This window comes from Streptomyces sp. MMG1121, from assembly GCF_001280015.1.
Lineage (GTDB): Bacteria > Actinomycetota > Actinomycetes > Streptomycetales > Streptomycetaceae > Streptomyces.
This window is the reverse complement of sequence record NZ_LGDV01000038.1, coordinates 57032-170400: the sequence shown is the minus strand read 5'-3', so window position 1 is coordinate 170400 and position 113369 is coordinate 57032. Positions and strand designations below refer to the sequence as shown.

Here is a 113369-nt window from a genome sequence, read left to right as displayed (position 1 = left end):
CCTGCCGCCCAGCTTGCGGTACGCGGTGTCCACCCGGTCCAGGCGCCAGATGTTCTCGGCCCGGTCTTGCCGGGTGCTCTCGCGCAGGAGGGCCGTGATCGCCGCGGGGCGGACGTGCTGGTCCGCGTCGAGCAAATGGTCGCCCTGGGCGGCCATACGGTCGTAGACGTCGTGGAAGTAGAGCATCGACAGCAGGAACTTCACGAACCTGCGCTGGTAGGCGGGGAATCCGGCGTCGGTGCGGCGTTCGGGGGTGTGGAAGTTCTCGATGTGGCGGTTGTGCAGGATGCCGGGCAGGCGGGCGTCGTGGACCAGGTGGAGGAGGAAGTAGTCGCTGCCGATGGTGTCGGTGGCGGGCGGCAGCGGGACCCGTTCGTAGACGGCGCGGTCGAAGGCGATGTTGCACATGTCGACGCGCATCGGGTCGACCACGGTGAGGGTGGAGTGGTCGGCGGTGAAGGGGGCCGTGCCCGCGCCGCTGAAGGATTCGTCCACCAGGTCCCGTTTGCGCTCCTCGGACCAGTCGCCGGGCGCCCAGAGGCTGACGACGTCGTGGTAGACGCCCTCGTCCAGCCGTCGTATCTCCGCGATGTCGACGGAGAGTTCGCCGATGAAGGAGGCTCCGGCGAGGGAGACCGGGCGGCGCAGCAGGTCCGGGGCGAGGTCGGTGCGGGTGACCGTGGTGGCGGCCTCGGTGGCCGGTCGGCCGAGGTGCGGGAGTTCGTGGTGGACGGGGAACACCGGTTGTCCGGCGTGCAGTTGGTAGGCGCTGTCGGAGTCCCTGCGGTGCAGCGAGTGACAGCCGAGGGCGGCGGCCAGTAGGAAGGCGCGGTTGGTGCAGGCACCGTAGGAGACGGCGGGCGGGAGCATGAGGTGGAGCAGGCGATCGGGCCCGGGCAGGTTCGCCCGTTCGATCGTGTCGCGCAGGAAGGCCCGTTGGTCGTTCTCGTCGAGGTGGTGGACGGTGACGTGGGCCGTCGGAGGCAGCGCGGCGACGGCACGGGCGTGTTCGGCGCGGGTGCGGGCGTCGGAGGAGTCGAGGATCAGCAGCTGGACGTCGGCGCCGAGGTGGCGGGCGGCGTGGGCGGCTTCGTCGTGGAGTGCGGTGAGGGTGGCGGAGCAGGCGCGGTTGGTGGGCAGGCAGAGGCAGATCCGGTTCACTGTGCCGCTTCCTCCGTGGCCCAGGAGTCCAGGCCGAGCAGCCTTCTGCCGAGCGGGTCGAGGGTGGCGGGGCCATAGCGGTGGGCCTCGGGTTCGCGGGCGTCGCCGAGGAGGGTGCCGTTCCAGTCGGGGGTCGCGAGGGTGCGCCAGGAGTCGACCCGGGAGTCGCGCAGGGTGGTGTGCTCCTCCAGGGCGGGCATCATCGACAGGTACTGGACGGCCCGGACACCGTTGTCGGAGAGGTTCGGGGCGACTCCGTGCGCCAGCAGCCCGTTGAAGATCAGCAGGTCGCCGGCCTGGAGGTCGGGGCGGATCACCGGGAACTCGGCGCGGTCGGCGCCGGGCCGTACCGGGTCACGGCCGGCGGGCTGGGCCACCCGCCACTCCTCCAGGCGGCGGAAGAGTTCCGGGGCGCACTGGAAGCCGCCGAGTTCGGGCCGGGTGTCGCCCAGGGCGATGATGCCCTGCACGCGCTGCGGGAGCACGGTGAGGGTGGTGTCGACGTCCCAGTGCAGTTCGATGTCGAAGCCCTCGTCGGTGGGCTCGATCAGGGAGCGGGACCGGGTGCGTGTGTTGGGCGGGTTGAGGTTGAGCCGGTCCAGGGTGACCCACAGCTCCTCGCAGTCCCACACGTCCACGAAGGCGTCGTAGACGCGCCGGTTCTGGCGGTTGTCCCAGAGCAGCTGGTGGTGGTAGGCCTCGACGAAGCCGTAGATGAACAGGTGTTGGTCGAGTTCGGAGCGGAACTCCGGTTCCTCGTACCAGGTTTCGGGGTCGTCGGGGTCGAGGCCCTGGAACTGCCAGGCGAAGTCGAGGAGTTGCTTGGCCTCGCCGGGGGTGACGGCCTCGCGGACGACGACGTAGCCGTACGTCTGCCAGAAGGCGAAGTCCGCTTCGGAGAGCACCCGCAGGGGGCGGGTCTTCTCCAGGTCGCGCAACGGGGTGGGGGCGAGGTAGGTCTCGCCGTCGGCGCTGAAGTAGGGGCGGGCGGATGCCGCTCGATGGAGGAAGGGGTGGGGCGTCTGCATGCGATTCCTCTGGAGCACAAGGGCGGTTGAGATCCGGGAAAAGAGCAAGATCGGGCAGGCCGCCCGCGAAAGGTGCGGGCGGCCGGTGGGGGCCGCTGGGGTCAGCCCGCGACGACGGCCTCCGCCGCCGCCACACCGCAGACCCGGGCGGCGCCGTACGTGGCGATGTGCGTGGCGCCGCGCGGTGCGGCCTGCGGCAGGCCCATCTCCACGACGACCGTGTCGGAGCGGGCGGCGATCAGGGTGTCGAGGGCGGAGCCCATCCAGGGGTGCCGGTGCTCGTCGCGGACCACGGCGACGATGCGGCGGCCGTCGGCCGCGGTGAGGGCGTCGGTGCCCGCACCGTCGCCGGTGAAGGAGCCGGCGGTGGTGCCGGGCAGCAGCCGCTCCAGCTCGGCGGCCACGCCCCACGGGGTCTGGTCGCCGACGGCGATGTTGCGCTCCGGCTCGAACTGGGCGACGTACACGGGGGTGTCGAGCGGTGCGGCGGCGCCGGTGCGGGTCACGCGCAGCGCGCGGCGGGCCGCGACGAGGCCGATCTCCGGCTGCGCAGCGGTGTCCCCGCCGCTGCGGGCCCGGGCCGTCCAGCGGGCCAGGTCGCGCACCCGGGCGGCCGCGTCGGCGAGGCGCTCCTCGGGGAGTTCGCCGGAGCGTACGGCGGCCACGAGCGCGTCCCGCAGCCCCAGTACGGTGCCCTCGTCGCACAGTCCGCCGCCGACACAGATGGCGTCGGCACCGGCCGCGATGGCGAGGACCACGCCGTGCTCCAGGCCGTAGGTGCCGGAGATCGCGCGCATCTCCATGCCGTCGGTGACGATGAGGCCCTGGTAGCCGAGTTCGCCGCGCAGCAGGTCGGTGAGGATGCGGGAGGAGAGGGTGCCCGGCCGGTCGGGGTCGAGGGCCGGGACGAGGATGTGCGCGCTCATGATCGCCCGGGTGCCGGCGGCGATGGCCGCGCGGAACGGGGGCAGTTCGCGCTCGTACAGCGTGTCGGCGTCGACGTCGATGCGGGGCACGGCGTGGTGGGAGTCGACGTTGGTGTCGCCGTGGCCCGGGAAGTGCTTGGTGCAGGCGGCGACGCCGGTGGACTGCAGGCCCTCGACCCAGGCGGCGGTGTGCCGGGCGACCAGGTCGGTGCTCGCGCCGAAGGAGCGCACCCCGATGACGGGGTTGTCGGGGTTGGCGTTGACGTCGGCGGAGGGCGCCCAGTCGAAGTTGACGCCGCAGGCGGCCAGGCGCCGGCCGAGCTCGCGGGAGACGGCCCGGGTCAGGTCGGGGTCGTCCACGGCGCCGAGGGCGTGGTTGCCGGGGAAGGAGGAGCCGGTGCGCACGTCGAGGCGGGTGACGTCGCCGCTCTCCTCGTCGATGGCGACCAGCAGGTCGTCCCGCTCGGCGCGCAACTGGCCGGTGAGTGCGGTGACTTGCTGCTCGGTGACGACGTTGCGGCCGAACAGGGCGACGGAGGCGAGGCCCTCACCGAGACGGCGGCGTACCCATTCGGGCGCGGTGGTGCCGTCGAACCCCGGCTGCAGCACCGCGAGGGCGTCCCGGGTGAGGGTGTCAGGGCCGGTGGCGAGTGTGGTCATCGGCGGGGTCATCCCTTCACGGCGCCGTCGGTGAGACCGCTGACAGCCTTGCGTTGCAGGAAGATGAAGAGGATCAGGATGGGCAGCGCGAACAGGGACGAGGCGGCCATGGTGGCGCCCCAGTCGTCGCCGAAGGCGGTCTGGAACTGCGACAGCCACAGCGGCAGGGTCTGCTTCTCGATGTCCTTGTTGAGGATCAGGACGAGCGGGAACTCGTTCCAGGCGGTGATGAAGCCGAACAGCGAGGTCGCCATCAGACCGGGAGCCAGCAGCGGGAAGATGACCTTGCGGAAGGCCTGGACGCGGGTGCAGCCGTCGACCATCGCCGACTCCTCCAGCTCCTTCGGCACGGCGGCGACGTAGCCGCGCAGCGTCAGGATGGTGAGGGGCAGCACCATCATCGTGTAGAAGACGGTGAGCGGGACGAGGCTGTCCAGCATGTCGTTGTCACGGACGATCATGTAGATGGCGATGATCATGACCTCCCAGGGGGCCATCTGCGCCAGCATGAACGTCACGATGAGCCCGCGCCGGCCCTTGAACCGCATCCGCGCGAGGGCGAACGCGGCGAACAGGGCGATGACGAGCGAGAACAGTACCGAACAGACGGTGACGGTGACGGAGTTGAGGACCAGCGTCCAGAAGTGGTCCGCGTGGACCGCCTTCTTGAAGTGGCTGAGGGTGACGTCCGTCGGGAACCACACCGGGTTGTCGGCGATGATGTCGCCGGTCGGCTTGAAGGCCGTGGCGAACATCCAGTACACGGGGAACACGAAGCCGACGAAGAGGACGACGGCGGTCGCGTTGGGCCAGATACGGCCGAAGAGCGAGCGCTTCACAGCTCGTCCTCCTCTTGCTTGAGAACCATGCGCAGGTAGTACGAGGTAAGGAGGAGCAGCACCAGGATGGTGAGGAAGGAGATCGCCGCGCCGACCCCGAAGTGCTGGTTGCCGACGCCCTCGACGTAGGCGTAGATCGGCAGGGTCTCGGTGAGGCGGTCGGGGCCGCCCTCGTTCATGGCGAAGATCTGCGGGAACGCCTTGAAGACCCAGATGACCTCAAGGAAGGTCGTGGAGTACAGGAAGGGCCGCAGGAACGGCAGGGTCACGGAGGTGAAGCTCTGCCAGGCGCCGGCGCCGTCGAGGGAGGCGGCCTCGTACAGCTCCTTGGGGATCGTGGTGGTGGCGGCGTACAGGTTGATCGCGACGAACGGGATCGACTGCCAGACGATGAGCAGCGTGACCACGGAGAAGGTGGAGAACTGGGTGCCGAGCCAGTTGTAGTCGGCCATGGAGTGCCAGCCGAGCTTGTCCAGGACCCAGTTGACGACGCCGAAGCGCTGGGCGAACAGCCACTGGTAGACGGTGGTGGCGGCGATGACGGGCATGGCCCAGGCGAGCACGACGCCCACCAGAAGGGTGAGCCGCATCTTCTTGCCGAGGCGGGCCAGCAGCAGTCCGATCAGGGTGCCGAACACCATGATCAGGGCGACGTTGGCCGCGGTGAAGAAGACCGAGCGCTCGACGACCTTCCAGAAGTCCGAACCGGTCAGGACTTCCTTGTAGTTGTCGACCCCGTTCCACTCGGTGAGGTGCTGGATGAGCTGGCGCGGGTTGAGGTTCTGGAACGACAGCATGCCGTTCTTGACCAGGGGCCAGCCGAGCAGGACCAGGGTGGCCAGCAGTGCGGGCAGCAGGAGCAGGTAGGGGGCGGCGGCACCGCGGCGGGACGGGGACCCGGAGTCACGGTCCGCTCCCCGCGGCGGCCCCGGTATCCGGGCCTTGCGGACAGCGGGCTCCCCGGCCGTGTCCGTGCCTTTGGTCTGCACTGACATGAGTTGCCATCTCTTCCGTGGCCGTACGAGCTCCCCGCGCCGTATGTGCGAACGGCACAGGGAGCCGGGGGCACCTGCCGCGGCGCCCCCGGCGGGTCATCAGTTCTGCTGGGCCAGGCGCTTGTCGATCTCGGACTCGACGTCCTTGGCGGCGGCCGCCGGAGCCTTGCCGTTCAGGACCGCGGTCATGTACGACTTGATCGGGTTCGGGGTGTTCTCCACCGCGGCCCACTCGGGGATCAGCGGGGTGGTGCCACCGACCGCGGCGCCGGGCGCGGCGGCCTCGGCGACGGCGTTGCCCTTGAGGTTGCTCTGCAGCGACGTCTTGTTCGGCACGATGCCGCTGATCTTGGCCAGTTCGCCCTCGTACTGGTCGGACAGGGCGACCTTCAGGAACTCCTTGGCCAGGGACTGCTTCTTGCTGTTCTGCGCGACGGCGAGGTTGGAGCCGCCGAGGAAGACGCCCTCGGGCTTGTCGGCGGTGACGCCGGGGATGGTGAAGTAGCCCAGGTCCTTCTCGATGGCCTTGTTGGCCTGGACGGCGGTGCCCGCCTCCCAGCCCATGCCGATGAAGGCGCCGGTCTTGCCCTTGGCGAAGACCTGGGCCTGCTGCGGGGTGGCCTCGTCCTTGTCCTTGGGGGCCTTGGAGTAGGAGGCGTACTTCTTGTAGATCTCCATGGCCGCGGAGACCTTCGGGTCGGCGAGGTTGGAGACGTACTTGTCGCCCTGCTTCTTCACCAGGTCGCCGCCCTGGCCGATGATCAGGCCGTCGAGGAAGTACCAGTTCTGGCCCGGCAGGTAGATCGGCTCGGCGTCGGTCTTCTTGCCGATGGTGTCCAGGTCCTTGAAGAACTCGTCCCGGGTCTTCGGGGTGTCCTTGATGCCGGCCTGGGCCCAGATCTTCTTGTTGTAGATGACGACGCGGTTGGCGAAGTACCACGGGGCGGCGTACTGCTTGCCGTCGTAGACGGAGGACGCCGAGACCGACGGCGTCCAGTCGGCGCCGATGTCCTTCTTGACGTCGCTGAGGTCGGCGAGGCCGCCGGTGGCCGCGTAGGCGGGGGTCTGGGTGTTGCCGACCTCCAGGACGTCCGGCGGGTTGTCCTCGGAGAGGGCGGTGGTGATCTTCTGCTGGATCCCGTCCCACTTCTGGATCTCGAACTTCACCTTGGCGCCGGTCTTCTTCTCGAACGCGGCCTGGACGTCCTTGGTCCACTGCGGCGGCGCGGAGCCGTCCATGGTCCAGACCGTCAGCGTCTGGCCCTTCCAGCTGTCCGGTCCCGCGTCCTTGCCGCTGTCCTTGCCGTCGTTTCCGCCACACGCCGCAACGGAGACCATCATGCCCGCGATCACGATCGCGGAAGCGAGCTTGCGCTTCACGCCACCCTCCTCAGGGATGCCACGTACCCCCCACGCCCTCGGCGGTGACCTGCGTACGACGCTGTTGCACGTAGGGCTCGGGACCTGGCCACTAGTGGTGTAGACCAGTAGGGTGGAGCTTGGCCTAGACCTTTCGGGGTGTCAAGGGTGGTCCGGGAAGCCGATTCCGGCCGTTACGAGAACGTCACCGGAGGGCGTCCGTCCGCATCCGCCCCCTTCGTCCCGGCTTCCGGCGCGGCTCGGCGGTTGGACTAGACCATAGGGCAGTTGGTCGCTATAACGGGAGCCCATCGACACAGCCGGGAAGGCAGGCATGACCACCGACGTCAGCAGCGCCCAGCCGCGCGGAGGGGCGCCCGGCCGCACCGCGCGCGTGCCGAAGTACTACCGGATCAAGCAACGGCTGCTCGCCATGAGCGAGGCGCTGGAGCCAGGTTCGGCCATGCCCGCGGAGCGTCTGCTCGCCGTCCGGTTCGACACCTCGCGGACCACGATCCGGCAAGCGCTCACGGAACTCGTGGGCGAGGGCCGGCTCGACCGGATCCAGGGCAAGGGCACCTTCGTCGCCCAGCCCAAGCTGTACCGCACGCTCCAGCTCACCTCGCACACCGAGGACATGCGCGCCCAGGGCCTCACGCCGGCCTCGCAGGTGCTGGACATCGGGGAGATCCCGGCGGACGGGAAACTCTCGGGCCTGCTCGGCATCGGGCTCGGCGAGCGGGTGCTGCGCATCGAGCGGCTGCGGCTGGCCAGCGGCGCTCCGATGGCGATCGAGACGACCCATCTGTCCGCCCGGCGCTTCCCCGGGCTGCGCCGCTCACTGGCGACCCACCCCTCGCTGTACACGGCGCTCGGCGAGGTGTACGGCGTCCATCTCGCCGAGGCCGACGAGACCATCGAGACCTCGCTGTCCACCCCGCGCGAGGCGCAGTTGCTCGCGACCGACGTGGGCCTGCCGATGCTGCTGCTGTCCCGGCACTCCCGGGACGCGGAGGGCACCCCGGTGGAGTGGGTGCGCTCGGTGTACCGCGGTTCCCGCTACAAGTTCGTCGCCGCCCTGCGCCGCCCTGCGCCGCGCCCGGCGCAGGGGTGAACGCGCCGGCCCCGCCCGGCGGGCGCGCTCAGTCCAGGAACGCCGTCTCGATCCAGCGCCGCACCGCCCGCGGACGCATCCGGTGCAACCGGTCCACCGTGTCGGCGACCTCCTGCGCACCGCCCACCGACAGGAACTTCTCCCGTACCAGGTCGGCATGGCCCGCCCGGGTCTCCGGGCCGGCCGCGCCGAGCGGGATCAGGCGGGTGCGGCAGACCGTGCGGCCGTCGGTCAGGCGTACGGTGACCCGGGCGCCGGTCGCCTTGGTGGACCGGGAGAAGTCCCGGCCGTCGGCCGACAGCGTGCCCACCAGGTCGACCAACTCGTCACCACCGAAGCCGCGCAGCCACGGCACGGCCAGCTGCCCGGCCTCGCGCACCGCCTCGCCGAACGGCGCGTCGGACAGGAAGAGTTCGCGGGTCATCTCCGTGTCGTGCTCCAGCCGGATCCGCCGCGCCAGTGCCCATCGGTCGGGGTCGTCCACGTGCGGCGAGGAGAAGTCGTCCACACCGAAGGAGCCGGTGAGCAGGGTGGTCGCGACCGGGTAGGGCACGTCGAGGACCAGGGCGCCCAGCGGGGAGCCGGGTCCGGTGACGTACTGGGCGGCCCGCTGACCCGCGAACAGCGTGTACAGGGACGCCTCGACGACCACCTCGGCCACGTCCCGTGGCCGCAGCGCCCCGAGTTCCCGGTGGATCTCGGCCGCGCAGTCCACGGCCGCGTCGATGCCGGGGCCGCCCGGGTGCATCTTGAACGACAGGGTGTCCGTGTGCCAGCGGCGGCCGAGCCCCTTGGCCACCGCCTGCGGCAGCGGCACGGTCGCGAACCGGGCCAGGAAGCCGTCGCTGTGCTCCATGATGTCGGGCGCCCCGCGCAGCCCGGCGTGCGCGGCGTCGCAGGCGTCCATCGCGGTGCGCACCGGGGTGAAGGTGTTGAACAACCGGGCGTCGCTGGCCAGGAAGGCGCGCATCAACGGCCAGTTGGGCATCGCGAAGGCCAGCCCGAAGGCGTTCTCGAACAGGGTCGCCGGCGCCCTGTCGCAGTGCAGCCGTCCGGCGACCGCCCCGGCCAGATGGGTGTGTACGGCGCTCTGGCCGCGCAGTGGTCCGAGCGTCGCGGAGGCGGTGATCCGGGCCGCGCACTCGTTGGCCGCGACCACCGCGGTGAGCAGGGACAGCCCGTCCAGCTGCCGGGCGTAGGCGAAGGCGAGCGGCACCGCGACCGTGGAGTTGGACAGATGCCCGGCGTACGCGGTGTCGTCCAGGTTGAGCCAGGAGCCGAGCGCGGCGAAGACCCCGGCGGCCTGGCGCGGGTCGCGCTGCATGGGGTGTCCGAAGGCGGCCACCAGCCGTCTGCCGAGCGGGTGTTGCAGGCCCGCGCGGATGGAGGCGATCTGCGAGAGCACCTGGCTCGCGGCGAGCTTCAACACCCGGCAGGGGATGTCGCCGGGCCGCAACGTCGCGGCCCAGTGGGAGAGTTCGCCGAGCGGGGTGTCGGCCAGGGCACGGCCGCGGGCGGCCCGGGCCGGGCCGCGGTACGGCTCGCCCCAGTCGGCGCACAGCGCTCGGGCGACGCTCTCCGCGAGGACGGCGGTCATGGCGGACACCTTCCGTACGTGCGTCGGGGGGGCGGGAACACGGCTGCGGGAGCACCGTCGCCCGGTGCTCCCGCTGTCCCCGGTGGTGTTACGCGGCCGGAACCTTGTCGAGGAAGCCGTAGACGCCCTTGATCCGGCCGGCGGCGTCGGCGACCAGGACGTCGAAGCCGATGGCGATCGGCTCGGTGCCCGGCTCGGTCACCAGGCCCCACTGGAAGCGGGCCTGGTCGTGGTGGGCGTCGACGGTGCCGTGCAGTTCGAAGGTCAGGCCCTTGAACTGGTCGCGGGCGCCGGCCACCACGGCCCCGAAGCCCTCGTGGCCCTCGACCGCGACGAGCGGGTCGATGTACGGGGCGTCGGCGGTGAACAGCTCGGCGATGGCCGCGGCACGCTTGTCGGCGTCCGCCTCGTTCCAGATGGCGAGGTAGCGGGTGACGGTGGTGGTCAGATCGCTCATGCGGTCGTTCTCCTCTTGTGTCGCTCAGCGGTTTTCTTGCGGTGGGTGGCTGGTCAGGGGGCGGCCGGCGCCCACACCGGGAGGGCTCCGGGGAGCACCTCGAAGGTGGCCGTGGCGCCGATGCCGTGCTGGTACTCGCCGTCGTGCTCCAGCGGGAGCCTGCGGCCGTCGGTGCGCTCGACGGTGATCGTGCGCCCGCGGGCGTACACGGTCGCCGGATGACCCATGTGGCGTGCGTTCAGGGTCAGTTCGGGCACCTCGGCCGCCGGGACGCCGCCGCCGATCACACAGACGTCGAGCAGCCCGTCGTCCAGCAGCGAGTCGGGCAGCACCAGGAACCGGCCGCCGCGGTACCGGCCGCCGCCGACGTTGGCGAGGACCGTGGGGCCCTCGTGCACCACCCGGCCGTCGACGGTGACCCGGCCCGGGTACGGCCGGTAGCCGGCGGCCGTGTCGGCGTAGGCGCGGGCGTACCGCTCCCGGCCCTTCAGCGGCAGGTCCTTGGCGGTGATCAGCGCGTCGGCGATCACCCCCGAACAGGCCCCCAGGTACACGTAGTTGCGGGTCTCGGCGAGCCGGGCCAGGTCCAGCCGGCGCGGCCGGGCGCTGCCACCGATGCCGGAGTCGGTCAGGACCGCCTTCAGGGACTCGGTCCAGGGCCTGTCGCCCCAGAGCATCTTGTAGCCGGAGTTGCCGGTGCCGCCCGGCACCACCGCGAGGGTGGCGTTCCCGGCGGCCGGCACGAGTCCCTGCACGGCCTCGCGGACCGTGCCGTCGCCACCGATGACGACGACCAGGTCGGGGGTGCCGGGTGACGCCTCGCCGGACCGCTGGAGCGCCCGGCGTACGGCGAGCGTGGCGTCGCCCGGACCGGTGGTCAGGTGCACCTGCGTCTGCTCCAGGTAGGAGGCACACAACTGCCGTACCTGGTCGACCAGTTCGGGCGAGTGGCTGCCGGATGCGGGGTTGCCCAGGACGAGGGCCCGGGTCGGAGACGGAGCTGCGGTGTCTGCCATGTCGGGCTCACTCCTTCGTCGAACGGCACCTGGGCGACCGGGCTGTCCGATGTGCCCCCGGTGCCGCGGCGTCACCCACTGTGCCGAGGGCCGCTGTCATGACGCTGACACGGCGCTGACGCGCAGGCGGTGTCAGCGGGCGATCAGCGGGCCGGGTTCACATGGCGGCGGTGCGTTGGCACCGACTTCCCCGTCCCGTCGACCGGAGTGAGGCCGCCATGACAGCGCCGGCGTATCCGACCCTGCCCCTGAGCCGCTACACCGCTGAGTTCCGTCAGGAGGCGGATCGTTTCGCGGAGATCGCGCGCACTGTCCCGCCGGCCGAGGAGGTGCCGGCCTGCCCGGGCTGGACGCTCGGCGACCTGGTACGGCACGTGCGTCAGGGGCATGACTGGGCGACGACGATCCTGGCCACCCGGAGCACCGGGTTCATCATGCCCGGCGACTCGGGCGCGGACGACGGCGACCGGAGCTGGACCGAGCGGGTGGCCGCGCTGGGAGCGCGGGGGGCCGCCGAGGAGGACCACCTCGCGGACCCGGACCTGCGGGCGCGGTTCGTCACCGAGGGCGCGGACCGGCTCGTCGAAGCGATCGACGGGGTGGGGCCCGAGGTGCCGATCTGGGCGCCGCACGGCAAGCAGAACAAGGAGTTCTGGCCGCGCTGGGCACTCTTCGAGACGGCCGTGCACCGGGCCGACGTCTCGCTCATGACCGGGGTGCCCTTCGAACCGGCCACCGATGTCGCCCTGGACTGCGTGGACTTCTGCCTGAGCGCCTTCGGGGTGCCGGAGGCCCGGCCCTTCCTGTCCCCGCTCTTCTCCGAGGTGCCGCGCGGCGGCGAGACGCTGTGCTTCCGCTCCACCGAGGCGGCGGGGAAGGGCACTTCCCACTGGCTGATCACCTGTGCCCCCGAGGGGGTGCGGGTGTCCCGCGACGCCGAGGACGGCGAGGGTGCCGACGTCGGCGTGCTGGCCACGCCCGCAGATCTGCTGCTGGTGGTCAAGGGCCGGCTGCGGCCGCAGGACCCTCGCGTGTCCGTCCGGGGCGACCGTGCGCTGCTGGACTTCTGGTTGAGCCACGCCATCTCCTGAACCGAGGGTCACCGGCGTGCGCCGGCAGGAAGGGCCCGGGGCCGTCGAGATGTCTCGACGGCCCCGGGCCCTTCCTGCCGGACGGGGTCACCAGGTGACCGGCAGCTCATCCAGTCCGTAGACGATCGTGTTCTCGCGGAAACGGACCTCCTGCTCCGGCACGGCCAGCCGGAGCGTGGGGAAGCGGGTGAAGAGGGCACTCAGGCACACCTCCAGCTCCATGCGGGCCAGCGAGGCGCCGGGGCACAGGTGGGCGCCGAAACCGAAGGCGAGGTGGCCGGAGGCGTTGCGGTGGATGTCGAGGCGGGCGGCACCGGGGTAGACCGACTCGTCGTGGTTGGCGGCGGGGATCGCGACGATCACTCCCTCGCCCTTGCGGATCGTCGCCCCGCTCAGCTCGACGTCGTCCACGGCCGCGCGCACCTGGTTGTCCTGCGAGATGGACCAGTAGCGCAGCAGCTCCTCGACAGCGGGCTTGAACAGGGTGGTGTCGGCCCGGAGTTCGGCCAGCTGGGCCGGGTCACGCAGCAGGCTGAGCACGCTGAGGCTGATCTGGTGGGCCGTGGTCTCGTGCCCGGCGACGAGGAAGAACCGGGCCATGGCCACGAGGTCCTCGTGGGTCAGCTCGCCGCTCGCGACATACCGGGTGGCCAGCCGGCTGATCAAGTCGTCCCGCGGTGCGGCGGTGCGCTGCGCGGCGAGCCGGTCGAGGAACTGCGACATCTCCACGAACGCCGCGTACGTCTCCTCGGGGCCGGCCTCCTGGGAGAGGATGACCCGGCTCTGCTCGGTGAAGTCCGCCTCGTCCGCCTCCGGCACGCCGAGCATCCGGGCGATCACCAGCGCCGGCAGCCGGACCGCGAAGTTCTCCACCAGGTCGACCGGGCGGGGGCCCGCCTCCAGCTCGTCCAGCAGCTGCTGCACCAGGAGTTCGACCTCGGGGCGCAGGGCGCGGGTGCGGCGGGCGGTGAACTCGGTCATCGCCATGCGGCGCAGCCGGCCGTGCTCCGGGTCGTCCATGCGGCTGAAGGACATCACACCGGGCTCTGGCGGCAGCTGGATCCGGATCGGGAAGCCGGGCTGCTGGTCGTCGGAGCTGAAGCGGTCGTCGTTGAGCACCTGGCGCACGTCCGCGTGGCGGGTGACCAGCCAGGCCTCGCCACCGCGTATCCGCACTCTCAGCGGGGGTCGCTCGCGCAGGGCCGTGTAGGCGTCCGGGGGCGCGTAGGGGCAGGAGCGGGGCATGGGCCAGGTGGGGAGTTCTGGCATGGGGTCCTCCGTCGGGTTCGGCTGGGTACGGCTGACGGGCACGCGGGGCTTCTTCTCGCGTGCCCGTCCGGTGGGTTGTGCTATGCGCCGTAGGGGTTCGGGGTGTGGGCGGCTACCGGTTCATCGTGGTTGTTCACGCAGTTCCCCGCGTCCCCGAGGCATCTGCCCCTCCTTGAAAGGATCAGGAGGCTTCCGCCTTTCGCGGCAGCAGTTGCACCAGTACGGCCACCAGGGCGCAGATCCCCGCCTGCACCACCAGGCTGGTGGCGAAGGCGTGGGCGTAGGTGTGGGCGCCGGGGTGGTGGCCTGCGACACCGAAGAAGACGACGCCGATCACCGCGATGCCGATGGCGTTGCCCATCTCCTGGGCGGTGGAGAAGACGCCGGAGGCGGCGGCCGCGTGGTGCGGGGCCACTCCCTCCAGGACCAGCGAGGCGAGCGGGGCGACGACGAAGCCCATGCCGAAGCCGGAGACCACCATCGCCGGGATGCACCAGGCGACGCCACCGCTGCTGTCCAGGTGCCAGGCGGTCGCGGCCAGGGCCACGTTGCCGACCGCCTGGATCAGTGCGCCGACGGTCAGGACCTGCTTGCCCAGCTTGGCCGCGGCCTTCGGCGCCTGTGCGGAGCCGATGAAGAAGCCGAGGCCGAGCGGGATGAACAGCAGACCGGACCGGAGCGCGGACAGGCCGCGCCCCTCCTGCAGATACAGCGCGAGGACCAGGAAGAAGGAGGCCATCGCGGCGAAGAACACCAGCAGGGAGACGACGCCGACACCGAACGACCGGTCCTCGAACAGGCTCGGGTGGACCAGCGGCGACTTGTCGCGGGCCGCCTTGCGGCGCTGGGTGTACCAGAACAGGGCCAGCAGCGGCACCGCCGCGATCAGGCACTCCCAGGTCCAGGTCGGCCAGCCCTCCTCACGGCCCTGGACGAGTGGCAGGACGATGGCCGTGAGCCCTGCGGTCACGAGGACCACGCCGGTCCAGTCGAGGCCGGTGCGGCCCTCGGCCCGGGACTCGGGCACCAGCTTCGGGCTGAGCAGCAGGACGACGGCGCCGATCGGGGCGTTGATCAGGAAGATGGTCCGCCAGTCCCAGCCGAAGATGTCGGCCTTGATCAGCAGGCCGCCGATGAGTTGCCCGAACACGGCCGAGGCACCCATCGTGATGCCGTAGGCGTTGAACGCGGTGGCCCGGGCCTTGCCCTTGTACGCGGTGGTCAGGATGCCGAGGACCTGTGGGATGACCAGCGCGGCCGCGGCACCCTGCACCGCGCGCGCGACGATCAGCTCGGCCATGTTCGGGGCGATGCCGCAGGCCAGCGAGGAGAACGTGAACAGGGCCAGGCCGATGGAGAAGACCTTCCGGCGGCCGTAGAGGTCGCCGAGCCGGCCGCCGGTGATGAGCATGGCGGACAGGCCGATGTTGAAGGTCGCGGCCACCAGCTGGATCTCGGCACTGGTCGCGTGCATGTTGCGCTGGAGCGACGGGATGGCGACGTTGACGATGAAGAAGTCGACGTTGGCGATGAACAGGCCGGCCAGCACGACCAGGAGCGCGCCCCAGGCGGGCTTGCCTTCGGCCTCCTCGATGTCCGGGGGCGGTGCGGCCGAGGCCGCGCTGCCGGTCAGTTCCGCTTCGGTGGTCATGGACGACCCTCCTAGGTCGTTTCGTGCTGGTGGGGGGCGTGCCGAAGGGCGCCCGCCAAGCGCGACGGGGCACGGGGCGGCACTCGGTGCGACAGTCTCCCGAGCACTTTCCCGCGCCCCGCTGACACGGCGCTGACGCGGAGCCCGGCGGCTCAGCGCGCGGCCGCCGCGGCCAGCCGCTGGAGCCGGTGCGCGAAGTGCGCGGTGACGGCCTGGGCGTGGGTGTCGATGTAGAAGTGGCCGCCCTCGTACTCGTTGTGTCCGAGGTGGCGCGGGGTCCGGTCGGCCCAGTGGGTCATGGCGTCCGGGGCCTCCTGGAGCGGGTCGCTGCGGCCGCCGTAGGAGGCGAGCGGGCAGGTGACGCCGGCGCCGTCGTCCTCGTACTGGGCGGCGACGCGCAGGTCGGCGCGGAGCGCGGGCACGACCAGGGCGAGCATCTCCGGGTTGTCGTAGATCTCGGCCGGGAAGGAGCCCAACTTCTTTATCCATTCGACGAGTTCGGGCTCCGGCATCCGGCTCTGCTCCGCGGTCGGCTGGAAGAAGCCGACGGGCGACCAGCCGGACATGCCGACCATGATCGGTGCCGGCCCGCCCTCCTGCTCCATCTTGATCGCGAGCCGGAACGCCAGCTGGGCGCCGAGGCAGTGCCCGAAGAAGGCGAACGGCCGCTCGTCCAGGTCGTCCAGCACCGCCTCGTGCAGGGCGTCGAGCAGCGGCCAGAACTCCTCGTAGGTGGGCTCGTCGCGGCGGTTGTGCCGGCCGGGCAGGGTGACGGCCTGCGGGGCGATGTCCGGCGGCAGCAGACGTTCCCAGTCGCGGTAGATGATGGCGCCGCTGCCCGCGTGGGGCAGCATGAACAGCCTGATCGAGGCGTCGGACGAGGGCTCCACGGGGTGGAACCAGTGTCCCTCGCTGGACATCTGGCTGCCCAGGGCGGCGTTGGCGGTGGTCACGACTGCGTACTCCCATCGGTGGTGGACGGGCCGAGCGCGCGTACCGCGGGCAGCAGCACCTCGGCGATCTCCTTCAACTGCGGCTCGGGGTCGAGGGATCCGATCCGTACGACCAGGTGCCGGGCGCCGGCCCGGACGTAACCGCCGAGCCACTCGGCGCACTGCTCGGCGCTGCCCCAGGCGTAGGCCTGGATGGCGCTCATCTGCTCCAGGGAGCGGCCGTAGTAGTGGCTGATGTAATGCTCCAGTTCGGCCTTGGCGGCGGACTCGTCGCTGTTCACGGTGACCGTGGCGTACAGCGCGGGGGTGACCGTGCGGCCGGCCTCCGCGGCGAGTCCGGCGAGCCGGCGGCGGGCCCGGCCGTAGGCCTCGACGTCGGGCAGGAACGGCAGCCAGCCGTCGTAGCGGGTGGCCGCGCGGGCGAGGACCTTGGGGGTGTCGCTGCCGGCCAGCCACAGGGGCGGGCCGCCGGGGACCGCGGGCGAGGGGAGCCGGTCGAGGTGCTCCGCCTGCCAGAACCTGCCGTCGAACTCGGTGGGTTCGCCGTCCCGCCCCGAGCGCCAGGCCGTGCGCCACAGCGCGGTGATCTCGTCGAGGCGGCCGACGCGGCCCTCGAAGGAGGCACCGACCGAGGCGAACTCCTCCTCCGTCTCGGCCATCGGGAAGCCCGAACCGAGACCGAGGACCAGCCGGTCGGCGGCGACGTGGCTCAGGCTCGCGATCATGTTGGCGCCGATGAGGGGGTGGCGCAGGGCGGGGGTGAGGGCGGCGGTGCCGACAGTGATGCGCGTGGTCGCCGCCGCCGCGGCCGACAGGACGACCAGAGGGTCCAGTCTGGGGCGGGCGGTCAGGGAGTCGCCGGCCCACAGGGAGTCGAAGCCGAGCGCTTCTGCCTGCCGGGCGAAGTCCAGCAACGGCGCTGCCGCGTAGGTGCCGTTGATGGCCTGCTCCCGGGTGGGCAGGAGGATGCCGATCCGCAGTGAGGTCACAGCGTGCTCCCAAGGGGGTCCCTCGCCGGGGCCGTCAGCTGGTCCCGCACCGCGCGGCGCAGGATCTTGCCCGACGGGTTGCGGGGCAGGGACTCGGTGACGTGGTAGGTGCCCGGGATCTTGTAGTCGGCGATGCGGCCGCGCAGGGACAGCAGGAGTTCCCGGGGTGTGGCGTTCGTGCCGGGGCGCAGGACCACCACCGCGTGCACGCTCTCGCCCCAGCGGTCGTCCGGCAGGCCGACCACCGCCGCCTCGGCCACGGCCGGGTGCGCGGCGAGGGCCTTCTCGACCTCGGCCGGGTAGATGTTCTGCCCGGCGACGATGATCGTGTCGTTGATGCGGTCGCAGAGGTGGAGGTAGCCGTCCTCGTCGAGGTAGCCGGCGTCGCCCATGTGCAGCCACTCCCCCACCAGGGTGCGGGCGGTGGCCTCGGGCAGGTTCCAGTAGCCGAGCATCCGGGAGGGCGCGCGGACGCAGATCTGGCCGACGGCGCCGGACGGGAGGGTCTCGCCGTCCGGGCCGATCACCTTGACCTCGTTGCCGGGGCAGGGCCTGCCCACCGAGGTCAGCCTGCTGCTGCCGGGGTGGTGGGCGTCCGGCGGCAGGCACACCGCCACGCTGCCGGTCTCGGTGCTCGCGTAGATCTGGGCGAACTCGCAGTCGTAGGTCTCCAGGCACTGCTTGAGCAGCGTCTCGGACATGGGGGCGGCGCCGTAGGCGATCTTGCGGAGGGAGGTGAACGCCTCGGGCCCCGCCTCGCGTTCGGCCGCCATCGCCTGGAGCATCGCCGGGGCGGCGAAGGTGGTCGTCACGCGGTGGGCGCGGATGAGGCGGACCGCTTCCTGCGGGTCGAACTGCGGCATGACCACGTTCGTGCCGCCGGCGTTGAAGGTGTGCAGGAACCAGCCGATGCCGGCGACCCCGAAGCCCGGCAGCGAGATCAGGGCCACGTCCTCGGGCAGCCAGTCGATCCAGTCGACGCCCGCGGCGCGCCCGGCGTGCGGCAGGGTGAAGAAGCTGCGGTGGGCGAGGACGGCGCCCTTGGGCAGGCCCGTGGTGCCACTGGTGTAGATCTGGACGACGGCGTCGTCGGGGCCGGTGCCGGGCGTGAGGTCGGTCTCGGGCTGGTCGGCGGCCCAGGCGAGCAGGCCGGCGCCGCGCGCGGGTTCGCCGTCGGCGTCGGTGCCGTCGACACGGATCACCCGGCGTAGTCCGCGCAGTTGGTGGCGGACGGTGGCGACGGTGTCCCAGAACTCGTCGTCCACGAAGATCAGGGCGGCCCGGGAGTCGCGCAGGATGTGGTCGACCTCGGTCGGGGTGAGCCGCCAGTTGACCGGGACCAGGACGGCGCCCGCCTTGGCGCAGGCGATCATCACGAGGTAGTAGTTCGAGGACTCGCGGCCCAGATAGGCGACCCGGTCGCCGCGCCGGACCCCGCTGGTGCGCAGGGCGTGGGCGGCGCGGTTGCTGTCCCGGTGGAGCTTTTCGTAGGTGGTGACCCGGCCCTCGCAGACGATCGCCGGATGGTCCGGGCGGCTGCCGGCGTGCGCGCGGGCGGAGTGGTGGAGCGTCCAGCGCTCCCTCGGTATGTCGGTCATCGTGGTTTCCCGTCCCTTACTGTTCACGCTGCCGGGGCGAGCTGCCCGTCGACGAACCGGGCCAGCGCGCGGACCGTGGGGTGGTCGTGGGTGAGGGAGGCCGGCAGGGGCAGCCGGAACGCCTGCTCCAGTGCGGCCTTGACCTGCTGGGCCATCAGGGAGTCCAGGCCCAGCGAGACGAACTCGCTGTGGGCGTCCAGTTCGTCGCCCTCCTCCAGGTGCAGGGCGGCGGCGACCTTCTCGCGGACCACGCCGGTGACGGCGGCGAGCCGTTCGGCCTCGGGCAGAGCGGCGAGGGCGCCCAGGTCGAGGCCGCTGCCGTCCTCGCCGTCGGTGCGGCGGGCGAGGCGGTCGTAGAACAGGTCACCGGTGACGCTGCCCGCGACGTAGCGGTCCCAGTCGAACTCGCCGACGATGCGCTGGGTGCGCGGGCGCCCCCACAGCCGGGCGAGGGTGTCCAGGGCGCGGGTCGGGGAGAAGAAGCGGACGCCGCTGCGTTCGATCTCCTCGCTGAGGTGTTCCTCCAGGCGGGCCGACATGCCGACCCTCGCCCAGGCGCCCCAGTTGACCGACAGGCCCGGCACCCCGCGCCGGCCGCGCCACTCGGCGAGCGCGTCGAGGCCGGCGCTGGCGGCGGCGTAGTGGCCCTGGGTGGCGCCGCCGAGGACGGAGGCGATGGAGGAGTAGGTGACGAAGAACTCCAGCTCCGGGAAGGACTCCTCGGCGGCCTCGTGCAGCAGCCAGCCGCCGTAGGCCTTCGCGGCGAGCTGGGCGTCGACGGACTCCCAGGTCAGTTCGGAGATCAGCTTCTTGTCGTAGGAGCCGGCGGCGTGCACGATCCCGCCGAGCGGGTACGGTCCGGCCGCGAGCTGCCGCACCAGCCGCCGTACGTCCTCGGGGCGGGAGATGTCGGCGCGTACGACGTCGATCTCGACGTCGGCGGCGAGGTCGGCGAGGACCGGGGAGGCCTCCTCGGTGGCCCGGCCGCTGCGGCTGACCAGGGTCAGATGCCGGGCGCCGAGCGCGGCCAGCTTGCGCGCGGTGACCAGACCGAGGCCGCCGAGCCCGCCGGTGACCAGGTAGGTGCGGTCGGCGCGGAGCCCGCCGGGGCCCTCCTCGGCCGGGTCGGACCGCTGCTCGGCCGGTTCCTCGGGCAGGTGGACCCAGGCCCGGCCGGCCGGGTCGGACAGGGCGGTGCGCAGCGCCTCGCCCGTCTCGTCCAGCCGGAAGCGGGGCGCGGTGGCGTCGGCGCCGGTGGCGTGGACGACGGCGGGGGCGGGCACGGTGAGCGTGGCACGGAATGTGCCGTCGTACCGTACGAGCACCTCGTCGCCCGGTGCGAATCCGGTGCCCTCGGCGGTGGCGAGCACCGTTCCATGGGCCAACTGGCCGAGCAGCGGCGGGGGTTCCTCCTCGCCCTGAGCCTCTTCGGCGCGTTCCGCCCGGCCGGTGTCCAGGGCGGTGCGGGCGTCGTCGGCGGTCAGGCCGACGAGGTGGACGCGTACCTGGACCTCGTCGGCCCCCGGGGCCCGGTCGGCGACCGGGGCGAGCGCCAGGTCGGAGAGGTCGCCGGAGTCGGGGGCGCGCAGCTCGAAGCCTCCGGTCCAGGTGAGCGAGGTGTCTCCGGCGAGCAGCCGGCGGACGTAACGGCGGCCCGGACGGACGGCGACCTGGTACTCGCCGGGCGGTTCGGCCCGCCACTCCGCGGCGAGCGGGGCGAGGCCGCTGCCCGGGGCGAGGTCGACCAGGGTGGCCCGGTACTGCGGGTACTCGGTGAGCAGCACCCGGCCGAAGCCCCACAGGGTGGCGGCGCCGAGGTGCCCGCCGTCGCCGGCCGGGTCGCCGGGCAGCCACTGGGCGCCCTCGGTGACCAGCCAGAGCCGGGGCGGGCGGGGTGCGCCGGTCGCGTCCAACGCGCCCACCAGTGACAGGAGTTCGCGGTAGTTGTCCTCGCACTCGGCGCGCAGCCGGCCGGCGGACATGGGCTCCGGGCGCTGCCGCCAGAGCCGGCAGACGTCGGTGACGGTGGGGTCGTCGAGGGCGGCCTTGAGGTCGGTGGGGTCGGTCAGCCAGGTGACCTTCAGGCCGGGTTCGGCGGCGAGTTCGGCGGCGCGTGCCGCGGAGGGGTCGAGCAGGACGACGTGCCGGGCCGGGGTGTGCTCCGCGGCGGGCAGGGCGCGGCGCACCCAGTCGGGTCGGTGCAGGAACTGACGCCGGCCGCCGCGGCCCTCGGGGCGGGCCATACGCACACCTAGCAGCTCGGCGACCGGCTCGCCGTTCTCCAGCAGCAGCACGTCGGCCAGCCGCCGGTCCTGTTCGCCGCGGACCCGGGCGAGGACGCGCAGGTTCGCGCCGCGCGGCTTGCGGAAGTGCCGTACGGCGCCGATCTCGCGCGGTACGAACACCGGGCCCTCGGGGTCGAGGACGACCAGCGCCTGTACGGCGGCCTCCAGCAGCTCGGCCGGGACGTGCTCGACCGCGGTGGCGTCGCGGCCGGTCAGCTCACCGGTGACGAGGCCGTCGCCGTGCCGGGCGGCGCGCAGCAGCAGACGCATCCTCGGGCCCTGGGGGCGGCCGACGGAGGCGAGGTCGGTGTAGATGTCCTCGTCGTCGATCTGCTGCCCGGCCGGGGCGAGGGTGGCGTCCAGTTCGGCCAGCTCCGAGACGGGTACCAGGGGCTCGGGGTCGGCGGCGACGACGGCGGTGGCGTGCAGGTTCTCCTCGCCGCCGACGGTCGTGAACACCTCGACCTCGGCGCCGCCGCCGTGCCGGGGCCGCCAGCGGGTGGTGAGCGCGGTCAGCGTCTCGGCGGGCAGCTCCAGCGGGGCGAGCAGCCTCAGGTCGCGGACGGCGGAGCGGGCGTGGCCCTGGACCGCGTCCTGCACGGCGAGCAGCAGGTCGACGTAGGCGCCGGCGGGCAGGACGGTACGGCCGCCGTCGGCGAGGTCGGCGAGCGCGCCGAGTTCCTCGGCGGTGAACTCCGCGGTGAACTCCCGCACCCCGCAGGCGAACCGCTCCTCGACGCCGAGCAGCGGGTGGCGTGCGGGGCCGCCCGCCGAGGTGCGGCGCGGGGTGACGGAGGGCAGCCAGTACCGCTTGCGCTGGAAGGCGTACGTCGGCAGGTCCACCCGGGCGGGCGCCTGGTGCCCGGCGTGGTAGCCGGTCCAGGAGACGGTGAGGCCGGCCGCGTAGTAGTCGGCGAGGGCGGTGAGGGTGGTGGCCGTACTGGTGTCGCGGCGGCGCAGGCTCGGCAGCCACAGGTGGTCCTCGGCGCTGACCCCGCGCCGGGCGAGCGCGGTGAGCCCGGCCTGCGGGCCGATCTCGACCATGGCGTGCCGGCCGCGCTTGGCGACGGCCCGGATGCCGTCGAGGAAGCGGACGGGCTCGGCGATGTGCCGTACCCAGTACTCGATGTCGCCGATCTCGCGCAGCCGGGCGAGCCGGCCGGTGACGTTGGAGACGAGGCTGATCCGCGGCTCGTGGAAGGTGATGCCGTCGAGGGCGGCCCGGAAGTCGTCGTGGACCTCGGTCATCAGCGGGGAGTGGAAGGCGTGGGAGACCTTCAGCCGCTCCACCCGGACACCGTCCGCCGCCAGGGCGGCGGTGACCTCGTCCAGGGCGGCGGTGGCGCCCGAGATCACTGTCTGGTCGGGGGCGTTGATCCCGGCCAGCGCGAGGTCTGCGCGGCCCTCCAGGAGCGGGGCGACCCGCTCGACGGGCGCGGCGACGGCGGCCATCCCGCCCTCGGTGCGCACGGCCTGCATCAGGCGGGCGCGGGCGGCGACCAGCCGTACGGCGTCGGGCAGGCTGAACAGGCCGGCCACGGCGGCCGCGGCGACCTCGCCGATGCTGTGCCCGATCAGCACGTTGGGGCGGGCGCCCCAGGCCATCCACTGCTGGGCGAGGGCGTACTCCAGGGTGAACAGGGCGGGCTGGGTGTACTCGGTGCGGTCGATCGCCCCGGGGTCGGCGGCGGTGCCGAGCAGCAGCTCGCGCACGGAGCGGCCGAGGTGCTCGGCGAACAGCCGGTCGCACGTGTCCACCTGGGCGCGGAACTCGGGGAGGGCCGCGTAGAGGGCGGCGCCCATGCCGGCGTACTGGGAGCCCTGGCCGGTGAACAGGAACGCGGTCTTGCGCAGCCCCGAGGGACCCTCGTGCCCGGTGGCGGCGGTGCGCTCCAGGAGCCCCGCGAGAGCGGCGCGGTCGGCGACCGGGGCGGCCACACGGTAGGGGTGGTGGGCGCGGGCCACGTTGGCGGTGTGGCACAGCGCGCCGAGCGGGAGTTCGGGCTGCTCGTCGAGTAACCGCCGGTATTTTCCGGCGAGTTCGCGCAACGCCGGGGCACTCTTGGCGGAGAGGGTGAACAGCGGTGCCGCGCCCGCCGTTTCGGTGACCGGCTCCCGTTCGGGCGCCTGCTCCAGCACGACCGCGCCGATGGTGCCGGCGAACCCGAAGCTGTTGACGACCGCCCGCCGGACCTCGGCCTGCCAGGGCTCGCAGGCGGTGGGCACGCGCAGCGGATACAGGTCCCAGGGGATGCGTCCGGAGGGCGTGTCGAGGTTGAGGTGCGGGTAGACCGTGCGGGCGCGCAGCTGGAGCACCGTCTTGATGACGCCGACGATGCCGGAGGCGGGCTCCATATGACCGAGGTTGGTCTTCACCGAGCCGACCAGCACCGGGCGGTCCTTGGTGTGGGAGTCCACGAAGACGTCCCCGATGGCGCCGAACTCGATGGGGTCGCCGAGCGGCGTGCCGGTGCCGTGCGCCTCGACGTACTGGATGTCCTCGGGCGCCAGCCGGGCGGTGGCGAGCGCGCTGCGGATGACCTTCTCCTGCGCGGGCCCGTTGGGCACGGTGAGTCCGGCGCTGTCGCCGTCCTGGCCGACCGCCGTACCGCGCACCAGGGCGAGGATCCGGTCGCCGTCGCGCTCGGCGGCGGAGAGCAGCTTGAGGACGACGATCCCGCAGCCCTCGGCGCGCGCGTAGCCGTCGGCTCCCTCGTCGAAGGTCTTGCACCGCCCGTCGGGGGCGAGCATCTGGGCGTTGGAGAACATCACCGGGATGCGCGGGTGGTGCAGGGCGTTGACGCCGCCGCACAGCGCGATGTCGGTCTCGCCGGCGCGCAGCGCCTGCACGGCGAGGTGCAGGGCGACCAGCGAGGAGGAGCAGGCGGTGTCGACGCTCATGCTCGGGCCGCGCCAGCCGAGGAAGTACGACAGGCGCCCGGAGAGCGGGAACATGGTGATGCCGGAGGCCAGATGGCCGTCCAGTTCCTCGTACGGCAGCGCGTCCAGCTCCAGCGCGTAGTCGATGGAGCTGGCGCCGATGTAGACGCCGCCGTTGCCGCGGCGCAGCGGGGCCGGGTCCAGGCCCGCGTGCTCAAGCGCCTGCCAGGCGGTCTCCAGCAGCAGCCGCTGCTGGGGATCCATGTAGCGGGCTTCCTTCGGGGAGATGTTGAAGAAGCCGGCGTCGAACAGGTCGATGCGGTCGAGAAACCCGCCGGCCGAGGCGACGATCTTGCCCTTGTCGTCGGGGCCCGCGGGGGTGAACGCCTCCACGTCCCAGCGGTCCCGCGGGATCGGCCCGATCCCGCTGCGGCCCTCGCGAAGGAAGGCGTCGAACTCGTCGGGCGAGCCGCTGCCGCCGGGGAACCGCAGACCGATTCCGACGATCGCGACCGGCTCGGGCGCCTGCTCTGTCTCCGTACGCGGCATGGAGCGACTCCTCAAGCTTCCTGGATGGCCTGGGTCAGGTGGTCCACGAGATGGGCGATCGTCGGCTCGTTGAAGAGCACGCTGACGTTGATCGACAGATCCAGGAGCTGCTCCAGGCTCTGCCGTATCTCCGTCAGCCGCAGTGAGGTGAGGCCGAGATCGAAATAGCTGATGTCGACGGGAAGATCCTCGGATTCCTCCATCAGGAGGACGGTCCGGAATTTCGCTGTGACGATCGACTCGATTTCGTCGGCGAGTTCACTGCGCGGGAGGTCGCGCAGGCGCCGGCTCGTGCTGTCGACAGGTGGCATGCGCTTCATGCAAGCAGCGCCGGCTGACGCCCCACTGACGGCTTCGCGCAGGCTGGTTGGCCGGATCGGGCCGGTCAGTCGGGCGTCAGCGCCGGGTCAGATTCCGCTGCCAGGCTCGCCTTGCTTCAAGAAATCCACTCGCCATATCCGAAAGGCTGAAGATGCTTCGCGAAGCCGCGCAGGAGGAGAGTGCTGAGGCACCTTCCGGATTGAAGAGCTACGACCTCTACATCGCGGGCAAGGACGTCGCCGGGGACGGCTGGGTCTACACCGTCAGCGGACGCTCCCTGCTGGAAGACGTGTTCACCAGCGTGAGCCTGAAGCGCTCCCTCGAACAGGACCCGGAGTCCGAGGCGGCACAGCACCCGTATGTCGTGGGGCGCTGCGCGATCGCGGACGACTCCGCCATCGACCTGGCCTCACAGGCCGCCGCCGCGGCCGCCCCCGACTGGGCGGCCGTACCGCTGGAGCGGCGGATGAAGCTGGGCACCCGCTTCCGCGAGGAACTGATCAAGCACCAGGACGAGTTCCTGCGCATGCTGGTCGCCGAGTCCCACCCGGTGAAGCTCGCCCGCTGGGAGCTGAGCTGCCTGCTGCAGATCTACGCCCCCGGCTCCCTGCGCTGGTACCTGAAGCAGATGCGGGTGGAGAAGGAGTACAACGGCCGCAAGCTGATCCTGCACCGCCAGCCGGACGGCGTGGTCGCCTTCAACCCGCCGCAGAACGCCCCGCTGCCGAGCGCCGCGCTGTGCGTGCTGGCCCTCATGGCGGGCAACGCCGTGGTGGTGCGGGCCCCGCGCAGCATCGCGCTGTCCACCATGTGGCTGCTGCGGGACGTCGTCGCCCCGCTGCTGGAGGAGGTCGACGCGCCGGCCGGTGTGCTGAACGCGGTGTGCTCCAACCCGAAGCAGACCATGGACCGCTGGATCGCCGACCCGCTGATCAACGACATCTTCTACATCGGCGGCAGCCAGGAGGGCCTGCGCTTCGAGCAGAGCTGCGTGGCGCACGGCAAGAAGCCGATCCTCGAACTCGCCGGCAACGACGGCATCGTGGTGTGGAAGGACGCCGACCTGAAGTGGGCGGCCGAGGCCATCACGGAGGCCTTCTACGGCTCCGGGCAGATCTGCATGGTGCCCAACTACGTCCTGGTCCACCCCGAGATCGCCGAGGCGCTGATCGCCGAGGTGCGCGAGCAGGTCAAGGGCATCAGGCCGGGCCTGCCCGAGGAGGAGGACGTGCTGCTGTCGCCGGTCCGGCGCAGCGAGCGCTTCTTCCGGCTGCTGCGCCAGGCCCTCGACAACGGCGCCGAGCTGATCACCGGCGGCAACCGTACCGAGGTCGACGGCACCGTGTCGGAGACCGGTGTCTTCCTCCAGCCGACGGTGCTGCGGGTGGACGGCCTGGACCGGGCCCGCACCTACGACGTGGTCCGCGAGGAGACGTTCTTCCCGCTGATCCCGATCGTGGTCGCCGAACGCGACAACGACGACGCCCTCCTGGAGGCGTTCCTCCAGTTCGTCAACAGCAACGACTACGGGCTGCGCAACTCCCTGTGGTCGCGCTCGGACCACGTCGTCGAGACCTTCGTGCGGCGCACCGTCAACGGCGGTCTGCTGAAGGTCAACGACTCCCACATCGGCTTCCTGCCGTACCTGCCGAGCCACGGCGGCACCGGCCGCACCGGCGGCGCCTTCGGCGAGGCCAACTACCCGATGCTCAAGACCTCCCACGTGCAGGGAGTCAGCATCGCCCACGACGTCAGCCCGTACGACGCGGTGTTCGGCGCCTGATCCGCCCGCCCTCGAAGCCTTCCGGAGGTTCCCCGTGCGTTCCCTCGATGCCGCCCGGTCCGTCTGCGAGCGGTTCCACCCCGGACTGCTCAAGGAGCTGGAGCAGATCCCGTACGCCGAACGGGAGCGGCCCGGCAGCCCGGTGATCGACCTGTTCCGCATCCACGGCGGGGTCGGTCTGCTCATCCCCGAGGCCTACGGCGGCCACGGCGCCGCCCCGCTCGAGGCGCTGCGGGTCCAGCTGGCCCTCGGTGCCCTGTCTCCGTCGCTGGTCGCAGCGGTGTCCATGCACCACTTCACCGCCGCCATGCTGTACTCGCTGGCGATCAGGTCGGGCCGGCTCACGCCCGCGCAGACCGATCTGCTGTACCGGATCGTGCCCGAGCAGCAGGTGATGGCCTCGGGCTGGGCCGAGGGCCGTACCGCGCAGAACATCCTCAAGCCGGCCGTGACCGCGCGTCCGGTGGAGGGCGGGTTCCTGCTGTCCGGCGCGAAGAAGCCGTGCAGTCTGTCCCGTTCGATGAGCCTGCTGACCGCGTCCATCGCCATCCACGGCGAGGACGGCGGCGAGCCGGAGCTGGCGCTCGCGATCGTGCCCGCCGACGCGCCCGGCATGACCGTGCACCCGTTCTGGGGCAACGGCCTGCTGGCCGGCGCGGAGAGCGACGAGGTGCGGCTGGAGGACGTGTTCGTCCCGGCCGAGATGGTGGTCCGGGCCGGCGCGGACGATCCGACCCGGCTGGACGATCTGCAGTCGGCCGGGTTCGTGTGGTTCGAGATGCTGATCTCGGCCGGGTACGCGGGCGGTGCCGCCGCACTGGTGGAGCAGGTGCTGGAGCGCGAGCGGGGCGGCGCCGAGGAGCGGGCCGCGCTGGCCGTCGACATGGAGGCCGCGCTCGCCCTGCTGGAGGGTGCGGCCACCGGCACCGGCCCGGAGCCCGGTGACGAGGAGTCGGTGGCCCGGGTGCTGGTCGCCCGGTACGCGGTGCAGAACGCGCTGCCGGACGTCGTGGGGCGGGCGCTGGAGCTGCTGGGCGGGCTGGAGTTCATCAACAATCCGGCGTCCGCGCAGGTCGCTGCCGCTACGCGTGCGCTGGCCTTTCATCCGCCGTCCCGGATCGCTGCCGCGGAGCCGCTTCTCACGTATTTCGGCGGAGGGCCGCTGGTTCTGGCCTAGAGCTCGGCCGGTCCGGCCGAGTGGGCGGCTGCGGGCCGGACGCGGCTGGTCGCGCTCACACGGCAGAGCCGCACACCGATACGGCCCCGCGCCCCTTCCGGGGCGCCATACGACTGGAGTGAGTGACACGTGACCGTTATCCAGGACTCCCCGGCGGCGGCTTCCGTCGACTCCGAGGCGGAGATCCTCAACCTCTACCGGGCCCACCTCAGCAAGGGCCGCGCCACCCTCGCCGAGTTGTTCGGCAGCCATATGGAGACGGCGTCCGAGGGCGCCTGGCTCACCACCAGTGACGGTGAGCGTTTCCTGAACGCGGGCGGCTACGGGGTGTTCATCATGGGCGCCCGGCACCCGATCGTCATCGAGGAGGTGGAGCGCCAGCTGCGCACCCACCCCACCGCGACCCGCATCCTGCTGGAGCCGACGGTGGCCCGCGCCGCCGAGGCGCTGGTCTCCGTACTGCCGCCCGGTCTTGACCGCGTGCACTTCGCGCTGTCCGGCGCGGAGGCCGTGGAAACCGGGCTGAAGCTGGCCCGCGCGGGCGGCTTCAAGCGGACGATCTCGATGCGCGGCGGCTACCACGGCAAGACCCTGGGCGCCCTGTCAGCCACGGCGAAGGAGGTCTACCAGGCCCCCTTCCGCCCGCTCGTCCCCGACTTCCGGCATCTGCCCTATGGCGACGCCGACGCCCTGGAGGCCGAGCTGAAGGCCCACCCGGGCGAGGTGTGCGTGATCCTGGAGCCGGTCCAGGGCGAGGGCGGGGTCATCATCCCGCCGAAGGGCTACCTCAAGCGGGTCGAGCAACTGGTCCGCGAGCACGAGGGGTTCCTCATCCTCGACGAGGTGCAGTCCGGCTTCGGCCGGCTCGGCGAGTGGTGGGGCGCCGACATCGAGGGCGTCGTCCCCGACGTCCTGCTCACCGGCAAGGCGCTCGGCGGTGGGGTGATGCCGGTGTCGGCGGCCGTCGCCACCCGCAAGGCGTTCCGCCCCTTCGACAAGGACCCCTACGTCCACACCGCCACCTTCTCCGGGCAGCCGGTGCTGATGGCCGCGGTACAGGGCGCGATCCGGGCCGTGAAGGAGGAGCGCCTGGTCACCCGGGCCATGGACCTCGGCTCCCGGCTGCTGCCGCGGATCGCGGAGGTCGCCCGCCGCAACATCCCCGAGCTGGTCGTGGACGTGCGCGGCCGGGGCCTGCTCATCGGTGTGGAGCTGGTCGAGGCGGGCCTCGCCGGCGAGCTGCTGATCGAGCTGTTCAACCACGGCGTGGTCGCCAACCACTCCATGAACGGCAGCTCGGTGGTGCGGTTCACCCCGCCCGCCGTGCTGACCCACACCGACGTGGACTTCCTCGTCGACTCCTTCGACCTGGCCACCCGCGACCTGATCAAGGGCGCGGCCAAGATGCCGGAAGGCGGTAACTGATCGTGCGGCACGTCGAACTCGATGCCCTGATACCCGCGGAGCAGGCCGACACGGTCCTGCACGCCGTACGGCGCTGGGAGAAGTACCCCGACCTCGCGCCCCACGTCAACGCGACCACCGTGCACGCCTCCTACCCCGACCCGCGGGCCTCCTCCAGCTGGGAGCTGCACTTCCGCAGCGGCCTGCTGCGCTGGACCGAGGACGACACGATCGACCCGGCGGCCGGTGAGATCCGCTTCGAACAGTCCGACGGCGACTTCGACTCCTTCGCCGGGACCTGGTCGGTCCGGCAGTCCGGGGACGACGTCACGGTCCGCTTCGACGCCGACTTCGACTTCGGCATCCCGAGCCTGGAGGGGATCCTCGACCCGATCGCCGAGCGGGTCATCAAGGAGACCGTCGCCTGGGCGCTGACCGGGCTGTACCCGGCCGTGCGCATCAACGGCGGCATCGAACTCACCACGCCCGCCGCGGTCGGCGCCTAGGACCGGGCGAGGAGCTGACCATGGACCAGGCGAACCCCTTCGAGACCCCGCGCACGTACTCGCTGCACCGCGCCGAGTACCTGGTGGGCCTCGCCGTCACCACCGGCCTGATCGTCTACCACTTCGGCGACATCCGCTGGCTGCCGGCGCTCGGGCTGTTCCTCTACATCGACCTGATCGGCTACGTCCCCGGTGCGATCGCGTTCCGCAGGAGCGGCGGTCGGCCGATCCCCAAGGCGTACTACGTCCTCTACAACGTCATGCACAGCCTCATCACCCAGGGCGCGGTCGCCGCGCTGTGGTGCTGGCTGGTCAAGCCGGAGTGGGCGCTGCTGGTGCTGCCGTTCCATCTGTTCGGCGACCGCGGCCTGTTCGGCAACTTCATGAAGTCCTTCGCGCTGCCCTTCGAACCGGTGCGCCAGGACGGCTACCTGAGGCTCATGGACGACCTGGGCCTGCCCCACCCCAAGCCGGTCGGGCACGCCATGGATCCGGTGCCGGTCGGGCACGTGCCCGCACGCGCCGCGCGCGGGACAGCGCCGGTACGCGAGACGGAGGCCGTGCGATGACCACCGCCACGGATGTCCGCCGCCCGGTCCGGCAGGACCCGGCCGAGCGCCGCCGGGCCCTGTACCACCTGGCCTCCCCGGTGTCGGTGCTCACGACCGGCCCCGAGGACCGGATGCACGGCACGACGGCCAGCACGGTCACCCTCGTCTCGCGTGCGCCCCTGCTCGTCGGGGTCGTGCTGCGGGCGGGCTCGTCCTTCGCCCGGCTGGCCGCCGCCGAGGGCCGGTTCGCGATCAACGTGCTCGGCGGTGAACAGGCCGCCGTGGCCCGCCGGTTCGCCGACAGCGGCCGGCCCGACGGTGCCGCGGCCTTCGCGGGACTGGCCTGGACGGCGGACCGGTACGCGCACGCCCCGCTGATCGCGGGCGCGCTCGCGCACTACGTCTGCCGCTTCCACTCCGCGCACACGGCGGGCGACAGCGAACTGCTGCTCGGCCACGTCGTGCGCGCCACGGCGGACGACGGGCTCCCGCTGTTCTCCTACGCCGGCGATCTGTACGCCGGCTCCCTGCGTCCGGCGAAGGAGGCCGCCGCGTCATGACCGCACCCACCGCTCCCGAGGCCGACTGGGACAAGGCTCCCGGTCTGCTGGACGGCGCGAAGGAACTCACCCTCGGCCCCGAGGAGTGCGACCTCGCCTACTGGATCACCTCGGTGGCCCAGGGCACCCTGCGCGACCGCGGGGTGACCGGCCACCACGACAACGCCCTCACGCCCGGCTTCCTGAAGGCGCCCGGCCCGCTGCGCGAGGCCCTGGTGCTGGAGTTCGGCTTCCGGGCACTGGCGGAGGAGCTGGCCACCCGGCTGCTCGGCCACTATGTGTCGATCGCCCCCGGCATCCCCCAGATGGAGTTCTACGCAACGCAGTTGCTCGACGAGGCCCGGCACGCCCGGGTGTTCCGGCAGCACCTGGTGGAGCTGGGCATTCCGGCGAGCACGCTGCTCAAGGACATCGAGGAGATGGCCCGGGAGTACCGCAGGCGGGTCCTGGACCCGGTGGTGGACTTCACCCTGGACATCGTCCGCGACCAGGCCGACTTCCCCGGCGGCGTCGCCGTGTTCGCCATCGTCATCGAGGGGGTGCTCGCCCCGGCCGCCGAGCTGAGCGAGCGCAAGTGGACGCCGCTGTCCCCGGCGACCGGCGAGATCTCGCGCGGCACCGCGATCGACGAGATCCGGCACCTCACGGTGGCCAGCACCATCCTGCGCGACCACGTCATCGAGCACCCGGAGTACCGGCCGAGGCTGCTGGAGATCCTGCGCTCCGGCGTGCGGCTGTGGGACGAGATCCCGGACCGGGAGTTCGTCATCCACCGCGAGAAGCTGTTCCAGCAGGGCATGCACGAGCACGCGGACCTGATCGGGGACTACGAGATCTGGCCCGGCGTACGGCTGCTCGACACCACCGCCGAGCAGCGCTACGACATGGCGGAGCGGTGGACCGACGAGATGGCCGAGGTCCGCATGGCCTACATGGGCCTGCCCGTCGAGGTCCTCGCCTCGGAGAGCGGCGCATGAGCACCGGCCGGGCCGCCGTCGTCACGGGCATCGGGTCGTACGTCCCGCCGAACCTGGTGACCAACGACGACCTGACGGCCAGACTGGACACCTCCGACGAGTGGATCCGGTCCCGCACCGGGATCGCCGGGCGGTACGTGGTCTCGCCGGGCACCTCCACCGGTGACCTGGCGGTGGAGGCGGGCCTCAGGGCGCTGAAGTCGGCCGGTGCCGAGCGGGTCGGGGCGGTGGTGCTGGCCACCACCACCCCGGACCAGCCCTGCCCGGCGACCGCACCGCAGGTGGCCGCGCGGCTGGGGCTCGGGCAGGTGCCGGCCTTCGACGTGGCTGCCGTCTGCTCCGGGTTCCTTTACGGCCTCGCGTCCGCCGCCGGGCTGATCGCGGCGGGGATCGCGGACAGCGTGCTGCTGATCGCCGCCGACGCCTTCACGACGATCATCAACCCCGAGGACCGGTCCACCGCGGTGATCTTCGCGGACGGCGCGGGCGCGGTGGTGCTGCGGGCCGGCTCGGCCGCCGAGCCCGGGGCGATCGGCCCGCTGGTGCTGGGCAGCGACGGTGAGCTGAGCCATCTGATCGCGGTGCCCGCGGGCGGCTCCCGGCAGCGGTCCACGGGCCGCCCGGCCGCCCCGGAGGACCACTACTTCCAGATGCTCGGCCGCACCACCTACCGGCACGCGGTGGAGCACATGACCGCCGCGTCCACCGCGGCGGCCGAACAGGCCGGCTGGCGGATCGACGACGTCGACCGGTTCGTGGCCCATCAGGCCAACGCCCGGATCCTGGAGGCCGTGTCGGACCGGCTCGGCGTTCCCGAGGAGCGGCGCCTGAGCAACATCGCGCGGGTCGGCAACACCGGCGCCGCCTCCATCCCGCTGCTGCTCGCCGAGGCCACCGCGGACGGCACGCTCAGGGCCGGCCACCGGGTGCTGCTCACGGCGTTCGGCGGTGGCCTGTCCTGGGGCGCGGTCACCGTCGACTGGCCGGAGCTGCAAACCACCTGACCCTCTCTCACGCCCCACCTTTCCTACCTTCCGAAGGGAACCGTCATGCTGGAGCAGCTCAAGGAAATCCTGTCCAACAAGCTCAAGGTGTCGCCCGAGGCCATCACCCCGGAGGCCACCCGGGAGGACATCGAGCTGGACTCGCTGGCCGTGGTGGAGCTGTCGCTGCTGCTGAAGTCCGAGCTGGACCTGGACATCAGCGACGACGACCTCCTGGAGGCCGAGACCGTGGCGGACATGGTCCGGCTCATGGAGGAGCGGAGCGCGAAGGTCTGATGGCCGGCATGGACATCGCCGTCACCGGGCTCGGTCTGGTCACCCCGGGCGGAATCGGGGTCGGGCCGAGCTGGGCGGCGGTCTGCGACGGCAGGCCGGCCGCCGCCCTGGATCCGGTACTGGCGGACAATCCCGTACAGATCTCCTGCCGGGTGCCCGGCTTCGATCCCGAGACCCTGCTGAGCGCGCGGCGCGCGCACCGGCTGGACCGGTTCGTGCAGTTCGCGCTGGTCGCCGCACACGAGGCGGTGGCCGACGCGGGCCTCGACCCGCAGACCTGGGACGGCGCGCGGGTGGGTGTGGTGCTGGGCTGCGCCGACGGCGGCCCGGGCACGGTCGAGGACCAGCACCATGTGCTGCGCGAGCAGGGCGCCGACCGGGTGTCGCCGCTGCTGCTGCCGATGCAGCTGCCGAACATGCTGGCCGGTCAGACGGCCATCGAGTTCGGGGCCACGGGTCCGAACCTGGTGGTGGCCACCGCGTGCGCGTCCGGCGCGACCGCCATCGGCACGGCCCGGGACCTGCTCGCCCTCGGCCGCTGCGACATCGTCCTCGCGGGCGGCAGCGAGGCCATGATCACCCCGTTGGTCATGGCCGGCTTCGCCCAGATGGGCGCGCTGTCGAAACGGCACGACGATCCCGCGTCCGCGTCCCGGCCGTTCGACTCCGACCGGGACGGGTTCGTCGCGGGCGAGGGCGCCGGGATCCTCGTGATGGAGCGGGTGGCCGACGCCCGTGCCCGTGGCGCCCATGTCCACGGCCGGATCATCGGCTACGGCGCCACGGCCGACGCCCACCACATGACGTCGCCGCATCCCGACGGCGTCGGCATCGAGGCGGCGGTGCGGGCGGCTCTCGCGGACGCGGGCGCCGACCCCGACGACGTGCAGCACGTGAACGCCCATGGCACGTCGACGCCGCTGAACGATCTGTCCGAGGCCCGCATGATCCAGCGGACCCTGCGCGGGGATCCGCTGGTCACCTCCACGAAGGGAGTCACCGGGCATCTGCTGGGCGCGGCGGGGGCGGTGGAGGCCGCGTTCGCCGTGCTGAGTGTGGAGCACGAACTGATCCCGCCCGTCGCGGGCCTGGTCATGCCCGATCCCCGGATCGAGATCAAGCTGGCCCAGACCCTGACCGAGATGCCGATCGATCTGGCGCTGAGCAGTTCGCTGGGTTTCGGCGGGCAGAACACGGCACTGGCGATCGCGCCCGCCTGAGCCTTTCTCCAGCAGCCGTCCGCCGAGCGACCTCCGCGGGCGGCTGTTCCCCCTTTTCCGGTCCTCCCTGCTCTGGAGTCCCCATGTCCACCAGTGGTTCCCCTCCCCCCACCGGCCGGCTCGGCACCCGGCACATCCTGTTCCTCATCGTCGCCGCCGCCGCCCCGCTGTCCGCCATGGTCGGCACCGTCCCGCTCGCCTTCGCCTTCGGTGACGGGCCGGGCGTACCGGCGGCGTTCCTGTTCGCCGGGGTCACGCTGCTGTGTTTCTCGGTCGGGTACGCGGTCAGTGCCCGCCGTACCGGCGGGTCCGGTGGTTTCTACGCCTCCGTCGCCGACGGACTGGGCAGACCGCCCGCCGTAGCGGCCGGGTATGTCGCCCTCCTCTCCTACAACTGCGCGACCATCGGTCTCGCGGGCGCGCTCGGCTACTTCACCCACCTCGTGCTGGCCGCCCACGGGTTGACGGTTCCGTGGGAGTGGTGCGCGGCCGTCGGGCTGGTGCTGACCGCCGTGCTCGGGTACCGGGAGATCGCGCTCAGTGCCCGGGTCCTCGCCCTGCTGATGCTCGGTGAGATCGGGGTGCTGGCCGCGCTGGACATCGCCATCCTCGCCCGGCACGGGGTGCACGCCCTGCCCACCGCCTCGTTCTCGCCGCACATCGCGGCCGGGCACGGGTCCGGTGTCTCGCTGATGTTCGCGTTCGTCTCCTTCATCGGCTTCGAGTCGGCCGCCCTGTACGGCAAGGAGGCGAAGGACCCGCGGCGCAGCGTGCCCCGGGCCACCTACGCGGCCGTCGTCCTGATCGCCGGTTTCTACGCGCTGACCAGCTGGCTGGCGGTGGGTGCGGTCGGCGGAGACCGGGTGCGGGAGGTCGCCGGCAAGCAGATGGGCGATCTGTTCTTCGTGCTCGGCGACGACTTCCTCGGCAAGGCGGGCAGCACGGGGCTGCAGATCCTGCTCTGCACCAGCCTGTTCGCGGCGACGCTGGCCCTGCACAGCGCCGCGAACCGGTACGCGCAGGTCCTTGCCGAGGACGGGCTGCTGCCGGGCGCCCTGGCCGCCGAGCACCGAAGGCACCGCTCCCCGCACCGGGCGAGCCTCGCGCAGAGCGCGCTGACCGCGCTGGTCGTGGCCGCCTTCGCCGCCGCCGGCCTGGACCCGTACGCCGATCTGACGACCAGCATGCTCGGGCTCGGCACCCTCGGCATCGTCGCGCTGCAGGCGCTGGCCGCGCTGTCCGTGCTCGGTCTGCGGCTGCGCGGGGGCGGCGGGCACTGGTGGCGTACGGCCGTCGCCCCGCTGCTCGGCTTCGCCGGGCTCGCCGCCTCGGTCTGGCTGGTCGTCGGCAACTTCGACATGCTCACCGGCTCGCCCTCCCGGGTGATCGCCGCCCTGCCCTGGCTGCTGCCGCTGGTCGCGCTGGGCGGCCTGGCGTACGCCACCCGGCTGCGTGCCGCGCACCCGCTGCGCTACCGGCAACTCGGCACCCGGCACCTCGACTCCCCCGCCCCCGCACCCGCACCCGCCCTGACAGGAGACCGCCATGCATGATCCGCACGAGCTGATCGAGGCGGGCCCCGACGCCGTACGGCGCCTGGCCCGCCGCCGTCACGACCTCGACCTGGACGCCCTGAGCGGCGCGGTGCGCGCCCGCTCGCGGACCCAGGCCGAGGTCAACCGGCTGCGCACCGAGCTGAACCGCACGGCCAAGGCCCGCCGTTCGGGCCCGCCGACCGAGGCCGAGAAGGAGGCCGCGCGGTCGCTGCGGGCCGAGGTGCAGCAGGCGGAGACCGCCGCCCGGAAGGCCGCGGGCGAGCTGTGCACGCTGCTGCTGTCGATCCCCAATCTGCCGTTGGACACGGTTCCGGACGGCGACTCCGAGAAGCAGGCCGTGGAGATACGGCGGGGCGGCCCGGCCCCGCGCCCGGTGGACGGGGCCCGTCATCACGCCGAGATCGGTGAGGCGCTCGGCATTCTCGACTCCCCCGCCGCCGCGAAGCTCTCCGGCGCCCGGTTCAGCGTGTCCCACGGCGCCGGCGCCCGGCTGGAGCGGGCCCTCGGCGACTTCTTCCTCGACCTGCACACCCGCGAACACGGCTACACGGAGCAGTCCGTGCCGTTCCTGGTCAGCCGCGACACGATGACCGGTACCGGCCAACTGCCCAAGTTCGAGGAGGACTTGTTCCGCACCCAGGTCGGCGAGCGGGAGCTGTTCCTGATCCCGACGGCCGAGGTGCCGCTGACCAACCTGGTGGCCGGCGAGGTGCTGGACGCGCGGAGCCTGCCGTACGCCTTCACCGCCCGCACCCCCTGCTTCCGCGCGGAGGCGGGGGCGTACGGCCGGGACACCCGGGGTGTGCTCAGGCTGCACCAGTTCGAGAAGGTGGAGCTGGTGCGGATCTGCGCGCCGGAGCAGGCGCAGCAGCAGCTGGAGCTGATGGTCTGGCACGCCGAGGAGTGTCTGCGCCGGCTCGAACTGTCCTTCCGCACCGTGCTGTTGCCAGCCGGGGACATGGGCTTCTCGGCCCGGATGACGTACGACATCGAGGTGTGGCTGCCGGGCGGCGGTGCCTACCGGGAGATCTCCTCGGTCTCCGACTGCGGCACCTTCCAGGCCCGCCGGGGCGACATCCGGGTCAGGCGGGCCGACGGTCGCAAGTCGCCGGCGGCCACCCTGAACGGCTCGGCCCTGCCGATCGGCCGCACGGTGGCCGCGCTGCTGGAGCAGGGCGCCCAGGACGACGGATCCGTCCTGCTGCCCGAGGCACTGGCGGCGTACACCGGGTTCCGCCGGATCCTGCCGGGCGGCGGCACCGAGTGAGGCATGACGAAAGGGGCGGGAGCCGGTCCGGCTCCCGCCCCTTTCGTGTGCCCGGCTCACGCGCCGGTCATGTGCACTCCGCCGTCGACGTGGACGATCTCGCCCGTGGTGCGCGGGAAGAAGTCCGACAGCAGGGCGACGACCCCGCGGGCGGCCGGGCCGGGGTCGGTGAGGTCCCAGCCGGCCGGGGCGCGGTCGGTGGTCCACACGTCGGCGAGGCCGGCGAAGCCGGGGATGGACTTGGCGGCCATGGAGCGCAGCGGTCCGGCCGCGACCAGGTTGCAGCGGATGCCGTGGCCGCCGAGGTCGCGGGCCAGATAGCGGCTGGTGGACTCCAGGGCGGCCTTGGCGACGCCCATCCAGTCGTAGTGCGGCCAGGCCACGCTGGCGTCGAAGGTGAGGCCGACGACCGAGCCGCCGCGCCGTTCGAGCAACGGCAGACAGGCCGTGGTGAGGGACTTCAGGGAGTACGCCGAGACGTGCACGGCGGTCGAGACGTCGTCCCAGGTGCCGTCGAGGAAGGAGAAGGCGCCCTGGGGGCCGTAGGCGATGGAGTGGACGACGCCGTCGAGGGAGTCGGTGTGCGCGCCGATCCGCTCGGCGAGGCTGTCGAGGTGCTCCGGGTCGGTGACGTCCAGCTCGATGACGGGTGCGGGCTTGGGGAGCCTGCTCGCGAACCGCTCGATCAGGGAGAGCCGGCCGAAGCCGGTGAGCAGCACCTCCGCGCCCTCCTCCTGGGCGATCCGGGCCACGTGGAAGGCGATGGACGCGTCCGTGACCACGCCGGTGACCAGGACGCGCTTGCCGGCGAGGATGCCGCTCACGCGACCGTCACCCCCTGGGGCAGCCCGCCGACCAGCGGCGAGTCGTGGTCCTGCGGGCCGAGGACGCTGCCACCGCCGGGCGAGCCGAGGCGGGCGAAGAAGGCGGCGTTGGAAGCCGCGTGGTCGTCGCCCCACTCCTCGGGCAGGTCGTCCTGGAAGTAGATGGCGTCGACCGGGCAGACCGGTTCGCAGGCTCCGCAGTCCACGCATTCGTCCGGGTGGATGTAGAGGGCGCGGCGGCCCTCGTAGATGCAGTCGACGGGGCATTCGTCGATGCAGGATCGGTCCTTGACGTCGACGCAGGGCAGTCCGATGACGTAGGCCATGGTCAACTCCTTGTGTTGAGGGGTGTGTTCAGTCGACGGCCGTGCCGGTGGTGCGTTCGCCGAGGGTCAGCACGGTGAGGGCGAGGACGGCCATGGCGGCGGCGATGACGGTGAACAGGGCGCCGGGGCCATGGGTGTCGAGGACCGGCAGCAGGACGAACGGCAGGGCGCCGGCGCTGAGTTTGGACAGCGAGTAGGCGGCGCCGGCGGCGCTCGCCCTGATCGCGGTCGGGTACTGCTCGGACAGATAGACGTGCGAGACGCTGGAGAAGACGTTGCTGAAAAGGGTGTAGGCGAAGCCGCAGAGCACGATCTGCGCGGCCGAGTCCGCGTAGGCGAAGCCGAGTCCGGCGACGACCATGGCGGCCGCCGACAGCGCGATCAGGGTGCGCCGCTCGACGCGGTCCACGACGGGCAGGGCGAGCGCGGAGCCCACGGGGTAGCCGAGGAAGGACAGCGCGGTGAAGCCGAGGCCGGCGACAAGGCCGTAGCCCTTGGCGGCGACGATCTGCGGGGCGAGCGTGCCGAAGCCGTAGTAGCCGACGACCGAGAGCACGCAGAAGAGCCAGAGGACGAGGGTGCGGCGCCGTAGCCCGGGCCCGAGGACGTCCCGCAGCCGCAGCGCCCCACCGGGGCGCGGGGCGGCGTCGGCATGCGGCTCCGCCGCGGGGCGCGACCAGCCACGGCCGGCCGCCTCGGCCTCCATGCGCGAGACCAGCCTTTCGGCCTCGGCGGCGCGGCCGTGCGCCGCGAGCCAGCGCGGGGACTCGATCAGGCCCCGGCGCAGGATCCACACCACGGCCGAGCCGAGCGCGCCGAGCAGGAACAGCCAGCGCCAGCCGGCCACGCCCAGGGGGGTGCGCGGGACCAGCCACAGCGCGGCGAAGCCCACGGCGGGCACCCCGCAGAAGGCGAGGGTGTAGGCCCGGGCGATGAACCGGCCGCGCTGTCCCGCGGGCAGCACGTCGGCCAGGTAGCAGTCGGACAGGGCCTGTTCGGCGCCGATGCCGAGGCCGGCGAGGAAGCGGGTGCCGATCAGCCACGCGGCGTTCGGGGAGAGGGCGCCGAGCAGCGAGAACACCGAGTAGAGGGCGAGGTTGACGAGGAAGGCCCGGCGCCGGCCGAAGCGGTCGGCGATCTTGCCGAGCACCAGCGAACCGAGGAACTGGCCGAGGAAACCGGAGGCCAGGACGAGTTTGAGCGAGGTCGCGCCGAAGCCGAAGTCGCTCTGCAGCACCTTGCCGAGGGTGCCCGACAGGTTGTTCTCGAAGGTGTCGAAGAACAGGCCGACTCCGATGACCGCGGTGAGTCTGCGGTGCAGCGGAAGGATCGGCATCCGGTCCAGGCGGGCGCCGATCGGGGCGGGAGCGGTGACACCGCCCGCCGCCGCGGTTGTCTGGGACATCAGGCTTGCTCCTTGGGGCGGGCGGACGTCGAAACGACTCGGCGGGCGGATACCGGGGGCTCAGGCGGCCTCGGCCCGCCGCCGGATCTGCTCCGCCACGTCACCGCGCCGCACGGGCGCGCTGACCTCGTGCAGATAGGAGGCGACCTCGCGGTACGAGGCCCAGAACCCGACCTCGTGGTACGGCACTCCGCGTTCGGCGCAGTACCGCATGGTCAGCTCGCGGGCGCGCGGCAGGTTCTTCTGCGGCATGGCCGGGAACAGATGGTGTTCCACCTGGTAGTTGAGGCCGCCGTAGAGGAAGTCGACGAGCAGGCTGGGCCGGATGTTGCGGGAGGTGAGGACCTGGCGCTCCAGCCAGTCCAGGGTCTCCTCCTCGCCGTCGCGGATCTGCATGCCCTTGTGGTTCGGAGCGAAGATCATCCCGAAGTAGACGCCGAGGGCGGCGTGCTGGACGAGGATGAAGGCGACCGCGAGCGCCGGGGACAGGACGGTGAAGACGCAGGTGAGGTAGACGGCGGTGCGCAGCAGGAGCAGGAAGGTCTCCAGCACGGGCTGCTTGGTCCTGCCCTGGGCGATGGACAGGACGGCCGTCTTCAGCATCTTGAAGCCCTCCAGCACGAGCAGCACGAAGAACAGCACGCTCTGGTAGCGCACGACGAACTTCTGGGTGCCCTTGCGGGTGGGGTACTGCTTGATGTCGAAGATGGCGGTGCGCCGGGCTATGTCCGGGTCCATGTCCAGATGGTTGGGGTTGCTGTGGTGCCGGTTGTGGTGGTTGACCCACCAGCCGTAGCTGACCCCGTTGACCAGGTTGGCGTGCACATAGCCGACCACGGAGGCGGCCTTCTTGCTGCGGAACATCGCCTTGTGGCCGGCGTCGTGCCACATGAACGCCGACTGGCCGCCGCACAGCCCCATCCACAGGGCCGTGACCAGCTGCCACCAGGAGTCGCCCAGCTCGAAGAAGGCGGCGAACCCGAGCAGCAGCAGGGTGGTGTTGAGGGCGAGCCTGCCCACGTAGTAGCGCGGGTCGAGGTCGAGCAGACCCTCGGCCCTGACCCGTTTGAGCAGTTCGGCGAAGGTCGCCGAGGCACCGGTGCGTTCGCTGTCCGGTACGGCCACGGCTTGTTGTACGTGCGGACGCTGCATGCGTTGCTCTCCTTGGGAGAAGTGCCCGGTTCGGGCGGCGGCGCCGCTGCCCCGCGGACCTGCGGTCGCCGCGCGTCGACGAAGCTCCCGCGTGCGGTCACCGTCGCGGGGTCCGCCCGGCGGATGCGGGCGACGGGGGCACAGTGCGGTGCTCCCGGGCCCGGATCGCCGGGCGAACGTGTGTCCAGCGTTCCGTGCCGCACTGATGTGGCACTGATGCCGGTCTGATCCAGCCAGATGCCGCGTTCAGGCGGTGGCCTCGGCGCGCATCCGCTCGTCCAGGGTGCGCACGACGGCGTCGGCGGCCTCGGCGACCTGCTGGTCGTCGGGTGCCCCGATGACGGCCATCAGCTGCTCGACCATGGCGTGCTGGAGTTCCTCGGTGGACTGGCTCATGCCGGTGCCCTCCTGTTCGGTGAGTGGTGTTGATGGCACGTCAGAAGGCCTTGCAGGCACGGAAGACGTGTGCGAAGCCGGGGAGCGAGGCCTGCGGTCCGTCGAAGGCGACGTACTCGGGTACGACCACGTCGGGCGCCCACTTCTGCTTGTACGACAGCTGCGTCTGCGCCGGGTACAGCGCCGCGCCCTCGGCCCACAGGGCGTGCATCAGCCACTGGAACGCGGGGCTGTGGCCGTCGAGTTCGTGGCTCGCGTCCAGGCCGGTGAACGGCGTGAACCCGAAGTGCAGCCACTGGACGCCCTCGCCCCGCAGCACCTCGACGGCGTGCGCGTTGATGGCCTCCATCAGACCCGGGGAGCCCTCGGGGATGCGGCGGCTGAGGTCGTGCATCCAGCCGGCCCGGCTGCCGTAGACCGGCGAGTACGAGATGTAGGCGACCGGGGCGCCCTCGATGGTGCCCACGAAGAGCCGGCGGTGGGCCTGGGCCGGGCCGCCGATCTGGCCGACGAGGAACTCCAGTTGCTGGGCGCCGCCCTTGGAGCCGAGCCAGGCCGCGTCGATGGTGGCGATGGCGTCCCGTACGTCGGCGGCGTCCGCCTCGCGGACGGTCAGGCCGTTGCGGTGGGCGCGGGAGATCTTGTTGCGCAGCTGCATGAACTTGGTGCCGCGCAGGGTGAATTCGGGAAGGCTCACCGCCCAGGAGGCGCCGACCTGGTTGACGGTGAAGCCACGCCGGGCGTAGCGCTCGGCGTCGGCCCGCTGGAGCTGGACGCCGACGAGGCCGAGGCCCTCGTCGCGTGCGTACCGGCGGAACGCGTCGAGGAGGGTGTCGTAGTCCTCCTCGGCGGCGAAGGGACCGCCGAACTGCACGGCCCAGCGCCCGGTGCGGCGGTAGACGACGGCACCGTCCGCGCCCGGGACGGTGAACATGCTGTTTCCGCTGTTGAGCGCCAGGAACGCACTCGGGTTCTCGCTCTCGGTGTGGGCGCGTATCGCCGAGAGAATCCGGTCGTCCGTACCGGTATCGGTGGTGGTGGCGGTCATTCCCGTACCCCTTTCGGGAGCGTTTTCGCGACAAGGGAGTGTCGAAGGGAGTACAGCACCGCAAGGCTGTCCTGGAAAAGGGTCGTTGGAAATTCATTGCCTGCGTCAGAAGCGTGTCAGCATTCCGTCAGCGCGCACTGCCAATGTGGTGGGTGTGAACGGCACGGGGCACCGGATCCGGACCCCTGCCGTCGCCGCCGCAGTCCGCATCGCCGCCGGACCGTGCTGTCCGTATGTGAGTGAATGGGAATTCACCGATCCGGCGCCCGGAAACAGACTTCCCCTCAGCCGGTACTCCGCCGACGGCGGTGGATGACCGGATTCCAGGAACCGCCGGTCGCCCCCCGTCCCGGCGGACCAACCGCCCCGGCGGGCCGCTGAAGGAATTCGAGGCCCGCCGGGGCGCGGCGTTTTCGGTCACCCTGTCTGCCACCGCAGCTCCACCCCAGAAACACCGTCGCCGAGGAATTGTCATCAAGGGGGAAAGACATGCTGAGGTTCTCCGTTCTCGGGCCGCTGGAGATACGCACCGCCGCCGGCCCGGCGGACGTCCCGGGCGATCTGCAGCGCATCCTCGTGCAGACACTGCTGGTCAGCGAGGGCCGGCCGGTCTCCGGGGAGGGCCTGGCCGAGGAGATGTGGGGCGAGGCCGTACCCGACAACCAGGCCAACGCGCTGCAGGCGCACATCAGCCGGCTGCGGCGCAGGCTCCGGGCCCTGGAGCCGGACCGGCCGGCCTCGCGGGTGACGATCCATCCGGCCGGCTACCGGCTCACCGTGGGCGAGGGCGAGCTGGACGCCGCCGAGTTCATCCGGGCGGTGCGGCTGGCCGAGGCCGCCGGCGCGGGCGATGCCGGCCGCACCGCCCGGTTGCTCGGGGACGCGCTGGCGCTGTGGCGCGGGGCGGTCTTCGGCGGCTTCCCCGGCGGCACCCTGTGCCAGCTGGCGGGCGCCCGCTTCGAGGAGTACCGGATGCGCGCCATGGAGCTGCGTTTCGACGCCGAGCTGCGCCTCGGGCGGCACGCCGCCGTGCTCGCGGAACTGGCCGAGGCGCACACCAACCACCCCTTGCGGGAACGGTTCTGCGAGCAGCTGATGATCGCCCTGTACGGCGCGGGCCGACAGGCCGACGCCCTCGACGTCTTCCGCCGGATGCGCCGCCAGTTGGACGACGAACTCGGCATCCAGCCCTCCCCCGCGCTGCGCCGGGTCGAGAGCGCGATCCTCTCCCACGACCCGGCCCTCACCGGCGACTCGCGTATCCCAGGTCCGCTCCAATTCGCGTGACCGGCAAGGACGTTGACGCGCGTAAGCGGCCCGTCAGCACACGGTCAGCCCAGGTCGTCACGATCGGTCCATGTCGGTCCACGCCGAGTACGCCACCTGACGACCTGACGTCACGTCACCTCACCCAGAGGCAGGAAGACATGAAGTCCCACGTCGCGGAACTGGCCGGCCTGCGCGAACGCGTGCTCGCCGGCCCCAGCGAGAGGGCGACGGCCGCCCAGAAGGCCAAGGGCAAGCTCACCGTGCGCGAACGGATCGACCTGCTCCTCGACGTGGGCTCGTTCCACGAGGTCGAGCCGCTGCGCCGGCACCGGGCGAGCGGGTTCGGGCTGGAGGCCAAGAAGCCGTACACCGACGGGGTGGTCACCGGCTGGGGCACGGTCGAGGGTCGCACGGTCTTCGTCTACGCGCATGACTTCCGGATCTTCGGCGGTGCGCTGGGCGAGGCCCACGCGGCCAAGATCCACAAGATCATGGACATGGCCATCGCGGCCGGCGCCCCCCTGGTCTCACTGAACGACGGTGCGGGCGCCCGGATCCAGGAAGGCGTGACCGCGCTCGCCGGGTACGGCGGCATCTTCCGCCGCAACACCGCCGCCTCGGGGGTGATCCCGCAGATCAGCGTGATGCTCGGCCCGTGCGCGGGCGGCGCCGCGTACAGCCCGGCCCTGACCGACTTCGTCTTCATGGGATGTTCATCACCGGCCCGGACGTGGTCAAGGCGGTGACCGGCGAGGAGATCACCCAGAACGGGCTCGGCGGCGCCGACGTCCACGCCGAGACCAGCGGCGTCTGCCACTTCGCCTACGACGACGAGGAGACCTGTCTGGAGGAGGTGCGCTATCTGCTCTCGCTGCTGCCCCGCAACAACCGCGAGAACCCGCCCCCGGTGTCCTGCGACGACCCGGCCGACCGGCGCTGCGAGACGTTCGCGGACCTGGTGCCGGCCTGTGGCAACCGGCCCTACGACATGACCAAGGTCATCGAGGAGATCGTCGACGACGGCGAGTATCTGGAGGTGCACCAGCGCTGGGCGCGGAACATCATCTGCGCGCTGGCCCGGCTCGACGGCCATGTGGTCGGGATCGTCGCCAACCAGCCGCAGACACTGGCCGGTGTGCTGGACATCGAGGCGTCCGAGAAGGCGGCCCGGTTCGTGCAGCTGTGCGACGCGTTCAGCATCCCGATCGTCACCCTGCTCGACGTGCCCGGCTTCCTGCCGGGCGTCGGCCAGGAGCACGGCGGCATCATCCGGCACGGCGCGAAGCTGCTCTACGCCTACTGCGACGCGACCGTCCCGCGCATCTCGCTGATCCTGCGAAAGGCCTACGGCGGCGCCTACATCGTCATGGACTCCCAGTCGATCGGCGCCGACCTCACCTACGCCTGGCCCACCAACGAGATCGCGGTGATGGGCGCCGAGGGCGCCGCCAACGTCATCTTCCGCCGGCAGATCGCCGAGGCCGACGACCCCGAGGCCCGGCGTGCGGAGCTGGTCAAGGAGTACAAGGCTGAGCTGATGCACCCGTACTACGCAGCCGAACGCGGCCTGGTCGACGACGTGATCGACCCGGCCGACACCCGTGCCGTCCTGGTCGGGTCGCTGGCGATGCTGCGCACCAAGCACGCCGAGCGCCCGGCCCGCAAGCACGGCAATCCCCCACAGTGACGGAGGTCCCCATGCCCGTATCCCCTGATACGTCCCCCGTTCCGCCCATCCGCGTCGAGCGCGGGCAGGCCTCCGCGGAGGAGCTGGCCGTCCTCGCGGTGCTGCTGCTCAGCCGCGGCGCCCTGGCCGCGCCCGGCACCGTCCCCGCCTCCCCCGGCAGCACGTCCTGGCGCCCGCACGCCTTTCACGCGCCGCACAGCTGGCAGCACTCCTGAGGGCGTGCCGCCACGGCGCCGGGCGGCCCGGCCCACCCCACGCCCGGGCCGCCCGGCGCACGACGACGCTCACTTCTTCACGAGCTTGACGTCCTGCTCCTTGACGGCATGGAAGAAGGGCAGCGGGACGATGCCGGAGGGCCGCAGCTCCAGGAGGGTGGCCTGGACGTGGGCCGACCCGGCCTTGAGGGTCTCGTCGTCGACCTTGCCGGAGTTCTGCCAGGTGTGCTTGGCGCCGTCGCACTGGGCGTCGCTGCCGCCGATGCCGTTGTGGACGTGGGGGTCGCCCTGGCTGACCGAGGAGCTGACGAACACCGGTCCGGTGCCGGCGGTGCAGCGGTAGGTGCCGGAGAGCGTGACGGTGCCGTCGGAGGCGAGCTTGCCGGTGGGGTCGACGGTGACGGTCTCGGAGTTGTCGGCTGCGACCGGGCCTACGGCGGTGCACAGCAGGGCTGCGGCGCCGAGGGCCGCGGCGAGGGCGGGGCGAACGGGCATGGGGTACCTCCCGGATCCATGGGGTCGAGGGAACCACTGGTACCGGGCGGCCGTGCCACAGAGCGTGACCGTCACTCCATCGGTGGCGCGTCATGGAACCGTCCGGGAGTTGTCCGGGTGTTGTCACGCTTCACGGCGAGCGGTTCCGGCGCGTTCACGACGGTCGCATGGTCTATGCATGACGGGCGGCGGGCGACCCCGCCGCCCCCTCACACTCCGCTGTGGAGGTGCGCCATGTGCTCCTGCCGGTCCTCGTGCCCCGCGTCCGACCCGACCCCCCGGCACCGGGTGGCCGCCCACCCCGAACAGGGCTGGACCCTGCTGTGCGACGGCTCGATCGTCTTCGACGACAGCGGCGAACTGCACCCGGACGGCAGCGTCGTCCCGCCGTGCCGGCTCCCGGCGGGCCGGCTCGCGGTGGCGGCCTGACCGGCTACGGCAGTACGGCGAACCCGTCCAGCTCCACCATCGCCTGCTCGTCCCACAGCCGTACGACCTCCACGACGGCCATCGCCGGGTAGTCCCGGCCCGCCAGCTCCCGCCAGATGCGGCCCAGTCGGCCGGCGTCGGCGCGGTACGCGGCGACATCCGTGGCGTAGACGGTGACCCGGGCGAGGTCGGCGGGGGTGCCGCCAGCCGCGCGCAGGGCGGTGAGGAGGTTGCCGAGCGCCTTCTCGAACTGCTCGGGGAGCGTGCCGCCGGTGACCTTGCCGTCGGCGTCGAGGGAGGTCTGCCCCGCGAGGAACACCACGCGGGAGCCGGACGCGACGACGGCGTGCGAGAAGCCCGTGGGCGGGGACAGCTCGGGCGGATTGACGCGCTCGGTGGTCACCGGGCCTCCTGATCGTGGGCGGTGGCGTACAACTCCTTGGCGATGATGCCCCGTTGGACCTCGCTCGCGCCCTCGTAGACGCGGGGTGCGCGTACCTCGCGGTAGAGGTGTTCGAGGAGGTGGCCGCGGCGCAGGGCGCGGGCGCCGTGCAGTTGGACCGCGGTGTCGACGACGTACTGCGCGGTCTCGGTGGCGAGCAGCTTGGCCATCGCGGCGCGCCCGGGGACGCCGGGGGCGCCCTGGTCGTACGCCGTCGCCGCCGCGTACACCATCAGCCGGGCCGCCTCGGTGCGCAGCGCCATCTCGGCGACCTGGTGGGAGACGGCCTGCAGATCCATCAACCTGCCCCGGAAGGCCTCGCGTCGGCGGGTGTGCCGGACCGTGGCGTCGAGCGCGGCCTGGGCCATGCCGACCGCGAACGCGCCGACGCTGGGGCGGAAGAGGTTGAGGGTGCCCATGGCGACCCGGAAACCGCGGTCCCTCTCGCCGAGCAGGTCGTCGGCGGTGACGGGCACGGCGTCCAGATCGAGGGCGCCGATGGGGTGCGGGGAGAGCATCTCCAGGGCGTTGCCGGTGAGTCCGGGCCGGTCGGCGGGGACGAGGAAGGCGGTCACCCCGCGGGCGCCGGCGCCCGGGGTGGTGCGGGCGAAGACGGTGTAGAAGTCGGCCTCGGGAGCGTTGGAGATCCAGCACTTCTCGCCGGTCAGCCGCCAGCCGGCGCCATCCGGCTCGGCCGCCAGGGCGAGGGCCGCCGCGTCCGAACCGGCCCCCGGCTCGCTCAGCGCGAAGGCGGCGACCGCGCTGCCGTCGGCGACCCGGGGCAGCCAGCGCTCGCGCTGCGCCGAGCTGCCGTGGGCGTGCACCGGGTGGGCGCCGAGGCCCTGGAGCGCGAGGGCGGTCTCGGCCTCGGTGCAGGCCTGGGCGAGCGACTCGCGCATCAGACACAGGTCGAGCGCGCCGGAGGTGAACAGCCGCGCGAGCAGTCCGAGCCGGCCGAGTTCGGCGAGGAGCGGCCGGTTGACGTGCCCCGGCTCGCCCTTGTCGGCGAGCGGGCGCAGCCGTTCGGCGGCGAGCGCGCGCAGCTCGGCACACCAGGCGGCCTGTTCCGGTTCGAGTGAGAATGCGGGCACTGCCGTCCTCCCTCCGGGGCGGACCACCCCGGCCCGTCCCCCGTCACCCCCGACGTTATCGCGCAAGGTTGACTGCCGTCACCAACACGATACGCTCGATCTGCGAGCCCACCAGGACGCCGGTGCCACCACGACGCCCGTCTCGACGTTTGTCACGGCAAGGGGGCGAACCGCCATGCACGTCTCGGCCCACGTCGACACCTTCGCGCGCGACCATCTGCCCCCGCCGGACGAATGGCCCGAGCTGCGGTTCGACCTTCCGGAGCTGCGCTACCCCGACCGGCTGAACTGTGCGGCGGAACTCCTGGACCACGCCGCGGCGGACCGCCCGGTCTTCCACACCCCGGCCGGCCCCAGCTGGACGTACGGCGAGCTGCGCGCGCACGTCGACCGGATCGCTCACGTGCTCACCGGCGAACTGGGCGTGGTCCCCGGCAACCGGGTCCTGCTGCGCGGCCCTACCACGCCCTGGCTCGCCGCGTGCTGGCTGGCCGTGCTGAAGGCGGGCGCGATAGCGGTCACCGTGCTGGCCCAGCAGCGCCCGCACGAGCTGGCGACGATCTGCGAGATCGCCCGGGTGCGGCACGCGCTGTGCGACGTCCGGGCCGTGGACGACCTGGCGAAGGCCGCGATACCGGACCTGCGGATCACCGCCTACGGCGGCGACGACCCGGACGACCTGCTGCGCCGCCCGGCGCCCGGCACCCCCTTCGCCGCGGTCGACACCGCCGCCGACGACATCGCCCTGATCGCGTTCACCTCCGGCACCACGGGTCGCCCGAAAGGGTGCATGCACTTCCACCGGGATGTGCTGGCGACGGCCGACACCTTCTCCCGGTACGTGCTGCGCCCCCATGCGGACGACGTGTTCGCCGGCAGTCCCCCGCTCGGCTTCACCTTCGGCCTCGGCGGGCTGGTGATCTTCCCGATGCGGGCCGGCGCGAGCAGCCTCCTGCTGGAGCAGGCCGGTCCCCGGCATCTGCTCCCCGCGATCGCCGGTCACCGGGTCTCGGTCCTGTTCACCGCCCCGACCGCCTACCGCGCCATGCTGGACGAGCTGGACGGGCACGACGTCTCGTCGCTGCGGCGCTGTGTGTCGGCCGGCGAGAACCTGCCCGCGGCCACCTGGCGGGCCTGGCACGAGCGCACCGGCGTACGGGTCATCAACGGCATCGGCGCGACCGAACTGCTGCACATCTTCGTCTCCGCCGCCGACGAGCACATCAGACCCGGAACCACGGGCGTGCCGGTACCGGGCTGGCAGGCACGGGTGCAGGACGCGGACGGCCGGCCGGTGCCCGACGGCGAGCCCGGTCTCCTGGCCGTGCGCGGCCCGGTCGGCTGCCGCTATCTGGCCGACCCGCGTCAGCGCGGTTACGTACGCGGCGGCTGGAACATCACCGGCGACACCTACGTCCGCGACCCCGACGGCTACTTCCGCTACGTGGCCCGCGCCGACGACATGATCATCTCCGCCGGGTACAACATCGCCGGGCCGGAGGTGGAGGACGCGCTGCTGCGGCATCCGGACGTGGTGGAGACGGCGGTCGTGGGCCGCCCCGACGAAGCCCGCGGACAGGTGGCAGTGGCCTACACGGTGCTGCGCGACGGAGCCCCGCGCGCCCCCGAGGCCCTGCGCGCCTTCCTGCTGTCCGAACTGGCGCCCTACAAATGCCCGCGCGAGTTCGTCTTCCTCGACGCGCTCCCCCGCACGGCCACCGGCAAGTTGCAGCGGTTCCGGCTGCGCACCGAAGGTGACCGGCAGTGATGCCGAAGACCTAAAATGATCAACGTGTCCGAGCAGCACGCCCCCCGGTCCCTCATCGTCACGCTCTACGGCGCGTACGGCCGCTTCATGCCCGGCCCCGTGCCCGTCGCGGAGCTGATCAGACTGCTGGCCGCGGTCGGCGTGGACGCGCCCTCCGTGCGTTCTTCGGTGTCCCGGCTCAAACGGCGCGGCCTGCTGGTGCCGGCCCGCACGGACGACGGCGCGGCCGGTTATGAACTCTCCGCGGAGGCACGGCAGTTGCTGGACGACGGCGACCGCCGTATCTACGCGACGGCACCCCCCGAGGACGAGGGCTGGGTGCTGGCGGTCTTCTCCGTGCCCGAGTCCGAGCGGCAGAAGCGGCACGTGCTGCGCTCCCGGCTGTCCGGCCTGGGCTTCGGCACGGCGGCCCCCGGGGTGTGGATCGCCCCGGCCCGGCTGTACGACGAGACGGAACACACCCTGCGCCGGCTGCACCTGGACCCGTACGTCGACTTCTTCCGCGGCGAGCACCTGGGCTTCGCGGCGACGGCCGAGGCGGTCGCCCGGTGGTGGGACCTGACCGCGATCGCCAAGGAGCACGAGCGCTTCCTCGACGCGCACGCCCCGGCGCTGCACGCCTGGGAGCACCGCCCGGGCACCCCGCCCGCGGAGGCCTACCGCGACTACCTCCTCGCCCTCGACTCCTGGCGCCATCTGCCCTACACCGACCCCGGGCTGCCCACCCACCTGCTGCCCGCGGGCTGGCCGGGCGTGCGCTCGGCGGAGGTCTTCCGCGGGCTGCACGCGCGGCTGCGGGACACGGGGGCCCGGTTCGCCGGGGTGTGATCCGGCGCCTGGTCAGACGATCGTCCGGCAGTACAGGTGCTCCCCGGCCGTCCGGGCCCGGCGGGCCAGGCCGACGAAGTCGCGAACGGTCCCCTCGGCGTGCCGGTAGTCGGCGAAGTCCAGCTCCTCGATGTCCCACCACTGGAGCGCGAGCATCGGCAGCGCGTCCTCCACCACACCGGCGAGGGCGTCCCGCCAGGCGTCGGGCAGTTCCCGTAGGGTCATCCCGGAGTCCCAGGCGGTACCGGCCGCGGGCATCGTCCCCTGCACGTACGGCACCTCGTCCGGGTCGGGCCAGACCAGTTCGGGCCGGTCCGCGCCGCCGGAGGGTATGCCCTCGGCGAAGACGACCAGCTTGGCCACCACCACGTCCGGGTCCGTGTGCTTCGTCTCCAGCCAGCCCGCGCCGGCCTCCCGCGGCCTCGCCTCGCTCAGCCAGTCACCGTCCGGCCCGATGGCCCGCTCCACCGCCGTTCGCCGGTCGGCGGCGTGGAAGTAGTCGTACAGCACACCCATGATGTCTCCGTCCGCCTCGCCTCTCCCCTCCGAGTAGAGCAGACAGCACTGACACGTCAGCGATCGAGGGTCAGCCGGGGCTTCGGGGCGTCCGTGCGGCCGGTCTGCGGGCGGCGGCTGCCGGCCCGGTACGGCGCGGGCCAGCCGGCCCCCGGGCCGTCGTAGCCCTGCTCGGCCGCCGCGTGCAGGGTCCAGTGCGGGTCGTACAGATGCGGGCGGGCCAGCGCGCACAGGTCCGTGCGTCCGGCGAGGATCAGGGAGTTGACGTCGTCCCACGAGGAGATCGCGCCCACCGCGATCACCGGGACGCCCGTCTCGTGCCGGATCCGGTCGGCGAACGGTGTCTGGTACGACCGCCCGTACTCCGGTCGCTCCTCGGCCACGACCTGCCCGGTGGAGACGTCGATCGCGTCGGCGCCGTGCGCGGCGAAGGCCCGGGCGATGCCGACCGCGTCCTCGGCGGTCGTACCGCCCTCGGCCCAGTCCGTGGCGGAGATGCGGACCGTCATGGGCCGCTCGGCCGGCCACACCGCGCGGACGGCGTCGAAGACCTCCAGCGGGAACCGGAGCCGCTTCGCCGGCGAGCCGCCGTAGGCGTCGGTGCGCCGGTTCGTGAGCGGGGAGAGGAAGCCGGAGAGCAGATAGCCGTGCGCGCAGTGCAGTTCGAGCAGGTCGAACCCGGCCCGCGCGGCCCGCCAGGCGGCGGCCGTGAACTGCTCGCGGACATCGGTCAGCTGGGCCCGTGACAGCTCGCACGGGGTCTGGCTGCCGGGCTTGTACGGCAGCGGGGAGGCGGCGACGAGCGGCCAGTTGCCCTCGGGCAGCGGCTCGTCGATGCCCTCCCACATCAGCTTCGTGGAGCCCTTGCGGCCCGAGTGGCCGAGCTGGACGCCGATCGCGGTGCCGGGGGCCTGCGCGTGCACGAAGCCGGTGACCCGCCGCCACGCCTCGGCCTGCCGGCCGGTGTAGAGACCGGCGCAGCCCGGGGTGATCCGGCCCTCCGCGCTCACGCACACCATCTCGGTCATGACGAGACCGGCCCCGCCGAGAGCCCGGGCGCCGAGGTGGACGAGGTGGAAGTCGCCGGGGACGCCGTCGGTGGCCGAGTACATGTCCATCGGCGAGACGACGACCCGGTTGCGCAGGGTCAGACCGCGCAGCCGGAACGGGGTGAACATCGGGGGCGTACCGGGCGGGCAGCCGAACTCGCGCTCGACGGCGTCGGTGAAGCGGGCGTCGCGCAGCCGGAGGTTGTCGTGGGTGACCCGGCGGCTGCGGGTGAGCAGGTTGAAGGCGAACTGGCGGGACGGCTGGCCGAGATGGAGCCGCAGGTCCTCGAACCACTCCAGGCTCGCCCGGGCGGCCCGCTGGGTGGAGGCGACGACGGGCCTGCGCTCCTCCTCGTAGGCGGCCAACGCGCCCGGCACGTCCGGTTGCTCCTCGAGGCAGGCGGCCAGCGCCAGCGCGTCCTCCACGGCGAGTTTGGTGCCGGAGCCGATGGAGAAGTGCGCGGTGTGGGCGGCGTCGCCGAGCAGGACGACGTTGCCGTGCGACCAGCGGTCGTTGACCACCGTACGGAAGGTCGTCCAGGCCGACTTGTTGGAGCGCAGGGGGCGGCCGCGCAGCGCCTCGGCGAAGATCTTGGCGCAGCGCTCGACGGACTCCGGCGCGTCCAGTTCCTCGAATCCCGCCGCCCGCCACACCTCCTCGCGCATCTCGACGATCACGGTGGAGGAGTCGGCCGCGTAGGGGTAGCCGTGCAGCTGCATCACGCCGTGCTCGGTCTCGGCGATCTCGAAGCGGAAGGCGTCGAAGGGGAAGTCCGCGGCGAGCCAGATATAGCGGCAGTGGTGTGCGTCCACATGGGGGCGGAACACATGGGCGTAGGCGTCGCGGGTGGTGCTGTGCACACCGTCGGCGGCGACGACGAGGTCGTACTCCGCCGACAGCACGTCCGGCGGCGGGGCCTCGGTGCGGAAACGGATGTCCACGCCGAGGGCGCGGCAGCGCTCGTGCAGGATCTCCAGGAGGCGGCGCCTGCCCAGGGCCGCGAAACCGTGTCCTCCGGAGCGGTGCGTGGTGCCCCGGTGCACGATGTCGATGTCGTCCCAGCGGACGAAGTCCCGCTGCAGGGCCTCGTGGACCACGGGGTCGGCGTGTTCGATGCCGCCGAGGGTCTCGTCGGAGAGGACCACGCCGAAGCCGAAGGTGTCGTCGGGGGCGTTGCGCTCCCACAGGGTGATCTCGCGGGTCGGGTCGAGGCGTTTGAGCAGGGCGGCGGCGTACAGGCCACCGGGGCCTCCACCGATGACGGCGACCTTCATGTCACCTCCCCTGCCACTTCGGCGGGCGCTTCTCCGTGAAGGCCGCGTGGAACTCGGCGTAGTCCTCGCCGTTCATCAGCAGGGCCTGGGTCGAGGCGTCCAGCTCGATCGACGCGGCCAGTGGCATGTCCAGCTCGGCGGTCAGCAGAGCCTTCGTCTGGGCGTGGGCCAGGGCCGGGCCGTCGGCCAGCCGGCGGGCCAGCCGCTGGGCCGCCTCGTCCGCCCGGCCTTCCTCGGTCAGCTCGCTGATCAGGCCGATGCGCTCGGCCTCGGGGGCGCGGACCGCCTCGCCCAGCATGAGCAGACGGGTGGCGTGGCCGAGGCCGACGACCCGGGGCAGCAGATAGGCCGCGCCCATGTCACCGCCGGACAGGCCGACGCGGGTGAAGAGGAAGGCGAAGCGGGCCGAGGGGTCCGCCACGCGGAAGTCGGCCGCGAGGGCGAGCACCGCTCCCGCGCCCGCCGCCACCCCGTGCAGGGCGGCGACCACCGGGAACGGGCACTCCCGGATCGCCCGCACGACCTGGCCGGTCATCCGGTTGAAGTCGAGCAGCTGGGCGGTGTCCATGGCGAGGGTGGCGCCGATGATCTCGTCCACGTCACCGCCGGAGCAGAAGCCGCGGCCCTCGCCGGCCAGCACCAGGGCGCGCACGGCGCGCTCCCGGGACAGCTCGGCGAGCAGATCGCGCAGGTCGGCGTAGCCGCCGAAGGTGAGGGCGTTGAGTTTGTCGGGGCGGGCGAGGGTGACCGTGGCGACGCCGTCGGCGAGATGGACGCGCAGATGCTCCCAGTCCGAGGTGCGGGCGGCGGAGCCGGTGAAGGGACTCATGACGTGCGGCCTCCTGGGTCGGCGGTGCCGTACGTTGCTCTGTCCCCCGAAGTTATCACTCATTTGTGACTGTCGTCACGAGTGCGCGACAGCTGTACGCCGATCGGGCGGGGTCCGTCCGCTGCGTCACCGGTCGGCGACAGGGCCGTAACAGTGGGCACCGGCGTGCGAGGCGGGGCGTTCGGCGGGGTAGACCGACTGCTGCCGGGGCCGAAGGTCCCGGGCGAAACCCGGTCCACGGCCCCTGGGGCCGGGGCCCGTACCATTCCTACAGTCGAAAGCAGGACAGCCTGCTCCATGAACGGACTCACCGTGCACGAACGCCCCGCCGAATCGGCCTCCTGGCGCATCGCGCTGCCGCACACCACCGCGGCGGTGCCGGTGGCGCGCGCCCTGGTCCGGACGGCTCTCGCCGAGGTGGAGCACACGGCTTGCAGCGACACCGCGGAGCTGCTCACGGCCGAGCTGGTGGCCAACGCGGTGGAGCACACCGCCGGGCGCGGCCCGATAGAGCTGGTGGTGGAGCTGCTGCCGACCGGCTGCCAGGTCGAGGTGCACGACGCGGACCCGGCGCCGCCCGGCCACCTGACCCGCCCCGTGATCGAGGTGCCCGACCCCTGGCAGGAGGACGGCCGCGGGCTGCTGCTGATCCGCGCCCTCAGCTCGTCCTGCGGGCACCGCCCCACCCCGTCGGGCAAGGCGGTGTGGTTCAGACTGCCTGCGGTTCCCGCTCAGCGGCGGCGCTCGGCGTGAGCGGAGACGTCTCGGCGGCGGGGCGGGCCAGCGTGGAGTGCCGGCGGCCGTAGGCGACGTAGACCAGCAGGCCGGCGGCGAGGAAGCCCGCGAACTGGAGCCAGGTCTGCCAGCCCGTCTCGTAGATCAGGTACAGGCAGAAGGCGACGCCGAGCAGCGGGACCACCGGGTAGAGCGGGACGCGGAAGCTGCGGGTGAGGCCCGGTTCGCGGCGGCGCAGGGCGATCACCACGATGTTGACGACCGCCATGATCGCGAGCGTGCCGATGGTGCACAGGTTCATCACGGCGTCCAGGGAGGCGAAGGCCGCCGGGAGTGCGAAGACGACCGCGACGATCAGGGTGCCGGCGACGGGGGTGGAGGTCTTCGGGTTGACCTTCTCGAAGACGCGCGGGATCAGGCCGTCGCGGGACATCGACATCAGGATGCGGGTCTGGCCGTACATCACCGCGAGGACGACCGAGGCGATGGCGACGACCGCGCCGAAGGCGATCACCGCGCCACCGACGGTCGAGCCGGTGACCTCGTTGACCACGTACGACAGCGCGGCGGGGCGGCCGGCGACCTGGTCGCCGCCGATGGCACCGATCGCGGCGAGCGCGACCGCGCAGTACAGCAGGGTGACCAGGCCCATGCAGACCATGATCGCGACCGGGATGTCCCGGCGCGGGTTCTTCGCCTCCTCACCGGCCGTGGTGATCGCGTCGAAGCCGATGTAGGAGAAGAACGCGGCGGTGGTGCCCGCGCCGATGCCGCCGAGGCCGGCCGGCGAGAACGGGGTGAGGTTGCCGTGCTTGAAGGCGCTGTAGCCGACGGCACAGAAGGCGAGCAGGATGACGAGCTTGACCGCGGCCATGGCGGCCGTCGCCCGGGCGCTCTCGCGCACGCCCCGCACCAGCAGCAAGGACGCCATCGCGATGACGATCACGGCGGGCAGGTTGATGATCCCGCCGTCACCGGGGCCGGCGGACAGCGCGGCCGGGAGCTGGACGCCGGTGAGGCTGTGCAGCAGCTCGTTGACGTACTGGCTCCAGCCGACCGCGACGGCCGAGATCGAGATGCCGTACTCCAGCAGCAGGCACCAGCCGACCAGGAAGGCGGTGGACTCGCCGAGCCCGGCGTAGGCGAAGGAGTACGAGGACCCGGAGACCGGGATCGCGCCGCCCAGCTCCGCGAAGGAGAAGGCGGTGAAGACACAGGTGATCGCGGCGAGGACGAAGGAGACGACGACGGCCGGACCGGCCTGGGCGACGGAGTCGGACAGGCCGACGAAGATGCCGGTGCCGACGATGGCGCCGACGCCGAAGCAGATGAGCTGGAAGAGGCCCATCGTGCGCTTCAGGCCGTGGCCCTCGCGGTCGGCACCGGATTCGGCGACGAGCAGGTGCGGGGACTTGATGCGGGGAGCGGGCATGCGGGTGGTGCTCGTTTCTGGTGGTGCGGGCGACCGTCGTAGGGCCGCGGCGACGGCCTCGGAAGGGGGTGGATCCGAGGCCGCCGGTCAGGATAAGGCCTGGTGGGGACGGTGGACTACGGTCGCGGCGCGAGTGTGGCGATCAGCACCGCCTTGATGGTGTGCAGACGGTTCTCGGCCTCGTCGAAGACGACCGAGTGGGCGGACTCGAAGACCTCGTCGGTGACCTCCAGGGAGGTCAGGCCATGGGTCTCGTGGATCTCCTGGCCCACCGCCGTGCCGAGGTCGTGGAAGGCGGGCAGGCAGTGCAGGAACCTCACGTCCGGGTTGTCCGTCGCACGCAGGACGTCCATGGTCACCGCGTACGGCGCGAGGGCCTTGATCCGCTCGGCCCAGACGTTCTTGGGCTCGCCCATGGAGACCCAGACGTCGGTCGCGACGAAGTCCGCCCCGCGGACGCCCTCGGTGACGTCCTCGGTGAGGGTGACGACGGCCCCGCTGCCCGCGGCCAGCTCGCGGGCCCGGGCGACGATCTCCTCGGCGGGCCAGTAGGCCCGCGGCGCGACGATGCGCACGTCCATGCCGAGCAGCGCGCCGGTGATCAGATAGGAGTTGCCCATGTTGAAGCGGGCGTCGCCGAGGTAGGCGAAGGCGGTCGCGGTGAGCGGCTTGGCACTGTGCTCGGTCATGGTGAGCACGTCGGCGAGCATCTGGGTGGGGTGCCAGTCGTCCGTGAGGCCGTTGTAGACGGGCACGCCGGCGTACGCGGCCAGCTCCTCGACCTTGTCCTGGCTGTCGCCGCGGTACTCGATGGCGTCGAACATCCGGCCGAGCACCCGCGCGGTGTCCTTCACGGACTCCTTGTGCCCGATCTGGGAGGCGGAGGGGTCGAGATAGACCGTGCGGGCACCCTGGTCGGCGGCGGCGACCTCGAACGCGCAGCGGGTGCGCGTCGAGGTCTTCTCGAAGACCAGCGCGATGTTCCTGCCCCGCAGGTACGGCGTCTCGGTCCCCGCCTTCTTGGCGGCCTTCAGCTCGGCTGCCAGCTCGACCAGGCCGCGGAACTCCTGCGCGGTGAAGTCGAGCTCCTTGAGGAAGTGGCGGCCGGCGAGGGCGGTCGGGACTGTCGCCATGGGGGCGCTCCGGGGGTACTGGGGACAGGAACACTGGAATTCTATACGAAGACCAGAATTTCTATACGGCCGCACGGGGTCCGTTCGGTCACACCGCTCACACGGGGTCCCGCTCCACGGGGCAGCTCATGCACCGCGGGCCGCCCCGCCCCCGCCCCAGTTCACTGCCTGGGATCTCGATCACCTCGATGCCCTGCTTGCGCAGATGCGTGTTGGTGGTCACGTTCCGTTCGTAGGCGACGACGACGCCGGGCTCGACGGCGAGCACGTTGCAGCCGTCGTCCCACTGCTCGCGCTCGGCGGCGTGCACGTCCTGGGTGGCGGTCAGCACCCGGATCTCGCCGAGGCCGAGGGCGGCGGCGATGGCGCGGTGCATGTGCTCCGGCGGATGGTCGGTGACCTTCAGCTCCCGGTCACCGACGCCCGGCTCGATGGTGTACGAGCGCAGCATGCCGAGGCCGGCGTACTGGGTGAACGTGTCGCCGTCGACCATGGTCATCACGGTGTCGAGGTGCATGAAGGCGCGCCGCTTGGGCATGTCGAGCGCGACGATCGTGCGCGCCGAGCCGGCCGCGAAGAGCCGGGAAGCGAGCATCTCCACGGCCTGCGGCGTGGTGCGCTCGCTCATGCCGATCAGGACGGCACCGTTGCCGATCACCAGGACGTCGCCGCCCTCGATGGTGGAGGGGTGGTCGGACTGCCCCTGGGACCAGAAGTGGAACGTTTCGGCACGGAAGAGCGGGTGATGCCGGTAGATCGCCTCGAAGTGGACGGTCTCGCGCTGCCGGGCGGGCAGCCGCATGGCGTTGATGGCGACCCCGTCGTAGACCCAGGCGGAGGTGTCGCGGGTGAACAGGTGGTTGGGAAGGGGGCCGAGGAGGAAGTCGTCGAGGTCCATCACATGGAAGCGGACGGACGCCGGCTCCGGGTGCGCCTGGAGAAACTCCCGCTTGGTCATGCCGCCCACCAGCGCCTCGGCCAGCTCCCGCGCGGGCAGGCCCGCGAAGGCGGCGCGCAGATGGTCGGCGGCGAGGGGACCGTACTCCTTCTCGTGGAAGACCCGGTCGAGCACGAGGGCGCGGGCTTCGGGCAGTTCCAGGGTCTCGGTGAGCAGGTCGCCGAAGAGGTGGACGACGACTCCGCGGTCACGCAGGACGTCGGCGAACCCGTCGTGCTCGGCACGCGCCCGGCGCACCCACAGGACGTCGTCGAAGAGGAGGGCGTCCTTGTTGCTGGGGGTGAGCCTTTTGAGCTCGAGGTCGGGCCGGTGCAGGATCACGCGGCGCAGCCGCCCGGCCTCGGAGTCGACACGGTATGTCATGCCTCCATCCTGGCCGCACTCGACCGCCTTCACGCCCTTGTCGGCCGTTTCCCGCCCCTTCCTGTTCTCGTCCTATTGACGAGAAGCGGAACCTTCACTTATCGTCGTGATGACGAAAAACGGAGCCGGAACAACAGGCCGACACGCGGGTCCTGACAACGGGTCCGCAGAACGAGGGGGGTTCCATGGCCGACATCACGCGGCGCCTGGGCGGGCGCCACCTGCGCGGCGCACCGACGGCGCACATCCGGCACCACCGCGGCGAGAAGCTGCTGCACGACGGGCCGGGGCTCAGCTTCTGGTTCCGCGCACTGACCTCGGCGATCTCCGAAATCCCGGTCGACGACCGGGAGTTGGCCATGACCTTCCACGCCAGGACCGCCGACTTCCAGGACGTGTCCGTGCAGGCGACGGTCACCTACCGCGTCGCCGACCCGGCCGTGGCCGCCGCCCGCCTGGACTTCTCCATCGACCCGGACACCGGCGCCTGGCGCGGCACCCCGCTGGAGCAGCTGGGCACCCTGCTCACCGAGACCGCGCAGCAGCACGCGCTGGACGTCCTGGCCCGCACCCCGCTCGCGGCGGCACTGGCGGACGGGGTGCGGGCCGTGCGCGAGCGCATCGCGTCGGGGCTCGGCGCCGAACCGCGGCTGCCGGCGACCGGCATCGAGGTCGTCGCGGTCCGTGTGATGGCGCTGCGGCCGGAACCGGAGGTCGAGCGGGCCCTGCGCACCCCGGCCCGGGAACAGATCCAGCAGGAGGCCGACCGCGCGACCTACGAGCGGCGGGCCGTGGCGGTCGAGCGGGAGCGCACCATCGCCGAGAACGAGCTGTCCAGCCAGATCGAACTCGCCCGGCGCGAGGAGCAGTTGGTCGAGCAGCGGGGCACCAACGCCCGCCGCGAGGCCGAGGAGGCGGCCGCGGCGGACGCGGTGCGCGCCCGGGCGGAGGCGGCACGTTCGGTGCTGCTCGCCGAGGCGGAGGCCGAGCGGTCGGTGAAGCTCGCCGAGGCGGAGGCGGCACGCTCGCTCACGCTCACCGAGGCCGAGGCCGCCCGGTCCCGGCAACTCGCCGAGGCGGAGGCCGCGCGCACGGCCGTGCTGGCCGACGCCGAGGCCGCGCGGGCCGTACGGGTCGCCCGGGCCGAGGCCGAGGGCGCACGCGAGCTGGGCGAGGCGCGGGCCGAGGCCCAGGCGGCCTGGCTGCGGGTGCACACCGAGGCCGGCGTCGACGGGGCGACGACCCTGCGGGCGCTCACCGCCACCCGCCTGGCCGAGAACCTGCCGCGCATCGACAGCGTGACCGTCTCGCCGGACGTGCTGACCGGACTGCTCGCCCGGCTGGGTACGGGGGCGGCCGAGTGAGCCTCGCCCCGCGGGCCGTGCTGGTCCACCGCACCACGGAGTACGAGGAGCTGGTGGCCCGGCACGGCACGCACGGCCAGGCCGCGTTCTTCCTCGCCTCCCGGGGCCGGGACATCGAGGAGGTCGCCGCACGCCACCGCCGCGCCCGCGCCGCGCTGGCCGAGGTCATCTCGGCGGTGCCGCTGACCTGGCGGCAGGCACAGGTGGAGCGGGGCGATCTGGACCGGTTCCTGTTCGCGCCCGAGGACGTGGTCGTGGTGATCGGGCAGGACGGGCTGGTGGCCAACGCCGCCAAGTACCTGACCGGTCAGCCGGTGATCGGCATCGACACCGATCCCGGCCGCAATCCCGGTGTGCTGGTACGGCACCGCCCGGACGACGCGCCGAGGCTGCTGCCGTCGGCGACGGACAGCGCGGCGGACGAACTCACCATGGTCGAGGCCGTCGCCGACGACACCCAGCGGCTGCTGGCGCTCAACGAGATCTATCTGGGCACGTCCGGTCATCAGACCGCCCGCTACCGCCTGGGCCTCGAGGACGACGGGGGTGTCGTCGAGGCCCAGGCCTCCTCCGGGGTGCTGGTGGGGACCGGCACCGGTGCGACCGGCTGGCTCCGCTCGGTGTGGCAGGAGCGGGGCAGCCGGATCGCGCTGCCCTCCCCCACCGAGGACCGGCTGGTGTGGTTCGTCCGCGAGGCCTGGCCGTCACCGGCCACCGGTACGAGCCTGGTGGCCGGCGAACTCGGGTCCTCGGCGGCGCTGACGGTCACCGTCGAGTCCGACCGCCTCATCGCCTTCGGCGACGGCATCGAGACGGACGCGCTCCAGCTGACCTGGGGCCAGACGGTCCGCGTCGGGGTGTGCGAGCAGCGGCTGAGGCTGGTCGGCTGACCGGCCTCACAACCGCGGGTCCACCGGCTCCGACTCCAGGGCCAGCACCCCGAAGACCGCCTCGTGCACCCGCCACAGCGGCTCCCCGTCCGCGAGCCGGTCCAGGGCCTCCAGGCCGAGGGCGTACTCGCGCAGGGCGAGGGACCGCTTGTGGTTCAGGAACCGCCGCCGCAGCCGGGCGAGGTTGTCCGGCCGGGTGTACTCGGGGCCGTAGATGATCCGCAGGTACTCACGGCCCCGGCACTTGATGCCGGGCTGCACCAGTCGGCCCTCCTGGTCGCGGACGAGCGCGCCGACCGGCTTGACCACCATGCCCTCGCCGCCGCGGCCGGTCATCTCCAGCCACCAGTCGACGCCCGCGCGGACCGACTCCGCCTCGCCGGTGTCGACGTACAGCCTTCTGGTCGTCCGGAGCAGTCCGGTGCCGTCGTGCTCCACCAGCCGGTCGATCAGGGCGAGTTGCTGGTCGTGCGGCAGCGCGGCGAGGCTGCGGCCCTGGACGGCCAGCAGTTGGAAGGGGGCCAGGCGTACGCCGTCCAGGCCGTCCGTGGTCCAGCAGTAGCGGCGGTAGGCGCGCGTGAACGCGGCCGCGTCCGAGGCGCGTTCGCGCTGCCTCTCCAGCAGGCCGCCGACGTCCACCCCGCGTGCCGCGGCGGCCTCCAGCGCGCCGAGCGCGCCCGGGAACACCGCGCCGGAGGCGGCGCCCACGGCCGCGTACTGGCCGCGCAGCAGACCGGAGGCCTTCAGCGACCACGGCATCAGCTCGGCGTCCAACAGCAGCCATTCGGTGGCGAGTTCGTCCCACAGTCCGGCCTCCGCGATCGCCGAGCGCAGCCGGCCGAGGATCTCCTCCGTCACCGACTCGTCGTCGAAGAAGGGCCGTCCGGTGCGGGTGTGGAGCGAGCCGGTCGGGCCGTCCACACCGAATCGCCGCGCGGCCGCCGCCGCGTCCCGGCACACCAGGGCCACGGCCCGCGAGCCCATGTGCTTCTCCTCGCACACGACGCGTGCTACCCCGTCCCGCGCGTACTGCGCGAAGGCCTCCACGGGGTGCTCCAGAAACTGTCCATCAGCGGCTCCGCCTCGGGCATCCCCCTGCGAGGTCGCCGTCGGTGCCATGGTCGGCGGCAGGTACGGCAGCAGACGCGGGTCGATCGCGAACCGGCTCATGACCTCCAGCGCCGCCGCCGCGTTCTCCTCGCGCACCGCGACCCGGCCGGCGTGCCGGGTCTCCACGGCCCTGCGGCCGTACACGTCCGCCAGATCCAGCGGCCGGCCGTCCTGTCCGCCGGGCGCCTCGGCGCTGGGGGTACCTCCCGCTCGAGCGAAGCCGAGAGTGGGGGAGGGCGCGTACCAGACCCGCTCCGCCGGTACGTCCACCAGCTCGCGCTCCGGCCAGCGCAGCGCGGTCAGCTTGCCGCCGAAGACGGCGCCGGTGTCCAGGCAGATGGTGTTGTTGAGCCAGGTCGCCTCCGGGACCGGGGTGTGCCCGTAGACGACGGCCGCGCGCCCCCGGTAGTCCTCCGCCCAGGGGTAGCGCACCGGCAGCCCGAACTCGTCGGTCTCGCCGGTGGTGTCGCCGTACAGGGCGTGCGAGCGGACCCGGCCGGAGGTACGGCCGTGGTACCGCTCGGGCAGGCCGGCGTGGCACACGACCAGCTTGCCGCCGTCGAGGACGTAGTGGCTGACCAGGCCGTCCAGGAAGCGGCGCACCTCCGCCTCGAACTCCGCGCTCTCGCCCTCCATCTGCGCGATGGTCTCGGCGAGGCCGTGCGTGTGCTGGACCCTGCGCCCCTTGAGGTAACGCCCGTACTTGTTCTCGTGGTTGCCCGGCACGCACAGCGCGTTCCCGGACCCGACCATGGACATCACCCGGCGCAGCACACCCGGGGAGTCGGGGCCGCGGTCGACCAGGTCGCCGACGAAGACGGCGGTACGGCCGGCCGGGTGCACGCCGTCGGTGTAGCCCAACCTCGCGAGCAGCGACTCCAGTTCTGCGGCGCAGCCGTGGACGTCGCCGATGATGTCGAAGGGGCCGGTGAGGTGGGTCAGGTCGTTGAAGCGCTTCTCGGTGACGACGGTGGCGCTCTCCGCCTCCTCGACCCCGCGCAGGACGTGCACCTTGCGGAAGCCCTCGCGCTCCAGGTGCCGCAGGGAGCGGCGCAGTTCGCGGATGTGCCGCTGGATGACCCGGCGGGGCATGTCGGCGCGGTCGGTGCGGGCCGCGTTGCGCTCGGCGCACACCTCCTCGGGCACGTCGAGCACGATGGCGATGGGCAGCACGTCGTGCTTCCTCGCCAGCTCGATCAGCTGCCGGCGGGCGTCCTGCTGCACGCTGGTGGCGTCCACGACCGTGCGGCGGCCGGCGGCCAGCCGCTTGCCGGCGATGTAGTGCAGGACGTCGAAGGCGTCCCGGGTCGCGCCCTGGTCGTTCTCGTCGTCGCAGACCAGGCCGCGGCAGAAGTCGGAGGAGATCACCTCGGTGGGTTTGAAGTGCCGGCGGGCGAAGGTGGACTTGCCGGAGCCGGAGGCGCCGACGAGGACGACGAGGGAGAGGTCGGTGACGGGCAGGGCCCGTCCCGTGCGGGCCTCGGTCATGCGGCCTTCGCCTCCTTCGGGGTCTCGGTCGTGGTCAGGGTGAACACGGCCATCTGGGTGGGCGGTCCGACCTCCGGGTCGTCCGGTCCCACGGCGGTGAACTCCACTTCGTAGCCGTGCCGTTCGGCCACGTCGGCCGCCCAGGCGCGGAATTCCTCGCGGGTCCACTCGAAGCGGTGGTCGCCGTGCCGGACGTGTCCGGCGGGCAGGGTCTCCCAGCGGACGTTGTACTCGACGTTCGGGGTGGTCACGAGGACCGTGCGGGGGCGGGCGGCGCCGAACACCGCGTACTCCAGGGCGGGCAGCCGGGGCAGGTCGAGGTGCTCGATCACCTCGCTGAGCACGGCGGCGTCGTAGCCCGCGAGGCGCTTGTCGGTGTAGGCGAGCGAGCCCTGCACGAGCCTGACCCGGGACGCCTGGCGCTCCCCCATGCGGTCCAGCTTCAGGCGCCGCGCGGCGATGGCGAGCGCCCGCACGGACACGTCGAGCCCGACGACCTCCGTGAACCGCGCGTCCTTCAGCAGCTCCCGCACCAACTCGCCCTGTCCGCAGCCGAGATCCAGCACCCGCGAGGCGCCGCGGGCACGCAGCGTGGCGAGGATCGCCTCCCGGCGCTGCACCGCGAGCGGGGTCGGCCTCGGCTCGGTCTCCGTCTCCTCGGCGACCGCGTTGTCCAGTTCCCCGACGTCGCTGTCGTCGGCCTCGGCGAGCCGGACCAGCTCCAGCCGCTCCCTCGCCTGCCGGGCCAGGGACCAGCGGCGGGAGAGGTAGCGGGTGGTGATGAGCCGCTGCTCGGGGTGCCCGGGCAGCCAGCCCTCGCCCGCCCGCAGCAGCTTGTCGACCTCATCGGAGGAGACCCAGTAGTGCTTGGCGTCGTCCAGGACCGGCAGCAGGACGTACAGGTGGCGCAGCGCCTCGGCCAGGGTCAGCCCGTCCGACTCCAGCACCAGGCGGACGTAGCGCGAGTCGCCCCACTCGGGGAACTCACTGTCCAGCGGCACCGGTTCGGCGCTCACGCTCCAGCCGAGCGGCTCGAAGAGGCGGTGCACGAGGGCGGGGCCGCCGCGCGCGGGCAGCGCGGGCACCTCGACGCGCAACGGCCGTGCCTGCCCGGGCAGTTCCGGACGAGTGGCGCACACCCCGCGCATGGCGCTGGAGAAGACGCCGCTCAGCGCGACCGCGAGCAGCGAGGAGGCCGCGTAGGGCCGGTCGTTGACGTACTGCGCGAGCGCCGCGTCGGGCGCACCGCCCCGCCCCTTGCCCTTGCCCCGCCGGACCAGCGCGACCGTGTCGATCTCCAGCAGCAGCGCGGCCGTGCAGCGCCCGGCGTCCGCTTCGGGGTAGAAGACATGGGCGGTGCCGTAGGACGTGGAGAACTTCTGCGCCTTGTCGGGGTGCTTGTGCAGCAGGAACCCGAGGTCGGTGGCCGGGTGGGCGGCGTCGCCGCGCGTCGAGATCGTCAGGAACACCCGCCCGATTCTTCCGGTCTCGCACCCGGTTGACCACCAGTTTTCGGTACGGCCCGCCCCCTGCTACGGCCGCGCGCCGGTGCCCGTCACGATGCGTCGGCGACGATCCTTTGGGCATGGTGCACGGCCCGCCGTTCCGCCGTGCGCAGGTCGTCCAGCTGCGCCTTGTTCCTGCCGATGGCGGCGTTCTGGCGGCGCGCTTCGAGGGAGTGGACGGACGGGATGTAGCCGGTGTCGAGCTTGCACGTCGCGTCGGCGGCCGCCGTCTTCTTCTCCTTGTCGGAGGGCCGCTCGGTCCGGTACCAGGCGATGTCCACGGACGCCTTGTCCGGATCGGTGTAGCGGAATCCCTTCTTCTTCATGCAGTCCGACCACGCACGGTCGGCCTTCTTCCAGGCCGGGTCCTTGCGCGCCTCCTTCTGCGACTGGAACCAGAGCAGTTGGGCGAGCGAGTAGTAGCCGGTGAGCTTCACGCCGTCGATCTTGGCCGCCTTGGGCGGCGGGCCGTAGATCGTCCGGTTCGCCTGGCCCAGGCAGCCTTCTTCGGGGATGCGGTGCCCGTGGACGACGTGGCTGTCGCCGGACTCGAACCCGCCGGTGAGGGCGGCGTACTGGTCGGCGGGCCACTCCTGGCCCTGGGCCGACCCGGCCTGCCCCTGGTTGTGATAGCCGTGCTCGGACGCCACGTCGGGGTCGTCCACGCCGTACGGGCTGTCGTCGCCCAACGTGCCACCGAGGCCGAGCGTGCCCTGCCGGACCGGGTAGGTCGACTCGAGGCCTCGGGTGTCGAGCGCCGCGAAGCCGGAGAAACCGAGCCGCACCATGCACTTCTTGGCGAGGATCCACTGGGCCCTGCTGACGGCCTTGCCGTCGGCCGAGGCGGGGTCCGGCAGGTACGCGTGCAACGGGAGCGCCGTCATGGCGTTGAGCCGGTGGGCCTCGCCGGAGGTGTCGTTCCCGTCGGCGAACTGGCAGGCCGACACGGCGAACAGGCCGGCGAGAGCGAGAGGCAGGACTTTGCGCACGGGGTCATCCGATCAGGAGCCGATCATGGGCGCCGTGACGGAGCCCACAATTCCGCCACAGAAAGCGCACAGTCGACCCACATCTCCGAAGCTCAGGTGAAGTCCGCCCGGGCCAGATGGGTCCCGCAGACGCGGCAGCGGAAGAGGTATCCGGTCGGCTGCCCGTCCTTGTCGAGCGCCCCGAGGAACTCCTCCGTGGGACCGGCCGCCCAGCCCCATCCGGCACACTCCCGGCGCAGCCGGTCGAGCGCGTCCGGATGGCTCCTGAGCTGCTTCGCGCCCACCGCCCCAAGGAACACCGCACCGTCGCCGCAGTGTTCGGGCCAGCCCCAGTCCTGCCAGGTGGCGAAACCGGGCGTGCGCTCGCAGATCTGGCGGGCCGCCTCGTCCGGCATCGGACCCGCCTCGACGTCGTTGAAGAACACACCGAACCGCTCGGCCGCGGTGCCGAACGCGATGCAGTAGGGGCACAGGCGCCCGTCCGGTACGTCCTCGCCGTGGACCGGACCGGTGTAGATCCAGCCCTGGTCGCGCCCGCAGCAGGCGCACGGCTCGTCGGCGGCGGTCACCGACCCGGTGGCCACCGGGTCCGGGTGGTAGGGGAACGGCGGCAGCATGGGCCGGCGCCGGGGCTCCGGCCGCGGCCTGACGACCTGTTCGATCGCCTGCCCGGTCAGCGCGGCGGCCGGCACCACGACCGCCCGCGCCCGCAGCTCCCCGGGCAGGTGCCGCAGGTCCTCCTCACCGGTCACGATCACCGTCGGGTCCCCGAGCAGCACGATCGCCGCGCCGGTACGGCGGGCCAGTTCGGCGACGATGTCCAGAACGCCGGGGCCCGGCCGGGCGAACGACACCCCGAGATGCAGATACACATCGGCGTCACTGCCGTCGGCGGCCCGCACCCACTCGACCGGCTCGCCGTCGGGAACGTCGTAGGGGGCGTACGGCATCAGCACCTCACGCACGGCCGAGGCGTCCATCGGCACGACGTCGCCGTCGCGGAACGCGTGAACGGAGATGCCGGATCCCATGTCCCTTACTCCACCACACACCGGCCCCGCGACGGCATCCCCGGGACTCGCGCAGACGACCGTGAGCACGGGAGGGACCTCTCACCGAGGTTGCGGGTCACAGCCGCGCGCCGCCGGTGCCACGGCGGCTGCGACCCGGCCGGGGCCTAGGACAGCTGCGACTGGACCTGAGCCGAGATCAGCTCCAGGTGGTCCAGGTCGTCCAGGTCCAGGACCTGGAGGTAGATGCGGCGGGAGCCGATCTCGGCGTAACGGCCGATCTTGTCGACGACCTCGGCCGGGGAGCCCGCCAGACCGTTGGCCTTCAGCTCGTCCGCCTCACGGCCGATCGCGGCGGCGCGCCGGGCGACCTCCTGGTCGTCCTTGCCGACGCAGACCACGAGCGCGTTGGAGTACGTCAGGTCGTCCGCGCCGCGGCCGGCCTGCTCGGCGGCGGCCCGCACCCGGGCGAACTGCCGCTCGCTGTCCTCGACCGAGGCGAAGGGGATGTTGAACTCGTCGGCGTACTTCGCGGCCAGCCGTGGCGTACGGGTCGCGCCGTGGCCGCCGATGAGCACCGGGACCCTGCCCTGGGCGGGCTTGGGCAGCGCGGGCGACTCGGTGAGGTCGTAGAACGTGCCGTGGAAGTCGAAGGTCTTGCCGGCCTCGGTCGCCCACAGCCCGGTGACGATCGCGAGCTGTTCCTCCAGCCGGGCGAACTTCTCCTTCGGGAACGGGATGCCGTACGCCTTGTGCTCTTCCTCGAACCAGCCGGCGCCGAGGCCCAGCTCCACGCGGCCGCCGGACATCTGGTCGACCTGGGCGACCTGGATGGCGAGCACGCCGGGCAGCCGGAAGGTGCCGGCCGTCATCAGCGTGCCGAGGCGGATGCGCTTGGTCTCACGGGCCAGGCCTGCCAGGGTGATCCAGGCGTCGGTGGGGCCGGGCAGACCGTCCGCGCCGCCCATGCGGAGATAGTGGTCCGAGCGGAAGAATGCGTCGAACCCGAGGTCCTCGGTGGCTTTCGCCACGGTGAGCAAGGTGTCGTAGGTGGCCCCCTGCTGGGGCTCGGTGAAGATTCGAAGGTCCATACACCCATCCTGCACGCCACGGCTCGCGTCAACCTCGCCGGTACCGCCAGGCACCGTCGTCCCCGGTCGGGTGAAAATCGGGCGTGGGGCGCGCCGGGCGCCGTGCGGGCCAGTGACCGGCCCCGGTGATGATCGTTGGGACGTCGGAGCCGGGCCGTCCGGCACCCGCGCCGGGCGGTGGCCGCCGTCGCGCGTCATCGCGTCGGCCCTGCCGGGCCGGGAGCCGAGGAGGCCGTCATGTCCGAAGACTCCGCTGCACAGCAAGGCGGCTGCGCCGACCGGCCGAAGGGGTTGCTGGAGCAGATGGAAGAGCTGATGGCCGCGTTGAACGCGGATCTGTCGGAGCTGGCCGATCTCCAGGGCGATCAGAGCCCTCTCCGGGACGCCGGCCTCGGCTGAGCTGCCCGCCCCCGCTCCGCGGGTCGGCCTCGGGAGCCGGACGGGCTGTGGGCGCCACACTCACCAGGCACCCGACGGGCTGTTCTCGCTTCCGCTGTCCGGTAAGACCTCCTCCCGCGCCGCCAGCTTGCGCAGCATCTCCAGGACGCGGTCGCGGGACTCGTCGGCCGCGTCGATGGCCTCCATGCACTGCCAGTACGTCGTCTCGTCGGCGGCGGCGCTCGCCATGCCGACCAGGGCCATGCCGACCTCGCCGAGCAGATCCCCGAGGCAGAGCAGGGTCTCGCGGGCGTCGTCCAGCCGGGTGAGCTGGGCGGCCCGCAGATCGCCGGGGTCGAGTTCGGGCGGGTCCAGGACGCCGCAGCCCCGGCCCGCCAGTTCCGTCAGGCCGAGCGCCTCGCCGCGCAGCTCCGGCGGTCCGGAGACCGCGAGCCGGCTGCCGATCGCCTGGGCCAGGGCCTGTGCCTGCCAGACCTCCGCCATGATTTCGCCTGCGTCCGCGCCGTTCGCCAGGGCTCGCCTGCTCGTGAGGATGAGCCGTATCGCATCCATACGTCGCCCCCGTCCCTCCACATGCTTTCTCGCACATCGGCTTGAACTCCCTTTTCCACTACCCAGAGTGAGGGTCTGTCGGGTGAAAAGCCAGAGGTGAACGGAAATTTGTGGACAACAATTCGGATTCGACAGCCGATTTGACCACGGAGAGTGACAAGGCGGTTCAGGGGCCCGGCAGTTGACCCGGTTCGTCCTCGCCCTCGTCCCCGGCGACCGGAAAACGCCGTTCGTTACGGTCGATCTTGGCGGCCAGAGCCGTCAGCGGATCGATGCCGAGCGCCGCGCAGAACTGGAGGAGATAGGCGAGGACATCGGCGACCTCGTCCTCGACGCGGTGTGCGGAGCCGGGGTCGTCCATCACGCGCGCGGACTCCTCCGGGGTCAACCACTGGAAGATCTCGACCAGTTCGGAGGCCTCCACGGAGAGGGCCGCGGCGAGGTTCTTGGGCGTGTGGTAGGGCTGCCAGTTCCGCGCAGCCGCGAACGCGGCGAGCCTGCGCTGGAGTCGGGCCAGGTCATGGGGTTCCGTCACGGTCCAGGTGTACCACTGTGACGCCCTCGGCCCCGGTGGCCCATGAGGCGTCGCTCACCGCGCCCAGACACCGGATGTGCCCGCGCTCGCCCATCCGGGCCGCCATCCGCAGCAGTGCGAGGCGCTGGACCGGGTCGAGACCGCGGTCGAAGCCGTCGGCCAGGACGGTGAGGGCGCGCAGCGCGTCCGGCACCTCGCCGGGGGTGTCCATGTCCAGCACGCCGGGTCCGGTCAGCAGCACCAACGTCAGGGCCAGATAGCGCAGTTCGCCGTCGCCGAGCCGGGCCAGCTCGGTGCGGAAGCCGTCGCCGCGGTCGAGCAGCGCCCGTACCGTGCCGTCGGTCAGCGGCTCGGCGATCAGGTCGGTCACCGGCCCGGCGCAGCCCGCGCGCAGCGCCTCGACCAGCAGCCCGTGCCGGCGCCCGCACTCGGCACGGGTGCGCCACAGCACGTCGGCGAGGTTGTCGCAGCCCGGCAGCAGCCGGCCGGAGCCGAGGGGGACGGGCGTGCGCATGTACTCGGGCCGGGGGTCACAGGGGAAGACGGAGCGCAGGGCGACCACCATCTGCTCGGCGGCGGCGAGGACATGCCGCTGCCCGTCCGTCTTGCCGGCCACGCGCAGCGGCAGCAGGGCGGTGCCGAGGTGGTCGTCGGGCAGCGGTGCGCGGGTCACCGGGGCGGAGCCCGCGGTGTGCCAGGCGGCCTGGACGGTCCGGCGGGACGGATCGCGCAGAGCGGTCTGCAGCAGGACGACCCCGCCCGCGGTCAGCCGCTCCCCCACGATCCTGAGGCCGGGTTCGGCCTGTACGGCGAGGTCGAGCCGGACCGGTCCCCCGACGCCGTCGGCCGTGCATCCGATCCGGAAGCCCCGGCGTCCCCCGGCGTCGGGGCGGGCCCGCTGCGGCACACAGGCGAGCGGATCCGGGAACGCCTCGGCGAGCGGGGCTCCGCCACCGAGCCGGGCGAGCGCCTCGTACGCCATGAAGGCGGTCGTCTTCCCCGCTCCGCTGGGCCCGGCGAACAGGGTGACGGGCCCGAGCCGGAACCCGGCCCGCCGGTGTCCGGCGAAGGCCGACAGCCGCAACTCGGTGATCCGGGCGCGCACATCGGGAAGGTCCCGGGAGTCGCGGGACTGCGCGGGGACGGTCCCGCCGGACGCGGCGACCGCCGGCGGCTCGGCGGACACGGAAGGCACGGCCATGTGCGGACCGTAGAACTCCGCCGAACCGGCGAACCGTTTTGCCCTGCGCACCTTCCTACGATCGGGGGACGACCCGCAGGGACGCCGGTATGAAGAACGTCCCGCCGACGCCGAGGAGCCGACACTCGCGGCTCAGCCCCCGGAGGCCCCCGCCCCCTCCATCAGCCCGCTGACCTCGGTCCCGGGCGGGGTGAGGAGGAACACGTTCCGGTCGACGCGGTGCATTCCGCTGCCCAGGCCGAAGACGACGCCCGTACTGAAGTCGAGGACGCGCTTGGCGACGTCGCCCTCCGCGCCGGAGAGGTCGAGCAGGACCGGCGCGCCGGCCATCAGTGTCTCGGCGACATCCCGGGCGTCCGCGAAGACGTTGACCCGCAGGACCACGAACCGGCGCCGGGTCTCGGTCTCGGCGTCCGGCAGCGCGCGGTGGCTCACCGCGGACGGCCAGGCGTCCCGGCCCCGCAGCGGCACGACCTGGGCGAGCCCTTCCCACTGTTCATCGGTGACGTCGTAACGGCTCACCGGCTCCCCCCGACCTGACTCGCACTCAATGGCTGCACCACCCAATTCTTACGCCAAGTCACCCGTTCGGCCCAACAACGACACGGTCCGCGACCGATCCGGTGACCCCCGATCCGACGAGACCTGCGGCAGATGTCCAGGTACGCCCGCTTCTTACCGCGCTCATACCGGACTCTTCACATGCCGCCATGTCTTGGTCATCTCCCGTCGCTAGCGTCCGGGCCGTGCACTTGGCAGAAACACAGCAGGTGACGCCCGGCCGGCGGACGCAGTCGGCGGTGTCCGCCGCTCCGGGACCACGCGCGCAGGCCCCCGGGGCGCCCGCGCAGTGGCACCGCGTGCTGACCCTCCTCGCCGACGTCAGCCTGTTCATCGGCACCCGTTCGGTGTGGACCCAGGCGGCCACACACCGGCCGGTCCTCGCGGCGCTCATCTCCGTCTGCTACGCCTCCATCCTGGTGACCGGCGTCCTCGCGCTCACGGTCCGCCGGGCGCGCTCGCTGGCCCGCCTGGACCTGGTCGTACTGGTGACGGCGATCGTCCTCATCGCGTGCACGTGGGCGCTGAACCACGCCGGCGGCGACGAGGCGGTCCTCAGCACCCAGGCCGCGCGCGAGATCGCGAACGGGCACACGGTCTACGGGCAGCCCTGGCCGTGGCTGTTCCACGCCAAGGGCGTCGCGCTGACGCCGACGGTGGACGGCGGGTACGACTTCACGTACGGCTATCCGCCGCTGACCCCGCTGCTCACCCTGCCATTCCTGTGGCTCGGCCACGGCGGCGCCCCGGCGACGGCGGCGGTGACGGTCGTCCTGGTCGTGGGCGCGGTCATGATGTGGCGGCTGCTGCCGACGCCGTGGCGCTCGGCGGCCACGATGGTGTGCCTGGGCTTCAGCTTCCTGCCGATGTACGCCCGCCAGGGCTACCCGGCGATCGTCGCCATGGTCCTGCTGGTACCGGTGGTCGTGCGCTGGCCCCGGCTCGGCGCCGAGGGCCGGCTGGGCGCCCCGGGGATCGCCCGGGCCGCCTGCCTGGGGGCCGCGTGCGCGGCGCAGCAACTGCCCTGGTTCGTGACCCCGTTCCTGCTGGCGGGCCTCTACGCCGTGCGCCGCGGTGAACTGGGCGGTCGCGAGGCGGCGCGCGTGGTGCTGCGGATCGCGGGGATCGCGGTCCTCACCTGGCTGCTGATCAACGCGTACTTCATCGTGACCGAACCGGGCCCCTGGATCCGGGGCATCGCCCTGCCGCTGACCCAGGGGGCGGTGGTCCACGGTCAGGGCCTGGTGGACATCTCCCTGTACTTCACGCACGGCAGCGACCGGCTCGACTGGTACGGCCACGCGAGCATGCTGCTCGCCGCGGCCCTGCTCGCGCTGTTCATGCTGTTCGTCCGGCGGCTCGGCCCGGCCGCGACCGTGCTGCCCTGGTGCGCCTTCTTCCTGGCGACCCGTTCACAGGACGGCTACTACCTGCTGATGACGCCGCTGTGGCTCGCGGCGGCGATCACCGTGCCCCTGTCGGACTTCTCGGGCGCGTGGCAGCCCCGGCCGCGCTGGCTGACGGCCGAGCGCCGCAAGCCCGCGCTGGCCGCCGCCGTGGTGCTGCTGGTGCTGCCCGCACTGGTGAGCGCGACGCTGGCGGCGACGGGTAAGCGGCCGATGCGGATGGAGGTCACGGCGGCCCGGCACGTCTCGGCGCTCACGCTGTCCACACTGACCCTGAAGGTCACCAACTCCGGGAGCAGCGCGCTCACCCCGCACTACATGGTCACGACGGGCCAGGGCATGAGCAAGTACTGGTCGCTCGCGCACGGCCCGGCCACGATCCCCGCGCACGGCACGGCGACCGTCGTCCTGCGGGCGCCCGGGGGCCACTACGCGCTGTCGGCGAAGAAGAGCACCCACTTCCGGCTGCGCGCCTTCACGGCGACCCCGCAGACGCTCTCCACCGAGGACGTGTCGCGGGCCGCGCTGGGGCTGAAGGGCTGAGCGCTCCGCTCAGCCCGCGGTACGGGTGAAGCGCAGCCCGGCCGTCACCGTGGTCAGGCCGCGCATCATGCCCAGCTGGTTCCAGCCGATGCCGAACTGGGCGCGGTCCACGGTGAACTCCGCGTCCAGGGCGAGCGCCTCGGCGCTCGCCCCGGTCAGCCGCGCGGTGAAGGACAGGGGCTTGCTGACGCCCCGCACGGTCAGCTGACCGGTGACCCGTACGCCGTTGTCGTCGAGACGGTCGACGCCCCGGGCGGCGAAGGTGATCTCCGGGTGGTTGCCGGCGTCGAAGAAGTCGGCCGAGCGCAGATGCGTGTCCCGCTTGGCGTGTTTCGTGTCCAGGGAGGCGACGTCCAGGGTCACCGTGCCGGTGGCCGAACCGTCGGGCCGCACCTCGCCCCCGCCGCTGACGGCGGTGAACGCACCCTTCACGGTGACCAGACCCCACATGGTCCGTTGCTGCAGCCCCACGGTGGACGCGGCCGGGTCGAGCTGCCAGGTGCCTGTCTGCACGGCGACGGTCATGGTCGTAACTCCCGACATCAGTGGTCCAAATTTGGATGACTCCGCCACGCTAGCGCCTCATCCAAATATGGACAACCTGCTCGTCCAAAAATGGACAACAGGTAGACTCGACCTATGTCCGCGCCCGATGCCCACCCCGCCGACCAGCCCACATGCCCCTCGGCCGAGAGCGGCGAGCGGCTCCTCCCGGACGAACTGCGCGCGTGGATGGTGCTGCTGGCCGCGACCGGAGCGATGGAGCAGCGGCTGCGTGTGGTCGTCAAGGAGACCCTCGACGTCTCCCACGACGAGTTCCTGATCCTGTGCCTGCTGGCCGAACGGCCGCGCACCGGGCTGCGCATGACCCAGGTCGCCGACCTCCTCGGCCGCCCCAAGACCCGGCTCACCTACCAGATCGCCTGCCTCCAGCGGGCCGGCCTCGTCAACCGCCGGTCGGTGTGCGGCGACAAGCGGGGCGTGGAGGTCGTCCTCACCGACAGGGCACGCGAGCTGCTGCGCGAGACCTCCGCCCTGCTCGCCGGGACCGTCCGGCAGGCCCTCGCCGACTCCATGGGCGCCGACCAGCGCGCGGCCATGTGCGCGCTGATACCGGACCTCGCGGGCCTCGACGCCGGGCGCGCCGCCCGCTGAACGGCCGCCGGCCGACGGCTGAACGGATGCCTTCCGCCGGCTGAAAGGTCATCGGCCGGCGACCGGGAGGCCCAGGTCACAAACGCAACGAGGGAAACCTCACAGGCCTCGCTTCACTCTCGGTTGAGCCCCCTGCCCTAGCATCCGAGCATGACGGTCCTGCCTGACGACGGGCTCACACTGGCCGCCGAGTTCCCTGACGCGACGCACGAGCAGTGGCAACGCCTGGTCGAGGGTGTGCTGCGCAAGTCGGGCAAGGAAGCCTCGGGCACGGCAGCTGAGGACGCCCTGTCCACGACGCTGGAGGACGGGCTGCGCACCCGGCCCCTCTACACCGCGCGCGACGCCGCGCCCGACGCCGGACTGCCCGGCTTCGCCCCGTATCTGCGCGGCGGTCGCCCCGAGGGCGCCATCGCGGGCGGCTGGGACGTACGGCAGCGGCACGCGGCACTCACCGACGGCGCCGTGCTGGCCGACCTGGAGAACGGCGGCACCTCCCTGTGGCTGGTGCTGGGCGAGGGCGGCTTCCCGGTCACCGAACTCCCCCGCGCCCTCGACGGTGTCTACCTCGACCTGGCGCCGGTCGTGCTCGACGCGGGCCGCGACACCGAGGCCGCCGCCGAGGCGCTGCTGCGCCTGTACGCGGACAAGGGCGTCGACCCGAAGGACGTACGCGGCAACCTGGGCGGTGACCCGCTCGGGTACGAGGCCCGCACCGGCACCCCGCTGCACATCGCGCCGTACGCCGCCCTGGCCGCGCGCTGTGCCGGACGGTTCCCGGGCCTGCGCGCGCTGACGGTGGACGCGCTGCCGTACCACGAGGCGGGCGGCTCGGCCGCGCAGGAGCTGGGCGCCTCCCTCGCCACCGGTGTCGCCTATCTGCGCGGGCTGACCGAGGCGGGCCTCGGCGTGGAACAGGCTGCCACACAGCTGGAGTTCCGCTACGCGGCCACCGCCGACCAGTTCCTGACCGTCGCCAAGCTGCGCGCCGCGCGCCGGCTGTGGGCGCGGGTCGCCGAGGTGTCCGGGGCGCCCGGCGCGGGCGCGCAGGTGCAGCACGCGGTGACCTCGCCGGTGATGATGAGCCGCCGCGACCCGTGGGTGAACATGCTCCGCACGACGGTCGCCACGCTCGCCGCCGGGGTGGGCGGCGCCGACTCCGTCACCGTGCTGCCGTTCGACCACGCGCTCGGCCTGCCGGACGCCTTCGCCCGCCGTATCGCGCGCAACACCTCGACCATTCTGCTGGAGGAGTCGCATCTGGCCCGGGTCATCGACCCGGCCGGCGGCTCCTGGTACGTCGAGAAGCTCACCGACGAACTCGCCCAGGCCGCCTGGGAGTTCTTCCGGTCGATCGAGCGCGACGGCGGCCTGGCCGCCGTCCTGCGCTCCGGCCGGCTGCGCACGGATCTGGCGACGACCTGGGCGGAGCGCTCCAAGAAGCTCGCCAAGCGCCGCGAACCCATCACCGGCGTCAGCGAGTTCCCGCTGCTCTCGGAGAAGCCGGTGGAGCGCGAGCCCGCGCCCGAGCCGCTGTCCGGCGGGTTGCCGCGGGTGCGCCGGGACGAGGCGTACGAGGAACTGCGTGCCCGCTCCGACGCGCACCTCGCGGCGACCGGCTCCCGCCCCCGGATCTTCCTCGCCACCCTCGGCTCGGCCGCCGAGTACACCGCGCGCGCGACGTTCGCCGCCAACCTCTTCCAGGCGGGCGGCATCGAAGCCGTCACCGAGGGAGGCTTCGAGGACAGCGGCGCCACCGAGGCCGTGCTGTGCTCCAGCGACGCCCTGTACGCCGAACAGGCCGAGCGGACGGCCGAGTCGCTGCGCGCGGCCGGTGCCGGTCATGTGTTCCTCGCGGGCCGGGGCGACTACTCCGGCATCGACGCGTACGTCTTCGCGGGCTGCGACGCCGTAGACGTCCTGTCCACGACCCTCGACCGCATGGGAGTGTCCTGATGGGAATCCCCGACTTCTCCGGCATCGAGCTGGGGACCCCGGTCGCCGACGGCAGCGCCGAGGAGTGGCAGGCGGCCGTCAAGCGGGCGACCGGGGGCACCCAGCCGCTGTGGGAGACCCCGGAGGGCATCGGGGTCAAGCCGCTGTACACCGGGCGCGACCTGGAGGGCCTGGACTTCCTCGGCACCTATCCGGGCATGGCCCCGTATCTGCGCGGCCCCTACCCGACGATGTACGTCAACCAGCCCTGGACGATCCGCCAGTACGCGGGCTTCTCCACCGCCGAGGAGTCCAACGCGTTCTACCGGCGCAACCTGGCCGCCGGCCAGAAGGGCCTGTCGGTCGCCTTCGACCTGCCCACGCACCGGGGGTACGACAGCGACCACCCGCGCGTGACCGGTGACGTCGGCATGGCGGGCGTGGCGATCGACTCGATCTACGACATGCGCCAGCTCTTCGACGGCATCCCGCTGGACAGGATGACGGTGTCGATGACGATGAACGGCGCCGTCCTGCCGGTGCTGGCGCTCTACATCGTGGCGGCGGAGGAACAGGGCGTACCGCCCGAGAAGCTGGCCGGGACCATCCAGAACGACATCCTCAAGGAGTTCATGGTCCGCAACACCTACATCTATCCGCCGAAGCCGTCGATGCGGATCATCTCCGACATCTTCGCGTACACCTCGCAGCGGATGCCCCGCTACAACTCGATCTCCATCTCCGGCTACCACATCCAGGAAGCGGGCGCGACGGCCGACCTGGAGCTCGCGTACACGCTCGCGGACGGCGTGGAGTACATCCGCGCGGGCCGCGAGGCCGGCCTGGACGTGGACGCGTTCGCCCCTCGCCTGTCCTTCTTCTGGGCGATCGGCATGAACTTCTTCATGGAGATCGCGAAGCTGAGGGCGGCCCGGCTCCTGTGGGCCAAGCTGGTCTCCCAGTTCGAGCCGGAGAACACCAAGTCCCTTTCCCTGCGCACCCATTCGCAGACCTCGGGCTGGTCGCTGACCGCGCAGGACGTGTTCAACAACGTCACGCGTACGGCCGTGGAGGCGATGGCGGCGACCCAGGGCCACACCCAGTCGCTGCACACCAACGCCCTCGACGAGGCCCTCGCGCTGCCCACGGACTTCTCGGCGCGCATCGCCCGCAACACCCAGCTGCTCATCCAGCAGGAGTCGGGCACGACCCGGGTCATCGACCCCTGGGGCGGCAGCGCCTACGTGGAGCGGCTCACCTACGACCTCGCCCGCAAGGCCTGGCAGCACATCCAGGAGGTCGAGCAGGCGGGCGGCATGGCCCAGGCCATCGACGCGGGCATCCCGAAGCTGCGCGTCGAGGAGGCGGCGGCGCGCACGCAGGCCCGCATCGACTCCGGGCGGCAGCCGGTGATCGGCGTCAACAAGTACCGGGTGGACTCCGACGAGCAGATCGAGGTCCTGAAGGTCGACAACTCCTCCGTACGCGCCCAGCAGATCGAGAAGCTGCGCAGGCTGCGGGCGGAACGGGACGAGACCGCGTGCCGGGACGCACTGGACGCGCTGACCCGGGCCGCCGAGGGCGAGGGCAATCTGCTGGAGCTGGCCGTGCGGGCGGCCCGCGCCAAGGCGACGGTCGGCGAGATCTCGGACGCCCTGGAGAAGGTGTACGGCCGGCACGCGAGCCAGATCCGTACGATCTCCGGCGTGTACCGCAACGAAGCAGGCGAGTCCCCGAACGTGGACCGTACCCGCACCCTGGTGGACGCCTTCGAGGAGGCCGAGGGCCGCCGCCCGCGCATCCTGGTGGCCAAGATGGGCCAGGACGGGCACGACCGCGGCCAGAAGGTGATCGCGACCGCCTTCGCCGACCTCGGCTTCGACGTCGACGTCGGCCCGCTGTTCCAGACCCCGGAAGAGGTCGCCCGCCAGGCGGTCGAGGCGGACGTCCATGTCGTGGGGGTCTCCTCGCTGGCCGCCGGTCACCTCACCCTCGTACCGGCGCTGCGCGAGAAGCTGGCCGAGGAGGGCCGCGAGGACATCATGATCGTGGTCGGCGGAGTGATCCCGCCGCAGGACGTGCCGACGCTGCTGGAGATGGGCGCCACGGCCGTGTTCCCGCCCGGGACGGTGATCCCGGACGCGGCGTACGACCTGGTGGAACGGCTGTCGGCCGACCTCGGCCACGAGCTGTAGAGCCGCGATGCCTGCGATCGATCTCGACACGTATGTGAAGGGCGTACTGGACGGCAGGCGGGCCCTGGTGGCTCGCGCCATCACACTGGTGGAGTCCACCCGCCCCCAACACCGCGCCCTGGCCCAGCAGTTGCTCACCGAACTGCTTCCGCACAGCGGCCGGGCACGGCGGATCGGCATCAGCGGGGTGCCGGGCGTCGGCAAGTCGACGTTCATCGACGCGTTCGGCACGATGCTGACGTCGCTGGGCCACCGGGTGGCGGTCCTGGCCGTGGACCCCTCCTCGACCCGCACCGGCGGCTCCATCCTGGGCGACAAGACGAGGATGGAGCGCCTGGCGGTCGACCCGGCGGCCTTCGTCCGGCCCTCCCCCAGCGCGGGCACACTGGGCGGCGTCGCGAAGGCCACCCGGGAGTCGATGGTGGTGATGGAGGCCGCCGGCTACGACGTGATCCTCGTGGAGACGGTCGGCGTGGGCCAGTCGGAGACCGCGGTCGCGGGCATGGTCGACACCTTCCTCCTGCTGACCCTGGCCCGCACCGGCGACCAGCTGCAGGGCATCAAGAAGGGCGTCCTGGAGCTGGCCGACGTGATCGCCGTCAACAAGGCGGACGGCCCGCACGAACGCGACGCACGGGCGGCGGCCCGCGAACTGGCGGGCGCCCTGCGCCTGATGCACGGCAAGGACGCCTTCTGGACTCCCCCGGTGCTGAGTTGCAGTGCGAGGGAGTCGATGGGCCTGGAGGTGGTCTGGGAACGCCTGGAACAACACCGCACCCTCCTGGACACCACCGACCGCCTCACCGCCAAACGCCGTGACCAGCAGGTCGAGTGGACCTGGTCGATGGTCCGCGACGAACTGCTCGGCCGACTGCACGCGGATGCGGCGGTACGGGAGGCCGCGCCCGGCCTGGAACGGCAGGTCAGGGAGGGGCGGTTGACGGCAACACTGGCCGCCGAGCGGATTCTGGGGGCGTTCGAGGGGGGTACGGCGGCGGCTGCGGAGGCTTGAGCGGACCGGTTCGGGCCGGGCCGGCCGCTCGCGGATGCGGCGGGGGGCCTCGGCACCCCTGCCCGATGGCCGGCCACCGGGTGCCGGCTCCGTCAGTTCCGTCACGTGGTGCGGCTCGCCGGACAACGGGTTCGGCATGGCGCCCCCACCCAGAATCCGCCACGCGGGCACCCGGAGAGTCCGTTCCACAGGCCCGGCCTTCGCGCCGGATCCGCCCGAGGGCGGATCGGTCAGCACGGCGCATGGCCGGCAGCCCGGCCGGCGCGATCTGCCGGGCCGAGCGATGCGGACCAGCCGCACCAGGTCGTCGGCGCGCTCGGGGTGCTCGGGGTGCTAGGTCACGCTAGATGCGCCTCAGCACCCGGCCGCCACGACGCTATCGCGCGCCGCGCGGCGGCAGCCACCGTGTGATCCGGTCGAACAGCTCCGTCAGCGGCTCGCCGACCTCCCGGCCGAACTCGGTCAGCCCGTAGGTGACCTGAGGCGGCGTCGTCGGCTCGACCATCCGCCAGACCAGACCGTCCTGGACCAGCGCGCGCAGGGTCTGGGCGAGCATCTTCTCGCTGATGCCCTGGATGCTCTCGCGCAGCTCGTAGAACCGGAGGTCGTTGCTCCGCAATGAGATCAACACCCAGATGCCCCACCTGCTGGTCACATGGTCGACCACATCGCGGGCGGGGCAGTCGGTGTGAAACACCTCATACCGCTCGCCCGCCTCGGCCTGTCTGAGCTGCGCGCCTCCCACCATGTGATGAGCTTACCTTGAGGTATGCCCTTACCAAAAGTTAGCCCGTCTCCTAGCGTCAGATCCACACAGGAGAAGGAGCTGATCATGATCGTGGTGACCGGGGCTACCGGGAACGTGGGCCGGCCGTTGACGCGGGTGCTGGCCGAGGCAGGGCAGCAGGTGACGGCGGTGTCGCGGCACGCGGCACCGACGCCGGAAGGTGTCCGCCACGTGGCAGCGGACCTGGCCGAGCCGGCCGGGCTCGCACCCGCGCTGGCCGGGGCGAAGGCGCTGTTTCTGCTGCTGTCCGGCGACCTGCACGCCGCCGGAGCCGGCCCGGCCGACATCATCGGCCGAGCCGCGGCCGGCGGGGTCCGCCGGATCGTCCTGCTCTCCTCGCAGGGCGTGGCGACCAGGCCCTTCGGCCCGACGCGGATCGCGGTGCGAGCGGTGGAGGACGCGCTGCGGGAGTCGGGCCTGGAGTGGGCGATCCTGCGGCCCGGCGGCTTCGCCTCCAACGCCCTGTGGTGGGCCGAGTCCGTCCGCGCGCGGCGGGTCGTGGCCGCACCCTTCGGCGACGTCGGGGTGCCGGTCATCGACCCGGTGGACATCGCCGAGGTCGCGGCGGCCTGCCTGCTGGACGACCGGCACACCGGCGGCGTGTACGAACTGACCGGCCCGGAGGTGATCACGCCGCGCGGGCAGGCGGAGGCCATCGCCGCCGCACTGGGCTCGCCGGTACGGTTCCACGACCTCACCCGCGACGAGGCCAAGGCCGCCATGTCCCAGAGCATGCCGGTCGAACTCGCCGAGGACACCCTGGACATCCTCGGTTCTCCGAGCCCGGCCGAGACGCGCGTCAGCCCGGACGTGGAGCGGGTCCTCGGCAGTGCCCCGCGCCCCTTCGCCGACTGGGCCGCACGCAATGTCGCCGCGTTCCGCTGAGACCGGTCAGCGCCGCGGGAACCGCTCGGCTTGCCCGGCGACCACCGCTGGTGGCCGGGGAGCCCGGCCCGAAGTCGACGCCGGCGCCCCGGCCCGGGACTGGCACCCCGCCCGGGACTGACACTCCAGTGGCCGCGGAAGCCGACGATGACGCCGTTCCCCGTACGCGCGGCTCACCCCCGCGCGACCGCACGCACCGCGGCTTCGGTCAGCGTCGCCGCCGTGCGCACCGCGCTGGCGACGGCGTCATCGGGTCCGAGGCCGCACAGGTCGGTGAGCGTGAACAGGGCCTCGGCACTGACGACCACGGCCAGGTCCCGCTTGAGCTGGGCGAGGGCTTCGGGATCCGTCGCCCCCAGCGTTCCCTCCAGAGGGGCGAGCGCATGGTCGATCAGCCCGAAACGGATACCGGGTCTCACGGTCACCGCCTCGGGCCGGGTGATGGTGGCCGCGATCATGGCGCGCACCGCGCCCTGACGCAGGAGCACGCCGCGCAGCAGGAACTCGCAGGCGAAGGCGACCCGTTCGGCGGGGTCGGTGGAATCCGCGACCGGCGCGAGCGCCTCGGCGGGGGGCGGCCAGGCGCCTGCCAGGGCCTCGCTGATCAGCGAGGGGAGGTCGGGGAAGTAGCGGTAGGCGGTGGCCTCGGAGACCAGGGCGGCCCGCGCGATCGCGGGCATGGTCACCTCGCCGCCCGAGGCGATGAGTTCGCGAGCGGCTTCGACGAGGGCCGCACGCGTGCGCCTCTTCTGGTTGCTGCGGCCGGTGTCGGTCTGCGTCGTCGCCATCGGTCCATCCCCTTTCGTGCCCGTGCGTCCGCAGCACTTTATCACCGCCCACCCTCATCATGAGAGTTCACTTGCACAAAGAGAGTCGACTCTCTAGTCTCCTTCGTGAGAGCTGACTCTCGCGAAGGAGATGGCAATGAACGAGGTTTCCGTGGTCGGCCCGGACGACGGCGAGGCGATCCGCCTGGGACCGGCGCAGATCCGCATCCTTGAGGACGGCAGTCACACCGGGCACCGCCTCGGGATCGGCGAGATCACCCTCGCCCCGCACACCGAAGGGCCGCCGCAGCACCGCCACGCCCAGCACGACGAGGGTTTCTACGTCGTCTCCGGCACCGTGCACTTCACCGTCGGCGAGACGACCCACGTCGCACCCGCCGGCACGCTCGCGATGATCCCGCCCGGCGCCCCGCACACCTTCGCCAACCCCGGCGACGAGCCCGCGGTCATGCTCAACACCTTCACGCCCGACCTGTACGTGCAGTACTTCCGCGACCTGCGGGACATGATCGCCGGCGGCCAGGAGCTGACCCCGCAGGCGACGGTCGAGGTGATGAGCCGGTACGCCACCGTTGCGGCCACCGACTACGCGTAACCGCTCAGGTCACCCATCCCGCGCTCCCGCAACCGATTCGGAGATCCGCATGACCAGCACCGCCCGCACCCTCACCCTCACCCTGACCCTCGACTCCGGCGATGTCGACGTGAACCTCGGCATCGACGAGCGGGGCGAGGGCCGCCCCTTCCTCCTCCTGCACGGCGGCGGCGGCCCGCAGACCGTCGCCGCCTTCGCCGGGTTCCTCGCCGACCAGCGGCCGGCCCGCGTCATCACCCCGGTCCACCCAGGCTTCGGCGGCACCGCCAGGCCCGACTGGCTGACCGACGTCCCCACCCTCGCCCGGGTCTACGTACGGCTGCTGGACGAACTCGGCCTGAGCGAGGTCACCGTCGTCGGCAACTCCATAGGCGGCTGGATCGCCGCCGAGATGGCCCTGCTCGGCAGCGACCGGATCAGCGGTGTCGTCCTCGTCAACGCCGCCGGTATCCACGTCCCCGGCCACCCGGTCGCCGACCCCTTCACGCTGACGCCCGCCGAGCTGTCCGCTCTCTCCTTCCACGACGTCGAGAAGTTCCGCATCGACCCCAGCGCGTTCTCCGACGAGCAGCGCGCGGCGGCCGTCGCCAACCGGGCCGCGCTGCAGGTCTATTCGGGCCCGCACGCCATGGCCGACCCCACCCTGCGCGAGCGCCTGGCCAAGATCACGCACCCGGTCCTCGTCGCATGGGGCGAGAGCGACCAGGTCACCGACACCACGTACGGACTCGCGTACGCCGACGCCATCCCCGGCGCCCGGTTCGAACTCCTCCTCCGCACCGGCCACATGCCCCAGATCGAGACCCCCGAGCAACTCCTCACGGCGGTATGGGACTTCGCCGGCACCCACGCCGCCGACCGGCCCAACGGCTGAGCGGGGGAACGCGCATGCCCGTCCCGGGACAAGGACGGCGGGCCCCGGTCCTGGCCGTCTGCTGCCTGAGCGTGCTGCTGGTCAGTCTCGATGTCACCATCCTCAACGTCGCCCTGCCCTCGATGCGGCGGGACCTGGACGCCTCCGTCTCGGGCCTGCAGTGGACCCTCGACGCGTACACCCTCGTACTGGCCTCGCTGCTGACCCTCGCCGGTGCCACCGCCGACCGCGTCGGACGCCGGCGGATCTTCCAGCTCGGCCTCGTGCTGTTCACCGCCGGGTCCGGCCTGTGCAGCCTGGCGCCCACCACGGGGTGGCTGGTGGTCTTCCGTACGGTGCAGGCGGTGGGCGGCAGCATGCTCACCCCCGTCGCCATGGCCATCCTCGCCAACACCTTCACCGAACCCCGGGACCGGGCACGGGCCATCGGTGTATGGGGCGGGGTCGTCGGCCTCAGCATGGCGGCCGGGCCGGTCCTCGGCGGCGTCTTGGTGGAGTCGGCCGGGTGGCGGTCCGTCTTCTGGCTGAACCTGCCCATCGGGGCGGCCGCGCTGGCACTCACCGCACGCTACGTCCCCGAATCCCGCGCGGAGCGGGTCCGACGGGCCGACCCGGTCGGCCAGTTGCTGGTGACCGTCCTGCTCGGCACGCTGACGTACGCGATCATCGAGGCACCCGGCGAGGGCTGGACCTCGCCCCCGATCGTGGCCTGCCTGGTCGCCGCGGCGGGCGCGCTGGCCGCCTTCGTACCGTACGAGAACCGGCGCGCCGAACCGCTGATCGAACCGCGGCTCTTCCGCAGCGCACCCTTCAGCGGGGCCACCGCGACAGCGGTGTTCGCCTTCGCCGCGCTCGGTGGCTTCCTCTTCACCAACACCCTCTACCTGCAAAGCGTGGTGGGGCTGAGCGCCCTCGACGCCGGACTCCACATGCTGCCGATGGCGGTGCTGTCCCTGGTGTGCCCACCGCTGTCCGGGCGGATCGTGGGCAGCCGAGGTCCGCGGATCCCGCTGCTGCTCGCGGGGGCGGGCATCACCGCCAGCGGCGTACTGGCCGCGGCCGCCACGCGCTCTGCCCACCCGTCCGACACCCTGTTGTACGTCACCTACGCCCTGTTCGGTCTCGGCTTCGGCTTCGTCAACGCACCGATCACGTACACGGCGGTGTCCGGCATGCCGCGCGCCCAGGCCGGGGTGGCCGCCGCGGTCGCCGCCACCAGCCGGCAGGTCGGCTCCTCCCTCGGCATCGCGGTGATCGGCGCCACGGTCGCCTCCGGCGCCCGCCCGGCCGCGTGGTGGATCATCGCCGGCTGCGGAACGGCCATCGCCCTCCTCGGCACCGTGACCACCGGCCGCCCGGCCGCCGCCACGGCGCGCGCTCCCGCCTCCTCGGTACGGGCATCGGCTCCGGAGGACACGGAACCGTCGTGTCGGCGGCCTGTCGGGGACTGTCGGCCCGATGTCGGCGGGGTCTGACACCTTTCGAGAAGTCCTGCCGGGTGCTCACCCGGCTGAGAATTCGGGAAGGGGATCTCTCGTGCATGACGTAGTGATCGTGGGCGCCGGCCCGGTGGGTCTGTTCCTTGCCTGCGAGCTTGGCCTCGCGGGCTGCTCTGTCCTGGTGCTGGAGCGGGAGCCGGAACCCCGCTCGCCGTTCAAGGCGGAGCCGCTCGGGAGGCGGGGCCTGTCCTCCACGTCGGTCCAGGCGTTCTACCGCCGCGGGATGCTGCCGCAGCTGCTGACGGCATCGGGCGTCCACGACGACGACCCCGGCGCGCACCCCGAAGCCGACGAGCCGTCACCTCCTCGTCACGGCGGCCACTTCGCCGGCATGGTGCTCGATCCGGCCAACGTCGACGTCGCCGCCCTGCCGTACCGGCTGCCCAGCCCGGCACCTGAGGGCATGCTGACACACCTCGAAGCCGTCGAGACGGTGCTGTCCGAGCAGGCGTCCGAGCTCGGCGTGGAAATCCAGCGCGGTGTCACGGTTTCAGCCATCGCCCAGAGCGACGAGAGCGTCGTCGCACAAGCCGGCGAGCACGCATACGCGGCACGCTGGCTCGTCGGCTGCGACGGCGGACGCAGTACGGTGCGTGGGCTCGCGGGCTTCGACTTCGTCGGGACCGAGCCGCTGTTCACCGGCTACACCATGCTCGCCACCGTCGCCGACCCCGAGAAGCTGGGCCCTGGGTTCCAGCTGACGCCGACGGGCATGTACCTCCAGCCCACGGCTGGTTACATCGGCATGACGGACTTCGACGGGGGCGCGTTCGATCGCTCGCAGCAGCCGACTCGCGAGCATCTCCAGACGGTTCTGCGCCGTGTGTCCGGCACCGACGTGACGCTGATCGACGTCCGGCTCGCGTCGAGCTTCACCGACCGGGCGATGCAGACGACGACCTACCGGCAAGGACGCGTCCTGCTCGCGGGCGACGCGGCTCACATCCACTCGCCCCTCGGCGGGCAGGGACTCAACACCGGCATCGGCGACGCCATGAACCTGGGCTGGAAACTCGGGGCGACCGTGCGCGGGGAGGCGCCGGACGGGCTGCTCGACACCTACACCCGCGAGCGCCGTCCGGTCGGGGCAGCGGTGCTCGACTGGTCGCGCGCCCAGGTGGCGGCCATGCGGCCGGACCCGCATGCCCAGGCGGTCCAAGGAGTGATTCGCGAGCTGATCGGGACCCGTGACGGAACGACCTATGTGTTCGAGCGGATGTCGGGATCGTCGATCCGCTACGACCTCGGCAGCGAGCACCTGCTGGTCGGGCGCAACGCCCCGGACCTTCGCCTCGAAGACGGCACTCGTCTCGGCGACCTGATGCGGGACGGACGGGGCGTCGCGCTCGATTTCAGCACCGACGGATGCCTGCGCGGTGCAGCGCTGGGCTGGGAGAGCCGGATGCGGTATGCGGCCGGTCCGGCGAGAGACGACCTCGGATCCGGTGCCGTGCTGGTCCGGCCCGACGGCGTGGTCGCCTGGGCAGGTGACCGCGCACCCGACCGTGAAGCGTTCGAGCAGGCCGCCGGCCGTTGGTTCGGCGCTCCGGAATTCTGAAGGCCGGTCGCCGTCCGAATGCCCCAGACGCGCTTCGGACCGCTCCCTGCCGACACCACTGCCCGCTGCGCTCCGGCCGAGGTCGACGACAGCACCGGCACCTGAGAGGGACCGCCTCCGCCCGTCTCCTCGGCGGTGTCTGCGGCATCGCCGGGGCCACCGTTGCCGACTCAGTCGCCTCGGCTGAGCAGAGGCTCTCAGGAACGACAGCTACGCGGAATGACGGCACCGGGATCTCCCTCGCCTGCGGGGAGCACCCGTACCGCATCAGAAGGTACCGGGAAGGCATCGCCCGATAGGGGATCCCATAGGGTGACTTCACCACCGACCACGCCGAACGAGCCGTACACCTGCTCGGGGTCCAAGCGGTGTCCGAACAGCGGAAGTTCGGCCAGAGAGTCGATCGGGGTGACGCATACCGGCCGGGGATTGGCGCCGTAGTAGTAGTCCGGCGCCCGGCCAGATTGCCACTGCCGTACCGCCACATCACCAGCGGCCTGGGCCCCGTCCAGTACAGTCACCGCCCATGCCAAGGTGAGGGGCATGACCCCGGTCAGGGCAACGATCGGGAGGAACAGGCGCAGCGTACGGTTGCGGAACAGCGGCTGCACATAGCCCCAGCAGGCCAGGAAGAAGAGCGTCAGCGCTACCGAGATCGCCAACACATACGCCGAGGCCACGAACTGCCACACGTCCGCAACGCCTATCTCCTCCGCCCGGACATGGAACGCGGCGCCGTAGAAGGTGAAGAGCACAGGGCTGAGCCCGCCGAGAGCCGGAACCACCACCGGTAGTACAGCGACGAACACCGCCACCAGGAAAGGTCTCCGGCTGCCCGCGCGGGCCAAGCGTCGAACGCCGCCCGTGACGAACACCGCACCTGCCAGGAGGAGGTGCAGGCGCAGAACTGTATCGGCATCAAAGATCCGGGTCCCACAAGCCGTCATCGCGAAGAGAGGCCCACTGGTGGCCAACGCTGCCAGCCATGCGTAACCACGCTGGCGTCGGTGGACGATCACTTCTTCGTCCCGCGGGGATTGGCCCCCGTCCCCGGCCGCCATGGAAAGGCGGACAAACGGAAGCACGACGGTCGCGCACCACCAAGTCAGCAGCGTCCAGCCCACCAGCGCAAGCAAGGCCAGCCACCAAGGGCCGGAAGCAGCGGGGATGCCGAGCACACCCGCCGTCCAACTCAGCGCCGTCGTCTTCACCACCCACTGGTGGCTCTCGGCTGCTCCCGTCCGGCGCATTCCGTTGTGCGCCCGCACCCGACGCGGGAACGGCGCACGTACGCTATGCGCGGCAGCGCGCAGCCGAGCCTCCTCGAGCGAGCCGAACAGCACCGTCCCGGTGTCGTGCAACCCCACACACCGCTCGACGTTGAACAGCCACCGGACCCAGCGATTGGCATGCGTGCTGCGCGCCGCACAGACGAACCAGTGAGGTTCCTGCAGACGTTGCCTCCGTATCATGCTCGAGCGCACCGGCCGCAGATCCAACTGAGCACCGTCCGCGAGGTCCTTGACCTCCTGGGCGGCCCACCGTTCAGGTCGACGACCGGCACCACGCCCGACCGGGACGCCAAGCACGTAGACCGACTTGCGGTCCGTCTCCTCAGGAAGAACTCCGCCTGGCGTACCAGCCTCCGGATACGCCTCCTCATCAGCACCAAGTACCTCCCAACCCGCCGCCCCGAACAAGGCGCGTGCCCTTCTTCGGTGCTCAGCCGGCCCTGTGAGAGCCACCTCTACTCGCACGATGAGCAACGCACCTTCGCCACTCCTGCCCTGGCCTGCCTCCACGTGGCTTCTCCCTTCAACGGCAGTTGATCCCTCCCGTGGACCAGGGACTCAACACCCGTCCGCTGCAGCGGTCCCGGCATGGGGTGAAGGCTCCAGTCGTTGCCCCGGGTACGCCGCGGTGCAGCTGAACCGCAACAGATCTTGTGCGCGCTCCAGATCCCGGCCCGTCCGGAGCCGTCAGGCCGTTGCTCTTCGCCGTCATTCGATCGAGGCGTTTGACAGCGACAGGCGAGCAACAGTGACGCCAGGACGAGACGATCGCGGACTGACGGAATCAAGTCTTGTGTCAGTCGGCGATGCGGGCCGACAACCAACGAAGACCGACACCCGTAGCATCACGCATCCCCGAATGCTCTGAAGCGAAGCGGGTCGGCTTCGGCAACGGCGGCGCGCTCGCCGATAACGCCCCGCGAGCAGGAGAAGACCCGCGAAGTTCAACGCCCTGCCGACCGACGCGATCATCTTCCACAACGCGCTGGACATGGCCGAGATCGTCCGCCGGGTGCAGGACGAAGGCGAGAGGGTCGACCCGCTGACGCCTACGACCCGCACCTGGACGTCGGCTTCACCCCGATCCGCGGCGACGGCCCGCCGACCGACGGAGTCGGCCAGGCCGCGTGAGCCGGCCAAGGGCCGGATGCCCGAGCTGGTCGGACGCGTGTCGGCGAGCACCTCGCGGAGCCCTGGCACCGCGTCCGAGAGCTGATCGCGGGAACCGGGTTGAGGTCACAGCAATCGGTCGACCAGCCCGTCGATGTAGTCCGGGGTGAGCGGGACCATGCCGAACAGGACGCGGATGTACATCGGGGCCAGGATGTGGTCCAGCACGTCGAACGCGTCGGGTGCGTTCTCGCCACGGTCGCGGGAGCGATCGAGCATGGACTGCAGTTGCCGGGTGCGTTCGGCGCGGAGGTCGGCACCAGCCTGCAGGCCCTGCTGGCCGCTGCTCGACAGAGCGACGGCCAGGTGCAGCACCGCCGGGCCGTCGGGTCCGGTGATCTCGCGAGCCACTTGGGCCGCGTACGTGCGCAGGTCGCCGGCGAGGCTCCCGGTGTCGGGCATCGGCGACTGCGCGTTGAGGCGGGTGAGTGCCACGTCGGTGAGCAGGGTTTCCAGGCTGCCCCACCGGCGGTAGATGCTGCTGTCGGCTACGCCTGCGCGGGCCGCCACCTCACCGACGGTGAAGTTGCCGTAGCCGCGCTCACTGATCAGGCCGGTAACGGCCTGGTGCACCTGCGCGCCGACGCGGGCGCTGCGCCCGCCGGGCCGCCGGGCTCGCTGTCGGTCGTTCATGCATCCCACCTTAACGCAGTCGCGGCTTGCGTTTGCGAGGCGACCGTCTCTATAGTCACCTAACGCAGTCACTGACTGCTTTAGGGCGCTCAGGTGTATCGCCACCCATGTCGAACGCGACCGGGCGCAACCAGCGATTGAGGGGGATCCCATGGCTGCATCGCATGCGGTCGTAGGCAGTCGATCAAACCGGGCCGTGCTGCTCACGGTGACCTGCCTGGGCCAATTCATGGTCCTGCTCGACAACACGATCGTTGGAGCGGCGCTGCCCGATATGCAGCACCGGCTGCACACGCAGTTGACCGGTCTGCAATGGATCGTCGACGCGTACGTACTGCTGGTCGCCATGCTGCTGCTGTCCGGTGGTGTCTTCGCCGACCGGTTCGGCCGCAAGCGTGTGTACCTGACCGGCGTGGCGGTGTTCACCGTCGCGTCGGTGCTGTGCAGCCTCGCGCCCTCGCTCGGCTGGCTGGTCGCCGGCCGGGTGCTGCAGGGCATCGGGGCCGCGGCGCTGAGCCCTGCCTCGCTGGCCCTGCTCGTCGCCGCCTATCCCGTGCCGCAGGAACGCATCAAGGCGATCGGGCTGTGGGCCGGATTCAGCGGAATCGGTCTGGCCGCAGGCCCCGTGGCCGGCGGCGTGCTGGCAGATGCCTTCGGCTGGCCCGCCATCTTCCTGGTCAATCTGCCCATCGGCGTGGTCCTGCTGGTGGTCGGTCTGCGCCACCTCGGCGAGTCCCGCAATCCGAGCGCCCCCGCGATCGACATCCCGGGGACGGTGCTGTCCGTTCTGGGGGTGGGGACGCTGACCTACGGACTGATCGAGGGCGGTGCCCGCGGCTGGACATCGCCGGTGATCCTGGGAAGCTTCGCCGCCGCGGTGATGCTCCTCGCCGCCTTCGTCGCCGTCGAAGCGCGTCGTTCCGCACCGATGCTGCCGCTGCGGCTGTTCGGGCAGCGCCTGTTCACCGTGTCCAACACCGCCATGGTCGTGGTGGGGTTCGCGCTCATGGGTTCGTCGTTCTTCTTCTCCCAGTTCTTCGTGTACGTCCAGGGCAGCTCGATCCTGCGCGCCGGCCTGCAGACCCTGCCGGTATCCCTCGCCATGGTGATCGTCAGCCCGTACGCGGGCCGGCTCGCCGCCCGGTACGGCTTCCGCGTCGTGGTCACCACCGGTCTGGCCCTGGCCGGCCTGGGACTGCTGGCGCTCGGCACGGTGCACGCCGACACCGGCTACGGGAACGTGTGGTGGCGGCTGGCAGTCGTCGGCACCGGCTTCGCCCTGACCATGTCTCCCCTGACGGGAGCCGCCATCCAAGCGGTCAGCCCGCAGGAAGGCGGCCTCGCATCGGGCATCAGCAGCACCACCCGGCAGATCGGCGCGGTGCTCGGCGTGGCGCTACTCGGAGCCATCGTCCGCACCCGGCAATCCGGCGGCGCCTCCTTCGAGACCGGCCTCAACAGCGCCTTCCTCGCTGCCGGCGCCATCACCTTGGCCACCGCCGTGTTCACCGGCCTGTGGCTGGCGCGGTCCAAGCCCGCGGAAGGCTCCGCGGCCCCGCAACGTTCCACCGGTCCAGATGCGGTCACCACCTCGAACAAGGTATCCGCGAACAGCCCGAACTAGATCAAGATCACCCCATGGCTCGTTTCTTCCGTACCCGGGTCACACCCCTCCAAGAGGAGAAGCGCCTTGCAGATCACCGCATCCTCCGTCTCGCTCACCGTCGACGACGCCGCCGCGTCCAGCGGTTCTTCACCACCCACCTCGGCCACGCCGAGCACCGGACGGCGCCACGGACTTCGAGCGCCGCAACGTCCTGTACGCCTACGGTCCGGAGCGTCTGACCATCGGCAGGTACTGCGCGATCGCCTCGGGGACCACATTCCTGATGGCCGGTGCCGAGCATCCGACGACGGGGGTGTCCACGTACCCGTTCACCATGTTCGGCGGCCGGTGGACCGAGCAGACTCTGGACATCGTCACCGCCATGCCCAGCCGCGGCGACACGGTCGTCGGCAACGACGTCTGGTTCGGCTACCAGGCGACCGTCATGCCCGGCATACGGATCGGCGACGGCGCCATCGTCGCGGCCGGCGCCATGGTCACCGCCGACGTCCCGCCGTACACGATCGTCGGAGGCAACCCGGCCAGGCCGATCCGGCAGCGCTTCGACGACGCCGACGTCGAGCGGCTACTGCGCGCCGCGTGGTGGGACTGGCCCTCCGACCTGGTCACCGAACACGCCCGGACCATCATGGCCGGAACGCCCGCCGACATCGAACGCATCGCCGCCGAGCACGGTTTGGGGAAGTCCCTTTGACTCACGTGTCCATCGAAGAGTTTGCGGTGGCAGACAGTGCGGCCGGGCCCTACGCCCTCGCCACGGGCCCGGACGGCGCGCTGTGGTTCACCCTCGTCCACAGCGGCCGGATCGGCCGCCTCGTGCCTGGCGAGGAGCCGACGAGCCACCCGCTCGACCCCACCTGTGGGCCGACCATCATCACGTCTGGTCCCGACGGCGCGCTGTGGTTCACCGAGTACGGGGCGGGCCGGATCGGGCGGATCACCACCGACGGCGTCATCGACGAATTCGACGTGCCCACACCCGGCTGCGGGCCGTTCGGTATCGCGGCGGGACCCGACGGAGCACTGTGGTTCACGGAAACCGCCGCCGACCGCATCGGCCGCATCACCGTCGACGGCGGCGTCACCGAGTTCCCACTCCCCGTCACCGGCGCATTCCCGTCCGCGATCACCGCCGGCGGCGACGGCGGGATGTGGTTCACCCTCAACCAGGCGAACGCAGTTGGCCGGATCGGCATGGACGGTGCGGTCACCCTCCACTCCCTGCCGACGGAGGAGGCGGCGCCGGTGGGGATCGCCGCGGGCCGCGACGGTGTGCTGTGGTTCGTCGAGATCGGCGCCGGGCAGATCGGCCGGATCACTCCCGACGGGCAGATCACCGAGTTCCCGCTGCCCAACCGCGCCGCCCGGCCGCACGCCGTCACCGTCAACGGACAGGGCACCGTCTGGTTCACCGAATGGGGAGACAACCGCGTCGGCACGATCACCCCCGACGGTTGCGTCACCGTCCACGACCTGCCCACCCCGCGCTCCGAACCGCACGGCATCACCGTCGGTCCCGACGGCGCCCTGTGGACCGCGCTGGAGATCGGCGCGCTCGCCCGCATCGCCCCAGCCGACAGCACCACCTGACAAACCACCCCCTCCCACACCATCAGCAACGGTCGCCCGCACGGCGGCTGGAGAGGAAGTCCCATGAAATACGCACTCGTCATCTTCGAGACGGACGAGTCGCGCCGCCGCATCCAGGCCGACCGCGTCGTATACCGCAAGGAGTACGAAGGCTGGATCGGCAGCCTCGCCGCAGCCGGAAAGCTGGTCGGCGGCGACGCCCTGGAGACCGAGCACACGGCTCCCGCGACCGTTCGCACTGCAGCCGACGGGACGTCGACGGTGAACGACGGACCCGCGCACGCCGGCGAGGCGACCCTCGGCGGCTGGTTCATCGTCGAGGTGGCCGACCGCGCGGAAGCCCTCGAACTGGCCAGGAGCCTCCCCACCCCGGAGACCGTCGAGGTCCGCCCGATCCTCGAATCCGCCTGAACAACACGGGGGACCGGCCCGATGGCACAGCGCCCGCCCGCAGGGACGCCGCTGTCGTGCCGCCCGGCTTCGCCTGATCATGCAGCCTGCCGTAGCCGTCCGTTCCGGGCGGGCCATCGCCGCGCAGCGAGCTGAAGTCGACGGCCACCGAAGCCCCTACGGACCTCGACCCTACTGACCCCCAGATCAGGCCATACCCGACAGGCTTCACCAAGAGGCGGTGGACACGGAGTGCTGACAGGCGGCACCCGACGCACTGCAACCTGCGAGAACGATCGCCTGACACCCCGTCAGAGCGTGTGTCGAACGTGCGCCGGAAGGGCCTTTCCTGCGTCGAATACGCGTCAAGGTATCGCTCGTAGCGCCCACGGCGCACATCATGCGCATTCGACGAAACGGCAGATCAGCGGCCCTTCTCGGCGGGCTCAAGGATCGCCACGCACTCCACGTGATGCGTCATCGGAAGCATGTCACCCGGGTGAACTCAGAGAAAACCGCAGGTCAGGTCCGTCCCTCGTCTCCGTCTTGGGGCCACCAGGTGCGAAGAGCGTCAAACGAGCGTCACGGCGGACGCCCAGTGATCCCAGCAAAGTGATCCCAGCAAGGAGTGCACCAGACGCCGTCCCCGTGGTGAGGTTCAGGCTTCGGCGCTCAGACGAGGGAAGCATTGATCCTTATCAGCGTCGATCGTTTGGGACGCCCCATTCAGGCGGCACCTCGCTCAGGAAGCGGATGACGTACTCCCCGCTGACTTCGTTCCGGCCACCGGAAGCACGTACTCACCGGCGAGACGCGCCCAGTGCAGCGGGAGAGGCCGGGCGAGCGGCGGGTAGTCGTCGTGGTAACGCAGCTGGTGCGTGAGTGTCGCCCACTCCGCCGGCCGGTCGGGCGGGTCACCCGCACGCCCCGAGTCCGTCAGCGCCTTCTCCGACAGACAGCCGAGCACGGTGATCTCCAGTTGCCCGGGGTTCCACGCGGTCTTCCCAGGCGCTGTCCGGCCCTGTGCCGTGGGCACCAGCTTCATGAGCCCCTTCGGCAGTTTCGCCACCGTGTGCGGCTTCGAGGCCGTACTCGCGAAGACACGGCCCTCCGTATCCGCCGTCCCCCACACACCCTCGGCGAAGCCGACCCCGTCCTCGGTGTCGTAGGCATACCACTCCGCCACTTCACCCCGGGCGTTGGCGTCCCGTACGAGCAGCACCCGCAGGTCGTGGCCGTAGAGCGTGTGCCGCTGGGCGGGTTCGGCACCGAAGCCGAGCGTGTCGCGGTCCAGTGCACCGTTGCGCAGGCCAGGCCAGCACTGGCGCAGATTGCCGGCGTCCGCCAGCAGCAGCGTCGGGCGGTCGCGGAGCTGGAAGAGCAGTGCCCGGATCTCCCGCTCGGTCTCCCGCTGCCTGTCCTGCTCCACGCCCGGGCGGGCAGCGGGCCGGGATCCTCCCGGGGCTGCCGAGTCATCGACGAGCTTCCCCGTGCCGGTCTCCTTCCCGCCGCTCGCCGCCGGTTCCCGTGCCTGGGAGAGCAGCAGCAACAGCTTCGGATACGGCACCCATTCGGCTCGTTCTGCGTCCCACCCCTCGATGACGCCCGGTCCGTCCCCGGGGCGCACCCGCACCGCCACCAGCCGGTGGACGGGGCATCGCGTGGGCCCCTTCCTGGTGTGGCGTACGAGCCAGAGTGCCGCGTACTGAAGGTCGCCCGGAATGCCGGCTCCCACCCGATGGGCGGGCGGGCTGATCGCGCCCAGCTGCCGGAAGGCGTCCAGCCAGGTCCACCTGGCCCGGTGTTCCAGAGAGCTGTCGATGTCGTCGGGCGAGTTCACGAACTGGGTCAGCCGTCCCTGCCGTGCCCAGGCGATGCGCAGCGCGTGCTTGGGGTCGGAGTCCGGGACGGCGGCGAAGCGCTCCTTGCCGGCGATCTCCGTGATCACGACTCCGGCCCCGCCGAGGAGCGGGTCCGCCCGGTCCGCCACGAGCCCGCAGCGCCCTTCGATGGCCTCGGCCAGCCGGACGGCCCTGAGGCGCCCGCGGGCTCGGGTGGTCGGCAGGGCGTCGGCCAAGGGCCCCGCGGGCCGGGCCCGGACGCGGATGTCGACCCCCTCGCACTGCCACTGCCAGGTCTCCCCGTCGGCCGACGGCACTTGCTGCCCGGCGGGAAGACCAATGAGCTTGGGCAGCTCGGCGAGCAGCGCCGCACGGGTTTCCGGGGACTGCCAGAAGACGTCGATCTCCAGGGGGCGGCCGTTCAGTGCGCGTGTCAGCGCCGCCCGCCGTTGCAGAGCCAGCTGGGCGTCGCGGACGCCCGGGACGCGTCCGGCGCCGGAACGGGGCAGCAGGGAGGGTGTGTTGCTCCGGGAGACGCGCGTGAGGTCGGGGACCCGGGTCAGCAGGGGGCGCAGCCCTTCCTCGACCCAGGCGTCCAGATCCGCCCGCTCCCGTGGCATCAGCCCGGGTCCGACCTCGTGCGGGCCGATCGACGGGTGGTAGACGATGCCGGCGGCCACGTCCCCGGAACCGTTGATCCAGCGTTCGGGGTCGGAGAAGAGCGCTTCGGGCCGGGGATAGTTGCGCACGATGTCCAGCTCGGGCACGAGCGGTGCGGGGCTGTGCCGGCGCCAGGCCAGTTCCTTCGATCGCCGGTCGTAACCCAGCGTGTTCACCATCAGCCGGTGGCCCCGGTCCGGCCCTTCCGGCCACGGCAGTGGAGCGTCGAGCAGGACGGTCGTACCGCCGAGCTGGTGGGGGCGTACGTCCAGTCGGGTGGCCCACCGGCGTACCTGGGTGGACACATGGACGCGGAACCGCGGGGCGAACGGCACGGTGTGGACGGTGATGGTGAGGCAGGCCGAGTAGTACCAGGTCTGCCGTCGGCGCTCGTATCGCTGAGGCGGCCAGGAGACAAGTCGCGCGCCGTCACCCGAGCTCTCGACGCGGAAGTGGAGTGTGGTGCCGCCCGTGCGGAACGTCCGGGCGGCCAGCCGGAAGGCGATCCACTCGGGCAGCAGGCTGTAGAGCCGCGCGGCGGGTTCGGCGGTTCCGCCCGCCGAGAGCACGCTCTCGGCGAGGTCGACTGGTTCCGTCTCCCAGTGGGGCAGACGTACCGTCTCGGCCGCGTCACCGGAGCGGAGCCTCTCCTCGAGATCGGCGCCCTCCGAGTCGTCGTCCTCCCGGTGCATTCCCGCCGCCCACGCTCCTACCACCGGGGCCAGCACGTCCGGCGGGACGGCTTCCCGCGCGTAGAGCCACGGCAGACGGCCATCCGTCCCGGCGTTGCGGCCGGTCGCGATGACGCCTGGCGCCATCGCCTGGAGCAGGGAGTTGAGCCTGCGCACGGGGAGCCGGTGGGGGTGGACGGAGTTCTTGTCCGCCTCGGCATGCATTCCGGTGAGCTCGGCGTGCAGGTCCTCGCCGAGCCGCAGCACTTTCATCTCCTCCCGCCAGGGTCCGTGGAGCGGGTCGGGTTCGTAGGCCGCGACGCGAATGTGGTGGTACACGGAATTACCTCCTGGGACAGGGGTTCGGCGCTTACGGGTGGGCGGGTACGGCGGCGAGCAGGCGGGTGAGCATGCTGCGCAGTGGCGCGTACAGGGCGCGGACGATGAACTGTTCCTCCGCGGTCGTCGTGCCGCCGTTGAAATACGGGTCCAGGACGGCGAGGACGCTGTGCAGCAGACTGGATTCGGGGGTGTCGGGCTGCGCCGGTACGGCGCAGCGGTTAGGGGCGAAGGCGGCATCGACGAAGACCACCCGGGCCGGTACGCCACCGCGTACCAGTCGCCCGATCACCTGCCACAACAGGACCAGCATGTCCCAGGTGACCTGTTCCCGTACATCGTCGTCGAGACGGCTCCACGCCATCGAACGGGCGAGTACCTGGTACCAGTACGAACGGGCGAGGCGGCGGAACTCCTCCGCTCCTTCCTCGACGGTGGGTTTTCCCTGTACCAGGGTGGCGAAGTCACCGCCGGTGACGGCGCGGACGACCCAGTCGTTGACGGCATTGACGGCCAGGTGGAGGTCCTCTGGGTGCGGATGGGGCCGTGCCAGGAAGTAGACCGTGCCGATGGCCGCCTCGTCGTCCTCGTTGAGGATGTTGTGGCCGCGTTCCAGCGCGAGCAGGGGCGCCACCAGGATGTCCGCCTCGAGGTCCTTCAGGTGCTCGACGTCGCCCCGGCGCAGTGATCGGGCGTGGTAGGCGGACGGCGCCTCGTCCTCCGCGGTGATCTCCTCGTCGTCCGACACCAGGCACAGCACCTTGTTGCGCCAGCGGACGTTGAGGTTGTGCAGTGTGTCGGCCACCACACGTGCCTCGGCATAGCTGCCGACCAGCAGAAGGATCTGGTCGCGCCCTGGAGGAAGAGAGAGCAACTCCTGCTGGAGCGGACCACCTTCAGTGACCTCGTACTCGTCTCCGCCCTCACCTAGATGGCACGCGATACGGCGCAACTTCTCCGGGCGGTCGTCCGGATGGGTTCCCGACATGCGCAGTTTCTCGTCGCCGTCGTCGATGAACTCGAAGCGCATGGAGCTCTCGTTGGCGATGCGTTCGGTCACCTCGGCCGGCGGTTCGATGACCACACCGACCGGGACGCAGACGTGGTAGCGGCTGGACGCGCCCGCCCAGCTGCTGCCCGACATGAGTAGCAAGTGGGCACCGGGCCTGCCGTCGACGGAGGTGAGATCGGGGATGGCGCGCAGCAGCTCACGTCCGACGCCGCTGCACCGGAAGAAGGTCAGTTCGCCACTGCGGACTCCGCCCTTGTCCTCACCCGGGACCCGGAACTGGAAGCCGAGGACATTGCCCATCGGGGCCTCGGGCACCATCGGGCCGTAGTCGAGCGGCCGGCGGTACATCGTGTTGAAGCCCAGGCTGAGGGCGGCCTCGACGCGGGGCCACATGGCGTTGATCATGGCGAGCCGTGGTTCCAGGGCGCTGAGCAACAGTGTGAACTCGAAGCGCTCCGCGAGTTGCTTCCGCCATTCCTCGGGAGTCTGCGGCGGAGGCTTGGGCTTCCTGCGGCGTCCGCACTTCTTCTCCTGTTCCTCCTCCTCGCGCCGCCACTCGTCGTACGCCTCTTGGTACTTCCGCTGCCGGGCAGCCATGTACTTCGGGTCGATGGCGAAGACCTCGTCCATGACCTCGGTGAGGCGGCGCCGGGTGTTCTCCGGGTTGCCGGTGTGGAGCAGCTCGTTGAGGAGGGCGGTCAGCCGGCTGAAGTCCTCCTCCGTCCTACGGTGACGGTCACCGAACGGGTTGTCCCGGAACGCGTCGAGCAGTTTCCCGAGAGCCTCGCGGGGGGCGTGATGAGGGTGGTCCCGACCGCTGTCGTCGGGGAGTTCGTAGCGTTCGTCGAGGAGTCCCAGCTGGAGCGTCCAGGCGCTGAAGTAGCCCGTCCGCACCCACTTGCGCAGCTCGTACCCGGCGACGAGCATCGCGTACAGCCGGTCGGTGGCCGCGCCTGCGGTGTTGAGGGCGGCGGCGAAGGTCTCGACGTCCCGTTCGGAGAGCTGGGTGCGTCCGCTGGCCGCAAGTTCCCGGATCTTGTGCCGGCTCAGCTGGTCGATGAGGCCCTTGTCCTCATCGCTGGCGAGGACCACGGCGGGCGCGAAAGTCCGGTCGAGCTGCATCTGGACACGGTCGGCCTCGTCGATGATCACGAGGTCACTACGGCGGCAGGCGAGTTCGAGGAAGCGGATGCGCTCGCCGTTCTGAGGGCGGGGCGGCGAGGCGTCGATCAGTCCGGCCGGGGTGGCCACCCAGATCAAGGCGTCGACCAGCGTGCGGGCTCCGTGGTGACGGGGGCAGGCGGACCAGTACGGGCAGCTCGTCGCCCTCTTCTGCCACTCGGAGTGCCGTCCGTCGCTCGGGTCACGGCGCAGGGCCGACGGGGGTCGGAGCCGGGAGCAGGGTGCCTCACCGTAGGCGAGTGGTTCGGTCGTCGATGTGGCGCCCTGCCGTCTGACGTTTAGCAGGCAGGACGTGCCGAGGTAGGCGAAGGCGGGGTCGTCGTGGGCGAGCAGTCGGTGCTCGCCCCGGCCCGCCAGCCGGCGGTGCAGCCGCTGGGTGTGCCGCTCGCGGCCGGAGGAGCCGAGCACGGGTGCGGCGGCGCCGTCGGTATAGAGGTCGTAGAGCCGGACGAGCTTCAGCACCTCCGCGACATCGGTGACGACGACGGTGGTGCGCTTACCCAGCTTGGCGAGATGGACGGCGATGATGTCGCGCAGTGTGCTCTTGCCGGCGCCGACGATGCCGAGCAGGTGCTGGATGCCGTCGACCGTGAAGGTGAAGTCCTCGTCCTTCCTCGTCTTGTGGAAGGTTCCGTTCTCCTTGGTGGACAGGTCGAACGACCGTAACCGCTCCAGCCACCGTGGCGCCCGTCCCTCGCCGAAGCGGGTGTGCTGTGCGTCCATTTCCGCCGCCGTGCGCTCCAGCCCCTCCCTGGTGAAGACAAGGGGCTCGCCGCCGCCGGCCGGTTCCAGGTCCATGTCGTGGGCGACGAGGGGGGTGCGGGGGACCGGCGGCAGGTCGACGACGGCCATGGTGCGACTGACGGGGAAGGCATGCGGGCCCTGACCCGCGACCGGCAGCCGCTTGCCCGCCAGCGGCGGTGCGGCACGCAGCAGTTGTTCGTAGACGGAGAAGCGGTCGCTGGCGACGGAGAGGTCGCGGCGGGCAGCAGGTGTCTCGGCGTCCGGTACATCGTAGGCGCGCACCCTGGGGTCGAACCTCTGGTAGGTGTCCAGCGCATCGAGCCAGGTACGGCTCCGGCGCAGCGTCCACAGCGAGTACCGGGCGATACGCAGGGTCTTCGCCGCGTCGGATGGCAGCGGTGCCCGGTGCGCCTCGGCGAACCCGTACCCGCTGAACAGCACCCAGGCACTGCCCGCGGGGCTGCCCGGCATCATCTTCTGCTGGAGGTACAGGCCGAGTTCGACCTGGCAGAGGGCTTCCAGCGCGGGCTGGGGCACGGAGGGCCCCAGAAATGCTTTGAGCGCGTTGAACACGTCGGTCAAGGGCGGGGTGAGGCTACGCATCGTCCTTCTCCTCTCGCCGGGCCTGTCCCAGGTCGGGCACGAGGTCCATGGGGGTGGTAAGCACCAGCCGGTCCCGCAGGAGCGCGGGAAGGGCGTCGGTGAAGGCCTGCCGGTAGCCGTCCCGTCCGGCGAGCGCGTCGGGGACCACGACGAGGGTGCGGTCCGCGAGGGGTGTGTTGTCGGTGAGATGGGCTGCGAGGAGCGCCGGCTGCAGACGGTCGTACACCTGGATGTCCACGATGCGGGGGCCGGTGTCGCAGAGCCGGTAGGCGGGCAGAAGACCGGGCAGGGTCTCGTACGCGACTTCGGCGCGCTCCAGTGCCTCCCGGGCGGCTTCGTCGGTGCGGTGCGGCAGTACGAGGTACCACCGCAGCGAGCGCTGCAGGATCCACGCCTGGTCCGGCTCACGGATGAGCTGCGGAGGGGCGTCGCGCGGGCAGTCCTCCCCCTCGCACCAGACTTCCGCGCCGGTGCCGGACGGTCCGGGTACGGGCACGGCACTGTCCCGGGGCAGCGAGGGGAGCCTGCACGAGGGGCAGTACAGGAAGTCTCCGTCGGCGAGCAGGAACTCGGGCAACGGACCGTAGAAATCCTTGACCCGGCTCCAGACCGCCCTGTTCCAACCCGGCGCGAAGCGGTCCTGCTGGTGGACGACCGGGTGACGCGCCAGGAACGCCCGGCACTGCCGGTAGCGCTCTTCCGTTCCACTCCGCGCGTGCAGGTCCCCGAGGAGCGCGCGGGCGTGTGCCGCCACGCCTCCACCCGGTCCGTGCGAGGCCACCTCGAGACACGACCGGGTCGGCATCCGGCCGACCCGGTGCACCAGCGTGGTGCCCGGCGAGACCAGGGAGGAGGGGACCGCGAAGAGTGAGTCGTCGGACGGCCTGGTCCGGCACCACTCCCACAGCTCCGGAAGACTCCTCGGCGGTGACTCCCCCGCTTCGAGGCAGCGCATCACCGTGTGATCCAGCGCCCGCTGGGCGAGGCCGGGATAGGGCAGGGTGAAGGAGCGGAGCCCTTGGACCTCGGAGAGAGCCGCCACCATGCGGGCGAGTTCGCCGAAGAGGTCGCTGCCCACGCCCTCGGGCGCCTCGCCGGCGTCCGGCCGATCGGCCCGGCCGGCCGACCCCGCCCTCATGCCGCGGCCTCGCTGACGGACGACGCCGTGCACCAGCGGGCCACTTCGCACCGCTCGCAGGAGCGTCCTGGCCGGGCCGCGTACTGGTCGTCACCGTGCCAGTCGGCCACCATCGCCCGCAGTACCTTCTCGGCGGTGACCCGATTGGCTGGGGCGAAGGGATCGATGACCTCCAGGTCGGCGCCGCCGGGGCGCAGCACCTCTAGCTCGACCCGGGCGCGGAACGATTCACCGCCCAGGTCACCGCGGGCGATCAGCACGACGGCCAGGGCCAACTGCGGATAACGCTCCAGCAGGGGGCGGTCGGACTGCCGGTCGGTGACGGAGGTCTTAGTCTCGCGCCACACCCATGACCCGGCATCCCGGTAGAGCAGGTCGGGCGCGGCCAGGACCACCACGTCGGCGGTGGTGTCGTGCCGCACCACCCGGGGCTCGGTCCGCACATCCGTGCCGTCCCCGACGTACCGCAGCGGGCAGACCGCGGCGTGCCGCCGCAACAGCAGGGCGCCGAGTGCGCGTTCGTCTGAGGGCAGGTCGAATCCTTGCGGGACCCACTCCTCGGGGACCTCGACCGTGCAGGGCCGAGGCGATCCGTGGGCGTGCCGTTCGGCGAGGTAGGCATGCAAGGCCCGGCCGCGCACGGCCGTCACCTCGCGTTCGACGGAGTCCGCCGTGGGCAGGTGCAGCCGGCGCATGTGGTCACGTGCCGGGCAGGCTCGGTAGGCCCGCCCGCTGGTGACCGACCAGGTGCGGCGGGGCCGGTCGTGCGCCTCGATGCCCAGCAGTCCGGGCGCTGTGCGCAGGGCCGGGCACACCGACAGGTAGGGGCATCCGCCACAGGCGGACCCCGGGCGGTATTCCCGTCCGTCCAGTACGCCGGCCAAGGCGGCGGGGCCGTGTTCGCGGTACCGAGCGCGCGCCTCTTCCCGGCTTCCCACGAAGAGCTCCCGCGTACGGCCGTCGAAGAGCGCGAACTCCACGATCCGTACGTGCTCCGGCGGCGGTCCGGGGGCGCCCTCGGCCAGCACCAGGGCGACGGCCGCGGTGAAGCCGTCGGGCGGCAAGTCCCGCAGGCGGTGCACGGGCAGACGAAGCTCGCGGTAGTCACCGTCCGGGGAAGCCAGGCAGCGGCCCCACACGGTGAGGCGGTACTCCTGGGCGTCGCGCGGGTCGGGACCGGACGGCCGGTAGCGGTACGTCCACGGCTCGGGCACCTCGTGCAGGGGACGTTCCGGGTCGAGAGGGAAGGCCGACTCGTACATCTGCACGCCGTGCTCCGACCAGGTCCGCAGACCGTCGTGCAGGGGCCCGGTACGTGTCCGAGGCGGGCTGCCGGCAGGCCCCGAACGGATGTCGCAGGCAGCCATGAAGGGGCCCAGAGCGAAGTGCTCCAGCCTCTCACGGCGGCGCGGTACGGGGTCGGTGGTGTGGTAGCCGCGGGTCTTGAGAGCGTCAGCGGCGGGGCATCGGAACTCTCCCCGCTTGAACATTCCGGCGGATACCGTGATGACTTCGGAGGTGCGGGTCACCCCGTCGGGGGGCAGCCATGGCTGTGACATTTCGTGCTCCATTTCCGTACGGAGGAAAGGTGGATGGCCGTGAGGGAGATCGAGGAGATCGGCGATGTGGAGAGGCGCTACGCAGTGCTGGACATGGTCGGCGACGGCGGCCAAGGCGACCTTTTCCTCGGGCGTGACCGCAACAGCGGGCAGAAGGTGGCGTTGAAGCTTCAGAAGGCCCGCGACCTCGGACCCGAGAGCGATTTCCACTGGGCCGGCGATGAACTCCTCAAAGAGGGATCACGCATGATGATGCTGACGGGAATGCAAGCGATTCCCGAAGTCATCGCCACGGGGACACACCGGCGACGCCGGTGCCTGGTCATGGAATTTGTCGAAGGACACCAACTGCAGAAGGTCCTGTCGGCGGCCCTACCCGTTAAGGATCCTGGGACCGTTGCGGCCGTCATCGGCCAACTGTGCGAAATTCTGGCAGAAGTCCACGACCGGCATCTGGTGCACTGCGATCTCAAGCCCGAGAACGTCATCGTGCAGCCGGACGGCCGTCTCCGGCTCATTGACATGGGCCACGCGGTCGTGGCGGATCAGGAGACGGAATACGCACGCGGCACGCGCGGCTGGGCCTCCCCCGAGCAGTCCGACGCGTGCCCGTCAGGTCTGACGCGGCAAGCGGACATCTTCGCGCTCGGCTGCATCCTGCTGGAGATGACCGTGATGCGCCTGCCCTACGGCGGACAGGACGAGCGGGCGGAAGAGGGCACCCCGGTGCTGCCGGCCGACCGGCTCGCCAAACTACTTCCGGAGTTCGCCTCCCTGGCGCTGTGGATGGTCCGGTGGAAGGCGGCGGAGCGCCCCGCGGATGTCCGTGAAGTGTTCGATCGGCTCCGCTGCTACCTACCCCAGCTCGGCTCGCAACGGCCATCGAAGCCCCTGCGCCCGGACCCGACCGAGTACTACCGCACGCATCCGCCCCGGCTTTGACGGTGAGCCGACGGCCGCCGACCGGGCGGGTCACCTCAGCCCTTCCAGCCGCTCCCGGACCTCCCGCACCCCCTCACCGTCCATCAACTCACGCAGCACGATGACTCTCTCCAGCTCCCGCACCGCCGCGTCGGTGTCGCCGGCGGACACCAGGACATCAGCGAAGAGCATCCGTACCTTGTCCTCGTTGGGCCAGTTCTCCTGTTCGCGGTAGATGTCGGAGGCCTGCCGGTACAGGGTGATGGCCTCGTCCCGTTCGGAACGGGCCAGGTGCACCTTGGCCAGGGTGAACAGCACATCGGCCAGGCCGCTGCGCTCCGTCGTGCGCTCCACCACGCCCAGAGCGTCGGCGCACCGACGGAGCGCCCGCTCGTGCTCGCCCCGGTCGAGGTGGATCGCGCCGAGGGCGTTCAGAACAGCCGCTTCCCCGACCCGGTCGGACACCTCCCGACACAACTCCAGTGCACGGCGGAGCACTTCCTCCGCTCCGGTCAGGTCGTCCTGCTTGCGCAGGGTGAGCCCGAGCCGGTGCAGCGTACGGGCCAGACTCAGCCGGCCTTCCGTGCTGCGGTCCTCCTCGCTGAGCCGGACGGCCCTGCGCAGGGCGCCCACCGCCAAGTCGTACTCAGCGAACCGCCAGTGGGTCCCTGCCAGCGACCGGTGGACCATGGCGCGATCGACCGGACCGGCGACGGTTTCCGCCGCCTCGGCGGCGTACCGGAGGTTCTGCCGCGCATCATCGAGCAGGCGGCGGCGCCACTGGTAGATGACCAGGGCCATCGGAAGCAGCCATACGTACCGGTCGATACGCCGATTGATCGCCAAGTGAATGCCTCGCTGGACGGTGGCGTACTCCTCGTCCAGGAACGCCATCGCCTCCGCGAGGTCCGCGGGGTCGGTGACCCTGACCGCTCCGGGCTCGCCGGTGGGCAGGGTGCGTTCGCGGTCGAGCACCCGGTCGCAGGCGCGGACGTTGTGCAGCTGGTGTTCCAGCACCTGTCGTACGGTCGCCCGCTCGATCTCCGCGTTCTCTCCGTCCGGCACCGGCCGCACGTGCCGAAGGGCGAAGGCCCGCACGAGGTCGTGCAGCCCGTAGCGGTCGCCGTGATGTTCCACCAGGTTCGCCGCCACGAGGTCCACCAGGGCCCGGTCGGTGCGCGTCCCTTCGTCCACTGCCCGTCCCAGATCCATCACCGCCTCCCAGGAAGCGCTGGGCCCGGGGTGGACGGCGAGCTGCCACAGCAGCAGCCGGGCTTCCTCATTCAGCACGCGCACGGAGCAGTTGAGCGCGGCGCGGACCGACAGTTCGTGCTCGGGCAGGTCCAGGGTGTCCAGCTTCGCCCGCTCCAGCTCCTTCTTCATCTCCCGCACCAGGGCAGGGAGGGTGTGCAGCGGACGCGCCCCCACCTCCAAGAGCCGGGCCACCACCACGAGGGCCAACGGCAGCCGACCGCAGAGGTGGACCAGCTTGCTGAAGGGCACGGCGTGCTTGGCCCGGTCCTCGGCCGACACTTTCTCCTGGAGTACCTCCAGGGCGTCCGCCTCGTGCAGCGGCTCCATCTTGCGGAACAGCACCTTTCTCTCGGACTGCAGCCGCAAGAGGTCGTTACGACTGGTGACGATCACGGCGCAGGTACCGTCTCCGGGAAGCAGCGGCAGCACCTGCTGGGCGCTGAGCGCGTCGTCGAGGACGATGAGCACCGACCGGTGGGCCAGCGCCGACCGCAGCGCGTTGCTCTTGCTCTCCGTTCCGGTCACCGTGGTGTAGGGCGGCAGCGCGGCCAGAAAGCCGTCCAGGATCTCGTCCGGTTCGGCGGGCCGCACGTCTCCGTCGGCGAATCCGTTCAGTTCGCCGCGCAGCACCCCGTCGGGAAACCGCTCCCGCAGCCGACCGGCGAGGTTCTCGGCCACCGTGGTCTTCCCGACGCCCGCCATGCCGCTGATCAGGACCAGCGCCAGATTGCCGGCGTCCTGTTCCTCGCACACGGCCTCGAAGAGGTCACCGATCAACTTGTCCTGCCCGATCGGCTTGCGCCTGCCACCGGGCAACTGGTCGGGAACGGGGGGCAGGAGCGCCCCGCCCGGCCGGCGGCCCTCTCCCCGGACCTGGTCGATGGCGCTCTGTACATCGACGTCCGCTCTTCCGTTGCGCTTCTCCCACTTCTTGATGAGCCGCTCACGTCGGGACTCCGGCAGGTCTGCGTGAGCGAGCAGGTAGAACCGAAAGATCTGGGGCAATTCCGGCGCGCGCTCGAACCATTTCTCCGTCTCCTCGCGCAGCCATTTGACCTCCCTGGACTTGTAGGCTGCGTCCAGCCGCGCGTAAACGGCGGCCATCAACTCGGCCCGTAGCTCCTCCCGACGCAAGTGGAAGCCGGTCTCGGACAGTCCGTGCAGCGGTTCGTCCTCGCCGTCCCACTCCTCCAAGGCCGCGCCGAGCAGCTCGAACTGCGCTTTGCAGGTCAGTCCCTCAGCCTGCTTCACCTTTTCGCGAAAACGGAGCAGGTCGACGTCTCCCACCGGCACGCGGAGCGTGCAGTAACCCGACTTGCCGCTATGGGGCACGGACTCCTGGCCCAGCCGCTTCCGCAGGTCGGCGACGACGCGGTTAACCAGATCGCCGACGTCCTCGACGCCCTCCCAGAGGACTTCGGCTATGTCCTTCCTCTTACATCGGCAGTCTGGCGAGGTCACCAGGAGCGCGAACAGGGCCGCCACCTTCGACCCTTCGACCACCCACCTGCCGCCGCCCCCTTCGACTCGCACCGGGCCCAGCACGTACCCCTCCATCGCCCTCCCCCTCACCGCGCCGCAGTCAGTGATCCGGCCCCTCGCCGGCGCTCCTTCATCTGTGCGCTGCGCTGTGCCGCTTCACACGCGCTTGCTTCTTCACGCCCCCCAGGGACTCAGTTATCCCTCAGTTTTCGCTCTGCGGCCCCGTTTCACCCCCAGGCACGATGGCACCAGCCGCTCGCAGAAGCACGAAACGGCGGCTTAGTCATCCATCGACTCATCAGAGAGGAATCGCGGACCCGATGAACAGCCGTCAGCGGAACCGCCGGGCAGCCCGTCTGCGCCAGTCCCCCGACTGGCCGCCGAGCCGCCGTCGGCGGGCGGCCGTCCGGACCGAGGACACCACCCCGGCAACCCCGCCCACCGAGACGCCGAACACCTCGTCCTCCGAGACCGCCTGAGCGCAACAGTTCGTGGGTGCCCGTTCTGTACGGGCACCCACCAGCCTCGCGAACTTCGTCACCGGCGAGCTCGCGGCCTGGCTGCCGCGCTTGTTGCACGCTCGTGGTCAAAGGCGGCGTTACCTGGTCGAGAAGACCACTACCGCATACTCACGCATCAAAGTGAGGCTGGTGGGACTCGTCTCCGCTTGACGCGGATATGAGGCGGTACGCCCCCACCACGGACACACCTCGTCCAGCATCTCGGTATCTCCAGCACCTCCGGACTCAGGTTTCCGCAGTCCAAAGAGAGGACATTTCCTAATGTATCCGCCGCACAGCAGTGCGTTCGCCTCGGTGAGGCGGCACTTCGACGATCCCCGGACCAGTGACGCGGTCTTCGTGCTCGTCCCCACGGACCCCGACGAGGCTGGTCCGGTCTGGCTGACCGCCGCCGAGACGCACGAGGCCTTGTATGGCCCCGGCTCCGACCCGCAGTTCGCCACCGCGGTCTGGAAGGAGGTCATCCGCACGGCGCAGAGCGACCTGACTCCAGACAGCACGGGGAAACTCCTGGCGATCTGGCTGGCCCTGCCCCGGTTGACCGGGACGGTCCACCGGGTCTGCACGCGCCTGCGGGCCGACTGGTCGGACGTGGAGGCCGAGATGGTCCTGGCTCTCCTGGAGAAGCTGGCGGATCGGGACGGCGCGAGCTGTCTCACCGACTCCTCCCTGCTGCACGCGGCGCGCGCCAGGGCGTGGCATCTCGCCCGGGAAGGGCTGCGGGAGCTTCCCTCCACCCAGATCGAACGCATCACCGAGGAGCACGCTCTCACTGCGTCCGGCGAGGGGGCGGACGCTCCGGCGGCGGAGAGCCTGGACGTACGGGTCGACCGTCCGGACGGCCCGGACGGGCTGTGCGCACCGCTGCGTTTCCGGGTGCGCCCGGAGCATCTGCGCCGACAGGGAATCTTCATCGACACCGACGACGGGTCGCAGGACCGTTCGGCGGGTCACAGCCCTGGGAAGAGGCGACGGCCCGGGCGCCGCGCGGACACCGGGCCGGTCCGCCCTGCGGGGAGGCGAGGGTGAAGGACCCGGTAGAGGGCCGCCTCAGTTTCACGGAGATGTTCGACCTGCCCGTCGCAGTGGACCTGCGCACGGCGGCCCGAGCACTCGGAATCGGCTCGACGACCGCGTACCGGCTGATCCGCGAGCACGAGTTCCCCTGCCCCGTCCTCCGCATCGGACGTAGGTACAGAATTCCGACCAACGAGCTGATGCGCGCCCTGGGGATCGAGGACCGCCCGCTGTACAGCGTGGACCCGGAAGAGGACACGGACGATCCGAGCGTCGGCTTCTGACGGTAACCAACGTGCGGCTCCGTGGCATCGGCCACGGAGCCGCACGGCCCTGCCTCCTACGACGGGCCGTTCGCCGCCGACGTGCGCCGCACGGTTCTCCACGGCTGCTCGGCAATCGGAGGGCGAAGGGATGCCCTCCTTCTTCGCCGAGCGGTTCGGCGGCCGACAGCCCTGGCGCGTCGGCCAGTTCGTGAACGCGCCGGCGATCACCGACCCGAGCTACGGCGAGCACGCCCGTCAACCCCGAACCTGCCGGTGAGCCGTCGACGCACGCTTCGGCGCCCGCGTCATGATCGCCGCGCCCGGCCGGGGCACGGATCTGAACGGCCCGGCGGCCCAGCCCTACGCATCGCTCGCCACGACCGCCATACGAATCCACCCGCTGAACGAACGGGTCAGTCCACCGGCGGACTGCCAGAAGCCAGCACCGCCCCCAGAACCTCATTCCGTCCCTACCCACGACGTCGAACGTCAGGAAACGGGGAACCAGGCCGACAGGCGCTTTGCAATAGCCGGTACATCGATGTTGTCCTGCGCGACTTCCTCGACGAACGGGCCAGCCACGGAGACGGGTGGCGGGGCGGTACTGGCGCTGACGCCGTTGAACCGCAGGAAGACACGCATGGCAAGCCAGGCGGTGCGCTTGTTGCCGTCGATCAGCGCGTGATTGCGAGCGACGGAGTGCAGCAGTGCCGCCGCCTTCTCGTGCAGCGTGGGATACAGCTCGGCCCCGAACACGTTCGTCCGGGGCCGTTCGATCGCTGACACCAAAAGTCCCATGTCACGCACGCTGTGCTCGGTATCGTTGACCGTGCGGGCGATGGCCAGGATCTCGTCGATATGGATGTAGCGCACTTGGGTCACTTCAGGTAGTCCAGGATCTCCGCATCGCTGTCCATCAGCTCGGCCAGGACGTCATCAACCTTCAGCTCGGCCCGGTGCTGGGCGTCACGGATGGCCTCGAGGGCAAGTTCCTGCTTGCTGCGACCCTCCCGACGAGCCCGCTCGGTGAGCTTCGCGTCAAGGTCTTCGGGGAGTCGGAGTGTCATCGCCATACAGGAATGATACCGGGCTGGTATCTGGGTGGCGAGGTGATATCAGCCACTCAAGATCGGACCACGACGCCGTCCTTCGTGGCCCGGTCGGGCCGCGGTCTCGGTTCCGAGGTGCGTGCGACGAGGTAGCAGCACGCGCCGCCGCTGGCGAGGTGCAGTCGCCCCCCCCCGAGCCGGAGTCCTTGCCCCGCGCCGACGGTCCCGGTCTGCGGCCCAGGGCCGGAGAAGTCCGAGGTTGAGGCTTCCGATATTCGAGCGTCATCCGAGCGTCAAAAAATCTGCATTGCGCATCGCCACGTCGCCGCGAGAGCCACGCCGGCCCTCGAACCTGCAGCTCAGAGCGTTCTGCACAAGCGAACCTGAGTCGACGCATTCCGCGAGCGAAAACAGGTCGAGCTGACCACCTGAAATGCAAAACGGCAGGTCAGAGGCCCTTCGCGGCCGGCTCCAGAATCGCCACGCACTCCACATGATGCGTCATCGGAAACAGATCAAACGCCCGAAGCATCCGCACCCGGTACCCCCCCTCCCGGAAGTACCCGAGGTCCCGAGCCAGCGCAGCGGGATCGCAGGCGACGTACGCGATGCGGCGGGCGCCGAGGGAGGCGAGGTGTTCGACCGTGTTGCGGCCCGCGCCCGCGCGGGGCGGGTCGAGGACGATCAGGTCGACCTCGGTGATGCCGGTGCGCGGGAGGACCGACTCGACCTTGCCCTGTTCGATGCGGACCCGGGGGAAGTCGGCGAGGTTGTGGCGGGCGTCCTCGACCGCTCGTTTGCCGGACTCGATGCCCAGGACGGCGCCCTGCTCGCCGAGGCGGTCGGCGAGGGCGCCGGCGAAGAGGCCGACGCCGCAGTAGAGGTCCAGGGCCATCTCGCCCTTGCGGGGCAGCAGCCCCTGCATCACGGCGGTCACCAGGGTGTCGGCCGCCCTCGGGTGGACCTGCCAGAAGCCGCCGCTGCCGACGCGGTAGGTGCGGCCGTCCGCGCGCTCGCGGACGAAGGGGCGGCCGTGGACGCGGTGCACTCCGCCGGCCTTCTCGTCCACCCGCATGACCGAGACCGGCTTGTCCAGTTCCACCAGCGGGAGGCGGCCGCCGGGGCGCGGGGTGAGGATGACCTGGCGGTCCTGGGAACCCGTCGCCGCGATCGCCTCCACCGACTCCATGCCGGTCCAGTCGCGCTGCTCGATGCCCAGCTCGGACACCCCGGCCGCCGCGATCATGCAGTGGTCGACGCGCTCCACCTCGTGCGAGCGGTGGCGGCGCAGGCCTGCGTGGCCCTCGGCGTCCACGGCGTACTGCACGCGCGTGCGCCACTGCGGAACCTCGCCTGCGGGCAGCTTGTCGCCCTCGGCCGGCATCACCGTGCCGTCCCAGCCCGCTTCCTCGGGCGTGAGGCCGGCGAGGCGCCTCAGCTGCTCCTCGATCACCTCGCCCTTCAGCCGGCGCTGGGCGCCCGGCTTGGCGTGCTGCCAGTCGCAGCCGCCGCAGCGGCCGGGGCCGGCGAAGGGACAGGGGGCCGCTACCCGGTCCTTGGCGGCGTCGAGGATCTCGACGGCGTCCGCGCGCAGGAAGCGCGCGCCCTCCTCGCCCTCCGTCACCCGGGCCACCACCCGCTCTCCCGGCAGCGCGTGCCGGACGAACAGCACCTGGCCCTCGGCCGTACGGGCGATGCAGTGGCCGCCGTGGGCTACGGGGCCGATCTCGACCTCGTACTCCTCCCCGACCAGCGACTTCTTCGGTTCTGCCTGCATGGCGGGGTGACTCCAGATCAGGAACGGGAAACGGCCGGACAACAGCCCACCAGTCTACGTGGATGTCGTCCGGCCGCTCACCACAGGCCGAGCCCCCTGGTTCAGTCCTTCGTCGCCGACGGCTGCTTGGGCCGCTCCGCCGCCGGGCCGCGGCGGACGGCGCCGGGGGCGCTCCAGTCCTGGCGCCGCCGGGCGCGGTTGCGGGCCGCCTCGGAGGACGCCAGCTGGTACGGGACGGAGGTGACCATCACACCGGGCGTGAAGAGCAGGCGGCCCTTCAGGCGCAGGGCGCTCTGGTTGTGCAGCAGATGCTCGTACCAGTGGCCGACCACGTACTCGGGGATGATCACGGAGACCGCGGCGCGCGGGGACTCCTTGCGCAGGCCCTTGACGTACTCGATGATCGGCCGGGTGATCTCGCGGTACGGCGAGTCCAGGACCTTGAGCGGTACGTCGATGCCGCGCCGCTCCCACTCCTCGCGCAGCGCCTTGGTCTCCGCCACGTCGACGTTGACCGTGAGCGCCTCCAGGGTGTCGGAGCGCATCAGCCTGGCGTAGGCGAGGGCCCGCAGCGTCGGGCGGTGGATCTTGGAGATCAGCACCACCGAGTGCACCCGCGACGGCCGGGTCATGTCGTCGTCGGCCGGGTCTTCGGGAGCCGCGATCTCCTCGGCCACCCGGTCGTAGTGCTTACGGATCGCGGTCATGGTCGCGTAGAAGATGCACATGCCCAGCAGGGCGACCCAGGCGCCGTGCGTGAACTTGGTGACCAGGACGACGACCAGCACGAGGCCGGTGAAGAACGCGCCGAACGCGTTGATCGCGCGGGAACGGACCATGTGGCGGCGCTTGGCCGGGTCCTTCTCGACCGCCAGGTGGCGGTTCCAGTGCCGGACCATGCCGGTCTGGCTGAGCGTGAAGGACACGAACACGCCGACGATGTACAGCTGGATCAGACGGGTGGAGTCGGCGCCGTAGATGACGGTCAGCAGCATCGCCGCGCCCGCGAGCAGCACGATGCCGTTGGAGAAGGCGAGACGGTCGCCGCGGGTGTGCAGCTGGCGCGGGAGGTAGCGGTCCTGGGCGAGGATCGAGCCGAGCAGCGGGAAGCCGTTGTACGCCGTGTTCGCCGCCAGGAACAGGACCAGCGCCGTCGCCGCCGCCAGGACGACGAACAGGAAGCTGCCCTTGCCGAAGACCGCCTCGGCGACCTGGGAGATCACCGGGTTCTGGACGTATCCGGAGCCGATCGGGATGCCGCCCCGGATCAGGTCGGTGGCCGGGTTCTCCGCCATGCGGACCTTGGTCGTCATGGCGAGGGCGATGATGCCGCAGAACATGGTGACGGCCAGCAGGCCCATCATCGCGAGCGTGGTCGCCGCGTTCTTCGACTTGGGCTTGCGGAAGGCGGGGACGCCGTTGGAGATGGCCTCCACACCGGTGAGCGCGGCACAGCCGGAGGAGAAGGCGCGCAGCAGCAGGAAGACGAGCGCGAAGCCCGCGAGGCCCTGGTGCTCGGCCCTGATGTGGTAGTCGGCCGTCGGGGCACGCATGGTGTCGCCGAGGACCAGGCCGCGGAAGGCACCCCAGGCGATCATGATGAAGACGCCGGCGACGAAGACGTACGTCGGGATCGCGAAGAGCTTGCCGGACTCCTTCACCCCGCGCAGGTTCATCAGCGTCAGCAGCACGATCACGGCGACCGCGCACAGCACCTTGTGCTCGACCACGAACGGGACCGCGGAGCCGAGGTTCTCGATGCCGGAGGCGATGGAGACGGCGACGGTGAGGACGTAGTCGACGAGCAGGGCGCTGGCGACGGTCAGGCCGGCCTTGGGGCCCAGGTTGGTGGTGGCGACCTCGTAGTCGCCGCCGCCGCTCGGGTAGGCGTGGACGTTCTGGCGGTAGGAGGCGACCACCGTGAACATCAGCACGATGACCGCGAGGGCGATCCACGGGCTGAAGTGGTAGGCCGACACGCCCGCGATGGACAGGACCAGCAGGACCTCCCCCGGCGCGT

96 protein-coding genes and 2 pseudogenes (2 of these 98 running past the window's edge) are annotated in these 113369 nt (G+C 71.6%); 43 read left to right on the top strand and 55 right to left on the bottom strand.

What is annotated here, in order from left to right:
• The 6 genes from ADK64_RS05695 to ADK64_RS05670 form a co-directional block, all read right to left on the bottom strand.
• A protein-coding gene (locus tag ADK64_RS05695; protein ID WP_053655437.1) for a DUF6271 family protein crosses the window boundary here: on the bottom strand, nt 1-1161 show its 5' portion. It extends 129 nt beyond the left edge of the window; 1161 of the gene's 1290 nt are visible here — the first part of the coding sequence; the start codon lies at nt 1159-1161; the stop codon falls past the left edge of the window.
• Complete coding sequence (locus ADK64_RS05690) at nt 1158-2189, bottom strand: phytanoyl-CoA dioxygenase family protein (protein ID WP_053655434.1); 1032 nt, start codon at nt 2187-2189, stop codon at nt 1158-1160. Before ADK64_RS05690 ends, ADK64_RS05695 begins: the two co-directional genes overlap by 4 nt.
• Before the next feature lie 101 nt (nt 2190-2290).
• A complete protein-coding gene (locus ADK64_RS05685; RefSeq protein ID WP_053655432.1) occupies nt 2291-3775 on the bottom strand; it encodes a glycoside hydrolase family 3 protein in 1485 nt (494 codons plus the stop codon).
• An 8-nt stretch (nt 3776-3783) separates the two neighbouring features.
• On the bottom strand, nt 3784-4614 hold the full coding sequence (locus ADK64_RS05680; RefSeq protein WP_053655430.1) for a carbohydrate ABC transporter permease: 831 nt from the start codon (nt 4612-4614) through the stop codon (nt 3784-3786).
• A complete protein-coding gene (locus ADK64_RS05675) occupies nt 4611-5609 on the bottom strand; it encodes a carbohydrate ABC transporter permease (protein WP_053655428.1) in 999 nt (332 codons plus the stop codon). Before ADK64_RS05675 ends, ADK64_RS05680 begins: the two co-directional genes overlap by 4 nt.
• Nucleotides 5610-5708: 99 nt before the next feature.
• Nucleotides 5709-6989: an extracellular solute-binding protein gene (locus ADK64_RS05670; RefSeq protein WP_053655426.1), complete on the bottom strand. Its 1281-nt coding sequence runs from the start codon at nt 6987-6989 to the stop codon at nt 5709-5711.
• Nucleotides 6990-7302: 313 nt separating this feature from the next.
• Between ADK64_RS05670 and ADK64_RS05665 the strand changes: the two genes are divergently transcribed.
• The gene (locus ADK64_RS05665) at nt 7303-8082 is read left to right on the top strand and encodes a GntR family transcriptional regulator (protein WP_053655424.1); all 780 of its coding nucleotides are present in this window, start codon (nt 7303-7305) and stop codon (nt 8080-8082) included.
• A 28-nt stretch (nt 8083-8110) separates the two neighbouring features.
• Here the strand turns inward: ADK64_RS05665 and ADK64_RS05660 are convergent, their stop codons facing one another.
• The 3 genes from ADK64_RS05660 to ADK64_RS05650 all read right to left on the bottom strand — a co-directional run bounded on the left by ADK64_RS05660 (nt 8111) and on the right by ADK64_RS05650 (nt 11152).
• The gene (locus ADK64_RS05660) at nt 8111-9679 is read right to left on the bottom strand and encodes an MmgE/PrpD family protein (protein ID WP_078992499.1); all 1569 of its coding nucleotides are present in this window, start codon (nt 9677-9679) and stop codon (nt 8111-8113) included.
• A gap of 88 nt (nt 9680-9767) precedes the next feature.
• Nucleotides 9768-10136 (bottom strand): nuclear transport factor 2 family protein, encoded by a 369-nt coding sequence (locus ADK64_RS05655; RefSeq protein WP_053655422.1) that lies wholly within the window; start codon nt 10134-10136, stop codon nt 9768-9770.
• Between the two features lie 53 nt (nt 10137-10189).
• Nucleotides 10190-11152: a diacylglycerol/lipid kinase family protein gene (locus ADK64_RS05650; RefSeq protein WP_053655419.1), complete on the bottom strand. Its 963-nt coding sequence runs from the start codon at nt 11150-11152 to the stop codon at nt 10190-10192.
• Between the two features lie 218 nt (nt 11153-11370).
• Here ADK64_RS05650 and ADK64_RS05645 point away from each other — a divergent pair, with 218 nt between their 5' ends.
• Nucleotides 11371-12243, top strand: coding sequence for a maleylpyruvate isomerase family mycothiol-dependent enzyme (locus tag ADK64_RS05645; RefSeq protein WP_053655417.1), 873 nt, complete (start codon nt 11371-11373; stop codon nt 12241-12243).
• Nucleotides 12244-12330: 87 nt separating this feature from the next.
• On the opposite strand, the gene ADK64_RS05640 is transcribed toward ADK64_RS05645, so the two are convergent.
• The 7 genes from ADK64_RS05640 to ADK64_RS05610 form a co-directional block, all read right to left on the bottom strand.
• On the bottom strand, nt 12331-13512 hold the full coding sequence (locus tag ADK64_RS05640; RefSeq protein WP_063789859.1) for a cytochrome P450: 1182 nt from the start codon (nt 13510-13512) through the stop codon (nt 12331-12333).
• A 181-nt stretch (nt 13513-13693) separates the two neighbouring features.
• A complete protein-coding gene (locus ADK64_RS05635; RefSeq protein WP_078992497.1) occupies nt 13694-15163 on the bottom strand; it encodes an MFS transporter in 1470 nt (489 codons plus the stop codon).
• A gap of 152 nt (nt 15164-15315) precedes the next feature.
• A complete protein-coding gene (locus ADK64_RS05630) occupies nt 15316-16083 on the bottom strand; it encodes a thioesterase II family protein (RefSeq protein ID WP_053655991.1) in 768 nt (255 codons plus the stop codon).
• A gap of 29 nt (nt 16084-16112) precedes the next feature.
• Complete coding sequence (locus ADK64_RS05625; RefSeq protein WP_053655415.1) at nt 16113-17105, bottom strand: LLM class flavin-dependent oxidoreductase; 993 nt, start codon at nt 17103-17105, stop codon at nt 16113-16115.
• Nucleotides 17102-18703 carry a fatty acid--CoA ligase gene (locus ADK64_RS05620; protein ID WP_053655412.1) on the bottom strand — a complete coding sequence of 534 codons (1602 nt, stop codon included), beginning with the start codon at nt 18701-18703 and terminating at the stop codon, nt 17102-17104. The genes ADK64_RS05625 and ADK64_RS05620 overlap by 4 nt, the downstream gene beginning before the upstream one ends.
• A gap of 23 nt (nt 18704-18726) precedes the next feature.
• A complete protein-coding gene (locus ADK64_RS05615; protein WP_053655410.1) occupies nt 18727-24417 on the bottom strand; it encodes a type I polyketide synthase in 5691 nt (1896 codons plus the stop codon).
• Between the two features lie 11 nt (nt 24418-24428).
• Nucleotides 24429-24728 carry an acyl carrier protein gene (locus ADK64_RS05610; RefSeq protein ID WP_053655408.1) on the bottom strand — a complete coding sequence of 100 codons (300 nt, stop codon included), beginning with the start codon at nt 24726-24728 and terminating at the stop codon, nt 24429-24431.
• Between the two features lie 161 nt (nt 24729-24889).
• On the opposite strand from ADK64_RS05610, the gene ADK64_RS05605 reads away from it, so the two are divergent.
• The 12 genes from ADK64_RS05605 to serS all read left to right on the top strand — a co-directional run bounded on the left by ADK64_RS05605 (nt 24890) and on the right by serS (nt 37019).
• Nucleotides 24890-26521 (top strand): aldehyde dehydrogenase family protein, encoded by a 1632-nt coding sequence (locus tag ADK64_RS05605; RefSeq protein WP_053655406.1) that lies wholly within the window; start codon nt 24890-24892, stop codon nt 26519-26521.
• Between the two features lie 34 nt (nt 26522-26555).
• Nucleotides 26556-27698, top strand: coding sequence for an acyl-CoA dehydrogenase family protein (locus ADK64_RS05600; protein ID WP_053655405.1), 1143 nt, complete (start codon nt 26556-26558; stop codon nt 27696-27698).
• 129 nt (nt 27699-27827) lie between these two features.
• The gene (locus tag ADK64_RS05595; protein WP_053655403.1) at nt 27828-29123 is read left to right on the top strand and encodes an aspartate aminotransferase family protein; all 1296 of its coding nucleotides are present in this window, start codon (nt 27828-27830) and stop codon (nt 29121-29123) included.
• A gap of 2 nt (nt 29124-29125) precedes the next feature.
• Nucleotides 29126-29608 carry a type II toxin-antitoxin system RatA family toxin gene (locus ADK64_RS05590; protein WP_053655401.1) on the top strand — a complete coding sequence of 161 codons (483 nt, stop codon included), beginning with the start codon at nt 29126-29128 and terminating at the stop codon, nt 29606-29608.
• A gap of 20 nt (nt 29609-29628) precedes the next feature.
• A complete protein-coding gene (locus tag ADK64_RS05585) occupies nt 29629-30177 on the top strand; it encodes a hypothetical protein (protein ID WP_053655399.1) in 549 nt (182 codons plus the stop codon).
• The gene (locus ADK64_RS05580; protein WP_053655397.1) at nt 30174-30719 is read left to right on the top strand and encodes a flavin reductase family protein; all 546 of its coding nucleotides are present in this window, start codon (nt 30174-30176) and stop codon (nt 30717-30719) included. The genes ADK64_RS05585 and ADK64_RS05580 overlap by 4 nt, the downstream gene beginning before the upstream one ends.
• Nucleotides 30716-31696 (top strand): VlmB-like protein, encoded by a 981-nt coding sequence (locus ADK64_RS05575; RefSeq protein WP_053655395.1) that lies wholly within the window; start codon nt 30716-30718, stop codon nt 31694-31696. The genes ADK64_RS05580 and ADK64_RS05575 overlap by 4 nt, the downstream gene beginning before the upstream one ends.
• Complete coding sequence (locus tag ADK64_RS05570; protein WP_053655393.1) at nt 31693-32700, top strand: beta-ketoacyl-ACP synthase III; 1008 nt, start codon at nt 31693-31695, stop codon at nt 32698-32700. The genes ADK64_RS05575 and ADK64_RS05570 overlap by 4 nt, the downstream gene beginning before the upstream one ends.
• 45 nt (nt 32701-32745) lie before the next feature.
• Entirely contained in the window at nt 32746-32976 is a 231-nt protein-coding gene (locus tag ADK64_RS05565; protein ID WP_046422004.1) for a phosphopantetheine-binding protein, read from the top strand.
• On the top strand, nt 32976-34196 hold the full coding sequence (locus tag ADK64_RS05560) for a beta-ketoacyl-[acyl-carrier-protein] synthase family protein (RefSeq protein WP_053655392.1): 1221 nt from the start codon (nt 32976-32978) through the stop codon (nt 34194-34196). Before ADK64_RS05565 ends, ADK64_RS05560 begins: the two co-directional genes overlap by 1 nt.
• A gap of 83 nt (nt 34197-34279) precedes the next feature.
• The gene (locus ADK64_RS05555; RefSeq protein ID WP_053655390.1) at nt 34280-35749 is read left to right on the top strand and encodes an APC family permease; all 1470 of its coding nucleotides are present in this window, start codon (nt 34280-34282) and stop codon (nt 35747-35749) included.
• Nucleotides 35742-37019 (top strand): serine--tRNA ligase, encoded by a 1278-nt coding sequence (serS, locus tag ADK64_RS05550; RefSeq protein WP_053655387.1) that lies wholly within the window; start codon nt 35742-35744, stop codon nt 37017-37019. Before ADK64_RS05555 ends, serS begins: the two co-directional genes overlap by 8 nt.
• 56 nt (nt 37020-37075) lie before the next feature.
• Here serS and fabI read toward each other — a convergent pair whose 3' ends face one another.
• From fabI to ADK64_RS05525, 6 genes are all read right to left on the bottom strand, one after another.
• Entirely contained in the window at nt 37076-37843 is a 768-nt protein-coding gene (gene fabI / locus ADK64_RS05545) for an enoyl-ACP reductase FabI (RefSeq protein WP_053655385.1), read from the bottom strand.
• Nucleotides 37840-38169, bottom strand: coding sequence for a ferredoxin (gene fdxA, locus ADK64_RS05540; protein ID WP_053655383.1), 330 nt, complete (start codon nt 38167-38169; stop codon nt 37840-37842). The genes fabI and fdxA overlap by 4 nt, the downstream gene beginning before the upstream one ends.
• Before the next feature lie 28 nt (nt 38170-38197).
• Entirely contained in the window at nt 38198-39574 is a 1377-nt protein-coding gene (locus ADK64_RS05535) for an MFS transporter (RefSeq protein WP_053655381.1), read from the bottom strand.
• A 60-nt stretch (nt 39575-39634) separates the two neighbouring features.
• Nucleotides 39635-40726, bottom strand: coding sequence for a fatty acid desaturase family protein (locus tag ADK64_RS05530; RefSeq protein ID WP_053655379.1), 1092 nt, complete (start codon nt 40724-40726; stop codon nt 39635-39637).
• A 246-nt stretch (nt 40727-40972) separates the two neighbouring features.
• Nucleotides 40973-41122, bottom strand: coding sequence for a hypothetical protein (locus ADK64_RS46545; RefSeq protein ID WP_199829490.1), 150 nt, complete (start codon nt 41120-41122; stop codon nt 40973-40975).
• 40 nt (nt 41123-41162) lie between these two features.
• Nucleotides 41163-42170, bottom strand: a complete 1008-nt coding sequence (locus tag ADK64_RS05525; protein ID WP_053655377.1) for a DUF2156 domain-containing protein — start codon at nt 42168-42170, stop codon at nt 41163-41165.
• 489 nt (nt 42171-42659) lie between these two features.
• Here ADK64_RS05525 and ADK64_RS05520 point away from each other — a divergent pair, with 489 nt between their 5' ends.
• The 3 genes and pseudogenes from ADK64_RS05520 to ADK64_RS05510 all read left to right on the top strand — a co-directional run bounded on the left by ADK64_RS05520 (nt 42660) and on the right by ADK64_RS05510 (nt 45341).
• Nucleotides 42660-43457 carry an AfsR/SARP family transcriptional regulator gene (locus ADK64_RS05520; protein WP_053655375.1) on the top strand — a complete coding sequence of 266 codons (798 nt, stop codon included), beginning with the start codon at nt 42660-42662 and terminating at the stop codon, nt 43455-43457.
• Nucleotides 43458-43597: 140 nt separating this feature from the next.
• Nucleotides 43598-45126, top strand: a pseudogene (locus tag ADK64_RS05515) (acyl-CoA carboxylase subunit beta).
• An 11-nt stretch (nt 45127-45137) separates the two neighbouring features.
• The gene (locus tag ADK64_RS05510) at nt 45138-45341 is read left to right on the top strand and encodes an acyl-CoA carboxylase epsilon subunit (RefSeq protein ID WP_053655372.1); all 204 of its coding nucleotides are present in this window, start codon (nt 45138-45140) and stop codon (nt 45339-45341) included.
• 69 nt (nt 45342-45410) lie between these two features.
• Here the strand turns inward: ADK64_RS05510 and ADK64_RS05505 are convergent, their stop codons facing one another.
• On the bottom strand, nt 45411-45836 hold the full coding sequence (locus tag ADK64_RS05505; RefSeq protein ID WP_053655371.1) for a DUF6299 family protein: 426 nt from the start codon (nt 45834-45836) through the stop codon (nt 45411-45413).
• A gap of 234 nt (nt 45837-46070) precedes the next feature.
• On the opposite strand from ADK64_RS05505, the gene ADK64_RS05500 reads away from it, so the two are divergent.
• Nucleotides 46071-46265 carry a DUF5999 family protein gene (locus ADK64_RS05500; protein WP_053655369.1) on the top strand — a complete coding sequence of 65 codons (195 nt, stop codon included), beginning with the start codon at nt 46071-46073 and terminating at the stop codon, nt 46263-46265.
• 4 nt (nt 46266-46269) lie between these two features.
• On the opposite strand, the gene ADK64_RS05495 is transcribed toward ADK64_RS05500, so the two are convergent.
• Both ADK64_RS05495 and ADK64_RS05490 read right to left on the bottom strand, forming a co-directional pair.
• On the bottom strand, nt 46270-46668 hold the full coding sequence (locus ADK64_RS05495; protein WP_053655367.1) for a RidA family protein: 399 nt from the start codon (nt 46666-46668) through the stop codon (nt 46270-46272).
• The gene (locus ADK64_RS05490; RefSeq protein ID WP_053655364.1) at nt 46665-47798 is read right to left on the bottom strand and encodes an acyl-CoA dehydrogenase family protein; all 1134 of its coding nucleotides are present in this window, start codon (nt 47796-47798) and stop codon (nt 46665-46667) included. The genes ADK64_RS05495 and ADK64_RS05490 overlap by 4 nt, the downstream gene beginning before the upstream one ends.
• A gap of 175 nt (nt 47799-47973) precedes the next feature.
• Between ADK64_RS05490 and ADK64_RS05485 the strand changes: the two genes are divergently transcribed.
• Together ADK64_RS05485 and ADK64_RS05480 are read left to right on the top strand one after the other, a co-directional pair.
• The gene (locus tag ADK64_RS05485) at nt 47974-49566 is read left to right on the top strand and encodes an AMP-binding protein (protein ID WP_053655361.1); all 1593 of its coding nucleotides are present in this window, start codon (nt 47974-47976) and stop codon (nt 49564-49566) included.
• A 15-nt stretch (nt 49567-49581) separates the two neighbouring features.
• Nucleotides 49582-50394: a PaaX family transcriptional regulator C-terminal domain-containing protein gene (locus ADK64_RS05480; protein WP_053655359.1), complete on the top strand. Its 813-nt coding sequence runs from the start codon at nt 49582-49584 to the stop codon at nt 50392-50394.
• 12 nt (nt 50395-50406) lie between these two features.
• Here the strand turns inward: ADK64_RS05480 and ADK64_RS05475 are convergent, their stop codons facing one another.
• Genes ADK64_RS05475 through ADK64_RS05465 form a run of 3 tightly spaced genes read right to left on the bottom strand, consistent with a single transcriptional unit; the run spans nt 50407 to nt 54063 of the window.
• Nucleotides 50407-50910, bottom strand: coding sequence for a hypothetical protein (locus tag ADK64_RS05475; RefSeq protein WP_053655357.1), 504 nt, complete (start codon nt 50908-50910; stop codon nt 50407-50409).
• A gap of 56 nt (nt 50911-50966) precedes the next feature.
• A complete protein-coding gene (locus tag ADK64_RS05470; RefSeq protein WP_053655355.1) occupies nt 50967-53234 on the bottom strand; it encodes a bifunctional salicylyl-CoA 5-hydroxylase/oxidoreductase in 2268 nt (755 codons plus the stop codon).
• 1 nt (nt 53235) lies between these two features.
• The gene (locus tag ADK64_RS05465) at nt 53236-54063 is read right to left on the bottom strand and encodes an enoyl-CoA hydratase family protein (RefSeq protein ID WP_053655353.1); all 828 of its coding nucleotides are present in this window, start codon (nt 54061-54063) and stop codon (nt 53236-53238) included.
• Nucleotides 54064-54360: 297 nt separating this feature from the next.
• On the opposite strand from ADK64_RS05465, the gene ADK64_RS05460 reads away from it, so the two are divergent.
• Complete coding sequence (locus tag ADK64_RS05460) at nt 54361-54816, top strand: ATP-binding protein (protein WP_053655351.1); 456 nt, start codon at nt 54361-54363, stop codon at nt 54814-54816.
• Here the strand turns inward: ADK64_RS05460 and ADK64_RS05455 are convergent.
• The 3 genes from ADK64_RS05455 to ADK64_RS05445 all read right to left on the bottom strand — a co-directional run bounded on the left by ADK64_RS05455 (nt 54773) and on the right by ADK64_RS05445 (nt 58684).
• The gene (locus ADK64_RS05455) at nt 54773-56230 is read right to left on the bottom strand and encodes an amino acid permease (protein WP_053655350.1); all 1458 of its coding nucleotides are present in this window, start codon (nt 56228-56230) and stop codon (nt 54773-54775) included. The genes ADK64_RS05460 and ADK64_RS05455 overlap by 44 nt on opposite strands.
• 116 nt (nt 56231-56346) lie before the next feature.
• Nucleotides 56347-57363 carry an ornithine carbamoyltransferase gene (gene argF, locus ADK64_RS05450; RefSeq protein WP_053655348.1) on the bottom strand — a complete coding sequence of 339 codons (1017 nt, stop codon included), beginning with the start codon at nt 57361-57363 and terminating at the stop codon, nt 56347-56349.
• Between the two features lie 97 nt (nt 57364-57460).
• The gene (locus tag ADK64_RS05445; protein WP_053655346.1) at nt 57461-58684 is read right to left on the bottom strand and encodes an arginine deiminase; all 1224 of its coding nucleotides are present in this window, start codon (nt 58682-58684) and stop codon (nt 57461-57463) included.
• 185 nt (nt 58685-58869) lie between these two features.
• Between ADK64_RS05445 and ADK64_RS05440 the strand changes: the two genes are divergently transcribed.
• Both ADK64_RS05440 and ADK64_RS05435 read left to right on the top strand, forming a co-directional pair.
• Complete coding sequence (locus ADK64_RS05440) at nt 58870-60048, top strand: SPFH domain-containing protein (RefSeq protein WP_053655343.1); 1179 nt, start codon at nt 58870-58872, stop codon at nt 60046-60048.
• Nucleotides 60045-60938, top strand: a complete 894-nt coding sequence (locus ADK64_RS05435) for an NAD(+)/NADH kinase (RefSeq protein ID WP_053655342.1) — start codon at nt 60045-60047, stop codon at nt 60936-60938. The genes ADK64_RS05440 and ADK64_RS05435 overlap by 4 nt, the downstream gene beginning before the upstream one ends.
• A 6-nt stretch (nt 60939-60944) precedes the next feature.
• On the opposite strand, the gene ADK64_RS05430 is transcribed toward ADK64_RS05435, so the two are convergent.
• The 5 genes from ADK64_RS05430 to ADK64_RS05410 form a co-directional block, all read right to left on the bottom strand.
• Complete coding sequence (locus ADK64_RS05430; protein ID WP_053655340.1) at nt 60945-63536, bottom strand: polynucleotide kinase-phosphatase; 2592 nt, start codon at nt 63534-63536, stop codon at nt 60945-60947.
• Nucleotides 63533-65005: a 3' terminal RNA ribose 2'-O-methyltransferase Hen1 gene (locus ADK64_RS05425; RefSeq protein ID WP_053655338.1), complete on the bottom strand. Its 1473-nt coding sequence runs from the start codon at nt 65003-65005 to the stop codon at nt 63533-63535. The genes ADK64_RS05430 and ADK64_RS05425 overlap by 4 nt, the downstream gene beginning before the upstream one ends.
• 86 nt (nt 65006-65091) lie before the next feature.
• A complete protein-coding gene (locus ADK64_RS05420; protein ID WP_053655337.1) occupies nt 65092-66030 on the bottom strand; it encodes a hypothetical protein in 939 nt (312 codons plus the stop codon).
• Between the two features lie 92 nt (nt 66031-66122).
• Nucleotides 66123-67061: a CbrC family protein gene (locus ADK64_RS46990; RefSeq protein ID WP_234384466.1), complete on the bottom strand. Its 939-nt coding sequence runs from the start codon at nt 67059-67061 to the stop codon at nt 66123-66125.
• A gap of 146 nt (nt 67062-67207) precedes the next feature.
• Nucleotides 67208-68131 (bottom strand): LLM class F420-dependent oxidoreductase, encoded by a 924-nt coding sequence (locus ADK64_RS05410; protein WP_053655335.1) that lies wholly within the window; start codon nt 68129-68131, stop codon nt 67208-67210.
• A gap of 237 nt (nt 68132-68368) precedes the next feature.
• On the opposite strand from ADK64_RS05410, the gene ADK64_RS46540 reads away from it, so the two are divergent.
• Nucleotides 68369-68530, top strand: a complete 162-nt coding sequence (locus tag ADK64_RS46540; RefSeq protein ID WP_199829489.1) for a hypothetical protein — start codon at nt 68369-68371, stop codon at nt 68528-68530.
• 60 nt (nt 68531-68590) lie between these two features.
• Here ADK64_RS46540 and ADK64_RS05405 read toward each other — a convergent pair whose 3' ends face one another.
• From ADK64_RS05405 to ADK64_RS05390, 4 genes are all read right to left on the bottom strand, one after another.
• On the bottom strand, nt 68591-69082 hold the full coding sequence (locus tag ADK64_RS05405) for a DUF6099 family protein (protein ID WP_199829488.1): 492 nt from the start codon (nt 69080-69082) through the stop codon (nt 68591-68593).
• A gap of 166 nt (nt 69083-69248) precedes the next feature.
• A complete protein-coding gene (locus tag ADK64_RS05400) occupies nt 69249-69617 on the bottom strand; it encodes a nucleotide pyrophosphohydrolase (protein ID WP_053655333.1) in 369 nt (122 codons plus the stop codon).
• Nucleotides 69601-70818 (bottom strand): biotin transporter BioY, encoded by a 1218-nt coding sequence (locus ADK64_RS05395; protein ID WP_053655331.1) that lies wholly within the window; start codon nt 70816-70818, stop codon nt 69601-69603. The genes ADK64_RS05400 and ADK64_RS05395 overlap by 17 nt, the downstream gene beginning before the upstream one ends.
• A gap of 132 nt (nt 70819-70950) precedes the next feature.
• Nucleotides 70951-71340 (bottom strand): cell division protein SepF, encoded by a 390-nt coding sequence (locus ADK64_RS05390; protein WP_053655329.1) that lies wholly within the window; start codon nt 71338-71340, stop codon nt 70951-70953.
• A gap of 224 nt (nt 71341-71564) precedes the next feature.
• Here ADK64_RS05390 and ADK64_RS05385 point away from each other — a divergent pair, with 224 nt between their 5' ends.
• Nucleotides 71565-73328 (top strand): hypothetical protein, encoded by a 1764-nt coding sequence (locus tag ADK64_RS05385; protein ID WP_420712939.1) that lies wholly within the window; start codon nt 71565-71567, stop codon nt 73326-73328.
• A gap of 9 nt (nt 73329-73337) precedes the next feature.
• Here the strand turns inward: ADK64_RS05385 and ADK64_RS05380 are convergent, their stop codons facing one another.
• A complete protein-coding gene (locus ADK64_RS05380) occupies nt 73338-73853 on the bottom strand; it encodes a YceI family protein (protein WP_053655326.1) in 516 nt (171 codons plus the stop codon).
• A gap of 114 nt (nt 73854-73967) precedes the next feature.
• Here ADK64_RS05380 and ADK64_RS05375 point away from each other — a divergent pair, with 114 nt between their 5' ends.
• From ADK64_RS05375 to meaB, 4 genes are all read left to right on the top strand, one after another.
• A complete protein-coding gene (locus ADK64_RS05375) occupies nt 73968-74483 on the top strand; it encodes a MarR family winged helix-turn-helix transcriptional regulator (RefSeq protein ID WP_053655324.1) in 516 nt (171 codons plus the stop codon).
• A 150-nt stretch (nt 74484-74633) separates the two neighbouring features.
• Nucleotides 74634-76439 (top strand): methylmalonyl-CoA mutase family protein, encoded by a 1806-nt coding sequence (locus tag ADK64_RS05370; RefSeq protein WP_053655322.1) that lies wholly within the window; start codon nt 74634-74636, stop codon nt 76437-76439.
• Nucleotides 76439-78613: a methylmalonyl-CoA mutase gene (gene scpA / locus ADK64_RS05365; protein ID WP_053655320.1), complete on the top strand. Its 2175-nt coding sequence runs from the start codon at nt 76439-76441 to the stop codon at nt 78611-78613. Before ADK64_RS05370 ends, scpA begins: the two co-directional genes overlap by 1 nt.
• A gap of 7 nt (nt 78614-78620) precedes the next feature.
• Nucleotides 78621-79625: a methylmalonyl Co-A mutase-associated GTPase MeaB gene (gene meaB, locus ADK64_RS05360; protein ID WP_053655318.1), complete on the top strand. Its 1005-nt coding sequence runs from the start codon at nt 78621-78623 to the stop codon at nt 79623-79625.
• 376 nt (nt 79626-80001) lie between these two features.
• On the opposite strand, the gene ADK64_RS05355 is transcribed toward meaB, so the two are convergent.
• The gene (locus tag ADK64_RS05355) at nt 80002-80373 is read right to left on the bottom strand and encodes a winged helix-turn-helix transcriptional regulator (RefSeq protein WP_053655316.1); all 372 of its coding nucleotides are present in this window, start codon (nt 80371-80373) and stop codon (nt 80002-80004) included.
• Nucleotides 80374-80457: 84 nt separating this feature from the next.
• Here ADK64_RS05355 and ADK64_RS05350 point away from each other — a divergent pair, with 84 nt between their 5' ends.
• Nucleotides 80458-81297 (top strand): SDR family oxidoreductase, encoded by an 840-nt coding sequence (locus ADK64_RS05350; protein ID WP_053655314.1) that lies wholly within the window; start codon nt 80458-80460, stop codon nt 81295-81297.
• Nucleotides 81298-81470: 173 nt separating this feature from the next.
• Here the strand turns inward: ADK64_RS05350 and ADK64_RS05345 are convergent, their stop codons facing one another.
• Nucleotides 81471-82085: a TetR/AcrR family transcriptional regulator gene (locus tag ADK64_RS05345; RefSeq protein WP_053655312.1), complete on the bottom strand. Its 615-nt coding sequence runs from the start codon at nt 82083-82085 to the stop codon at nt 81471-81473.
• A gap of 136 nt (nt 82086-82221) precedes the next feature.
• Between ADK64_RS05345 and ADK64_RS05340 the strand changes: the two genes are divergently transcribed.
• The 4 genes from ADK64_RS05340 to ADK64_RS05325 all read left to right on the top strand — a co-directional run bounded on the left by ADK64_RS05340 (nt 82222) and on the right by ADK64_RS05325 (nt 86611).
• Complete coding sequence (locus ADK64_RS05340) at nt 82222-82680, top strand: cupin domain-containing protein (RefSeq protein WP_053655310.1); 459 nt, start codon at nt 82222-82224, stop codon at nt 82678-82680.
• Between the two features lie 49 nt (nt 82681-82729).
• Complete coding sequence (locus tag ADK64_RS05335) at nt 82730-83554, top strand: alpha/beta fold hydrolase (RefSeq protein WP_053655308.1); 825 nt, start codon at nt 82730-82732, stop codon at nt 83552-83554.
• A gap of 14 nt (nt 83555-83568) precedes the next feature.
• Complete coding sequence (locus ADK64_RS05330; RefSeq protein WP_053655306.1) at nt 83569-85029, top strand: MFS transporter; 1461 nt, start codon at nt 83569-83571, stop codon at nt 85027-85029.
• A gap of 61 nt (nt 85030-85090) precedes the next feature.
• Nucleotides 85091-86611, top strand: a complete 1521-nt coding sequence (locus tag ADK64_RS05325; protein WP_053655304.1) for an FAD-dependent monooxygenase — start codon at nt 85091-85093, stop codon at nt 86609-86611.
• A gap of 197 nt (nt 86612-86808) precedes the next feature.
• Here ADK64_RS05325 and ADK64_RS05320 read toward each other — a convergent pair whose 3' ends face one another.
• Both ADK64_RS05320 and ADK64_RS05315 read right to left on the bottom strand, forming a co-directional pair.
• Nucleotides 86809-88311 (bottom strand): hypothetical protein, encoded by a 1503-nt coding sequence (locus ADK64_RS05320; protein WP_159046171.1) that lies wholly within the window; start codon nt 88309-88311, stop codon nt 86809-86811.
• A gap of 828 nt (nt 88312-89139) precedes the next feature.
• Nucleotides 89140-89706, bottom strand: coding sequence for a TetR/AcrR family transcriptional regulator (locus ADK64_RS05315; protein ID WP_053655299.1), 567 nt, complete (start codon nt 89704-89706; stop codon nt 89140-89142).
• A 151-nt stretch (nt 89707-89857) separates the two neighbouring features.
• Here ADK64_RS05315 and ADK64_RS05310 point away from each other — a divergent pair, with 151 nt between their 5' ends.
• The gene (locus ADK64_RS05310) at nt 89858-91330 is read left to right on the top strand and encodes an MFS transporter (RefSeq protein WP_053655297.1); all 1473 of its coding nucleotides are present in this window, start codon (nt 89858-89860) and stop codon (nt 91328-91330) included.
• On the opposite strand, the gene ADK64_RS46535 is transcribed toward ADK64_RS05310, so the two are convergent.
• A complete protein-coding gene (locus ADK64_RS46535) occupies nt 91327-91479 on the bottom strand; it encodes a hypothetical protein (protein ID WP_199829503.1) in 153 nt (50 codons plus the stop codon). The genes ADK64_RS05310 and ADK64_RS46535 overlap by 4 nt on opposite strands.
• 8 nt (nt 91480-91487) lie before the next feature.
• Here ADK64_RS46535 and ADK64_RS05305 point away from each other — a divergent pair.
• From ADK64_RS05305 to ADK64_RS05295, 3 genes and pseudogenes are all read left to right on the top strand, one after another.
• Nucleotides 91488-92027: pseudogene (locus tag ADK64_RS05305) on the top strand (CatB-related O-acetyltransferase); the annotation flags it as partial.
• A 5-nt stretch (nt 92028-92032) separates the two neighbouring features.
• The gene (locus ADK64_RS05300; protein ID WP_063789858.1) at nt 92033-92923 is read left to right on the top strand and encodes a hypothetical protein; all 891 of its coding nucleotides are present in this window, start codon (nt 92033-92035) and stop codon (nt 92921-92923) included.
• Nucleotides 92924-92986: 63 nt separating this feature from the next.
• Nucleotides 92987-93334, top strand: a complete 348-nt coding sequence (locus tag ADK64_RS05295; RefSeq protein ID WP_053655293.1) for a YciI family protein — start codon at nt 92987-92989, stop codon at nt 93332-93334.
• 721 nt (nt 93335-94055) lie between these two features.
• On the opposite strand, the gene ADK64_RS05290 is transcribed toward ADK64_RS05295, so the two are convergent.
• Genes ADK64_RS05290 through ADK64_RS05275 form a run of 4 tightly spaced genes read right to left on the bottom strand, consistent with a single transcriptional unit; the run spans nt 94056 to nt 103062 of the window.
• Nucleotides 94056-96824 (bottom strand): pPIWI_RE module domain-containing protein, encoded by a 2769-nt coding sequence (locus tag ADK64_RS05290; RefSeq protein WP_159046170.1) that lies wholly within the window; start codon nt 96822-96824, stop codon nt 94056-94058.
• A 31-nt stretch (nt 96825-96855) separates the two neighbouring features.
• A complete protein-coding gene (locus ADK64_RS05285; protein ID WP_053655290.1) occupies nt 96856-100365 on the bottom strand; it encodes a hypothetical protein in 3510 nt (1169 codons plus the stop codon).
• The gene (locus ADK64_RS05280) at nt 100358-101503 is read right to left on the bottom strand and encodes a hypothetical protein (protein ID WP_159046169.1); all 1146 of its coding nucleotides are present in this window, start codon (nt 101501-101503) and stop codon (nt 100358-100360) included. Before ADK64_RS05280 ends, ADK64_RS05285 begins: the two co-directional genes overlap by 8 nt.
• Nucleotides 101500-103062 carry a PD-(D/E)XK nuclease family protein gene (locus ADK64_RS05275; RefSeq protein ID WP_053655286.1) on the bottom strand — a complete coding sequence of 521 codons (1563 nt, stop codon included), beginning with the start codon at nt 103060-103062 and terminating at the stop codon, nt 101500-101502. The genes ADK64_RS05280 and ADK64_RS05275 overlap by 4 nt, the downstream gene beginning before the upstream one ends.
• 39 nt (nt 103063-103101) lie before the next feature.
• On the opposite strand from ADK64_RS05275, the gene ADK64_RS05270 reads away from it, so the two are divergent.
• On the top strand, nt 103102-104004 hold the full coding sequence (locus ADK64_RS05270; RefSeq protein ID WP_159046168.1) for a serine/threonine protein kinase: 903 nt from the start codon (nt 103102-103104) through the stop codon (nt 104002-104004).
• Between the two features lie 30 nt (nt 104005-104034).
• Here the strand turns inward: ADK64_RS05270 and ADK64_RS05265 are convergent, their stop codons facing one another.
• Nucleotides 104035-106794, bottom strand: coding sequence for an AfsR/SARP family transcriptional regulator (locus ADK64_RS05265; RefSeq protein ID WP_053655282.1), 2760 nt, complete (start codon nt 106792-106794; stop codon nt 104035-104037).
• A 245-nt stretch (nt 106795-107039) separates the two neighbouring features.
• Between ADK64_RS05265 and ADK64_RS45780 the strand changes: the two genes are divergently transcribed.
• From ADK64_RS45780 to ADK64_RS48345, 4 genes are all read left to right on the top strand, one after another.
• On the top strand, nt 107040-107198 hold the full coding sequence (locus ADK64_RS45780; protein WP_159046167.1) for a hypothetical protein: 159 nt from the start codon (nt 107040-107042) through the stop codon (nt 107196-107198).
• 303 nt (nt 107199-107501) lie between these two features.
• A complete protein-coding gene (locus ADK64_RS05260; RefSeq protein ID WP_053655280.1) occupies nt 107502-108269 on the top strand; it encodes a hypothetical protein in 768 nt (255 codons plus the stop codon).
• A 35-nt stretch (nt 108270-108304) separates the two neighbouring features.
• On the top strand, nt 108305-108541 hold the full coding sequence (locus ADK64_RS05255; RefSeq protein WP_078992515.1) for a helix-turn-helix domain-containing protein: 237 nt from the start codon (nt 108305-108307) through the stop codon (nt 108539-108541).
• A gap of 130 nt (nt 108542-108671) precedes the next feature.
• Nucleotides 108672-108800: a hypothetical protein gene (locus ADK64_RS48345; protein WP_267888521.1), complete on the top strand. Its 129-nt coding sequence runs from the start codon at nt 108672-108674 to the stop codon at nt 108798-108800.
• Nucleotides 108801-109012: 212 nt separating this feature from the next.
• Here the strand turns inward: ADK64_RS48345 and ADK64_RS05250 are convergent, their stop codons facing one another.
• The 4 genes from ADK64_RS05250 to ADK64_RS05235 all read right to left on the bottom strand — a co-directional run.
• On the bottom strand, nt 109013-109405 hold the full coding sequence (locus ADK64_RS05250; protein WP_030566794.1) for a type II toxin-antitoxin system death-on-curing family toxin: 393 nt from the start codon (nt 109403-109405) through the stop codon (nt 109013-109015).
• Nucleotides 109402-109596, bottom strand: coding sequence for a ribbon-helix-helix protein, CopG family (locus ADK64_RS05245; protein ID WP_053655276.1), 195 nt, complete (start codon nt 109594-109596; stop codon nt 109402-109404). Before ADK64_RS05245 ends, ADK64_RS05250 begins: the two co-directional genes overlap by 4 nt.
• A 424-nt stretch (nt 109597-110020) precedes the next feature.
• On the bottom strand, nt 110021-111349 hold the full coding sequence (locus ADK64_RS05240; RefSeq protein WP_053655274.1) for a class I SAM-dependent RNA methyltransferase: 1329 nt from the start codon (nt 111347-111349) through the stop codon (nt 110021-110023).
• 101 nt (nt 111350-111450) lie between these two features.
• Nucleotides 111451-113369 carry the 3' portion of an APC family permease gene (locus tag ADK64_RS05235; protein ID WP_053655272.1) on the bottom strand. 136 nt of this gene lie beyond the right edge of the window, so the window shows 1919 of its 2055 coding nt (coding positions 137-2055); the start codon falls outside the window, past its right edge; the stop codon is at nt 111451-111453.

What these genes read in the sequence shown, in the direction of transcription:
- ADK64_RS05690 (WP_053655434.1), bottom strand. Translation starts at nt 2,189, where the DNA reads ATGCAGACGCCCCACCCCTTCCTCCATCGAGCGGCATCCGCCCGCCCC.
- ADK64_RS05685 (WP_053655432.1), bottom strand. Translation starts at nt 3,775, where the DNA reads ATGACCACACTCGCCACCGGCCCTGACACCCTCACCCGGGACGCCCTC.
- ADK64_RS05675 (WP_053655428.1), bottom strand. Translation starts at nt 5,609, where the DNA reads ATGTCAGTGCAGACCAAAGGCACGGACACGGCCGGGGAGCCCGCTGTC.
- ADK64_RS05665 (WP_053655424.1), top strand. Translation starts at nt 7,303, where the DNA reads ATGACCACCGACGTCAGCAGCGCCCAGCCGCGCGGAGGGGCGCCCGGC.
- ADK64_RS05660 (WP_078992499.1), bottom strand. Translation starts at nt 9,679, where the DNA reads ATGACCGCCGTCCTCGCGGAGAGCGTCGCCCGAGCGCTGTGCGCCGAC.
- ADK64_RS05655 (WP_053655422.1), bottom strand. Translation starts at nt 10,136, where the DNA reads ATGAGCGATCTGACCACCACCGTCACCCGCTACCTCGCCATCTGGAAC.
- ADK64_RS05650 (WP_053655419.1), bottom strand. Translation starts at nt 11,152, where the DNA reads ATGGCAGACACCGCAGCTCCGTCTCCGACCCGGGCCCTCGTCCTGGGC.
- ADK64_RS05645 (WP_053655417.1), top strand. Translation starts at nt 11,371, where the DNA reads ATGACAGCGCCGGCGTATCCGACCCTGCCCCTGAGCCGCTACACCGCT.
- ADK64_RS05640 (WP_063789859.1), bottom strand. Translation starts at nt 13,512, where the DNA reads ATGCCAGAACTCCCCACCTGGCCCATGCCCCGCTCCTGCCCCTACGCG.
- ADK64_RS05635 (WP_078992497.1), bottom strand. Translation starts at nt 15,163, where the DNA reads ATGACCACCGAAGCGGAACTGACCGGCAGCGCGGCCTCGGCCGCACCG.
- ADK64_RS05630 (WP_053655991.1), bottom strand. Translation starts at nt 16,083, where the DNA reads ATGTCCAGCGAGGGACACTGGTTCCACCCCGTGGAGCCCTCGTCCGAC.
- ADK64_RS05620 (WP_053655412.1), bottom strand. Translation starts at nt 18,703, where the DNA reads ATGACCGACATACCGAGGGAGCGCTGGACGCTCCACCACTCCGCCCGC.
- ADK64_RS05615 (WP_053655410.1), bottom strand. Translation starts at nt 24,417, where the DNA reads ATGCCGCGTACGGAGACAGAGCAGGCGCCCGAGCCGGTCGCGATCGTC.
- ADK64_RS05610 (WP_053655408.1), bottom strand. Translation starts at nt 24,728, where the DNA reads ATGCCACCTGTCGACAGCACGAGCCGGCGCCTGCGCGACCTCCCGCGC.
- ADK64_RS05605 (WP_053655406.1), top strand. Translation starts at nt 24,890, where the DNA reads ATGCTTCGCGAAGCCGCGCAGGAGGAGAGTGCTGAGGCACCTTCCGGA.
- ADK64_RS05585 (WP_053655399.1), top strand. Translation starts at nt 29,629, where the DNA reads ATGGACCAGGCGAACCCCTTCGAGACCCCGCGCACGTACTCGCTGCAC.
- ADK64_RS05580 (WP_053655397.1), top strand. Translation starts at nt 30,174, where the DNA reads ATGACCACCGCCACGGATGTCCGCCGCCCGGTCCGGCAGGACCCGGCC.
- ADK64_RS05575 (WP_053655395.1), top strand. Translation starts at nt 30,716, where the DNA reads ATGACCGCACCCACCGCTCCCGAGGCCGACTGGGACAAGGCTCCCGGT.
- ADK64_RS05570 (WP_053655393.1), top strand. Translation starts at nt 31,693, where the DNA reads ATGAGCACCGGCCGGGCCGCCGTCGTCACGGGCATCGGGTCGTACGTC.
- ADK64_RS05565 (WP_046422004.1), top strand. Translation starts at nt 32,746, where the DNA reads ATGCTGGAGCAGCTCAAGGAAATCCTGTCCAACAAGCTCAAGGTGTCG.
- ADK64_RS05560 (WP_053655392.1), top strand. Translation starts at nt 32,976, where the DNA reads ATGGCCGGCATGGACATCGCCGTCACCGGGCTCGGTCTGGTCACCCCG.
- ADK64_RS05555 (WP_053655390.1), top strand. Translation starts at nt 34,280, where the DNA reads ATGTCCACCAGTGGTTCCCCTCCCCCCACCGGCCGGCTCGGCACCCGG.
- serS (WP_053655387.1), top strand. Translation starts at nt 35,742, where the DNA reads ATGCATGATCCGCACGAGCTGATCGAGGCGGGCCCCGACGCCGTACGG.
- fdxA (WP_053655383.1), bottom strand. Translation starts at nt 38,169, where the DNA reads ATGGCCTACGTCATCGGACTGCCCTGCGTCGACGTCAAGGACCGATCC.
- ADK64_RS05535 (WP_053655381.1), bottom strand. Translation starts at nt 39,574, where the DNA reads ATGTCCCAGACAACCGCGGCGGCGGGCGGTGTCACCGCTCCCGCCCCG.
- ADK64_RS05530 (WP_053655379.1), bottom strand. Translation starts at nt 40,726, where the DNA reads ATGCAGCGTCCGCACGTACAACAAGCCGTGGCCGTACCGGACAGCGAA.
- ADK64_RS46545 (WP_199829490.1), bottom strand. Translation starts at nt 41,122, where the DNA reads ATGAGCCAGTCCACCGAGGAACTCCAGCACGCCATGGTCGAGCAGCTG.
- ADK64_RS05525 (WP_053655377.1), bottom strand. Translation starts at nt 42,170, where the DNA reads ATGACCGCCACCACCACCGATACCGGTACGGACGACCGGATTCTCTCG.
- ADK64_RS05520 (WP_053655375.1), top strand. Translation starts at nt 42,660, where the DNA reads ATGCTGAGGTTCTCCGTTCTCGGGCCGCTGGAGATACGCACCGCCGCC.
- ADK64_RS05510 (WP_053655372.1), top strand. Translation starts at nt 45,138, where the DNA reads ATGCCCGTATCCCCTGATACGTCCCCCGTTCCGCCCATCCGCGTCGAG.
- ADK64_RS05505 (WP_053655371.1), bottom strand. Translation starts at nt 45,836, where the DNA reads ATGCCCGTTCGCCCCGCCCTCGCCGCGGCCCTCGGCGCCGCAGCCCTG.
- ADK64_RS05500 (WP_053655369.1), top strand. Translation starts at nt 46,071, where the DNA reads ATGTGCTCCTGCCGGTCCTCGTGCCCCGCGTCCGACCCGACCCCCCGG.
- ADK64_RS05485 (WP_053655361.1), top strand. Translation starts at nt 47,974, where the DNA reads ATGCACGTCTCGGCCCACGTCGACACCTTCGCGCGCGACCATCTGCCC.
- ADK64_RS05480 (WP_053655359.1), top strand. Translation starts at nt 49,582, where the DNA reads ATGATCAACGTGTCCGAGCAGCACGCCCCCCGGTCCCTCATCGTCACG.
- ADK64_RS05475 (WP_053655357.1), bottom strand. Translation starts at nt 50,910, where the DNA reads ATGGGTGTGCTGTACGACTACTTCCACGCCGCCGACCGGCGAACGGCG.
- ADK64_RS05470 (WP_053655355.1), bottom strand. Translation starts at nt 53,234, where the DNA reads ATGAAGGTCGCCGTCATCGGTGGAGGCCCCGGTGGCCTGTACGCCGCC.
- ADK64_RS05465 (WP_053655353.1), bottom strand. Translation starts at nt 54,063, where the DNA reads ATGAGTCCCTTCACCGGCTCCGCCGCCCGCACCTCGGACTGGGAGCAT.
- ADK64_RS05460 (WP_053655351.1), top strand. Translation starts at nt 54,361, where the DNA reads ATGAACGGACTCACCGTGCACGAACGCCCCGCCGAATCGGCCTCCTGG.
- ADK64_RS05455 (WP_053655350.1), bottom strand. Translation starts at nt 56,230, where the DNA reads ATGCCCGCTCCCCGCATCAAGTCCCCGCACCTGCTCGTCGCCGAATCC.
- argF (WP_053655348.1), bottom strand. Translation starts at nt 57,363, where the DNA reads ATGGCGACAGTCCCGACCGCCCTCGCCGGCCGCCACTTCCTCAAGGAG.
- ADK64_RS05445 (WP_053655346.1), bottom strand. Translation starts at nt 58,684, where the DNA reads ATGACATACCGTGTCGACTCCGAGGCCGGGCGGCTGCGCCGCGTGATC.
- ADK64_RS05440 (WP_053655343.1), top strand. Translation starts at nt 58,870, where the DNA reads ATGGCCGACATCACGCGGCGCCTGGGCGGGCGCCACCTGCGCGGCGCA.
- ADK64_RS05430 (WP_053655340.1), bottom strand. Translation starts at nt 63,536, where the DNA reads ATGACCGAGGCCCGCACGGGACGGGCCCTGCCCGTCACCGACCTCTCC.
- ADK64_RS46990 (WP_234384466.1), bottom strand. Translation starts at nt 67,061, where the DNA reads ATGGGATCCGGCATCTCCGTTCACGCGTTCCGCGACGGCGACGTCGTG.
- ADK64_RS05410 (WP_053655335.1), bottom strand. Translation starts at nt 68,131, where the DNA reads ATGGACCTTCGAATCTTCACCGAGCCCCAGCAGGGGGCCACCTACGAC.
- ADK64_RS46540 (WP_199829489.1), top strand. Translation starts at nt 68,369, where the DNA reads ATGTCCGAAGACTCCGCTGCACAGCAAGGCGGCTGCGCCGACCGGCCG.
- ADK64_RS05405 (WP_199829488.1), bottom strand. Translation starts at nt 69,082, where the DNA reads ATGGATGCGATACGGCTCATCCTCACGAGCAGGCGAGCCCTGGCGAAC.
- ADK64_RS05395 (WP_053655331.1), bottom strand. Translation starts at nt 70,818, where the DNA reads ATGGCCGTGCCTTCCGTGTCCGCCGAGCCGCCGGCGGTCGCCGCGTCC.
- ADK64_RS05380 (WP_053655326.1), bottom strand. Translation starts at nt 73,853, where the DNA reads ATGACCGTCGCCGTGCAGACAGGCACCTGGCAGCTCGACCCGGCCGCG.
- ADK64_RS05375 (WP_053655324.1), top strand. Translation starts at nt 73,968, where the DNA reads ATGTCCGCGCCCGATGCCCACCCCGCCGACCAGCCCACATGCCCCTCG.
- ADK64_RS05370 (WP_053655322.1), top strand. Translation starts at nt 74,634, where the DNA reads ATGACGGTCCTGCCTGACGACGGGCTCACACTGGCCGCCGAGTTCCCT.
- scpA (WP_053655320.1), top strand. Translation starts at nt 76,439, where the DNA reads ATGGGAATCCCCGACTTCTCCGGCATCGAGCTGGGGACCCCGGTCGCC.
- meaB (WP_053655318.1), top strand. Translation starts at nt 78,621, where the DNA reads ATGCCTGCGATCGATCTCGACACGTATGTGAAGGGCGTACTGGACGGC.
- ADK64_RS05355 (WP_053655316.1), bottom strand. Translation starts at nt 80,373, where the DNA reads ATGGTGGGAGGCGCGCAGCTCAGACAGGCCGAGGCGGGCGAGCGGTAT.
- ADK64_RS05350 (WP_053655314.1), top strand. Translation starts at nt 80,458, where the DNA reads ATGATCGTGGTGACCGGGGCTACCGGGAACGTGGGCCGGCCGTTGACG.
- ADK64_RS05345 (WP_053655312.1), bottom strand. Translation starts at nt 82,085, where the DNA reads ATGGCGACGACGCAGACCGACACCGGCCGCAGCAACCAGAAGAGGCGC.
- ADK64_RS05340 (WP_053655310.1), top strand. Translation starts at nt 82,222, where the DNA reads ATGAACGAGGTTTCCGTGGTCGGCCCGGACGACGGCGAGGCGATCCGC.
- ADK64_RS05335 (WP_053655308.1), top strand. Translation starts at nt 82,730, where the DNA reads ATGACCAGCACCGCCCGCACCCTCACCCTCACCCTGACCCTCGACTCC.
- ADK64_RS05330 (WP_053655306.1), top strand. Translation starts at nt 83,569, where the DNA reads ATGCCCGTCCCGGGACAAGGACGGCGGGCCCCGGTCCTGGCCGTCTGC.
- ADK64_RS05315 (WP_053655299.1), bottom strand. Translation starts at nt 89,706, where the DNA reads ATGAACGACCGACAGCGAGCCCGGCGGCCCGGCGGGCGCAGCGCCCGC.
- ADK64_RS05310 (WP_053655297.1), top strand. Translation starts at nt 89,858, where the DNA reads ATGGCTGCATCGCATGCGGTCGTAGGCAGTCGATCAAACCGGGCCGTG.
- ADK64_RS05295 (WP_053655293.1), top strand. Translation starts at nt 92,987, where the DNA reads ATGAAATACGCACTCGTCATCTTCGAGACGGACGAGTCGCGCCGCCGC.
- ADK64_RS05285 (WP_053655290.1), bottom strand. Translation starts at nt 100,365, where the DNA reads ATGCGTAGCCTCACCCCGCCCTTGACCGACGTGTTCAACGCGCTCAAA.
- ADK64_RS05280 (WP_159046169.1), bottom strand. Translation starts at nt 101,503, where the DNA reads ATGAGGGCGGGGTCGGCCGGCCGGGCCGATCGGCCGGACGCCGGCGAG.
- ADK64_RS05275 (WP_053655286.1), bottom strand. Translation starts at nt 103,062, where the DNA reads ATGTCACAGCCATGGCTGCCCCCCGACGGGGTGACCCGCACCTCCGAA.
- ADK64_RS05265 (WP_053655282.1), bottom strand. Translation starts at nt 106,794, where the DNA reads ATGGAGGGGTACGTGCTGGGCCCGGTGCGAGTCGAAGGGGGCGGCGGC.
- ADK64_RS45780 (WP_159046167.1), top strand. Translation starts at nt 107,040, where the DNA reads ATGAACAGCCGTCAGCGGAACCGCCGGGCAGCCCGTCTGCGCCAGTCC.
- ADK64_RS05260 (WP_053655280.1), top strand. Translation starts at nt 107,502, where the DNA reads ATGTATCCGCCGCACAGCAGTGCGTTCGCCTCGGTGAGGCGGCACTTC.
- ADK64_RS05255 (WP_078992515.1), top strand. Translation starts at nt 108,305, where the DNA reads ATGTTCGACCTGCCCGTCGCAGTGGACCTGCGCACGGCGGCCCGAGCA.
- ADK64_RS48345 (WP_267888521.1), top strand. Translation starts at nt 108,672, where the DNA reads ATGCCCTCCTTCTTCGCCGAGCGGTTCGGCGGCCGACAGCCCTGGCGC.
- ADK64_RS05245 (WP_053655276.1), bottom strand. Translation starts at nt 109,596, where the DNA reads ATGGCGATGACACTCCGACTCCCCGAAGACCTTGACGCGAAGCTCACC.
- ADK64_RS05240 (WP_053655274.1), bottom strand. Translation starts at nt 111,349, where the DNA reads ATGCAGGCAGAACCGAAGAAGTCGCTGGTCGGGGAGGAGTACGAGGTC.